Origin of the sequence: Micromonospora sp. NPDC006431, from assembly GCF_042870725.1 — a bacterium.
Taxonomy (GTDB): Bacteria; Actinomycetota; Actinomycetes; order Mycobacteriales; family Micromonosporaceae; genus Micromonospora.
In genome coordinates this window covers 111754-224371 of record NZ_JBIAHQ010000003.1, presented here as the reverse complement: position 1 = coordinate 224371, position 112618 = coordinate 111754, and the positions used below count along the sequence as shown (strand labels likewise).

Genomic DNA, 112618 nt, shown 5'->3' with positions numbered 1-112618 from the left:
GGACGCGCTGGTCGCCGAGTGGACCGCGCGGTTCGGCCCCGGCGACTACACCCCGCCGACGCTGTCCAACGTGGGTCTCGGCTTCATGATCCTGATCGGGATGGCGCTCTTCTTCGGCATCCTGGTGGTGCCGCTGCTCTGGCGGGACTGGATCATCCGCCTGCAGTTCCCGCTCTGGCTGATCCTGCTCGCCGTGCCGCTGCCCTTCGTCGCGGTGATCCTGGGCTGGATCGCCCGCGAGGTGGGGCGCCAGCCCTGGGTCGCGTACGGGCTGCTGCCGACCGGGCAGGCCGTCTCGCCGGTCGGCCCCGGGCTGATGCTCACCTCGCTGATCGGCTTCACCCTGCTGCTCGGCACCCTCGCCGTCACCAACTGGGTGCTGCTGGCCCGGCACGCCGCCCGAGGCGCGCACGACCCCGCCCTCGGCCGCCCGCCCGCGCCCGACACCGACACCCGTCCCCACCCCGTGTTCGCCTGAGGGAGCCCGCCATGGAACTCGCCTGGTACGCCCTGCTCGGCCTCTTCTTCGCCACCTACCTCGTCCTCGGCGGCTACGACTACGGCGTCGGGCTGCTCCTCGCCCGCGGCGGCACCCTCGCGGCGCGGCGGGCCGCGCTCACCGCCGTCGGGCCGTTCTTCCTCGGCAACGAGGTCTGGCTGGTGGCCGCCGTCGGCATCCTCTTCGGCGCCTTCCCCACCTTGGAGGGCGAACTGCTCTCCGGCCTCTACCCGGCCGTGCTCGGCGCGCTGGCCGGGGTGGTGCTGGTGACCGCCGGCGTGCAGTTGCGCAGCCGGCCGCACGCCGACTCGGCCCGCGCCGGCTGGGACCGGGTGATCGTGGCCGGCAGCGTGCTCGCCGCCCTCGGCTGGGGCGCCGTGCTCGGCGGGCTGCTGCAGGGCCTACCGCTGGCGGCCGACGGGCACGTGGCCGGCGTGGGTCACCTCTTCACCCCGTTCGTGGCCGCCGTCGCGCTGGCGACGCTGGCGCTGGTCGCCGTGCAGGGTGCGACGTTCCTCACCCTCCGGCTGCCCGCCGCCGACACCCCGTCGGTCGCCCGGCTGGCCCGGAGGCTGGTGCCGGCGGCGCTCGCCGCGGTCGCCACGGCCACCCTGCTGGGCCTGCTCTCCGACCGGGTACGCGCCGCCGTGGCGCGTCCGCTGATCGCCGTACTCCTGCTGTCGGCGCTGGTCGCGGCGTTGCTGGTGGCCCGCACGGCGCTCGGCCGCGGCCGGGCCGGGGTGGCCTTCACAGCGACCAGCGCGGCGCTGGCGCTGCCGGTGGCGCTGATCGGGGCAGCCCTCTGGCCCCGGGTGCTGGTCTCCACGGTCGACCCGGCCGCCTCGCTGACCGTCGCGGACGCCGCGGCGAGCGGGCCGACCCTGTCCCTGCTGGGCTGGCTCGCGCTGCCGCTCGTGCCGGCCCTACTAGGCTTTCAGGCGATGTGCTGGTGGGTGTTCCGGGGACGGACCGACGGCAGGGCACCGGTGTACTGGTGAATCGCCGCCCGTTCGACCCGCGGCTGCTGCGCCGGGTCCCCGCGGCCCGGCGCGACCTCGCCGTGCTCGCGGTGCTGGGTGGGCTGACCGCGCTGCTGGTGGTCGCGCAGGCCACCGCGCTGGCCACGCTGCTGGCGACCGCGATCGACGGGCGGCTGCACCGGGCGGCGCTGGCCGGCTTCGGCGCGGCGGTCGCCGCCCGTGCGCTGGTGAGCTGGGCGCAGGGCACGGTGGCCGCCCGGGTGGCGGCGACGGTGAAGGCCACCCTCCGGGCCGACCTGCTCCGCGCGGTCGGACGGCACGGCCCCACCTGGGTCGCCGGGCAGCGGGCCGGGCAGCTCGCCACCCTCGCCGGCCGGGGCCTGGACGCGCTCGACCCCTACTTCACCGGCTACCTGCCGCAGCTCGTGCTGAGCGTGACCGTGCCGCTGGCCGTGCTGGCCCGGATCGTCCTCGCCGACTGGAGTTCGGCGCTGATCATCGCGTTGACCATCCCGCTCATTCCGATCTTCGGCGCGCTGCTCGGCTGGCAGGCGCAGGCCGCCACCGAGCGGCAGTGGCGGCGGCTGTCGCTGCTCGGCGGGCACTTCCTGGACATGGTGGCCGGGCTGCCCACGCTGCGCGCGTTCGGCCGGGCCCGGGCCCAGGTCGACGTGGTACGCCGGATGGCCGACGGGCACCGGCAGGCCACCATGAAGACGCTGCGCATCGCGTTCCTCTCGGCGCTGGTCCTCGAACTGGTCGCCACCCTGTCGGTGGCACTGGTCGCAGTGCCGGTGGGCATCCGGCTGCTCGGTGGCGGGATCACGCTCTCCACCGCGCTGCTGGTGCTGCTGCTCACGCCTGAGGCGTATTTGCCGCTGCGCGCTGCGGGCAGCCGGTTCCACGCCAGCATGGAGGGGCTGACCGCGCTGGACGAGGCGCTCACCGTCTCCGCCCCGCCGGCCCCCGCCGTGCCGGCCCGCGTACCGGCGCGGCCGCCCGGCGGCCACGGCGAGATCCGCTTCGAGGGCGTCACCGTCGCCTACGAGCGGACCACCGCGCTGCGCGACGTCACGCTGACCATCCGGCCCGGCGAACGGATCGCCGTCATCGGACCCAGCGGGGCCGGCAAGAGCACGCTGCTCGGCCTGCTGCTCGGCTTCGTCACCCCGACCGCCGGCCGGGTCACCGTCGGCGGGGTGGACCTCGCCGACGTCGACCTCGACGCGTGGCGGCGCCAGGTGGCCTGGGTGCCGCAGCGGGCCCACCTGTTCGCCGGCTCGCTGGCCGACAACATCCGCCTCGGCGCCCCGGACGCCGCCGACGCCGCCCTGGCCCGGGCGGTCACCGACGCGGCGCTGGACGAGGTCGTCGCGGGGCTGCCCGAGGGCCTGGCCACCCCGCTCGGGGAACGCGGCCACGGCCTGTCCAGCGGGCAGCGGCAGCGGGTCGCGCTGGCCCGGGCGTTCCTCCGGGACGCCCCGCTGGTGCTCCTCGACGAGCCGACCGCCCGGCTGGACACCGCCAGCGAGGCGGTCGTGCTGGCCGCCACCCGGCGGTTGGTCGCCGGGCGTACCGCGCTGCTGGTCGCGCACCGGCCCGCGCTGCTGGTGGACGCCGACCGGATCCTGCGGATCGAGGACGGCCGGGTCACCGAGCTGAGCCCGGTGCCGGTCGGGAGGGTGACGGGATGAGCCGAGGACCTGACCAGCCCGCCGGCGCGTCCGGGGAGCGCCCCGCGCGGCCGGACAGGCCGGTTCCCGGGCGGCCCGAGCAGCCGGGGATCTCGTCCGGCGGCGAGGTCGTGCCCGGGCGGCCCGACCAGCCGGTGCGGGCCGTGCCCGGGGGCGTCTCGCGGGACGGGGCGACCCCGGCCGCCCGCGACCCGGGCGCGCCGACCGCCGCCGAGGCGAACCCGCCGGAGCTGACGCCGAACGGGCCCGCCCCGACCGTCGCCGGACCGGGTGCCGGCCCGACGGATGTCGGGGGCGCGACGCGCGCCGAGTGGGCCGTGCTGCGGCTGGCCCGGCCCTGGCTGGGCCGGCTGGTGGGGGCCGGGCTGCTCGCCGCGGCCACCGAGTTCGCCGGGTTGGCCCTGATGGCCACCGCCACCTGGCTGCTGATGAGCGCCGCCGGGCGGCCGACGCTGGACCGGTTGACCGTGGCCATCGTCGCGGTCCGGGCCCTCGCCGTCAGCCGGGGCGTGTTCCGCTACACCGAACGGCTCGCCGGGCACGACGCGGTGCTGCGCATGATCACCGACGTCCGAGCCCGGGTCTTCGCCGCCCTCGCCGCGCGGGACGCCGCCACCCAGCGGACCGGGGACGCGTTGAGCCGGCTCGTCTCCGACGTGGAAGCGGTGCAGGACCTGCTGCTGCGCGTGCTCGTACCGGGGTCCGCCGCCGCGCTGGTGAGCCTGCTCGCCGTCGGGGGCGCCGCGCTGATCTCGCTCCCGGCGGCCGGCGTGCTCGCCGTCGGGCTGCTGGTGGCCGGGGTGGCGCTGCCCACGCTGGCCACCGCGCTCACCCGCCGGGCCGCCGACGAGGTGGCCCCGCTGCGCGGGGCGCTCGCCGTGGACGCGGTCGACCTGACGCACGGGGCCGCCGACCTGGCCGCGTTCGGCGCGACCGACCGGGCGCTGGCCGCCGCCGAGGGGCGCGCCCGGCGCCTCGCCCGGCTGGAGCGCCGGCTCGCCGCGGCCGGCTTCGCGGTCGACGCGACCGGGGTGCTGGTCAGCGGGCTCACCGCTGCCGCCGTGGTCGTCGTGGCGTTGCGCGCCGGCGTCGGTGGGGTGCTGGTCGGCGTCCTCGCCGTCGGCACCCTCGCCGCGGTCGAGATCGCCCTCGCCCTGGTCGGGGCCGCCCGGCAGCGGGCCCAGCTCCGCACCGGACTGGCCCGGGTGGCCGCCCTGCTCATCGCCCCGGCACCGCCCCCCGCCGCCGGTCCGGCGGCCCCCACCGGCGACCGGCACGACGTCCGGTTCGCCGGGGTGACCGTGCGGTACCGGGCGGGGGCGGCACCCGCCCTGGACGGGGTCGAGTTGGACCTGCCGGCCGGCCGCCGGGTGGCCGTGGTCGGGCCGAGCGGGGCCGGCAAGAGCACCCTGGCGGCCGTGCTCACCGGCGCGGTACGCCCCGCCGCCGGCCGGGTCACCCTGGACGGGGTGGAGGTGTCCGCATACCCGGCCGAGGAGCTGCCCCGGGCGATCGGCGGGCTGCTCGCCGAGGCGTACGTCTTCCACGCCTCGGTACGGGAGAACCTGCTGCTGGGCCGGCCGCGGGCGACCGAGGAGGAGCTGGCCGCCGCCACCCGCGCGGCCGGCCTGCTGGACTGGGTACGCGCCCAGCCCGACGGCTGGGACACCGTCGTCGGCGAGCAGGGCGGACAGCTCTCCGGCGGCCAGCGGCAACGGCTCGCGCTGGCCCGTGCCCTGCTGGCCGCCCCGGCGGTGCTGGTGCTGGACGAGCCGACCGAGGGTCTCGACCCGGCCGCCGCGGACGCCGTGCTCGCCTCGGCGCTGGCCGCCACCCCGGCCCACCACTCGGTGCTGCTGATCAGCCACCGGCTGAGCGGTCTGGCGGAGCTCGACGAGATCGTCGTGCTCGACGCCGGCCGGGTGGTGCAGCGCGGCCGGCACGCCGAGCTGGTGGCGCAGCCGGGCTGGTACCGCGACCAGTGGCTGCTCCAGGAGGCGGCGGAGCGGGGCTACCTGGCACTGGCACCCTGAGCACACCTTCCGGGAAATTCCCGGACGCGGTCCGCGCCGCGGGGTGGCAGGGTGGGTCCCATGCGGGGGTACGCGGACGTGCTCGTGGAGGAACGGCTGCGGGAGCTGGCCGGCCAGCTGCACGGGCCGGCCAGCCTCAAGGCCGACCTGCTGACCGAGGCGCGGCACGCGTTGCTGGACGCCGTCGAGGCGTACCGGGAGGACGGCCTGGCACCGGCGGAGGCCGAGCGGCGGGCGGTGGCCGAGTTCGGCAGCCCCGCCCAGCTCGTGCCCGACTACCAGGCCGAGCTGGCGGCCGGGGCGCTACGCCGGCTGGCGCTGCGGGCGCTGGCGGTCGCGGTCCTGCTGATGGCCGGTGGCGACCTGACCTGGCGGGGGTCGAGCTGGAGCGGCGGACCCCGGCCACCGGAGGGCTACCTGCTCCTGTCCGCCTCGCTGACCGCGATCTGGCTGCTGATCGCCGGCCTGGCGCTGGCCGGTCTGCTGCTCGGGGTCCTCGCCGCCCGATACCGGTCGTCCCGGCTCCCCCGGCTGGCGCGGGCGGCGGGCTTCGGGCTGACCGGCGGGCTGGCACTCGGCGCGGTCGCCGTCAGCGCCCTGTTCGGCTGGTCGGTCGGCCTCTGGACCGCGGCCCTGACCTGGCCCCCGATGATCATCGGCGCGGTGCTGGTGAGCGTCGGCTGGTTCGCGCTCGCCCGGGCGGCGCGCTGCTGGCTGCTGGCCACCCGCTGACGCCAGCCCGGCGGTCGGTCGGGGCAGTCAGGCCGGTGCGCCCGGCGGCTCGGCGGGGCCGAGGAAACGACCGACCGTGGCGCTGAACTCGCGCCAGCCGGCCCGTTCGCCGGCGAGCGCCCGCCCGCCGGCCTCGGTGAGCTGGTAGGTGCGCCGCTCCCGGCCGTTGACGGTGCTCCACGAGCTGGCCACGTAGCCGGCCCGCTCCAAGCGGCGCAGGGCCGGGTAGATGGTGCCGGTGGGGAGGTCCAGGGCGCCGCCGCTGCGGGCCCGGAGCGCCTCGATGATCGCGTAGCCGTGCAGGGCGCCCTGCTCCAGCACGGCAAGCAGCAGCGCGTCGAGGTGTCCGTGCAGCGCCTGGGCCTTCATGTGTAGCAAGACTACTTGTCTGCCGGTCGGGATGCCACCGGGGTGCGGCTCCCGGCCGTACCGGGTCGCCGTTTAGGGTATGTGCGCAGAGTCACTCGGCGGCCGGAGGCGTCGCCGGGTGGGCAACCCGACAGCACACGGAGGTCAGCGTGGCCCGCCAGTCGCCCCACCGGCCCGACGCCGACGAGCCCGAGCTCGACGACACCACCCCGTCGGCCGCCGAAGACGAGGTCGAGGTCGACCGTCCGGCGGCGGACCGCGCGCTCTGGGACGAGCTGCGGGTCGACCCGGTGGAGATCGCCCTGCCCGCCGGCACCGGCTTCACCCTGCGGGCGTACCGGCCAGCGCGGGAGCTGACCCCGACCGACGTCGCCGAGCGCGACCAGGACGACCCCTTCCTGGCCCGGCGCCAGGTCGTCGAGACCGAGGACGACGAGGAGGTGGTGATCCTCGACGAGGAGTTCGCCGCCCTCACCGCCGAGGAGGAAGAGGACGAGGAGCGCCCCAAGGGCCGCCGGCGCGGCACGGCCGAGGCGGCGGACGAGGACGCTGAGGACGCCGACGAGGACGAGGACGAGGACGAAGCGGACGAGGACGCGGGCGACGAGGAGGTGCCCGCCTTCCTCAGCCACCGCGGCAAGCTGCTGCTGTTCAAGTCCCCGGAGTCGCTGGTCAGTTTCATCCGTTCCGGCGCGCCCAACGACCTGTCTCAACTGGACAGCTGGAATGAATTGTCCGAACGGGTGGAACCGGGCGACATCGCCCCGCTGGACGAGGACACCTACGAGCTCGACCTCGTGGTGGAGAACCTCCGCGGCGGCCACGACGCGTGGGACCCCACGCTCCTGATCGAGGCCGGCGAGATCGCCCGTGACCTGGCGTACGCGCTGCAGCTACCAGCCGTGCTGGACATGCTCTCCGCAGGCTCGAGCCTCGACGATCTGGACGAGGCGCTGCGGGCGAGCGTCAACGGTGGACTCGGTGGTTTCCTGGGTCGGCGCCGGCTGAAGAAAATCGGGGCACAAACCGCAAGTTTGGGTTGGCGCACCATTGTCGGCAAGATCTCTGCCGTTGTGGACTGGCGCGACTGACCCGGACCGGGGAGCATCAGTCTCTGGCAGAGCATGACCTGTGTCCCGGGAGGAGGACGACGCCGTGGCGCTCGTGCGCGTGTACTGCGGTCTGGCCTCGGCGGATCCGGCCGACCGGCCTGCTTCGGCCGGTTCGACGCTGACGTCCGCTGTGGTCGACGACGCAGGCCGTCTGCTGCATGTCTACGAGATCGGCGACGACCCCGCTGGCTACGCCCAGCTGGTCGCGCTGCTCGTGGAGCGGTCGGGCGGGCCGAGCGGTGCGGCCATCGCCGCCGACAGTGACGACCACACCGTCACCTCGCTGCTCAGTGCGGCCGGTCGGCCACTGGCGATCGCGGACGACGACTCGGTCGACGACTTCGCCGAGCGCTTCGCCGACGACGACTCGCTGGAGGAGATGCAGTCCCCGCCGGCCGAGCGCCGGGCGGTCGGGCTGGCCAGGGCGCTGCAGGCGGGCGCCCTCTCCGCGATCACCCTGCCGGCCCCCCGGGATCTCGCCGGCTACAAGCAGGTCCTCGCCGCGCACGCCGCGCTGGCCAGCGGGCGGCACTCCGCCGCCGTGGCGCTGCGCGAGGTGCTCCGCGAGCTCTATCCAGCCGCCCTCCGCGCCTACCCGGACCCGGCCGAGCCGGTCTCCCTGGCCATCCTCGACGCGCTGCCGGAGCCCGGCATGCTCAGCGGCACGGTGGCCCGGGGCCGCGAGGTCGGGGTCGCCGCGGACGCGGTCGCCGCGCACCTCGCCAACGAGGGCGTCGCGGACGCCGACACCATCAACGACGCGGTCACCGCGCTACGGGTCGCCATCGCCGAGACGCCTCGACGGGCCGCCGTCAACCGGGCGCTCACCGCCGCCGTCGCGGAGACGGTCCGACAGGCGGTCTCCGCCGTCCGGGCCTGCGACGCCGGCTGCGAGGCCCTGGTCGACGCGCTCAGCGCCCGGGTGACCACGCCCGCCCCGGCACCGGGCCGCCGGGCCGTCACCGGGCGAGGCGAGCCGGTCGACGATCGGCCCGCCCTCGGCAACACCCTCACCGGCCTGCGTACGGTCCGGCCGGCGGAGCCCGAGCCGGTCGGCCGGCGCACCCGCCCCGAGCCGGTCTCCGGGCCGGCCGCGCCCGCGTCGCCCCGTCCGCTCGGCCCGCCGCCGGTCGCCCCGGCACCGGTCGCGCCGCCGCCCGTCGCCCCCGCCCCGGTCACCCCGGCCGCCGCCAGCGGCCGGCCGACGTCCGCGCCGCCGTCGCGTACCGAGCCGACCGGCGCGCCGCTGCCGCAGCGGGCGGACGCCCCGGCCAACCGGCCGATCTCCGCACCGCCCCCGCCGCCGCCCGGGATCACCCCGATCGCCCCTGCCCAGCGGGGCAAGGTGCCGCCGGCCGAGGCCGGCGAGCCGTTCCGCCCGACGCTGACCACGGCGGCAATCAACAGCGCCCGGGCCGAGCGGCAGCGGACCGTCATCCCGCCCCGGCCCAAGACCAACCAGGAGCCGCCGACCGGCGGCTTCAGCGCCACCGATCTGAACGTCCCAGTGCCGACCCCGCGCCCCAACCAGGAGTCCGCTCCCCCGGGCTCCCGGGCCAACTGGCCGCTGGTCAACAACAGCGACGACCAGGACGACCGCGCCGTCCAGGCACCGCCCGCCTACCCCTATGGCGGGGGCGTGGACGCGCCGAGCGACCCGGGCACCAGTCGGGTCACCCCGCCGTGGCTCGCGGACGACCTGCCGCAGGAGCCGCCGATGCTCCGCCTGGTGGAGCCGCCGCCGCTGGCCGACCGGGCGCTACGCGACGAACTGGACGCGCCGACCGACCCGGGCCTGGACGCGCCGTCCCTGCGGCTCGTCGAGCGGCAGGAGGCGACCAGGCCGGGCCGCCCGGCGCCCCGCGCCGAGCTGCCCACCCCGCCGGAGCGGCGACCCGAGCCGAAGGAGCATCGGCCGCCGCCGGTGTCCGACGAGGGCGACGGTGACCTGCTGATCTTCGCCGAGGCGAAGTCCGCCTGGTTCGTCGGCGGGCACGGTGACGAAGCCGACCTGGACTGGTCGAGCACCGCGGACACCGGCTGGCAGGCCGCCCAGCAGGCGGCCCGCCCGTCGGTGGGTACGGAGACCAAGGCCGGCCTGCCGAAGCGGGTCCCGCAGGCCAACCTGGTGCCGGGTTCGCCGCTGCGCGAGGAGCGTCCACTGCGGATCGTCCGGAACGCGGCCAGCCTCGCCGAGAACACCACGGGTTACTTCCGGGGTTGGCGGCGCGGCCAGGAGATCGGCGGCTTCGCCGTCGGCGGCCGCCCCGGCCGGGAGGCCGCCGGTGGCTGGGACTTCAGCCGGGACACCGGCGACCGCGACGACGAGCGGGAGTACGAGTACCGTTCCGCCGGCTACCGGTCCTGACCCGCGCCGTACGGCTTCCCACCTGCGTGTTCCTGCCCGAGGGTGAATCGCGCTGCGCTGGGCCCGGTGCACGTACGTCTACGGCTGCGGGCGTACTGCCGATGCAGGTGTGGCCGAGGGCATCAGCGGGGGCGTTCGCCTTCGCACTTGTGCGGCACGACGGTATGGACAGCGAGAAGCGCCCGGTGGCCGATGGCCACCGGGCGCTTCTCGTCACGCCGGTCAGGCGGGGGCGACCGCCCGGGAACGCCGCATGGTCAGCACGTACTCGACCAGCGAGATCAGCACATGCTTGGTCGACTCCCGGTTGCGGGCGTCGCAGGCCACCACCGGCACCTCGCTGGAGATGGCCAGCGCGTCCCGGACGTCCTGCGGGTCGTGGTACTGCATGCCGTCGAAGCAGTTGATGGCCACCAGGTACGGCAGCCGCCGGTGCTCGAAGAAGTCGATCGCGGCGAAGCAGTCGGCCAGCCGGCGGGTGTCCACCAGCACCACGGCACCGATGGCACCCCGCACCAGCTCGTCCCACATGAACCAGAACCGCGTCTGACCCGGCGTACCGAACAGGTACAGGATCAGGTCGCGATCGATCGAGATACGACCGAAGTCCATCGCCACCGTGGTCGTCGTCTTGCCCGGCACCTGCCGGGTGTCGTCGACGCCCACGCCGGCGGAGGTCATGATCGCCTCGGTGGTCAGCGGCGTGATCTCCGAGACCGAACCGACCAGCGTCGTCTTGCCGACGCCGAACCCACCGGCAATAACGATCTTCGCCGACGTCACGCGCCCACTCGGGGCCGGCGGCCGGTGCGACATGTCAGAGCCTGCGAAGTCCACTCAGCACCCTCTCCAGCAGTTCAGTGCCCACCGCGTCGTCGGAGTCGTCCAGGATGGTCGGCTCGTGGACCGCGACCAGGCCGTCCGTCGCCATGTCGGCGATGAGCACCCGGGCCACGCCGAGCGGAAGCTGCATCCGCGCCGCGATCTCGGCGAGCGACTGCACGCGTCCGTCACACAGCGCGGCGATGTACTGGTGCTCACGACCCTGGCCGCCATTGCCATTGGCAACGGCCCGGCCGCGCACCGTCGTCTCGATGAGCGCCTCCAGGGCGATCTCGAGCCGGGGACGGGTACGACCGCGGGTCACGGCGTATGGACGGACCAGCGCTCCGGTCGGCTCGTCACGATCGGCCATGTCGCCGCTCACCTCCTTCGCACCCGGCACCGGCTCGCCCCGGTGGAACCCGTCGTTGTCGTAGTCGTTCCCGCTTCTGACCCACCGGTCAGCGCGTCGTTCAGCCCATCATCCCGACAGCCGTACGCGGCTGCGGGGTCAGGGCGTCGCCCACCCGGTCGACGAGCAGGGCCATCTCGTAGCCGACCTGTCCCACGTCGCAGCTGCGTGCGGCGAGTACCGCGAACGACGAGCCGTCCGAGATGGACATCAGGAACAGGAAGCCGTTGTCCATCTCGACGACGGTCTGCAGCACCGCCCCGCCCTCGAAGCAGCGCGCCGCGCCCTGGGTCAGGCTGACCAGGCCGGACGCGATCGCCGCGAGCTGGTCAGCGCGGTCCCGCGGAAGGTCACGGGACGAAGCGAGAAGCAGGCCGTCGGCGGAGACCGCGACCGCGTGCGCCACACCGGGCACCCGGTCGGCGAAGTTGGCGAGCAGCCATCCGAGATCCTGCGTACTAGTCATCGTTGTTGCTCCTTCTGTCCGCTCCCGGCCACGGGCCTGAGCCAGACTGCGAGGACTGCTGACCGCCCGGAGTGCCCTCCGAGCCGGCCGAGTTGCTGTCGGTCGGGTGGTTACGCCCCCGCTGCACGCCCCGGTGGTAGGCCGACAGCAGACCCCGTACGCCTTCCGGCGTCCGGGCCTGCACCGAGGCGGACGGCTTCTCGATACCGCCTGGGACGAGCTGCGCCATCGGCACCCGCTTGGGGAGGCCCTTCTGGGTGGTCTCGGCGACCGGGACCTCGGTGGCCGCCGAGGCGGCCCGCCAGCCGTCGTCGGCCGCGGTCTGCCAGCCGGGAGACGGCTGTTGCGGCCGCCGGCTCGGCAGTGCTTCGGCGTAACCGGGACGGACGCCTTCGTTCGCCGATCCGTTGTCGCGCGGTGCTCCGCCAGCCGTCGGAGTGTGTGCCATCGGTGTGTTACCTGTCGTCCCGGGTGTTGTCTGCTGGACGGCCTGACCGGCGGCGTCGACCTTGGCGAACTGCTGGGTGGCCGCACCGTTCGCCGCCGGCCCCTGCGCTGCGGCGGTCTCCTCCGACCCCGGCTTGCGGGTACGGAACCAGGCCGACTCCAGCTCCCGGAAGATCGGCAGCTCCATCGTCTCGTCCGCGTACCGCTGGCGGTTGGCCGTCGGCTGCGGCGTGGTCGGCCGCGGCGCGGGGGCCGGCGCGGGCCGGCTGAGCGCCGGCGGCGTCTCCGGCCGGGCGACCCGGGGCAACTCGGTGGTCATGTCCAGGCCGGCGGCCAGGCGCTCCGGCACCGGCGGTGCGGCGGCCGGGTCCGGCGCGGGAACCGGCGGCCAGGCCGGCGGGGCGCCGAAGCTGGGCGCGGGGGTCGGCGGGGCCGGACGCGGCAGGTGACTCACCGGCGGCACGGAGACCGGCTGGCCGGGGGCGGGCGAGGCCGACACCGGCTGCGCCGAGACCGGCGCGGCCGAGACGGGGTGGCCCGAGACCGGCGACGCCGAAACGGGTACGCCGGATACCGGCGGCAGGGGCGGCGCGGAGACCGGCGGGAACGGCGGGCCGGAGACCGGCGGCGGGTTGTACGGCCACGCCTCCGGGCTGCTCGGCAGCTGCCGGGGGATGGGCGGCTGCTGGCCGGTGCTGGCCGGGTCGCCGTCGGCCGGGCTGCGCCGCTGCGGCAGCGGGTCGACCGGCTGGCCGTTCGACGTGCGGGGGGTGTAGCTGTCACCACCGGAGGCGCCGCTGGCCCCGGTCAGGTCGGACCAGGCCGGCATCGAGCGCGCGCCACCCGGGCTGGCCGGGGTGCCGGCGCCGTTGCGCGGCGCCGCGTCGAAGGCCCGCCCACCAAATGTCACCTGGTTGCCGGACGAGCCCGGGCGCGGGGCCGGCGGGGTCTGCGGGCCGTTGTTGAGCGCGGCCACGGCGCCGAATGCGGCGGCCAGGCCGCCGCCCTGCTGTGGGCCGGCCGCGCCGGCCGGGAGGGCGGGCGCCGGGTGGCCCCGGCCGGAGAGGGCGCGCGGCACCAGGACCGAGGTCGGCAGCGCGACGTCGGCCACCATGCCTCGGTCGCCGCCGGGCCGCAGCTCGACCTTGACGCCGTGCCGGGCGGCGAGCCGCGCGACCACGACCAGGCCCATCATCCGGGAGACCGCGACGTCCACCTGCGGCGGAGTGGCGAGCCGCTCGTTCAGCTCGCGCAGCTGCTCGGCGCTGATGCCGATGCCCCGGTCCTCCACGTACAGCGTTGCGCGGTCGCCCACCCGGCGGGCCTCCACCATGACGTGGGAGTCCGGCGGGGAGAACGCGGTGGCGTTGTCGAAGAGCTCGGCGACCAGGTGCACCAGGTCGTTGACCGCGTGCGCGGCGACCTCGATGTCCCGGTCGATCACGCCGAACTCGATCCGGGTGTAGTGCTCGACCTCGGACTGGGCGGCGCGGAGCACGTCGATGAGGGCGGCCGGCTCGCGCTGCACGCGGGTGGAGTCGGCACCGGCGAGAACCAGCAGGTTCTCGTCGTTGCGGCGCATCCGGGTGGCGAGGTGGTCGAGCTGGAACAGCTCGGCCAGCCGGTCCGGGTCCTCCTCGCCGCGCTCCAGCCGGTCGAGGTGGCCGATCAACCGGTCGACCAGGATCTGCGACCGGCGGGCCAGGTTGACGAACATCGTCGCGACGGACGCCCGGAGGGCGGCCTGCTCGGCGGCGGTCCGGACGGCCTCCAGGTGGACGGCGTTGAACGCCTCGGTCACCTGGCCGAACTCGTCCTTGCTGCGGACCGGCAGCGGCTCGGCGATCTGGTTGGCCAGCTGCACCGGGGTGAGCTGCCCGGTGACTTGCGGGTCCCGCAGCCGGGCCACCGCCTGCGGCAGGCCGTACTGGGCCACCGAGAGGGCACCCTGCCGCAGCTCGCGCAGCGAGCGGGCCATCGAGCGGGCGACCAGGTACGCGAAGAGGATGGCCAGCAGCAGCATGCTGAGCAGCAGGCCGGTCTCCAGGAACACCTGGGTCTGGGTGGCCGAGCGGAGGCTGTCGGCCTGCCGGACCACGTTGCCGTCGAGCCGCTTCTCCACGTTACGGAGCAGCTTGGCGTTGGCCACCATGGCCTTGTCCCACTGGTCCGTGTTGACCTGGACATCGGACAGTTTCGCGGCGCTGCTGATCTGACGCTGGTAGTTGAGCGACTCGCGCAGGTCGGGGCCGGAGACGGTCTGCTCGTAGAACGCGGAGTCGGCCTGGTTGGCGATCGACTTGAAGTTCTCCTGCGCCTGAATCCCGCCGGTCCCGGTGGCGATGAATTTGTCGCGTAGCGCCGGGGTGAGGGCCCTGCCCAGCAGGGCCTGGTGGACAACCAGGCGGCGCTGAGACAGCCACTCCTTCTCCCGGGCGACGGCGGCACCGGCCCGCATCCGGTCGCTCAGGTCGTTGTCACCGGCGAGCTGGGTGGCCGAGTCCCGGATCGAGATGAGGTCATTGATCAGCCCCTCGTACGCCTGCTGCGCGTCGCTGATGCTCATCTTGCCGTTGAGCACCTGGCTCCGGGTCCCCGGCAGGTCGGAGAGGCTCTTGTCGATCTTGCCGAGCAGGCGATCGAAGTTCGCCGGCAGGCCGTCGATCGCGTTCCGCTCCTGCCGGTAGGGCGTCTTCACCTGGTCGACCCGCTGGTTGGCCCGGTTGTAGGCCTCCTCGTACTGGGCCCTGGTCTGGACCTGGCTCGAGCCGAGCCACAGCACCGCGTTGACCCGCTCGTCCTGCAGGGTGTCGACCAGATCACCCGAGTAGCCGATCAGATTGGCCAGGTTGCCCGCCCGGTTGGCATTGTTGAGCGCCCCCAGGTGGTCGACCAGACCACTGGTGCCGACCACGACCGTGGCGATGGTCGGCACGATCATGATCAGACCGAGCTTGGACCAGATCGGCATGTCGCGGAGCCGGCTGGCCGGCCGGCGCAGCCGCGACAGGAAGGAGCCCGCCGTCGTTGGCCGTTTGCTCACGTCACCGCCCTCGCATTACCGCGTCCGGACGTCGCCGTTGGGCAACGCCGAGCGACCGACCCGGCGGGTCGGACCTCCGAGATTCCATCACGCCGCCCGGCAAACGGAAAGCCCAGGTTGTCCGTCGCCGTTGGTGTGATGAGATGTTGATGCAATTTGGCAGCAATCTGTCTGGCCGGAGTCACTGAAAGTAATGGAACACCCTCATCGCGTCATCCTCCTCGCTGGACCCTCCGGCTCCGGAAAGTCGTACATAGCCGAGCGAACCGGACTTCCTGTGCTCTGTCTTGACGACTTCTACAAGGACGGCGATGACCCTACGTTGCCGCACCGGAACGGACAGGCCGACTGGGAGTCGCCCCTGTCCTGGGACGCGGATACAGCGGTGGACACGATTGCCCGACTCGCCCGGGACGGCAAGGCCGAAGTGCCGGTTTATGCGATCGGCGCAGACCGTCGGGTGGCCACCCGGCCCTTTGATCTCGCCGGATCGCCACTTTTCGTGGCCGAAGGGATCTTCGCCGCCGAGATCGTCGATCAGTGCCGGCGCCGCGGCCTGCTCGCCGGAGCGTACGCGCTGCGCCGGCCGCGGGGGGCGACCTTCGTCCGCCGGCTCGCCCGCGACCTGTCCGAGCAGCGCAAGGCGCCCCGGGTGCTGATCCAGCGCGGGGTGGCGCTGCTCCGCGCGGAGCCTGCGGTGCTGCGCCGGCAGACCGGGCTGGGCGCCGAGGCGGCCCGGGCCGGCGAGGTGCTGCGCCGGGTGGCCGCGCTGCTCGCCGGCCACCCGCACCAACATCCGTGATCAGCCGATCAGCTTGGCGTACGCCGGCTTGATCACCTCGTCGATGATCGCCAGCCGCTCGTCGAACGGGATGAAGGCGCTCTTCATCGCGTTGATGGTGAACCACTGGAGTTCCTTCCAGCCGTAGCCGAAGGCCTCGACCAGCAGCGCCATCTCCCGGGACATCGAGGTGCCGCTCATCAACCGGTTGTCGGTGTTGACGGTCACCCGGAAGCGCAGGTCGCGCAGCAGCCCGATCGGGTGCTCGGCGATCGACGGCGCCGCCCCGGTCTGCACGTTCGACGACGGGCAGAGCTCCAGCGGGATCCGCTTGTCCCGGACGTACGCAGCCAGCCGGCCCAGCACCGGCGGCGACCCGGGGGTGATGTCGTCGACGATCCGGACGCCGTGCCCGAGCCGGTCGGCGCCGCACCACTGGATCGCCTGCCAGATCGACGGCAGCCCGAACGCCTCGCCGGCGTGGATGGTGAAGTGGAAGTTCTCCCGCTGGAGGTACTCGAAGGCGTCCAGGTGCCGGGTGGGCGGGAAGCCCGCCTCCGCACCGGCGATGTCGAAGCCGACCACCCCGGTGTCCCGGTGCCGGACGGCCAGCTCGGCGATCTCCTGGGAACGGGCGGCGTGCCGCATCGCGGTGAGCAGCGTGCCGATCCGGATCGGGGTGCCCGCCTCGGCGGCCAGCGCGCTGCCCTCGACGAAGCCGGCCACCACGGCCTCGACCACCTCGTCCAGGGTCAGGTTCCGCCCCAGGTGCTGCTCGGGGGCGAACCGGACCTCCGCGTAGACCACCCCGTCGGAGGCCAGGTCCAGCGCGCACTCGCGGGCCACCCGGCGCAGTGCGGGCGCGGTCTGCATGACCCCCACGGTGTGCGCGAAGGTCTCCAGGTATCGCTCCAGCGAGCCCGAGTTGGCCGACTCGACGAACCAGCGGCCCAGCGCCTCCGGGTCGGTGGTGGGCAGCTCGTGGCCGACCTCGGCAGCCAGCTCGACGACCGTCGCCGGCCGCAGACCGCCGTCCAGGTGATCGTGCAGCAGCGCCTTCGGGACCTTGATGATGTCCTCGTACCGGATTGCGACCATGCACAGACCCTAGTCACCGACCGCGCGGCGCGGGACGGGGCCGGCTCAGGGCCGCCAGCCGTACATTCGCTCGACGGCGAGGCGGAGCACCAGGCGGCCGTCCGCGACCATCGCGGCCCGGTAGTCCGCCCAGTCCGGGTGCTCGCCCCGGATCCGCCGGTAGACCTCCACCAGCTCGTCGACCGTGGCGTCGTCGGTCGCCGCGGCCGGCGGGGTGACGGTCACGGTTCCCTCCGCGACCGCGTACGCCCCACCGTCCGGGGTGGTGACGTGGAAGCTGGCCCTCGGATCGCGCCGCAGGTTGCGTACCTTCGCCCGGTCGCCGGTGGTGGAGCAGCGGATCAGCCCCGGCTCGGCCAGGTAGTCCACGTTCGACAGCTGGGGCCGGCCGTCCCGGCGCAGGGTCACCAGCACCCCGCGCCCCCGCTCGCCGAACAGCTCCCAGAGTTCCGTTGACATGTCATCGACCGTAGGGCGACTTCGATGACATGTCAACCAGTCGGGTAGGATCGCCGCATGGACGAACCACGCTGGCTGGACGAGCGGGAGGACCGCGCCTGGCGCGGCTACCGCCGGATGCGCCGGCTGCTCGACCTGACGCTGGCCCGCGAGCTGATGCAGGACGCGGGCCTCTCCGAGCCGGACTACGACGTCCTCTCCGACCTCTCCGAGGCGCCCGAGCAACGGCTACGGCTCAGCGAGCTCGCCGACCGCATGCTCTGGTCCCGCAGCCGGCTCTCCCACCACCTGTCCCGGATGCAGCAGCGCGGCCTGGTCACCCGCGAGGAGTGCCCCTCGGACGGTCGCGGATCGATCGTCGCGCTGACCCCGGCCGGCCGGGCCGCCATCGCGGCCGCCGCGCCGGGCCACGTCGCCGCCGTCCGCCGGCACCTGATCGACCTGCTCACCCCGGAGGAGGTCATCGCGCTCGGCGCGCTCACCCAGCGGGTGGTCGACCGCCTCGCCGGGCGTCCGGCCGTCCCGGAGGCCTGACGTGGACCATCGCATTCTCGACCGGTTGCGCTGCCCGGTCTGCGCCGAACCGCTCGCGGAGACCACCGCCGGCACCACCCGGGCGCTGCGCTGCCCGCGCCGGCACAGCTTCGACCTCGCCCGCCAGGGGTACGTCAACCTGCTCGCCGGCCGCACGCCGCACGCCGGGGACAGCGCCGAAATGGTCGCCGCCCGGGCCGACTTCCTCGCCGCCGGCCACTACGACACCGTCGCCGCCGCGCTCGCCCCAGCCGCCGCCGAGGTGGTCGACCGGGTACGCGGCACCACGGACGCGGCGACGACGCAGGACGACCGTCGCGCGGACGGCACCAGCGCGGCGGAGGCGCCGAGCCCACTCGTGGTGGACGCCGGCGCGGGGACCGGCTGGTACCTCGCGGCGGTGCTGGCGGCGCTGCCCGACGCCGTCGGCCTGGCCCTGGACGTCGCCAAGCCGGCGCTGCGCCGGGCGGCCCGCGCCCATCCGCGCGCCGCCGCGGCGCTCGCCGACACCTGGCAGCGGCTCCCGCTGGCCGACGCCTCGGCCGCCGTGCTGCTCAACGTCTTCGCGCCGCGCAACGGCCCGGAGTTCCACCGGGTGCTGGACCCGGCCGGCGCGCTGCTGGTGGTCACCCCCGCCGAGGACCACCTGGCCGAACTGGTGGCCGCGCTGGACCTGCTCCGGGTCGACCCGGTCAAGGCCGACCGGGTGGCGGGCAGCCTCGGCAGCCACTTCGTCGAGGAGTCGGCGACCGTGCACCGGGCCCGACTCGCGCTCACCCGGCCCGAGGTGGCCACCCTGGTCGGGATGGGCCCCAGCGCCTGGCACACCGACCCGTCCCGGCTCGCCGAGCGCATCGCCGCGCTGCCCGAGCCGGTGCCGGTGACCCTCGCGGTCCGCCTCGGCGGGTACCGGCCGCGCTGACCGTCTCCTACGTGGAGAGGTCGACCTCTTCCCAGCCCGGCGGCTCGTCGTGGTACGGCCCGCGCAGCACCACCGCCCACTCCAGCGCCCACCGGCGCTGCCCGATGGCGTTCGCGTCGACCAGCCCGGGCAGCGCCCGCCCGGCCTGCTCCGTCTCCAGGTACGCCCAGTCCAGGCAGTAGTGCAGGTCGAGCAGGGCGGCCGCGTCGGCCGGGTGCTGCGGGGCGGCCAGGATCCGGGCCCGCCACTGCGGGAAGGTCTCCCCCGCGACGATGTTGGGCATCCGCTCCACCAGCCGCTCGTCCACCGGCACCGTGGGATCCAGCTCCTTGGCCAGTCCGAGCACCCAGGCCAGCGAGAAGAGCGCGTCGTGGTGCAGCACGAACGAGCGGTGGTCGCCCTTGCCACCCATCACGAACTGCCACTCCGGCGGGGTCACCAGGTCAACCAGGTGCGACTCCAGCAACCAGGTCATGGCGGCCTGCGCGGGCATCCCGAAGCACCGGGCCAGGATCACGTGCAGGATCGCGATCCGGGCCTCGATCTCGGCGGTGGGGCGCAGCTCGATCTCGTCGCCTGGTTCCCACACCAGCGGGAACTGCGGCGGCGGCAGCGGCAGACCCAGCCGGGACAGCTCATCGAGGCTCGCCTCACGGACGGCCCGCGGGTCAGGGGCGGGTACGCGCACGGCTCAGGTCCCTGTCTGCTCGCATCGGCTCATCGCCGGTCGCTATCCCCCCTTGGCCAGGGAGGATAGCGGCTCGGCGGGCTCAGCACCACGGCCGGAGCCGAGCCGGACTCTCAGCCGATCCGGTCGATCACCAGCGGCGCCACGGCCGGCGCGTCCGGCGCGATGCGGACCGCCCGCTGCGCCTCGGCGAGCGCGGCCGGAATCCGCTCCGCGTGCTCGGCGCGCAGCTCGTAGAGGGGCTCGCCGACGCGTACCCGGTCGCCGGGGCGCCTGTGCAGCACCACCCCCGCCGGGATGCTCACCGGGTCCTCCTTGCGGGCCCGGCCGGCCCCGAGCCGCCAGGCGGCCACGCCGATCGCGTACGCGTCCACCTCGGCGACGTAGCCGTCCTCGGCGGCGCGGACCACCTCGACCTCGTTGGCCGTCGGCATCGGGGCGTCCGGGTCGCCGCCCTGTGCCCGGATCATCGTCCGCCAGGCGTCCATCGCCCGGCCGTCGCGCAGCGCCGCCGCCGGGTCGGCGTCCGGCAGGCCGGCCGCGTCGAGCATCTCCCGGGCCAGCGCCAGGGTCAGCTCGACCACGTCGGCCGGGCCGCCGCCAGCGAGCACCTCGACCGACTCGGTCACCTCGACCGCGTTGCCCACGGCCAAACCGAGCGGGGTGGACATGTCGGTGAGCAGGGCTACGGTTCGCACGCCGTGCGCCTTGCCCAGCTGCACCATGGTCCGGGCCAGTTCGCGGGCGTCGTCCACGTTCTTCATGAACGCGCCCGAGCCGACCTTCACGTCGAGCACCAGCGCGCCGGTCCCCTCGGCGATCTTCTTGCTCATGATCGAGCTGGCGATCAGCGGGATCGCCTCCACGGTGCCGGTGACGTCGCGCAGCGCGTACAGCTTGCGGTCGGCCGGGGCCAGCCCGTCGCCGGCCGCGCAGATCACCGCGCCGACGTCGCGGAGCTGGGCGATGAATTCGTCGTTGCTCAGCGCGGCCCGCCAGCCGGGGATCGACTCCAGCTTGTCGAGCGTGCCGCCGGTGTGGCCGAGACCCCGGCCGCTCAGCTGTGGCACCGCCGCCCCGCAGGCGGCGACGAGCGGGGTCAGCGGCAGGGTGATCTTGTCGCCGACGCCGCCGGTGGAGTGCTTGTCCACGGTCGGCCGGGCCACGGTGGAGAGGTCTAGCCGCTCGCCGCTGGCGATCATCGCGGCGGTCCACCGCGCGATCTCCGGCCCGGTCATGCCGCGCAGCAGGATCGCCATGGCCAGCGCCGACATCTGCTCGTCGGCGACCAGCCCCTTGGTGTACGCGTCGACGACCCAGTCGATCTGCCCGTCGCTCAGCACACCCCCGTCCCGCTTGCTCCGGATGACATCAACCGCCGTAAAAGCACTCACCAGAAGTTCCAATCAGTCGTTGCGAACGCATTCGGCGCACCGCGACCAGCCGGGATTGGGCCGACCGTGACCGGCGGAGGGATCAAGCCTGACCGCCCGGAGCCGGGCATGGTCGGCCCAATCCCATAAGCTCAGCCAACCCGGAGCCGGGCAGGTCGGCCCGATCCCCCCAGCTCAACCCCAGCGAACCGGGATCTCCAGGGGAGGCTCACCCTCCCCAGCCCAGAAGATCGTGCCCGACGCGTCCACCACCACCACGCGCGGCGTCCGCGCCAGCCCCCAGGTGATCGCCTCCGCGGGCTCGTCCCAGGTGGGGCCCTCCTCCAGCACGCCGGTCTCGGCGCCCTCGGTGTCCCCGGCCGACCGCTCCCAGTACGCCGTCCAGACCTGCTGCCCGGCGGAGAGGTCCGGGTGCACGAAGACCGTGCCCCGCCCCCGCCAGGCGGCCAGCCGCTCCGGCACCACCGGCACCGGCGTCTCGCCGGTCACCGCCTCCAGGTCCTCGACGCCGAACGCGTGCGGCAGCAGCTCGGTCATCCGCAGCGGGCCGCCCTTCGCCTCGATCAGGCACTCCGGGCCGCCGTTCTCCCAGAGCAGCTGCCGGCACCGGCCGCACGGCATCAGCGGCTCGCCGGTGGCGTCGACGCAGGAGAGGGCGACGATCCGGCCGCCGCCGGTGGCGTGCAGCGAGGAGACCACGCCGCACTCGGCGCAGAGAACCACGCCGTAGGCGGCGTTCTCCACGTTGCAGCCGACCACCACCCGGCCGTCGTCGACCAGGGCCGCCGCCCCGACCGGGAACTTCGAGTACGGCACGTACGCGTGCCGCATGACCTCGGTGGCGGCGGCCCGCAGCCGCTCCCAGTCGATCTCCACGTGCTACCTCCGTCAGCCCTTGATGTACGGCTTGCCGTCCGCCGCCGGCGCCCGGACCCTGCCGACCAGGCCGGCCACGGCCAGGATCGTCGCCAGGTACGGCAGCATCGCCAGGAACTGGCTGGGGATGCTGCTGCCGATCGCGCCGAGGTAGGTGGCGAGCTGGTCGGCGAAGCCGAAGAAGAGCGCCGCGAGCAGCGCGCCGGTCGGGCTCCACCGGCCGAAGATCAGCGCGGCCAGGGCGATGAAGCCCTTACCGCCGATCATGTTCTTGGTGAACGAGAAGAGCGCCAGGGTGTACGAGGCGCCACCCACGCCGGCCACCAGCCCCGCCATGATCACGTTGCGGTAGCGCAGCCGCAGCACCTTCACGCCCAGGGTATCGGCGGCGGTGGGGTGCTCGCCCACTGACCGGGTCCGCAGCCCCCACCGGGTACGGAACAGCGCGAAGTGGATGACCAGCACCAGCAGCAGCCCGAGGTAGAGGAAGATGTTGCTCCGGAACAGCGCCGGACCGATCAGCGGGATGTCCTTGAGCAGCGGGATCTCCCAGGTGCCGAACCGGGGGGCGCTGTTGTACTTGGTCGCGTCGGTCTGCATCAGCCGCTCGTAGAGGAAGCCGGTGATGCCGACCGCGAGCAGGTTGAGCACGATGCCCATGACCACCTGGTCGACCAGGTAGCGGATGGCGAACACGGCGAGCAGCAGGGAGATGAACGCGCCGCCGATCGCGGCGGCCACCAGACCGACCCAGACGCTGCCGGAGATGCTGCCGAAGAGCGCGCCGGAGAATGCGCCCATCAGCAGCTGGCCCTCGATCGCCACGTTGACCACGCCGGACCGCTCGCAGAGCACGCCGGCCAGCGCGCCGAAGATCAGCGGCAGCGCCAGGACGAAGGTGTTACGAACGACGTTGACCAGCGGCATGAAGTTGCTCCCCGCGGGCGCCGCGGAGACCTGCCAGCAGAGGAAGCTGAGCACGAAACCGACCAGCCCGACGCCGAGCAGCAGGGTGAACCAGCGCTTCGGCACCCCGGCCAGCAGCGCGGCGCCGGCCGCGGCGGCGATCAGCCCGAACAGGATCGCCCCGACCGTGCCGTTGATCTCCAGCGCCGCGCCGCCCTCGGTCTCGCTGAGCGTGAACCGGGCCTGCTGATCGGTGGCGAGCGCGCCGAAGAGCACCGCCGCGAGCAGACCCAGCGCCAGCACCACCGCGCCGGTCTTGCGGGTACGCGTCCAGAAACCCTCGTCGACCGCGGTGACGGCGACCTCGGGGACAGCCATGGTGGACATGCCTCACCAGCCCTTCGCGAGGCTCGTCTGCAGCCGGGCCGCGCGGGCCGCCCGGAGCTGGAAGATCGCCTTCACCAGGGCCGGCGCGGCGATGAAGATGACGATGAGCGCCTGGAGCACCGTGACCAGCTCCAGCGAGATCCCGGAGTACGACTGCATCCGGTTGCCGCCGGCCTGGAGCGCGCCGAAGAGCAGCGCGGCCATCAGCACACCCCACGGCTTCACCCGGCCCAGCAGCGCGACCAGGATGCCGTCGAAGCCGATCTGGGCGACCACCTGCGGGGTGAGCGCGTCCGCGGTAGAACCGAGCACCATGTTCGAGCCGCCGAGCCCGGCCAGCACGCCGGCGATCACCATGACCAGCACGAACGTCTTGGTGACGCTGATCCCGGCGGTGCGGGCGGCGTCCGGGTTGGCGCCGACCGCGCGCAGCTCGAAGCCGAGCGTCGAGCGGTTCAGCAGCCAGGCCACGAACCAGGTGGCCAGCACCGCGAGCAGGATGCCCGCGTGCACCCGCAGGTTGTCGCCGAGCAGCCGGGGCAGCTGGGCGGAGGTCTCGACCGGCTTGCTGATCGCGTCGGCCCGCCGCGGGTTCTGCACCCCGTTCTGGATGATGATCCAGGACAGGAAGTAGACCGCGACGTAGTTGAGCATGATCGTGTTGATCACCTCGTGGGCCCCGGTCCGCGCCTTGAGGATGCCCGGGATGAAGCCCCAGATCGCGCCGCCGGCCGCGCCGGCGATCAGCGCCACGAGCAGGTGCACCCCCGGCGGCAGCGGCAGCGCGAAGCCGGCCGCCGCAGCCAGGATGACGCCGATGGTCGCCTGTCCCTGGGCGCCGATGTTGAACAGGCCGCCCCGGAAGGCGAGCGCCACCGACAGGCCGGTGAAGACCAGGGGCGCGGTGTAGGTGAGCGTCTCCGAGATCGGGCTCAGCGCGGCGGTGAAGCCGGACGCCTCCGGGTCGAAGATCGCGCCCTTGAACAGGTTCGCGTACGCCTCGCTGACCACGGTCCAGCTGGAGTTGATCGCGTCCGAGGGCCGGGCGGTGATGTAGCCGTAGGTGGCCAGCACCGCCGGGTCGGAGACGATGATCAGCACCGCGCCGACCAGCATCGCCAGCAGCACCGCGAGCACCGTCACGGTGACCGTGTTCGCCGCCCAGAGGTTGTCCAGGAACAGCCGGCCCAGCGAGGGGCGGGGCTCGGCCGGGGGCTCCTTGGTGGCGGTGGCGGCCACCGCACGCTCGGAGTCGCCCGCGGGCGCGGTCGGGTTCGCCCGTGCCTCGCTCCGCGCCTCCTGCGCCTCGGTCGCCGGCTCCTTGTCCGGGGAGCCCGACACCGGGTTCGGGTTGCTCATGCCGCCACCTCGCTGCGCTCGGCGCCGGCATGAGGCACCACCGCGCTGTACTGATGATTCGCTCGCTGGCGCTCGCTCATGCCTCGTCCTCATTACCAGGGCCCTCGGGGGCCGGGGCGCCGGGCGTACCGGGCGTGCCGCCGGTCGTGGCGGCGGTGTCCGGGGTGATGCCCGCCATCAGCAGGCCGATCTCCTCGCGCGGGGTGTCCGGGCTGACGACGCCGATGATCCGGCCGCGGTACATCACCGCGATCCGGTCGGCCAGCCCGATCACCTCGTCCAGCTCGCTGGAGACCACCATGACGGCGGTGCCGATGTCCCGCTCGCGGATCACCCGGCTGTGGATGAACTCGATCGAGCCGACGTCCACGCCCCGGGTCGGCTGCGCGGCGATGAAGAGCTTCAGCGGCCGGGACAGCTCCCGGGCCACGATCACCTTCTGCTGGTTGCCGCCGGAGAGCGTGCCCACCGGCGCGTCCGCCGAGGAGGTACGGACGTCGAACTGCTCGATCCGCTCCTTGGCCGACTGCGCGATGGCGTCCGGCTTGAGCGACAGGCCCTTGCCGAAGGGCGGCCGGTCGTAGATGTCCAGCACCAGGTTCTCCGCGACGGAGAACTCCTTGACCAGGCCGTCGACGCTGCGGTCCTCCGGCACGTACCCGACACCGGCGCGGAGCACCTTCTTGGTCGGCCAGCCGTGCACGGCCTCGCCGTCCAGGGTCACCGTGCCGGCGAGCACCGGCCGCAGGCCCATGACGGCCTCGATCAGCTCGGTCTGGCCGTTGCCCTGCACGCCCGCGATGCCGAGCACCTCACCGGCGTGCACGGTCAGGTCCACGCCGTCGACCGCGCGTACCTGCCGGTCGTCGTCCACCACCAGGCCGGCGACCTCGAGGATCGGCTTGCCCGGGGTGGCCGGCTTCTTGTCGACGGTCAGCCGGACGCTGCGGCCCACCATCAGCGCGGCCAGCTCGTCCCGGCTGGCGCTCGGCGAGGCCGTGCCCACGGTCTTCCCGCGGCGGATCACCGTGATCCGGTCCGCGATCGCCTTGACCTCGCCCAGCTTGTGGGTGATGAAGACGATCGACTTGCCGGCGGCCTTGAGCGACCGCATGACCGCGAGCAGTTCCTCGGTCTCCTGCGGGGTGAGCACCGCGGTCGGCTCGTCGAGGATCAGCAGGTCGACCTCGCGGGTGAGGGCCTTGACGATCTCCACCCGCTGCTGGATGCCGACCGGCAGGTCCTCGATCACCGCGTCCGGGTCGACCCGCAGGTTGTACCGCTCGGAGACCTCGGCGACCTCGCGCCGTGCCCGCCGCCGGTCCAGGAAGCCGGTGAAGCCGCCCTTGACCTGCTCGGCGCCGAGCATGACGTTCTCCGCCACGGTGAAGACCGGCACCAGCATGAAGTGCTGGTGCACCATGCCGATGCCGGCGGCGATGGCGTCCGACGGGCCCTTCAGCTTCAGCGGCCGGCCGTCGACCAGGATCTCGCCCTCGTCGGGCTGGTAGAGCCCGTAGAGCACGTTCATCAGGGTCGACTTGCCGGCGCCGTTCTCGCCGAGCAGGGCGTGGATCTCTCCAGGCTCCACCGTCAGGTCGATGTGGTCGTTGGCGACCAGATCACCGAACCGTTTGGTGATGCCGCGCAGTTCGAGTCTCAGCGCAACCTCCTGGAGTGCGAGCGATGGTGCAGCGTAGCCGCTGCCGCGCCGGCCGCCTGGCCGGGCCGGGGATGGTGCGGACCGGCCGCCCCGGCGGGCGCGGGAGATGTCCCCACGTGCGCCGAGGCGGCCGGATCGTCATGCGTGGTGCCCGCCGGCCTCCGCGGCCGATGATCCGCGGCGGCCGGCGAACGGGTCACTTGGTCGGCTGAGCCTTCGAGGTGACCGTGATGGTGCCGGCGGCGATGTCCGCCTTGATCTTGTCGACCTCGGCCTTCAGGTCCGCCGGGACCTTGCTGTCGAAGTCGTGGAACGGGGCGATCGACACGCCGTTGTTGGCCAGGGTGCCGACGAAGCCCGGCGTGGCCTGGAGCTTCTCGCCACCGGCGGCCTTGAGCACGGCGTCCTTGACGGCGTCCTGGATGTTCTTGACGACCGTGGTCACCAGCGCCGGGCAGTTCGGGGTGCTCTTGCAGCCGTCGGTGTCGACCCAGATGACCGAGTACTTGCCACCGGAGGCCTGGGCCGCGGCGGTGGTGCCGAGGCCGGCGCCGCCGGCGACCGGCATGATGATGTCCGCGCCCTGGGCGACCAGCGCGTCGGAGACCTTCTTACCCTCGTCCTGCTTGGTGAAGTCGTTGGTGAAGGAGCCCTTCTGGGTCGCCTTGTCCCAACCGAGCACCTGGACGTTCTTGCTCTTGGTCTTGTTGAAGTACGCGACGCCGTCGGCGAAACCGTCCATGAAGATGGTCACCGGCGGGATCGGCAGACCGCCGTAGGCGCCGACCTTGCCGGTCTTGCTCATGCCGGCCGCGAGGTAGCCGGCCTGGAAGGCGGCCTGCGCGGTGTCGAACTGCATCGGGTAGACGTTGGCCACACCCGGGTTCGAGTCGACGATGCCGAACTGCTGGTTCGGGTTCGCGGTCGCGGCCTTCTTGGTGGCGTCGGCCATCAGGCCACCGACGGCCAGGATGAAGTCGCACTTCTGGTTGACGAACCCGGTCAGGTTGACCTCGTAGTCCGCCTCGGCCTTCGACGCGACGTACTTGATGTCGATGTTGTCGTTGGCCTTCTTGGCCTCCTGGAGACCCGCCCAGGCGGAGGTGTTGAACGACTTGTCGTCGATGCCACCGACGTCCGTCACCATGCAGGCGCTGTACTTCTTGGCACCGCTACCGGCGCCGTTGTTGTCCTTGGGGGCCTCACCACACGCGGCGGCGCCCAGCACGAGGCCACCCGCCACGAAGGCGGAGGCGACGATCCGCATCCCACGCACAGAGCGCAAGACGTCTCCTTCCCATTGCACACCGCGTTGTGCGCGGTGGCAGCCCTTTCGCCGGCCTGCGGTGTGCCCGCCGGCGTCCCACGTTACGGACGGGAGCGTACGCCCGCGCCCACCCACCGGCCGACAATCGTGCACGACTGTTGGGCGTCCGTTACCCCTACGTAACCGTTGGGTGGGGCAGATCACTTCCCGTGCCGACGGACCTCCGGAGAGGCGTCACGAAGGTCCGTTTTCCGGTGGCGTTCACACTGCTGACGGGCTACCGCCAGAAGACCGCCACTGCCGCGTTGACCAGCGTCAACCCGATGATGGCGAGGAAGTGACCGCGGTTGACCGACGCCCGCTTCCGGGAGAAGAAGACCATGACGAAGATCAGCAGCGCGAGCACCAACTTGGTAACAAGTTTGGCGGGCGCCGGCTCGTGCCCGTCGCGCAGCGGGGCGGACAGACCGATTCCGGTCAGCACCTGGATCACCGAGCCCCAGAGCATGGCCGCGTTGATCCGCAGCCGGCCGCTGACGTACTGGGCGATCGAGCCGCCGAGCAGCATCGCGAACCCGATCAGATGGACGTAGAGAAGTACCAGCCGAAGAGCTTCCACGCCGACCATCCTGCCCCAGCAACGACGGCTTGTAGTAGTCGGCTCCGGCAGCTGCCGTCATACCGTGACCTTGGCCGGCCGCACTCCCGGCGCCGCGCTGCGCCCGTCGGCTCCGGCCCGCCGCCGACTGACCAGGACCAGACCGATACCGACCACCGCGTACCCGGCCAGCACGGCGAGGGGCCGGGTGCCGCCCGCGCCGTCGAAGAAAGCCGCCGCGCGCAGCAGCGTGCCGCCGGCTCCGACCGGCAGGTACTGCCCGAAAGCTCCCCACGGCTGGGGTAGCAGCTCCGGCGCCGCGCTGACCGCGGAGAGCGGGTTCCCGACCAGGAAGACCAGCAGCGCGCCGAGCCCGATGCCGGGGCCGCCCAGCGCCGCCCCGAGTCCGGCCACGGTGCCGGCCGTGGCCAGCGCGAACAGCCCGATCGCGCCCGCCTCGCGCCACAGGTCCCCATCCAGGATGCCGAGCCAGCCGTGCAGCACCGCCACCCCGGCCAGGCCGGCGAGGACGGCGTAGGACACCAGCCCCAGCAGCCGGGCGCCCCGGCGGGTCACCAGGAAGATCAGCAGTGCGCCGGCCAGCATGCTGGTCAGCGCGAACGGCAGGAACCCGGCGGCGAACCCGGCGCCGTGCGGGTCGTCCGGGTCGGCCGGGACGACCTGCTCCACCGGCACCGGCCGGCCGCCGGAGAGCTGCGCGGCGGCCTCGGTGAGCAGCGCGGCCACCGTCGGGCTCGCCGCGGGGGCGGTGTGCAGCGCGATCCCGTCCGGACCGGCGACGAAGGCGGCGTACACCTCGCGGTCGCGGAGCGCCCGGTCGGCCGCCGCCGCGTCCGGCAGCGTGATCACCTCGAACGCGCCGGGCCGGGCGGTGGCCAGCCGGGCGGCGAGTTCGGTGGTCGCGGGCGCCGGCCCGGCGACGGCGACCGGCAGGTCACGGGGGGCGAGATGCGCCGCCGGAGCGGCGAAGAGCGGTACGAGCAGCGCCTGGGCCGCCACCGCGAGGGCGGCCAGCAGGACGGCGAACAGCCAGGGCGAGCGGACCCGGGACGGGTGAACGGACATCTCCGCCTCCTAAAACGAACGTTCATTCTCTTAAGTTGAGGATGCGCCTCGGTCGACCTCCGGTCAAGAACGAACGTTCGCTTTACACTGTCGGTCGTGCCACGCGTATCGGACGAACACCTCGCGGCCCGCCGCCAGCAGATCCTCGACGCGGCCCGGAGGTGCTTCCTGCGCGACGGCTTCCACAACACCTCGATGCAGGACGTGATCCGTGAGGCCGGGCTCTCGGTCGGCGCGGTCTACCGCTACTTCCCCAGCAAGTACGACCTGGTCACCGCGATCGCCCAGTCCGTGATCGGCGGGGCGGACCAGGTCTTCGCCGAGCTGGCCCGCCACGAGCCGCCGCTGCCGCTGACCGAGGCGCTGGCCCGGGCCCTCACCTACGTCGACTCCCAGACCGGCCCGGACGGCGTGCTGCGGCTGGCCGTCCAGGTCTGGAGCGAGGCGCAGCGGGACCCGGCGCTGGCCGACTTCGTCCGGGCGACGTACCGCGGTTTCCGGAACCATTTCGTAGCGATCGCCCGGCGGGCGCGCGAGACCGGCGAACTGCCGGCGGACGCCGACCCGGAGGCGGCCGGGGCGGCCCTGTTCGGCCTGATCCCCGGCTACTTCATGCAGCGCATCCTGACCGGCTCCCCGGACCGGGCGACGTTCCTGGCCGGGTTCCGGGCCCTGCTTGGAGAAAGCGCCCTGATTGGGGAGAGGGGAGAGCCCCGCCGCGACGCGTAGCGCCGGCAGGGGCTCCCCTCTCACCCGTCTGCCCAGGTCAGCCCGGCGCGGCCGTCGCCACCGTGCCCACCGCGACCCGAGCGTGCGCCTCGGCCGGCATCGGCTGCCGCACCTCGACCTGGACGTCGTACTCCCCGGCCATCGGGACCTGCCCCACCGCCTGGTAGACGCCCGGCCGGCCGCCCACCTCCGCCATGATGATCGGCCCCTTCCGGTGGGACCTCGGCATGGCGATCATGTCGAGGTACGCCATCACCTGCCCCTTCGTGATCGGGTTGTACGACCCCGGCGCGCTCACCGTCGCCTCAATGTGCACCTGGAGATCGCCCAGGTTGCGGGCGCTCACTCCGACGTTCGCCCTGGGCTGGGCGGTCGCGGCGGACGGCGCGGGGCCGCCCACCGGCCGCCCGCCGCCCGCTCGGCCGGTGGCCGAGGGGTCCGGCCGGGTGACCACGAACGCGGTCACCCCGAGCACCAGCGCGAACGTGGTCCCCAGGCAGAACCCCAGCAGCAGGCCCTGCCGGTAGGACGAGGGGCTATCCCGCCGGCGCGGCCGGGCCGCCCCGCGCCGGCGGGCCGGTCGCCCGAGCATCTCGTCCGGGAGCCGGAGCCGGGGGCCTTTCACCCGTCCCGCCTCCGCCCGGACCTGCCGCTGCCGCGGCCCGGCAACGACCACACCTGGTCGGCCTTTCCGGCCCCGGCCTGCCCGACGGCGCCGACCGGATGGTCGGGCAGCTGGATCAGCCCGGGCTGGACGCTGCCGTGCACCCGGAAGAGCCCCCACTGGCCGCCGGTCAGGTGCCGGGCCAGGTTGTTGGAGCGGTACAGGTAGTCACCCGGCACCGCCCGCCGGCCGCCGGCACCGCCGGTCACCGCCGGGTCGAGGTGGACGTTGTAGACCACCCCGGGGTTGAACTGCCCCTGCGTCGCCGCGATCTGGGACTGCGGGTCGCCCGGCGTGCGCCGCCACGTGTGGCCGTGCAGCGCGAAGCTGGTCGACCGCGGATCGCCCACCGCCTGGGCCACGCGGAAGACCGTCTTGTCCCCCGCGTACGCCTGGAACAGCGGGGTGGCCGGGTCGCCGTGGACGGTGGAGCTGAAGATGTTGGTGATGTTCTGGTTGTTGGCGTACCGCGGGGCCCACGGCTCGTTGCGGTAGTTGACCGAGAACTCTCCCTGGTCCTCGGGGTCGTCGGCGACCCGGCTGGGGTTCCGGGTCAGGTCGAAGTTGTCCGGCACCGGGGTGCCGTCTGCCTTGAACAGCGCCAGGTCGCTGTTGAGCAGGACGATGTTCTCCCGGAAGTCCGGCTGGGTCGGGTGGGTGATGACCGCCTGGGTGCCGCTGGTCAGCGGCGCCCCGGTGGCCGGGTCGAGGTACGACGAGCCCGCCGGCTCGATGGCGAGCGCGCCGTACAGGCCGTGGTGCAGGTGGTTCTGCACGTCGGCGCGGTCCTGGAGCAGCGCCAGCCCGGTCACCGTCGGCGGGATGTACCACCGGTAGAGAATCTGGCCGCCCGGGGCGACGGTGCCGTCCCGCGCGGTGGTGCCCCACGTCGAGACGCGGCCGATCACGTTCGCCCCCAGTGATTTCGCCGTGTGGGTGACCAGCGTCGGGCGCATGGAGACCCGCGCGCTGACCGGGAACGGCTGGAAGCCCGGCACGTTGGCCTCGTTCTTCGGCGGCTGGTCGATACAGGCCGGGTAGCTCAGCTCTCCCGGCTTGAAGCCGAGTTGGCCCGGCTCGATGGCCTCGTGGCAGTGCGGCTTCATCTTCGCCGGGTCGAGCCGGTTCTTCAGGGTCACCTCGACGCAGTCGCCCGCGTTGGCCCGGATCACCAGTGGTTCGTTCTTTACCGTGCCGTTGGCCCAGTCCTGCTCGAGGGCGTACATCAGGCCGTTGGGGTCGTGGTCCCCGCTGGTGTTGTACGGGATGTCCTTGTTGATGGCGACGATGCTGAACTGCTTCTTCGGCGGGTCCGGCAGCGGGTTGCCGTTGTCGTCCGTCAGCAGACAGGGGTTTCCCGGGTCGGCGGGATCGTTTCCCTCCGGGAACTCGCACCGCCCGAGGCCGGGCCAGGGATTGTCCGGCAGGTAGGTCAGGTAATCCGGAGCCTCGGCGGCCACGTCGTTGCAGGACCTGACCTCGAAGATTCCCCAGGCGCCGAGGAACCAGTCGTCCGCCCCGCCGTAGTGGTACTGGTAGTACCGGCTCATCCCCTGGTACTCCCCGCCACCGTGGGCGATATCCGGCCGGACCCGCAGGTCGATGTACTCCAGCATGCCGATGTGCTGGCCCTGGACGACCTCGGATTCCGGGTCGTTCGGCTCGAACTTCCAGGAGAAGCCGTCCAGGTTGAAGCCGTGCGACTCCTCCTGCGACAGCTGGAAAAGTTTGACCTTGACCCGGTCGTTGTCGTACGCCATGAAGTACGGGGTGTACGGCAGGCCGTGTGTCCCGGAGTCGAACAGTTCGGATGGGTCGGCCCCGCGTCTGCCCTCGAACGGTTCGAGCCGGTAGTTGACGCCCATCACACCCTGGTCGTCGATGCTGGACGGGAACTTCGCCGGGAAGATCGGCACCCCGTCGGGCGTGACGAACTGATCGTCGTTGCTGGTGTTCGGGTTCGGCGGTTGGAACATCGGCACGCGGTCCTCGATGAAGAGGGACACGTTGCGGTAGTCCTCGCCGTCGGTCTGCTTCCCCCGGTAGTCGGTGGTGGATTCGCAGACCACGTTGACGAACGTGCCGATCTGCACCGGCGCTGCGGTCCGCGCGTCCTGGAACGTGCACCCGGCGGGGTGGATGGTCGCGCCGCCGAACAGGCCGTTGTCCTGGTGGACGTTGGCGAAGAAGTGGTCGTGGAAGCTGTTGGTGGCGGTGTCCTCGTGGACGAAGTCCCGGTAGGTGATCGTCTGGCCGAAGTCGGCGCCCTGGTCGTAGTTCCAGCCGTTCGCCGCGCCGTCGGAGGAGAGCACGTCGAACTGCACCATGTGCTGGTGCAGGCCGACCTCGTTGGTCTCCTGGGCCCGGTCGAAGACGTTTCCGCCGAACTGCACGGGTAGTCGGTTGGTCAGCTTGTAGACCACACAGTCACCGACGTTGAGCAGCGGGGCGAACGGCTCCGGTTTCTGGCCGCCTTCGATCGCCGCGCGTTGGGACTCCAGGACGTACACCCGGCTCTGCGGATTTCGCCAGTTCAGCTCCGGGTTGTACTGCTGGTTGATCTGGATGGCGGAGACGTCGAACGTCTTGGTGGGTCGACCCGTCGGGCACGGATCCTGGAAGAACCCGCCGGCCTTCTGGGCGCCCGGGTCGGCCGCCGCCTTTTCCAGGTCGGTCGGCGGGAAGACCCCGGTCGTGGAGCGCTCCGGCACGCCCAGCGGCGGCTTGGGCGCCTTGAAGCCGAACTTCCCGGGGACGAACAGCGGGAAGCCGGGGGCGGTGGCCGTCGGGCTCGGCGGCGCGTTCACCCCGGGGGTCTCGGTCTGGTAGTCGAAGTCCGGCAGCGGGTAGAGCCCCGGGATCGGCGTGCCGTCCGGGTTGTGCCGGCTGCCGTCCTCCCGCTTGTCGAGGGTGCGGTTCAGCGCCCACATGCCCGTGGCGAAGTGGCCGTAGAGGTGGCAGTGGAAGATGATGTCGCCGAAGGTCGCCTTCTTGTCCAGGTGGGCGGAGCCCGCCCCACCCTGAGCGATCAGGCTGTAGTGGGACCCGGGCGACACGGCCTGCACGTCGAGGATGTTGGTCTTCTCCGTACGGTGGTGCGGGTTACTGATCGCCGCCAGCCCGCCCTCGTCCTTCGGGTCGAACGGCCAGCGGTTGACGTGCCAGTGGAACGTGTGGGTCTCGAACTCGGCCGGGTGCAGCAGCCGGATCTGCATCGGCTCGCCGCGGTAGTTGGCGAAGACCAGGTCGCCGCCGCCCGGGTCGCCGTACGCCCAGGAGGACAGGGCCGTCTCCTCGCCGATGCAGTGCGCGGCGTCGTAGCCCTGGCCGGCCCGGGTGGCTGCGGGGCAGCCGACCTCCTCCCGGTTGAAGCCCGGCTCGGCCCGGTAGTTGAACGCGAACCACTCCAGCTTCACCGGGATCTCGCCCTGCACCAGGGCGTCCGCGTCTCCGCCGCCGAGGCCGGGCAGGGTACCCTCGGTCAGCTTCTCCAGTTGGGCCGCGCTCGGCGCGACGCACTCGTTGCCGCCCTGCTCGCCACCGGACTCGGTACGGCAGAACCGGGTTAGGATGCCGGGCTCGGCCTCCACCTCGTCGTGCATGAAGACGACGTGCTCGCGGAAATCCGGTGCGTCGGGCTGCTTGATCACGGCCCGGGTACCGGATGCGAGCGGCTCGCCGGTGCGGGCGTCCACCCAGGTGGCGCCGGGCGGTTCGACGACGATCGCGCCGAACGCCCCGAACGAGTGCGAGCCGATGAACCGCACCTTGCCGTTGGCGTCCACCGGTCGGGTCTGCTGGGACGAGAAGTCCGCCCCGTCCTTGAACTGGAACTCCCCCTCGGTCTGTGCGAAGAGCCGGTACGTCACGGTCTGCCCGGGCGCCGCCGTGGAGTCCGGGTTGTTGCCGACGACCGTGCCGTCGGAGCCGGTGACGTCGTAGTCGAGCCCGTCGACGTGCATCGAGGCGTTCGGCGCGGCGCTCGGGTCGAAGTCGTTGTCCGGCGTGGTGGCGGCCGGCGCGAACTCCCGGGGGTTCGGCGTCACGGTGCCGGGCGCGCTAAGCACCTCGCCCGGCAAGGTGAAGATCGAGTTGTTCCGGGTGTATGAGGGCGCCGCCTCGTTGAGCCGGTTGGTGAACCGGACCTCCACACAGTCGCCCTGGTTGACCCGCAGGGTCAGCGGTTCGATCAGGTCCGTCTCCCCCGCCTTGGCGGGGTTGGCGGCCTGCATGAACGACGACCGGACCGCGGAGATGTCGCCGTCCAGTACGTACATCCGCCCCTCTGGCACCACATCCCCGAACCGGTTCAGGAAGATCGGGATGTTGATCAGCGAGACGTCGAACCGCTTCGGGGTCTGCCCGCTGGCGCAGGGATTCCCGGGGTCGACCACGGCGACCGTCTGCGCCGCGGTGGCCTGGCTGACCGTCCACATGCTCCCCGCTGCGAGGGCCAGCCAGAGGCCGGTCCCCACGACGAACAACGCCTGGCGGAATCGGGAGCCGCGTCGTCGCGCCCGGACGATCAGCAACGCGAGGACGGCCAGGACGATAGCGAGTTGAGACAGGTCTGCGATGGGTGCAGCCATAAGGTCTCCATCCCCCTTGTGGCCCGGGGGATGGTCGGGCCGGACCGTTCCAGGAACGGGCCGGCCCCGCTGCCCGGCCGACAGATCTCGACTCCCCCGCGAGCCAGAGCTATCACAGAGGTCGATACTCGCAGCCGTCGATCTATTGTGTCAATGAGCGATGATGCGGCAACCATGGGTGATGAGAGGGATTCCGTCAGCCGTTCAGCCGCCAGACCTGGAAGGTGGGGCCGTCGGCGGGCAGCGTCACCACGCCGTCGGCCGTGGGCCGCAGGGCGGGCGCGCCGCCGTACGCGTTCTCCCCGGCCGGCAGGCCGGCCAGCCGCACCGGGGTGCCGGCCGCGCGGCGGGCCAGCACCAGCACCGTGCCGGTGGGCGCCTCCCGCAGGAAGACCAGCGTGTCGGCGTCCGCGTGCAGCCAACGCAGGCCGCCGTGCCGCAGCGCCGGCTCGCCGCGGCGCAGCGCCAGCAACGACCGGTACGCCTCGAACGTGCGCCGGTCCCAGCTCTCCGGCCGGTGCCACGGCATCGGGGTACGCGACCCCTCCCCGTTCGTGCCGGTCAGCCCCAGCTCGTCGCCGGCGAAGACCACCGGGGTGCCCGGCATGGTGGCGAGCAGCCCGGCGGCCACCTCCTGCCGGGCCGCGTCACCGACCACCGTCCGGATCCGGGCCGAGTCGTGCGAGCCGAGCAGCTGCCACGAGTGCACGTACGACCGCCAGGAGATCAGCGACCGGTAGCTGTTCATGGTGGCGAGCACGGTGCCCGCGTCCCGCCGCCGCACCCCGCCCGGGGTGCCGAGGAAGTTCGGCAGCGGGTCGTCGCTGTGGCGCAGCCAGGACCAGACCGGGTCGGTGAAGCCGACGTAGTTCATCGTGCTGTGCCAGCCGTCCCGGTCCAGGTCGCCGGTGTGGTCGTGGCCGTGCTCGGCCAGCAGCAGCCCGTCCGCCCGGGTCTCGGCCACCACCTCACGCAGCAGGCGCGCCACCTCGTGGGTGTACGCGTCGGCGCCCCGCCGGCCGGTCATGTTCGCCACGTCCACCCGCCAGCCGTCCAGCCCGTACGGCGGGCGCAGCCAGCGGCGCAGCAGCGAGTCCTCGGCGGTGGCGAAGCGGCGGCGCAGCTCGGCGCTGCCCCAGTTGAGCTTCGGCAGCGACTTGACCCCGTTCCAGGACTCGTAGTCACCTGTCGCCTCGTCGAAGTAGTACAGCTCCCGCTCCGGGGCGCTGACGTCGGAGGCGGCGGCGGTGAACCAGTGGTGGGCGTCGCCGGTGTGGTTGCTGGTGATGTCGCCGAGCAGCCGCCAGCCCCGGGCGTGCACGGCGTCGGCCAGCCGGGCGAGGGCGGCGTCCCCGCCGAGCAGCGGGTCGACGGTGTCGAAGCTGGACGCGTCGTACCGGTGGTTGGAGCGGGCCGGGAAGATCGGGGTTAGGTAGACGGTGTTGACGCCGAGCCGGTCCAGGTGGTCCAGGTGCTCGGTGACGCCGTCCAGGTCACCGCCGTAGAACTGGCGCGGCGTCTCCGGCCCGCGCCCGATGACGGGGGTGTCCCAGTCGCAGGGGATCGCCCACTCCGGTGGGGTCCGGCCGTCGGCGGCGGCGGACCGGGCGAACCGGTCCGGGAAGATCTGGTAGATCACCGCGTCCCGGGCCCAGGCCGGCGGCGGAGCGTAGCTGACCAGCTTGAAGTCGCCGTGGTCCGGCACGTCGTGGTCGACCGGGCCGCCGGCGTTGAGCCAGCGGTAGCCCGCGCGCCCTTCGAGCAGGAACCGGTAGTTGCTGACCGGATTGCGGACCTCGACGTCGGCCCGCCACCACACGTCACCGCCCTCGGTGCGGTCGACCACGGCCTCGGCAAACCGCGGCTCGCCGTCGCCGGTGGTCCGGACGTGCACCTGGCGGACGTCGGTGCCGGCCGGCACCCGGACGAAGACCGGGACGCGCTGCCCGAGCGCGGGCTCCTGCTCGGGCACGTAGGTGGCGGATCCGTCGTGGTGCGGCTGGAGGGACATGGCGAACCTTTCGCGTCGTACCGACGGGGAGAGGGAGGGGTCGCCCGCCGCGGCCGGTTCCTTGACCGCGGCGGTCGTCCCGTGACTGCTCCGGTGTACGTCGACCCGACGCCCTTGCCGCAGCGTGCTTCGGAGTGGCACCACTTGCCTCGCGCACGATGGCGAGCGGCCACCTATCCGATTTATCCCTTGACCGCTCCGGCCGTCAGGCCGGAGACGATGTAGCGCTGGAGCAGTTGGAACACCAGCACCGTGGGAACCGCGGTGAGCAGGGTTCCCGCCGCGAACATCCCGAAGTTGTTGTTCCGCTCGCCGGCGACCAGACCGAACATGCCGACCGCCAGCGTCTTCGACTCGGTGTTCGTGAGGAACACGTTGGCGATCATGAACTCGTTGATCGTGCCGATGAACGACAGCAGCGCGGTCACCGCCAGGATCGGCGCCACCAGCGGCAGCATGATCCGAAAGAAGACCTGGGCGTGCGTGGCGCCGTCCATGGTGGCCGACTCGTCCAGCTCCCGCGGCAGGGTGTCGAAGAAGCCCTTCATCAGCCAGGTGTTCACGCCGAGCGCACCACCCATGTAAAGCAGGAAAAGGCCCCACGGGGTGTTGAAGCCGAGCGCCGGCCACAGGTCGGTGACCGTGGTGAAGATCAGGAAGATCGCCACGATCGCCAGGAACTGCGGGAACATCTGGATCAGCAGCAGCGTGAGCAGGCCGATCCGCCGGCCGGCGAAGCGCATCCGGGAGAACGCGTACGCCGCGAGCGCCGACAGGAAGATCGACACGAGGGCAGCCGTCCCGGCGATCAGCAGCGAGTTGAGGAACCAGTGGCCGAACGCGGTCTTCTGGAACAGGTTGCTGAAGTTCTCGAACGACGCCCCGGTCGGCAGCAACTCGGTCGAGGAGAGGGTGCCGAGCGGGTTGAGCGCCGCCGAGAGCACGAACAGGATCGGGAAGAGGCTGAACATCACCGCCAGCACGCCGACCACATGTCGCCAGCCCACCTGGGCGAACCAGCGGTTGCGCCGCCGGCCGGTGGCGTTGCGGTCGGCCACCGGGGCGTCCGCGAGCGTCGTCACGAGTACACCTCCTCCTGCTTACGGGTACGCCGGAAGCTGATCGCCGACACGGTCGCCACGATCGCGAAGATGAAGATCGAGACTGCAGCGGCCATCCCGAACTCGGCGCCCTGGGCGCCGAAGGCCAGCCGGTAGGTGTAGGTGATGAGCAGGTCGGTCGCGCCGTTGGTGGGGTTGTCCGGCGCGAACGGGCCACCCTCGGTGGTCATCCAGATCGCGTTGATGTTGTTGAAGTTGTACGCGAACGACGCGATCAGCAGCGGCGAGAGCGCGACCAGCAGCAGCGGCAGGGTGACCGCCCGGAACGACTGCCAGGGCGAGGCGCCGTCGACCGAGGTGGCCTCGGTCAGTTCCCGGGGGATCGCCTGGAGCGCGCCGGTGGCCACCAGGAACATGTACGGATAGCCCAGCCAGAGCTGCACCAGCAGCACCGCGGCCCGCGCCGTCCAGGCCTCGCCGAACCAGTCGACGCCGAGGCCGAAGAGGTTGTTGACCAGGCCGAAGTCGGTGTTGAACATGTCCCGCCAGACCAGCAGCATCGCGAACGACGGCATGGCGTACGGCAGGATCAGCAGCACCCGGTAGAAGTTGGTGCCGCGCATCCGGGGCGAGTGCAGGGCGAGCGCGATGGCCATGCCGAGCAGGAAGGTGAGCCCGGTCGAGCCGATCGCGAAGGCGAAGTTCCAGAGCAGCGTGCCGAAGAACGGGCCGGAGATGTTGGGGTCGGTCAGCACCCGGCTGAAGTTCTTCAACCCCACGTTGACCTTCCAGCCCTGGGCCAGCCGTTCGCCGTCGGCGGCCACGAACGAGCCGCTCGCCGCGTCGGCGGTCCAGGTCTTGCCGGTCTCGCTGTCCTTCACGCAGTCGCAGCCCTCGTCGTACGCCCGGATGGCCTTGCCCTCGTAGGCGCGGGTGAGGCCGTTGGAGCGGATGGCGCCGCCGGAGGTGGGCACCACCAGGGCGGTGATGGCGTCGCTGCGGCCACTGGCCTGACCGATGTTCAGCACGGTGTAGCCGTCGGCGGCGGTGACCTTGCCGCTGAGGTTGCTGACGGTCACCTGCCCGGCGTCGAGCTTGCGCAGCCCGTTCGCGTCACCCGCGAAGACCTCCTTGGTCTTCGGGTCGCTGAGCAGGAAGACCAGCGCACCGGTCTCGGGGTCGCCCTTGGTGGCGATGGAGAGGGCGTACTCGGTGGAGCCCGGAACCTGCTTCACCGAGGAACTCTGGATGGCGACGATCGCGTCGTCCTTGCTGCCGCGGTGGCCGTCGCCGAAGTTCGTGAACGCGGTGCTCGCGGTGTAGAGCACTGGGAAGACCTGGAAGGCGATCAGGAAGAGCGTGCCGGGGACCAGGTACTTGGTCGGGACGTGCCGGCGGCCGAGGTAGAGGTAGAACAGACCAGCGGTGGTGATCGCCAGGATCGCCAGCCCGATCCAGTGCTCGGCCTCGATCAGCGGGAACGCCGCCCAGATCGCGATGCCGGCCACCAGGCCGAGCAGGATCACCTTGACGAGGAGGCCGGTCGCGGTGATCGGCACGTGGTTCCGCGCGGTACGGGACGGGCGCGGGAGCCCGCGGCGAACGGGCTCCCGGCCCGGAGCCTGCGTGGCAGGCTCCGGGCCGGACAGCGACGTGCTCATTACTTGATCTGACCCGCGATGGTCTTGCCGGCGGCGGTGATCGTCTGCGCCGGGTCGGCGCCACCGATGACGGCGGCCTCCGCCTTGCCGAACGGGTCCCAGATCGCGGCCATGGCCGGGATCGCCGGGAGCACCTGGCCGTTCTTACCGGCCTCCTGGAACTTGGCCAGGTCCGGGTCCTCGCCCTTGACCTGGTCGAAGGCGGCGGTCAGCGCCGGCGGGCGCGGCTCGGCCTTGTACAGCGCGACGGCCAGCTCGGGCTTGGTCACGTAGTTGGTGACGAACTCCTGGGCCAGGGCCTTGTTCTTGCCCTTGGCGGCGACGTAGAACGCCTGGACACCCACGAACGGCTGGGCCTCCTTGCCACCGGCGAAGCCGGGGACCGGGGAGATGTCGTACTTGATGTTGGCCTTCTTGGCGTCGGCGATGGCCCACGGGCCGGAGACCAGGTACGCGCATTTCTTGCCGGTGAAGGTGGCGATGGAGTTCTCGCCGGTGATCGAACGCTTGAGCGCCCCCTCGCCCTTCTCACCCAGCTTCGCGATCTTCTGGAAGGCCGCGATCGACTCCGGCTTGCCGACGCCCAGGTCCTTGGGGTCGTAGTCGCCGTTGGCCGCGGTGCCGAACAGGTAGCCGCCGCCGGAGGTGTACAGCGGGTAGATGTGGTACGCGTCGCCGTTCTGGCCGGACTGGAGGCAGAGGATCTCGCTGGCCTTCTTCTGGGCCTTGAGCTGCTTACCGGTGGCGACCAGCTCCTCGATCGTCTTCGGCGCCTCGGGGGCCAGCTCGGTGTTGCGGATCAGCGCGACGTTCTCGGTGGCGTAGGGGACGCCGTAGAGCTGGCCGTTGAAGGTGACAGCCTTGACCGCGGTCTCGTTGAACGCGCTCTTCTGCTCGGCGCCGAGCTGCACCGGGTCGATGGCACCGTTCTGGACCAGGTTGCCGATCCAGTCGTGCGCGCCGACGACGACGTCCGGGCCGCTGCCCTGCTGCGAGGCGGTGACGAAGTTGGTCTGCAGGTCCTTGGAGACGGCCTGGACCTCGACGGTGACCCCGTTCTCCTTGCCGAACTCCTCGGCGAACGGCTTGAGGGCCGCGGTCCGCTTGTCGTCGGCCCAGATGACCAGCTTGCCGCCCGCCGCCTTGGCGGACTCCTTGGCGGCCGGCTTGTCGCCGTCACTGCCACCGCAGCCCGAGGCGGCGAGCGCCAGGCCGAGGACAGCGACCACACCCGCGGTACGGATGCGCATCGGTACTCCTGTCGTCATGGCGGCCCGCCGGGGGAAGGGCGGCCCGCCAGTGGAAACCTCTGAAATTTCTTGCTGACCGGCGCTGGGTGCCGCGCCGCTGCTGTCGCGTGTTGCGGGGACGTTAGCAAGGCGTTGCAGAGAATGGAAGGTATTGCAGGAGTGTACGCAAGAACTTTCCCGTGAGCTAAAGTGCCGCCATGCGCGCTCGACTGTCCGACATCGCCCAACAGGCCGAAGTCAGCGAGGCCACGGTGTCGCGGGTGCTCAACGACCGCCCGGGAGTGGCCCCGGAGACCCGGCAGGCCGTCCTCACCGCCCTCGACGTGCTCGGGTACGAGCGCCCCGCCCGGCTGCGCAAGCGCAGCGCCGGCCTGGTCGGCCTGGTCGTGCCGGAGCTGGACAACCCGATCTTCCCGGCCTTCGCCCAGATCATCGAGTCCACTCTGGCGCAGAGCGGCTTCACCCCGGTGCTCTGCACCCAGACCCCCGGCGGCGTCACCGAGGACGAGTACGTCGAGATGCTGCTGGACCGGCAGGTGTCCGGGATCGTCTTCGTCTCCGGCCTGCACGCCGACACCGCCGCCAACCACGATCGGTACCGCGCGCTGATCGCCCGACCGCTGCCGATCGTCATGATCAACGGGTACGCGCCCGGCATCGCGGCACCCTTCGTCTCCTGCGACGACGGGGAGGCCACCGAGCTGGCCATCGCCCACCTGGTCGCGCTCGGCCACCGGCGGATCGGCCTGATCACCGGCCCGGACCGCTTCGTGCCGGTGCAGCGCCGGGTGGCCCGCTTCCGGACGGCCCTGACCCGGCTCGCCGGCGCGACCGAGGTGGAGGTCGGGGAACTGGCCGAACTCTCCCTCTTCGGCGTCGAGGGCGGGGAGGCCGCCGCCGGCCGGCTGATCGAGCGCGGGGTGACCGGCATCGTCTGCGGGTCCGACCTGATGGCGCTCGGCGCGATCCGGGCCGCCCGCCAGCGCGGGCTCGCCGTCCCCGACGACGTCTCCGTGGTCGGTTACGACGACTCCCCGCTGATGGCCTTCACCGACCCGCCACTGACGACCATGCGCCAGCCGGTCGCCGCCATGGCGGTGGCCGCGGTCCGGGCCCTGGTCGACGAGATCAACGGGCATCCCGCCCCGCACTCCGAATACCTGTTCCGCCCCGAGCTGGTGGTACGCGGCTCCACCGCCGTGGTCCGCCCGGCCGACGCCGCTCCGGACAGCGGACCCGGGCGCCAGCGTCCGCCGACCTCCTCCCTCGCCGTCCCGGCCTGACCCGCCGAGCGCGCGGCGGTGACCCGACGCCACCAGGTCGGCGAGGTGGCGCGATCCCGGCCGGCGAACACCGCCACTTCGGCGAACCGGAGTGGATCACGAACTGTTGTCATTTCTTGCGCAAGGAATGCTTGACTCTTGCAGCGCTCGGGCGGCATCCTGCTCAGACACCGCGCCGTCACCCACACCGCGCGGGGTGTTGCCCTCCCGCGACAGAGAACGGGGATCGTCACCGATGACCGCCGCCACCAACCCCACGCCGCTGACCTCCGACGACGACTGGTGGCGATCCGCGGTCGTCTACCAGGTCTACGTCCGCAGCTTCGCAGACGCCAACGGCGACGGCGTGGGCGACCTCCAGGGCATCCGGGAGCGCCTGCCGTACCTGCGCGACCTCGGCGTCGACGCGCTCTGGCTGACGCCGTTCTACACCTCGCCGCAGGTGGACGCCGGCTACGACGTGGCCGACTACCGGGACGTGGACCGGCTCTTCGGCACCCTCACCGACTTCGACGCGATGATCACCGACGCGCACGCCCTGGGCCTGCGCATCATCGTGGACCTGGTACCCAACCACACGTCCAGCGCGCACCCGTGGTTCCAGGCGGCGCTCGCAGCCGGCCCCGGTTCGACCGAGCGCGAGCGCTACCTGTTCGCCGAGGGCCAGGGCGAGGCGGGTGAGCTGCCGCCGAACGACTGGGAGAGCATCTTCGGCGGTCCCGCCTGGACCCGGGTCGCCGACGGCCAGTGGTACCTGCACCTGTTCGACCCGGCCCAGCCCGACCTGAACTGGCGCCACCCCGAGGTACGCGCCGAGTTCGAGGACATCCTGCGGTTCTGGCTCGACCGGGGCGTGGACGGCTTCCGGATCGACGTGGCGCACGGGATGATCAAGGCCGAGGGGCTGCCGGACGTCGGCTTCAACTCGATGACCACCGGCCAGCGCCAGTCCGAACTGCTGGGCAAGGGCCGGCTGCCGTACTTCGACCAGGACGAGGTGCACGACATCTACCGCGCCTGGCGGCCGATCCTGGACAGCTACCCGGGCAGCCGGATGGCGGTGGCCGAGGCATGGGCGGAGACCCCGCAGCGCCTCGCCCGCTACATCGGCCCGGACGAGCTGCACCAGGCGTTCAGCTTCGACTTCCTCGACGCCACCTGGTCGGCCGACTCGTTCCGCAAGGTGATCGACACCGCGCTCGCCGAGTCGACCATCGTCGGCGCGCCGACCACCTGGGTCCTCTCCAACCACGACCGGCAGCGGCACGTCACCCGGTACGGCGACGGGGAGGCCGGCCTGCGCCGCGCTCGGGCCGCCGCCCTGCTGATGCTCTCCCTGCCCGGCTGCGCGTACGTCTACCAGGGCGAGGAACTGGGCCTGCCCGAGGTGCTGGACCTCCCCGACGAGCTGCGCCAGGATCCGGCGTTCCTGCGTACCGGCGAGAGCCGGGACGGCTGCCGGGTGCCGATCCCGTGGAGCGGCGAGCTGGCCCCGTACGGCTTCGGGCCGGCCGGCAGCGAGCTGAGCTGGCTGCCGGCGCCGACGACCTGGCGGGCCCTGTCGGTGGCCGCCCAGACCGGGGTGCCCGGCTCGACGCTGGAGCTCTACCGGGCGGCCCTGCGGATCCGGCACGAGCACCCGGCGCTGGCCGGCACCGACGGCATCACCTGGCTGGAGACCGAGCCCGGGGTGCTGGCGTTCCGCCGTACCGCCGGGGACGCCGAGTTCACCTGTGTGATCAACATCAGTGGCGCCGAGGTCACGGTCGCCGGCCACGGCCGGCCGATCGTCGCCAGCGCCGACCTCACCGAGCAGGGCGACGGGCACGTCCTGCCGGTGGACGCGGCTGCGTGGTTCGAACGGCGCTGAGCCGGGTAACCCGCCATTGACCTGGTCGTCCGTTGTGCTCCACGCCGACGGGCGGCTGGGCTACCGACCCCTTGTGGTGGGGGGTGAGGTGGCGCCGGCGCCTCGGGGAGTCCGCTCCCCGAGGCGTCGGTGTCCATCTGGGACGCCACACTCGACCACGCACCGCGCCGGTGAGCGGGGTCAGTCCCCCTTGCTGGTGAGCAGCTCGGCGATCCGGGCGAAACCGGCCCGCACCTCGTCCCGGCTGGGCGGGGTCACCGGCTCGGCCGCCGGCTCCTGCTCGGCGGCGAGCTCCAGCTCCTCGTCGATGGTGTCCTCGAAGTCGCCGTAGAGGTCCGCCTGGTCGACCTGGGCCGTCTCTTCCTCGGCGGCGAGCTGGGACGCCGCGATCTCGCCGCGGATCTCCTCGGCGGTCAGCGCCGGCAGCAGCGGTTCGACCACCGCCATCAGCTGCTCCTCGGCCACCACCGCCTCGGCCAAGGCGAGCGCGTGTGGCCGCTCGTACGGGCCGCAGACCACCGGTTCCCACTCGTCGGCGTCGCCGAGCGGGCCGAAGGTGATGATCCACGGCAGGCCGAGCATCGGCGAGTCGTCCGGCAGGTCGAGTGTCACGAGTGCGCCCACCGGCTCATCATGGTCGCTCCCGCCCGGCAGATCCGCGCAGATTCACGGAAAGTGTGGTCTCCGCACGTCGGGAGGCCCCATTTCCCCGGAAAGTGAGCGGATCCCGGTCGAGCCCGCGGCGGCCCTGCGCGGGGTCCGCCGGCGTCAGGCCGGGTGGGTGGCGTCGAGGGCGGCGCGGACCAGAGCCAGGGCCCGGTCCGGTGGGACGCCCAGTCGGACCGCCTCGGCGGCGTACTCGGTGGCGGCGCGGTGCAGGCGGTCGGCGGCGTCGTCGCGCCCCGGTGCCACCACGGTCCCGTGCCGCCCCCGGGTCTCCACCAGCCCGGCCCCCTCCAGCTCCCGGTACGCCCGGGCCACGGTGTTCACCGCCAGACCCAGGTCGCCAGCGAGCTGCCGGACCGCGGGCAGCCGGGTGCCGACCGGCAACCGGCCGTCACCGATCATCCCGGCGAGCTGCCCGCGCACCTGCTCGTACGGGGGCACCGCCGAGCCCGGGTCGATCCGGATCCGCATCTCAGCCCGCTCCTCCCGGCGTACCCGGCTCGGGCACCTCGTCGGCCTCCACGTCCACCTCCCGGGCGGCGCCGCCCTCGGCCAGGTCCACCACCCGGCCGTACCGGCTGGTGGCGGCCAACGCCGCGCCGAAGAGCACCAACTGGTTGAGCAGGTAGAGGTAGAGCAGCAGCCCCACCGCGGTGGCCACCACCGTGTACGCCGGATTCCGCTCGGTGCGCATCACGTAGTAGCGGCCGACCGTGTTCAGCAGGGTGATGCCGACGGCGACCGCCAGCACCACCGGCCGCAGCCGGCGACGGCTCATCCGCAGCCGGGGCACCGCCACCAGCAGCGCCACCGCCAGCACCGCGTTGATCACGACGCTGAGCACGGCGCTCACCGTGGTCAGCCCGACCGACCCGGTGCTGCGCAGCAGGAAGCGCAGCAGCGACTCCAGCGCGTCGACGGCGGCGACCGAGATGCCGAGCATCACGAAGACCACCACCAGCACGCCCAGGTCGACCAGCCGGCGGACCACCAGATTGCCGGGCTGCTGGTTGAAGCCGTACATCAGCCGTTGCGAGGAGCGGATCGCCTCCACCCAGCCGATCCCGGTGACGACCAGGATGACCAGGCCGACCACCCCGACCGTGCCGCTGCTCTGTGCGATCTGGTCCGGCTTGAGGAACGGCAGATTCTCCCGGAGGAAATTCGCCGCCGCCCTGCTGACCTCGTCGTTGTCCTCGAGGATCGCGCCGAAGATCCAGTATCCGACCAGGGCCAGCGCGAAGACCGCGAAGAAGCCGTAGTAGGCGATCGCGGCCGCGAGCCGCCCGCCGAGCACCTCGGCGTAGAGCGCCCCGGCCCGCCACAGGTGGTCGAAGGCCGGCAGCCGGTGCCGGGCCACGTCGATCCGGCGACCCACCGCCGCCTCGATCCGGCCGAGCACGTTCACCACGTCATCCTCACCGATCCCCGGCCCGGTGGCGGGCCGGCCACCCGTTCAGCTCAACCGCCCAACCGGAAGTCGCGGCGGGGCTGCCACCGGGTCGCCCCGCTGTGCGAGAAGAGGGTGAACCCCTCCACCTCGAACAGCGCCGAGAAGTCGGCCAGATCCTCGTACACCTTGTCGAGCACCTCGGGCGGGACGTCCTGGGCCACCGTGACGTGCGGGTGGTACGGGAAGCGCGCCTCCCGGTGCAGCTCGGGGGCCGCGTTGATGGCGGCGGCGAGCAGCTCGCACTCGCTGATCCCGGCCGCCACCGCCACGAAGACCACCTGGGTGACCGGGCGGAAGGTGCCGGTGCCCCGCAGGTGCAGGGTGAACGGCAGGTGGGTGGCGGCCACCCGGGCCAGGTGCGCCTCGACCGCCGGCAGCGCGCGTACCGGGATCTCGGTCGGCCCGAGCAGGGTGACGTGGGCCGGGACGGCCTGCGGGTCACCGGCCTCGATCCGGCGGCGGGTGAGCATCCCGCCCCACGGCTCGGGGATGTCCACCGCGATCCCGATCTGGATGGAGTCGTCGGCGTCCGGCGCCCCGTCCCTGCGATCCACGCTCCGCGCCACCCCTCCGGCCACCGACTGCGTCCACCCGTTCCCGTCGCGCCCGGGCCGCTACTCGAAGCGGACCGGGGGGAAGAACCCGATCCGCTCGTACGCCGTCCGCAGCGTCGCCGCGGCGACCGCCCGGGCCTTCTCGGCGCCCTGGGCGAGCAGCTTGTCGAGCTGCGCCGGGTCGTCCAGGTAGCCGCGGGTGCGCTCCTGGATCGGAGTGACGAACTCCCGGACCACCTCGGCCAGGTCCTTCTTGAGGTCGCCGTAGCCCTTGCCGTCGTAGGCGGCGACCAGATCGTCGATGCTGCGCCCGGAGAGCGCCGAGTAGATGGAGAGCAGGTTGGCGATGCCCGGCTTGCCCTCGGCGTCGAAGACGATCTCGCGGCCGGTGTCGGTGACCGCGGAGCGGATCTTCTTGGCCGAGCGGGCCGGATCCTCCAGCAGGTCGATGATGCCGGCCGGCGAGGAGGACGACTTCGACATCTTGGCCGTCGGGTCCTGCAGGTCGGTGATCTTCGCGGTGTCCTTGACGATGTGCGGCGCGGGCACCGTGAAGGTCGGGCCGAACAGCGTGTTGAACCGCTGGGCCAGGTCGCGGGAGAGTTCCAGGTGCTGCCGCTGGTCCTCGCCGACCGGCACCGCGTGCGCCTGGTAGAGCAGGATGTCGGCGGCCTGGAGGATCGGGTACGTGAAGAGGCCGACGCTGGCCCGCTCGTTGCCCTGCTTCTGCGACTTGTCCTTGAACTGCGTCATCCGGCTGGCCTCGCCGAAGCCGGTGATGCAGCCCAGCACCCAGGCCAGCTGCGGGTGCTCGGGCACCTGCGACTGGACGAAGAGGGTGCTGCGCTCCGGGTCGATCCCGACGGCGAAGAGCTGCGCGGCGGCGATCCGGGAGCGCTGCTTGAGCACCTTCGGGTCGTGCCCGGCGGTGATCGCGTGCAGGTCGACCACGCAGTAGAAGGCGTCGTGGCTGTCCTGCAGGGCCACCCAGTGCCGCACCGCACCCAGATAGTTGCCGAGGTGGAACGAGTCGGCCGTCGGCTGGATGCCGGAGAAGACGCGGGGGCGGGCGGGTACGTCGGACATGCCGGCAATTCTGTCAGCAAGGCCCGGCGTACGTCATGACGGGCCGGCGGGTCGGCGCTCGGCGGGCGCGACCGGGGTCGGGACCTCACGCCGCTGCTCGGGCAGCCGCGCGGCGGAGACCGCGAGCCGGGACACCCGCCGCCCGTCCAGCGCGAGCACCCGCAGCAGCCAGCCGCCCGGCGGGTCGTCCGGGTCGGGCCCGCCCGGGGCCACCGGCACCTCGTCCCCAGCCACCGGCAGCCGGCCCAGGACGGCCATCACGAACCCGCCGACCGTCTCGTACGGCCCCGCGGGCAGCGGCACCCCGGTGCGCTCGGCGAAGTCGGCCAGGTTGAGCCGGCCGTCGACCACCGCGGGCAGGCCGGCGTGAGCCGGGTCGGGTGGGCCGTCGGACTCGTCGTGGATCTCCCCGACCAACTCCTCGACCAGGTCCTCGCACGTGACGATGCCGGCGGTGCCGCCGTACTCGTCGACCACCACGGCCAGGTGATGCCCCTCCCGGCGCATCTCGGTGAGCGCGGCCAGCACCCGCTTGCTGCCGGGCAACCGCTTCACCTCGCGGATCAGCTCACCGACCGTGCCGTGGCGCTCGCGCTCGGGGCGGAGCAGCACGTCGCGCAGGTGCACGAAGCCGACCACGTCGTCGTGGGTGCCGTCGACCACCGGGTAGCGGGTGTGGGTCTCGACCCGGACCAGCCGCTCCGCCTCAGCGACGGTGAGCCCGGCGGACAGGAACACCACTTCGGTGCGCGGCACCATCACCTCGCGGACCAGGCGCGCCCCGGCCACCAGCACCTCGTCGATGATCCGCCGCTCGTCCGGGTCGAGCACCGTGTTGGCGGCGACCAGGTCGCGCAGTTCGGCCTCGCTGATCCGCTCGCGGCCGGCCGTCGGGCTGGCCCCGAGCAGGTCGGTCACCAGGCGGGTGGCGCCGTCGGCGGCGCGGACCACGAGCCGGGCCACGGTGCGCGCGAGTGGGCCGGGCTCGCGTCGCGGTCGCCCCGGAGGTCGTCGCCGGGGCCCGCGGCCGCCTGCCTCCCGCATGACAAGGATGGTAGACAGCGGGCAACCGGGCAGCGGGGGCAATGTTCGGATCTGTTCAATCATGGCGGGTCATGGTGGAATGACAGAAAGCCATGCGCAGCCACGGCCCAACCGGCGGCCTTAGGGTGATCACGGACGGCCGCCACGGGACGCGGCCAGGCAGGAGGACCGACGTGAAACTGCTCGTCACCGGCGGCGCCGGCTACATCGGCAGCGTGGTGACCCGGATGCTGCTGGACCACGGCCACGAGGTGACCGTCCTGGACGACCTGCGCACCGGCCACCGAGCAGCTCTCGCCCCCGAGGCCACCCACGTCGACCTGCCGGTCCACGAGGTCGCCCGGGTGCTCACCCCGGACGCCGGCTTCGACGGCGTGCTGCACTTCGCCGCGCTGATCGCCGCCGGCGAGTCGATGGTCAAGCCGGAGCTCTACTGGGCGACCAACACCGTCGGCTCGCTCGCCCTGATCGACGCGGCCCGCGCCGCCCGGCTGCGCCGGCTGGTCTTCTCCTCCACCGCCGCCGTCTACGGCAACCCGAGCGAGGTGCCCATCCCGGAGACCGCCGTGAAGGCCCCCACCAACACGTACGGGGCGACCAAGCTGGCCGTCGACATGGCGCTCACCTCCGAGGCGATCGCGCACAACCTGGCCGCCGTCTCGCTGCGCTACTTCAACGTCGCCGGGGCGTACCTGCACGACGGGCAGGCCATCGGCGAACGGCACGACCCGGAGACCCACCTCATCCCGCTCGCCCTCGACGTGGCGGCCGGCCGGCGCGAGAAGCTCCAGCTCTTCGGCGACGACTACCCCACCGTCGACGGCACCTGCATCCGGGACTACATCCACGTCGAGGACCTGGCCCGGGCGCACCTGCTGGCGCTGACCGCCGCCGTCCCCGGCCGGCACCTGATCTACAACCTTGGCAACGGCAACGGCTTCACCAACCGCCAGGTGATCGAGGTGGTCCGCGAGGTCACCGGCCAGCCCGTACCGGTCGAGGTGGCCCCCCGCCGCGAGGGTGACCCGGCCGAGCTGGTCGCCTCCTCCGCGCTGGCCCGCGAGGAACTGGGCTGGATGCCGCAGAAGCCCACCCTGCACGACATGGTCGGCGACGCCTGGGCCTTCTACCGGGCGCACGTCCTGGGACAGCGGTGACCACCGCGACCCCCACCACCGCCACCGCGCCGTCCGGCGACGTCGCCGCCCGCGCCACCGCCGGCTTCCGGCAGCGGTACGACGCGGAGCCGGCCGGCCGCTGGGCGGCACCCGGTCGGGTCAACCTGATCGGCGAGCACACCGACTACAACGAGGGCTTCGTGCTCCCGTTCGCGCTGCCGCTGCGTACCGTGGTCGCCGCGGCCCCGCGGGACGACGAACGCTGGACGGTCTGGTCGGAGCTGGCCGACGAGCCGGTCGAGTTCGGCCCGGCCGAGGCCGACGAGCCCGGCCGGGTCACCGGCTGGGCCGCCTACGTGGCCGGGGTGCTCTGGGCGCTGCGGGCCGCCGGCCACCGGGTGCCGGGGGCCCGGCTCGCCGTCGCCTCCGACGTGCCGGTCGGCTCCGGGCTCTCCTCGTCGGCGGCCGTCGAGGCGGCGGTGCTGGCCGCCCTGGTCGAGCTGGGCGGGCTGGACCTGCCGGCCGACCGGTGGCCGCGGCTGGCCCAGCGGGCCGAGAACGACTACGTCGGGGCGCCCACCGGGATCATGGACCAGTCCGCCGTGATCCGCGGGCGCCCGGGGCACACCCTCTTCCTGGACTGTCGCACCGAAGACGTCGAACAGATCCCCTTCGACCTGGCGGCGGCCGGACTGGCCATGCTGGTGGTGGACAGCCGGGCCCCGCACCGGCACGCCGACGGCGAGTACGCCGCCCGCCGCGCGTCGTGCGAGCGGGCGGCGCGGACCCTCGGGGTGCCGGCCCTGCGCGACGTGGCCGTCGCCGACCTCGACGCGGCGCTGGCGAAGCTGCCCGACGAGGAGACCCGACGACGGGTCCGGCACGTCGTCACCGAGGACCAGCGGGTGCTCGACACGGTCGCGCTGCTGCGCGCCGGCCGGGTACCCGACATCGGCCCCCTGCTGACCGCCTCGCACGCCTCGATGCGCGACGACTTCGAGATCACCGTGCCGGAGGTGGACACCGCGGTCGAGGCGGCCCTCGCCGCCGGGGCGTACGGCGCCCGGATGACCGGCGGCGGCTTCGGCGGCTGCGTGCTCGCCCTGGTCGACGCCGACCGCGCACCGGCGGTCGCCGACGCCGTCACCGCCGCGTACGCCGAGCGCGGCTTCGCCGCCCCTGGCACCCTGACCGCCCTCCCGGTCGGCGGCGCCACCCGCCTCGATTGAGGAGAGTCCGGCCGGCGGCGTGGCCACCCTGCTGCTGATCCCGGTGGGCGCGGTGCTGGCGTTCCGGCTCTGGCGGCAGCTCCGCCGCCGGGCCGGCATGGCATTCCGCCGCCTCGCCTACACCATCTGACCCCACCTCACCCCCCGCACCCCACTCGAACCCCCACCCCGCGCCGACCCGGCGTTGATCAAGAAGTTTGCGCCTCAAGCGAAGATCGACCTTGACGCAAACCTCTTGATCAACCCGGCGAATGGGGGCCGGCCGGGGTGGGGTGGGGTCAGCTGGCTTCGACGATCATGCCGGCGCCGACCGTCCGGTTGGTGGTCTCGTCGATGATGACGAAACCGCCGGTGGTGCGGTTGCGGCGGTACTCGTCGGCGAGCAGCGGCACCGTGGTGCGCAGCCGCACCCGGCCGATCTCGTTGAGCTTCAGCTCGCCGGCCGCCTCGTCGCGGTGCAACGAGTTGATGTCCAACCGGTAGTGCAGCCCGCGCACGATCGCCCGCGCGGAGCGGGTGGTGTGCTTGATCGCGTACTTGCCGCCGACCTGCAGCGGGCGGGTCTCATCCATCCAGCAGACCATCGCCTCGATTTCCTGCGCGACCGCCGGGGCGTTGTTCGGCCGGCAGATCATGTCGCCGCGCGAGATGTCGATCTCGTCGCTCAGCCGGACCGTCACCGACATCGGCGGGAACGCCTCGTTCACCGGGCCGTCGGCCGTCTCCACCGAAGCGATCCGGCTGGTGAAGCCGGACGGCAGCACCATCACCTCGTCGCCGGGCTTGAGCACCCCGGAGGCCACCTGACCCGCGTAGCCGCGGTAGTCGGTGACGGTGGTGGACTGTGGCCGGATCACGTACTGCACCGGGAAGCGCACATCGACCAGGTTGCGGTCGGAGGCGATGTGCACCCGCTCCAGGTGGTGCAGCAGCGACGACCCCTCGTACCAGGGCATGTTCTCCGAGCGAGCGACGATGTTGTCGCCCTTCAGCGCGGAGATCGGCACCACGGTCAGGTCCGGCACGTCGAGCTTCGCGGCGAACGCGGTGAACTCGTCGGCGATCCGCTCGAACACCTCCTGCGACCAGTCGACCAGGTCCATCTTGTTGACGCAGAGGACCAGGTGCGGCACGCGCAGCAGCGAGCAGAGGAACGCGTGCCGGCGGGACTGCTCCACCAGGCCCTTGCGCGCGTCCACCAGGATCAGCGCCAGGTCGGCGGTGGAGGCACCGGTGACCATGTTCCGGGTGTACTGGATGTGCCCCGGGGTGTCGGCGATGATGAACTTCCGCCGCGGCGTGGCGAAGTAGCGGTACGCCACGTCGATGGTGATGCCCTGCTCCCGCTCGGCCCGCAGGCCGTCGGTGAGCAGCGCCAGGTTGGTGTATTCGTCGCCCCGGGCCGCGCTGACCGCCTCGACGGCGGCGAGCTGGTCGGTGAAGAGCGACTTCGTGTCGTACAGCAGGCGGCCGATCAGGGTCGACTTGCCGTCGTCGACGCTGCCCGCGGTGGCGAACCGCAGCAGGTCCATCTGCCGGGCCTCCGGCCCGGGAGCCGTCGCGTCCGGTGCCAGCGTCTCCGCGCTCATCAGAAGTAGCCCTCCCGCTTGCGGTCCTCCATGGCGGCCTCGCTGACCCGGTCGTCGCCGCGGGTCGCACCGCGCTCGGTGATCCGGGTGGCGGCCACCTCCTCGATCACCTTCTCCACCGTGTCCGCCTCCGAGCGGACCGCCGCGGTGCAGGAGGCATCACCCACGGTCCGGTAGCGCACCTGGGCCTTGAACGAATCCTCACCGGCGCGTGCCCGGAAGAACTCGTTGACCGCGTAGAGCATGCCGTCCCGCTCGATCACCTCACGCTCGTGCGCGTAGTAGATCGACGGCAGCGGGATCCGCTCCCGGGCGATGTAGTGCCAGACGTCCAGCTCGGTCCAGTTGGACAGCGGGAACACCCGGATCGACTCGCCCGGGTGGTGCCGACCGTTGTAGAGCGCCCACAACTCCGGGCGCTGGTTCTTCGGATCCCACTGGCCGAACTCGTCGCGGAAGCTGAACACGCGCTCCTTGGCCCGGGCCTTCTCCTCGTCCCGGCGGGCACCGCCGAAGAGCGCGTCGAAGCGGTGCTTCTCCACCGCGTCGAGCAGCACCGGCGTCTGGATCCGGTTGCGCATCCCGTCCGCCGACTCGCGGACCAGCCCCTTGGCCAGCGCCTCGGGCACGCTGGCCACGACGAGCTGCAGGCCGAGCTCGGCGACCCGCTGGTCCCGGTATTCCAGGACCTCAGGGAAGTTGTGCCCGGTGTCCACGTGCATCACCGGGAACGGGATGTTGGCCGGGGCGAACGCCTTCTGGGCCAACCGGAGCATCACGATCGAATCCTTGCCGCCGGAGAAGAGCAGCACCGGCCGCTCCATCTCGGCGACGACCTCGCGCATCACGAAGATGCTCTCCGCCTCCAGCGCGTCGATGTGGGAGACCCGGTACGCGGCCGGGGCCGTCATGACACGAACTCGATTCGCTCAGATCCGCACATCGGGATTCCAGACCTTTCCGGTCGGACTCATGAAGAACTCAGGCTACCCGGAATGCCGCTGCAACGCTGCAAGCAACCGGCTGGCGAGATCCTTGCGACAAACCAGCAGGTCGGGCAGGCGCGGGTCGGCCTCGTTGTATTTCAGCGCAGAACCGTCGATCCGGGAAGCGTGCAGGCCGGTGGCCGTCGCCACAGCGACCGGAGCAGCAGAATCCCACTCGTACTGGCCGCCGGCGTGGATGTACGCGTCGACCTCCCCCGTGACCACCGCGGCGATCTTCGCCCCCGCCGAGCCCATCGGAACGAGATGAGCGCCGACGTCCTCTGCCAGATCGGTCAGAAAAACCGGCGGACGACTACGACTCGCCGCCAACCGGATGGTCCGCCCGCCGCCCGACGTGGCCGCCTCCAACGTCATCGGCGGGTACGCCGGCGGGTAGTCCGTGGCCAGCACCCGATGCTGCGCCGGCAACCCCACCGCGCCCGCCACCAAGCCGTGCGGCATCGGCGCGCTCCGCGCCCAGAGCGCCACGTGCACCGCCCAGTCCGACCGGCCGTCCTCCGAGAACTCGCGGGTGCCGTCCAGCGGATCGATGATCCACACCCGGTCCGCGTTCAGCCGCGACACCGCCTCGGAGCTCACCTCCGCCGTCCAGGCCAGCCGCGAACCCTCGTCCTCCTCCGACAGCACCGCGTCGCCCGGACGCCACTTCGCCAGCTCGGTACGGATCAGGTCGTGCGAGACCTTGTCCCCGGCCGACTTCAACGCCCCGGGATCGGCGAAGCCCATCTCCGCGCGCAGGTTCATCAGCGCCTGCCCGGCCCGCGCCGCCAACCACCGGGCGAAGGCACTGTCGATCATCGGAGGATTAGCCATCTTCTCCCGCTCCCGTCGCAGGCATCCGCCACGTCAGAAAGGCGCAGACTACCGGCCCCGACCAGCCGAACCCGGTACGCCCCGCCCGGCACTCAGACGCCGTGATAGAGGTTCTGCGTCGGCTCCACCCCGCGGGTGACCACCGACTCCACCACGTCCGCCGCCCGGTCCACCAGGAACTCCAACTCCTTGCGTTCCAGCGAGGAGAAGTCCGACAACACGTAGTCTGCCGGGTCCTGCCGCCCCGGCGGCCGGCCGATGCCGAACCGCACCCGTACGTAGTCCTTCGTGCCCAGCGACTTCGACATCGACCGCAGGCCGTTGTGCCCGCCCTCGCCGCCGCCGCACTTCACCCGCAGCTGCCCGTACGGGATGTCCAACTCGTCGTGCACGGCGATCACCCGCCCCGGCGGGATCTTGTGGAACTGCGCCAGCGCGACCACCGGCCCGCCGGAAAGATTCATGTACGTCAGCGGCTTCACCAGCACCAGCTTCGGGCCGCCGAACCCCAGGCGCCCCTCGGCGGCCTCCGCCACCGCCCGCTTGTGCCGGCCGAACTTCGCGCCCAACCGGCCGGCCAGCAGGTCCGCCACCATGAAGCCGACGTTGTGCCGGTTGCCCGCGTACTCCCGACCGGGGTTGCCCAGGCCGACCACCAGCCACGGCCCCGCCTCGTCCGTCACGCCACGTCCCTTCCGCTCCTACCACGACGACTCCAGCCCGGCGCGTCACCGACCCGCCACCGCCCGGAGCCGTCGAGCGACAACACCCGCTCGGCGCGTCTGCCAGCGCGCCACGACCCGACGCCGTCGCGCGCGAAGCCGCCACCCGGCGGCCGGCTCCGATACAGCGACAGGCGCCCCCGAACCCGGGGACGCCTGTCGCACAGCCTGCGGACCGATCAGGCCTCGGTCCGCTGCTCCTCGGCCGGAGCCTCCGCGCCCTCGGCGGCCGGAGCGCCCTCGGGAGCCTCAGCGGTCTCCTCGCCGACCTCAGCCTCAGCCTCAGCCTCGGCCTCCTCGACCTCGGGCAGGGTGGCCTCGAGCTGCTCGGCGGTCGGGGCGGCGGTCACCGTGGCGACCGGCAGCTCCGGGTCCGCGGCCAGCTCGACACCGGCCGGCAGCTTGACGTCGGCGGCAGTGACCTGGACGCCCGGCTGGGCGCCCTCGATCGAGGCCTCCAGGTGGTCCGGCACCCGGGTGGCATCGGCGGTCACCGACAGGGTGTCGTGGTCGTGCACGATCAGGGTGTCCTGCGCGGCCTCACCGGTCAGCTCGACCGGCACCTCCACGGTGACCTTCTCGCCACGGCGGACCAGCAGCAGGTCGACGTGCTCGAAGGTGTCCTTGATCGGGTCACGCTGGATCGCCTTCGGCAGCGCCAGCACCTGAGTGCCGTCGCTGACCTCGATCGCGAAGAGCTGGTTCGCACCGCCCTTGCGGATCGCGGCGGCGAACTCGCGCGCCGGAAGCGCGATGTGCTTCGGCTTCTCGCCGTGGCCGTACAGCACGGCGGGCACCTTGCCGGCCCGGCGGGTACGACGGGCACCACCCTTGCCGAACTCGGTGCGGGGCTCGGCGCTGATCTTTACCTCGGACACGGGGAAACTCCTGATGCTTTTCGCTGCGGCGGCTTGTCGTCTTGCGGTGCTGGGGCGAGGGGCTCGCTGGGGCTCATGCGTCTAGTCGACTGCCCGGAGCACCGCGTCGATGACGGCGCCTCCGTGCGGTGCTTTTCAGCGGCCCGCCGGGCACCCTCGCCGTGGCAACCGCACCAGTCTACCCGAGCCGTTTCCCAGCAATCCGGCAGTCCCCATATCACCGTTCCGACGGGCCCGCAGGGCAACCGGCACACCGCCGGCGACCGTCCGCGACGACCGCCGGGCGGCGGCGATGGGTCAGCTCAGGCCACCGAACAGGGTGGTCACCGACCCGTCGTCGAAGACCTCTCGGATCGCCCGGGCCAGCAGCGGCGCGATCGACAGTTCGGTGATCTTGTCGAGCTGCTTCTCCGGCGGCAGCGGCAGCGTGTTGGTCACCACGACCTCGCTGATCGGGCTGTTCTTCAGCCGCTCCGTCGCCGGGTCCGACAGCAACGCGTGGGTCGAGGCGACCACGATCTCCGCCGCGCCGGACTCCTTCAGGATGTCGGCGGCCTTGGTGATCGTGCCACCCGTGTCGATCATGTCGTCGACGATCAGGCAGACCCGACCCTCGACCTCACCGACCACCCGGTTCGCCACCACCTGATTCGGCTTCAGCGGATCCCGCGTCTTGTGGATGAACGCCAGCGGGCAGCCACCCAGCCGGTCCGTCCACCGCTCGGCCACCCGCACCCGGCCCGAGTCCGGCGCCACCACCGTCATCGGGCGGCCCGCGTACTTGTGCTCCACGTACTCGGCCAGCACGTCCATCGCGAACAGGTGATCCACCGGGCCGTCGAAGAAGCCCTGGATCTGCGCGGTGTGCAGGTCGACCGTCAGGATCCGGTTCGCACCCGCGGTCTTCAGCAGGTCGGCCACCAGCCGCGCCGAGATCGGCTCCCGGCCCCGGTGCTTCTTGTCCTGACGCGAGTACGGGTAGTACGGCAGCACCACCGTGATCCGCTTGGCCGAACCGCGCTTCAGCGCGTCCACCATGATCAGGGTCTCCATGACCCAGGTGTTGACCCCGTGCGTCACGGACTGCACCACGAAGGCGTCCGAACCGCGCACCGAGTCCTTGTACCGTACGAAGAGCTCACCGTTGGCGAACTCGTACGAGTCGGTGGGCGTCGGCGCGACGCCGAGCACCTCACCGATCTCCTTGGCCAGCTCCGGAAAGCCACGTCCGGAGAAGAGCATCAGGCTCTTGCGGTTTTCGGCGACGATGCTGCCCATGGGCCCGTCTGCTCCCGTTTGTCGGTGGTTCCCGGCGGCGGTGGAGCCGGGGACTATTCGGTTGCAGTATCCCCCGCGTTAACCGGTCCTCCCACGGTCTCCGGCCCCTCGTGGATTGGCTCACCTTCCCTTGCGGGCGAGGCCGTACCCGACGCATCCTCACGGGCCCGCTGCGCCGCCTCCGCGGCCGCCGTACCGGCACGCTTGCGCAGCACCCAGCCCTCCACGTTGCGCTGCTGGCCCCGGGCCACCGCCATCGCGCCCGGCGGCACGTCCGAGACGATCACCGAGCCCGCCGCCGTGTACGCGCCGTCACCCACCCGCACCGGCGCGACGAACATGTTGTCCGCCCCGGTACGCGCATGACTGCCGATCGTCGTGTGGTGCTTGCGTACCCCGTCGTAGTTCACGAAGACCGACGCCGCGCCGATGTTGCTGTGCTCGCCGATCGTCGCGTCCCCCACGTACGACAGGTGCGGCACCTTGGAGCCCTCGCCGATCGTGGCCTTCTTGGTCTCCACGAACGTGCCGACCTTCGCCTTGCGGGCCAGCCGCGACTGCGGCCGCAGGTACGCGTACGGCCCGACGCTGGCCTGCGGGCCGACCTCGGCACCCACCGCGTGGCTGCGCACCACGCTCGCGCCCGCGCCGACCGTGGTGTCGACCAGCGTCGTGTCCGGGCCGACCAGCGCACCCGTCCCGACCACCGTCGCACCCTGGAGCTGGGTGTTCTGGTCGATCACCGCGTCCCGCTCGACGGTCACCGTCACGTCGATCCAGGTGGTGTGCGGGTCGAGGATGCTCACGCCGGTGCGCATCCAGCCCTCGTTCACCCGGTCTCGCAGCAGCCGGCGCAGCCCGGCCAGCTCGACCCGGTCGTTGCAGCCCAGCGTCTCCACATGGTCGGGGGCGCAGTGCACCGCCACCGGCTCCCCGGCGTCCCGCAGCAACCCGAAGACGTCGGTCAGGTACTCCTCGCCCTGGTCGTTGTCGGTGGAGAGCTTGCCCAGCGCCTCCCGCAGCCGCACCACGTCGAACGCGTAGATGCCGGCGTTGATCTCCCGCAGCCCGCGCTGCTCCGCGGTGGCGTCGCGCTCCTCGACGATCTGCGCCAGCCGCCCCGCGGCGTCCCGCACGATCCGGCCCAGCCCGGTCGGGTCGGGCACCTCGGCGGCGAGCACCGTCGCCGCCGCGCCGGCGCTCTCGTGCGCCTCGACCAGGGCCGCCACGGTCTCCGGCCGCAGCAGCGGCACGTCGCCGTTGATGACCACGACCGTGCCGGTGGCCTCGGCGACGGCGTCCAGCGCGATGCGTACCGCGTGGCCGGTGCCGAGCTGCCGCTCCTGGAGCACCGGGGTGGTCTCCGAGGCGATCTCAGCCAGGTGCGCCCGGACCTGCTCGGCACCGTGCCCGACCACCACCACCGTGCGATCCGCGCGCAGCGGCTCGGCCGCCGCCAGCACGTGTCCGAGGAGGGTACGACCGAGCAGCGGGTGCAGCACCTTAGGCAGGGCCGACTTCATCCGCTTGCCCTCACCGGCGGCGAGCACGACAACGGTGCGGAGGCGGGGCTGGGACACTAGTGGCTCCCGTCGGGACGGCGACAGTCTCGCGGCCATGCTAACCAGACCGCGTCGGAAGCTGTCGAATACCCCGACAAGGGGCATCCGCACCAGAAAACTGCTCGGCCGCCAGGGTTCGAACCTGAAACACGGGTACCAAAGACCCGGGTGTTGCCAATTACACCACGGCCGAAGGATCGTTCACAGCTTAGCGCCTGGCGTCCGGTCCCAGGTTGCCCACACCGGCCCGCAGACCGGCCGCGAGGCCCTCCACCACGCCGGCTATCCAGAGATACAGCTCTCGAGACCTCGGCACTCGCACTACCAGACAACCTCGCTAGTCCTCACCGACGTTGGTCCGCGACGTCGTAGGATTGTGCCGCTTCAACGTCGGACGCTGGAAGCAGTCGAGTCCGACCCCGAGTGTCTCAGCCCACCACCGCCCAGCAGCCTCGGAATCCGCGTTCTCATGAATGCTCACGCGATACCGGAGGTCCTCCCGGGACCTGCCCATGGCCTCGACGAACCTGACGAACAGTTCGACCAGACAAGGGTCACTGTTCGTAAAGGTGAGGTCATAACGAGGATCGTCCGGCTTACTCTTGGTGCCCTCACACCAGTAGAGCACCGCGCCGATCAGGAGTGTTTTCCCGCAGGTCCGGCGCCCCGGCCCACTTGCCGCCAGTCCGCGCGCTTCGCGTTCCGCGTCCTCGCGCCGCTTTCGCCGACCCGCACGGCTGAGCATTCGGCGCGCGTCAGCGGCCTGTTGCCGCTCGGCGGCAACCTCGGACGATGAGTCGAGCGGAAGATGTCTGACCCACTCGTAGGCGGTCGACTTGGCGACCGTCAGCCGCTCCGCGATCTCGTTGACCGTGTGGCCGTCGGCCCGCAGCCGCAGCGCCGTCGCATGTAGGTCGTCCTTGGCATTTCGGCGTCGGAGAGATGCTGGTGGCGGAACATCCCGCAGCGTCGCTTGCACTCGGACCCGACCGAGGCCCAGACGTAAGCAGATCTGACGGATCGACAGCTGCTCCACGGCACGGAGACGACGGACCTCTGCCGCCAGGGAGTCGGTCATGTTCGGCAGGCTGACCAATTTGATTATGAATCGTAAGTGATCATAGATTGGTCGTGTGGACCTTCTTCGATTCTCGCAGACCACGGCGCGTCTGTCGGTGTCCGTCTCGTGACGCCTGGTGTTTGGGCTGGTTCGGGGAGGATTCCGGTGACGCGGGCCGGCCGTGAGCGTTGGTTCTGCTCGATCGATGGTGGGTCGTTGAGCCGGTGAGCGGGAAGCTGCGGCTGGCCGAGGGTGAGACGGCCCGGACCGCGTGCGCCCGCGCGTTGCTGCGCACCGGTGTGGACGAGGAGACCGGTGAGGTGCTGTCTCGGGCGGTGCTGGCGCGGCGGGTTGGTTGGTGTGCCGATCTGGTGGCGGGCATGGTGGCCGCGCTGATCGGCGCGCATTGGAACAGCGTGGATGTGGAGGTACTGGCGGCCGGGGTGGATGCGGGTGGGCGGCGGTTGCCGTCGCACGCGTGGATGGCGTTGCGGCGGCTGGGCTGGACCGCCACCCCGCTTCGGGGTGTGAGGGTCAATGACCGGGTCGTGCGGATGGCGCAGGAGCAGGCGGGGCGTGCGCTGCGTTCGGTGAAGTGGCGTGCCGATGTGACGGCCGGGGTCCTGTCGACGTGGCCGGCCGATCCGCGTAAGCGCACCCCCGCCGAGTGGGACCAGGTCCGTCAGGCGATCCCGGGCGGGCAGCACCTGCCTTCCAGCATCATCAATGCCCGCACCCGGCAGGTCGCCACGTTCGCCAACGCCAACGGTCGCCTGCCGGTGGACGTGTTCGAACTCGAAGGCGTCCCGAGGATCGGGCGGATGTTGCTGTTGGCCGCGTGTGATCGGCAGCAGGCCACCATCGAGCGCAGCGCCGACCCGGCGAAGGCGCTGCTGCGGCTGCAGCTTCCTTTACGACCGGATCCGCGGACGTATCGGGACTGGACGTGGGTCGAGTGCCCGATCACGTTGCCGTCCACGGTTCCCGCCGCGGCGGTGCTGCACCTGCCCACCCTCCGCCTCACCGACGGCACGGTCCGCGCCGACGTGGCATACACGCACCCGGTGCCGAAAGCCGCCCGCACCGGCCACACCGTGGCCGTCGGTGTGGACTGGGGCCTCAACACCCTCCTCAGCGCCGGTGCCCTGCGACTGGGAAAGGATGGGCGGATCACGGCGTTGGGGGCGGGTGGACAGTTCCGCGCCGCCGGCATCCTGGCCAAGCAGCACCGCCTGCGCCGCCACAGTGAGCGGCTACACGCCAAGGCCGACCAGTACGCGCGGCTGCTCGGCGGCCGCCCCGACGAGCAACTGAGAGCGAAACACGAGGTGCTGGCCGGCGAGATCCGCCACGTGTCCGAACGCCGCGCGAACTTGAACGACGCGCTCGCCTGGGCCGCCGCCCGCTGGACCGTCGACCAGGCCATCGCCGCCCGGGCGACCGTCATCTACCTGGAAGACCTACGGTCGATGGAAGCCAAAGGCATGGGCGCCACCCGCAACACGCGCCTGTCCCAGCAGGTCCGCGGAAAGATCACCGACCGGATGCGGCACCTCGCCGCCGAGCACGGTATCGCCGTGGTCACCGTCCCCGCCCGCAACACCTCCAAGCACTGCCCGCAGTGCCTGGCCCCGCTACAGCACCGTAAAGCCCCCGACCGGCCCACCACACCGGGATGGAAGTGGGCCATCTGCCCCAACACCGGCGGCTGCGGTTGGCAGGGCGACCGCGACCACGGCGCCTGGCGGCGCATCGCCGCCCGCGGCCTCACCCACCAAGCCAAAACCGTCACCAACAAGACCAACGGCGCCATGGCGATCCGCACGGTCGTCGACGAGCTCGAAGCCGGCGCCGTCGTCACCCCCAGCACCTCTAATGCCAGTCGGAGGGACCGGTCGAAGACCGGCCTCACCCGGCCACGCACCTCACGCCCCGCGCCCAGGCGACGCGGGGCACCCTCCCCCACCCGGCCCCACGGTCAGGCGGGTAAGCGTCCGGAGGGACACGCACCAACGGACCGGAAGCTGCCCCGCGCAGCCCACCGACACCAGGACGTGAACACGATCAGCACACCCACCACCACCGGCCACCGGCCACGAGGAGCCGCACTGGGCGCAGGATTCCATCTCCACGTCCATGCATCTCCACCACGGTGGGAAACGATCCCGGAAACCCCATCCGACTCAGGATCGCTAAGCTGATCAGGGACGCTAGGACAGCCGTACACGTGGCAGAGGATCCTCAGTCGCTCGTCGACTCGTTGTGCGTGGCGGCGAGGATTTCGGCAACCAGTCCTTCGATCCGCCAGCACAGCTCGCGACTGCCCCGCACATTGATCACCAGAGAGCCGTGGTAGCCGTCACCCGTGTTCCGCCGTAACGTGGCGATCCGGTGCCGTTTGATGGTCGAACGCTTGATGCGGTCGGCGGGAAGCCCGAGTCTCTCCATCCACCATCGGACCGCCGGCGCAGCGTCGGCCGACTCATGGATGCTCACCCGGTAGGTGGGCACTCCCCGATCGATCTCGCACGCTGCCAAAAACGCAGGAAGAGCGCGACGATGCCGGGATCGCTGTTGATGAACTGGAGGTGGTCGTCCCGCCGCCAGGGCTTCGACTTGGTGCCCTCACACCAGTAGATCGCCGCCCCAAGGAGCAAAAGGTCTCGTTCATCAAGTGTGCCGACCACCGCCGCCCCGCGCGCCTGCTCGGCCGCCTGCGCGGCGTCGCGCGCCTCGCGGTGCGCCGACCATCGGGCGCCGACCATCGGGCGTCGGTCACCAGCTTCGACCGGGCCCGCCGCCGCTGCGCCGCCGCGTCGTCCGGATCCAACGGCAGGTGCTTCACCCACTGGTACGCGGTCGATTTCGCCACGCCGAGCTGCGGCGCGATCTCGTTGACCGATCGCCCGTCGGCGCGCAGCCGAACCGCCTCGGCCCGCAGCGCGTCCTTGGCGTTCGGGCGCCGGGTCCACTCAGGCTGCGAAACGCCACGCAGCAACGCGGACGCCCGGTCGCGGCCGATACCCAGGCGGGCGCATATCGCACGGACGGAGAGCTGCTCCTGGACGCGCAGGCGGCGCGCCTCGTCGGCGAGCGGATCGGTCACGGTCGCAGGTTAGAACGCGCGTACGACAAGGAAGTCCATTCACAGACGGAACTGTCCACTGCGATCTAGGCCGCCGCTGGTTACGGTGACGTAGGCGTAACCCGTTCCGCTGGGAGGTGCCATGTCGACCGCCCTGACCGGCCCGGAGACCGGGCCCAAGCCGCTGACCCAGGGCCACCAGTCCCGGGGCATCCTGATCGCCCTCTGGGCCTTCGTGGTCGTACCGTTCCTCGCTCTGCTCGCTGCCGTGCCGATGGCCTGGGGCGGCTGGCTGGGCTGGAGTGACGTGCTCGTGGCCGGCTTCTGGTACGTGCTGTCCGGACTCGGCGTCACCGTCGGCTACCACCGCTACTTCACCCACGGCTCGTTCAAGGCGAAGCCGTGGGTGCGGACGGCGCTCGCGGTGGCGGGTTCGTTCGCCGTGCAGGGCGAGGTCATCCAGTGGGTGGCCGACCACCGCCGGCACCACGCCTTCTCGGATCTGGAGGGCGATCCGCACTCGCCGTGGCGGTTCGGGGAGAGCGTCGGGGGGCTGACCCGGGGGCTGTTCCACGCGCACGTGGGCTGGCTGTTCAACCGGGAGTTGTCCAACCGGGAGCGGTTCGCCCCGGACCTGCTCGCCGATCCGGCCACCCGCCGCGTCGACCGGCTGTTCCCGGTGCTGGTGGCGGTCTCGTTGCTCGGGCCGGCGGCGATGGGCGGGCTGCTCACCTGGTCGTGGCAGGGCGCGTTGACCGCGCTCTTCTGGGGCGGGCTGGTCCGGATCGCGCTGCTGCATCACGTCACCTGGGCGATCAACTCGGTCTGCCACGTCTACGGGGAGCGCCCGTTCGCGGTGCGGCAGGGTGATCGGGCGGCGAACTTCTGGCCGCTGGCGCTGCTGTCGTTCGGGGAGAGCTGGCACAACCTGCACCACGCCGATCCGACCAGCGCGCGGCACGGGGTGCTGCGGGGTCAGCTCGACCCGTCGGCGCGGGCGATCTGGCTGCTGGAGAAGGCCGGGGTCGTCTGGGCGGTGCGGTGGCCGAAGCCGGAGCGGATCACGGCGAAGCTGGTGGAGCTGGAGCGGATCCGGGCTCGGTCGGCGGGGCGGGAGCGATAACCGGTCGGTCGGGCGCGTGGCGGCCTGGCAGGATGGCCGGATGACCGACCTTCAGCGCCGCCGACCGGCCGGCCCGCCCGGCGGCCGGATCGGCAGCGGCCGCGACGCCGGGCCGCGGGTCCGCGGGGGGACGACATGAGCGCGCAACTTCCCCGCCAGGGCGGCACCGAGCGTCGGCGAGGTGACGAGATGACCGAGGTTCCCGGCAAGGACGCCGGCGCCGCCCGGCGGCGGGCGGTGCCGGCGGCGAAGCCGTCCTCCCGGGTACGGATGTCCGCGACGCAGCGCCGCGAGCAGTTGATCTCGATCGCGCGGCAGATCTTCGCGGAGCGCGGTTTCGACGCCACCTCGATCGAGGAGGTGGCCGCCCGGGCCAAGGTCTCCAAGCCGGTGGTCTACGAGCACTTCGGCGGCAAGGAGGGGCTGTACGCGGTGGTGGTGGATCGGGAGGTCCGCTCGCTGCTGGACCGGATCACCACGGCGTTGACCGCGGGGCATCCGCGGGAGTTGCTGGAGCAGGCGGCGTTGACGCTGCTGACGTACATCGAGGAGGAGACCAGCGGGTTCCGGGTGCTGGTCCGGGAGTCGCCGCTGATGTCGGCGACGGGCAACTTCAGCAGCGTGATGAACGATGTCGCGCATCAGGTGGAGCACATCCTGGGCGCGGAGTTCTCCAGCCGGGGGTACGACCCGAAGCTGGCCGAGTTGTATTCGCAGGCGCTGGTGGGGATGGTGGCGTTGACCGGCCGCTGGTGGTTGGAGGTGCGCAAGCCGCGCAAGGAGACGGTGGCGGCGCACCTGGTGAACCTGGCCTGGAACGGCCTGTCGCATCTGGAGGCGAAGCCCGGTCTGATCACGTCCCGTAAGCCGGGTTGAGCCGGCGGGGGGTCAGTGGTTGCCTTCTGCGACCGCGTGGCGGCGGCGGCGCATCTCCGCCTCGGCGTGCTCGGGCGGGCCGATCTTGTCGTAGAGGCCGGTGGCGAGCAGGATCAGCCCGAACAGCATCGACACGATGACGGTCGACATCGAGAAGTTGAGGATGTTCGCCGTGGTCTGCAGCACGGACATCATCGCGATGCTGGTGACCAGGAAGACCACCCCGGCGGTCAGGTTCATGTGGTGGCCGAGGTTGGTGCGGCGGGACGCCCCGATCAGGAGGAAGGCGCCGAACAGCACCGACACGATCGAGAACGCGAGGTTGGTCCGGAGTCCGAGCGCCCAGTGGCTGCCGCGGGCGAAGAGCGACTCACCCGCGGTCAGGAAGACGCCGTACACGCCGAAGATCAGGATGTACAGCCCGATGATCCCGGAGAGGACCCGGTAGAGCGGCCGGGCGGGATGGTTCACCGGTAGGTGCGGCATGGGGATCCTCCAGCCAAGGTGACCGATTTCCGGCAATTGTCACCCGCGCCGTTCGACCCCGTCCCCGGAAACGCAAAAGGCCCGGCCGAGGCCGGGCCTTTCCACAGGTGGGCTCAGAGCACGAGCCGAGCCTTCTCGAAGGCCTCCCGCTCCTCGTCGGTGCCGACCTTGCCGTACATGCCGGCCATCAGCAGCACCAGGGCGAGGAGCAGCACCACGATGACCGTGGCGACGCTGAAGTTGAGGATGTTCGCGTCGGTGCGCAGGAACGCCAGTGCGGCCAGGCCGAGGGCCATCAGGGCGTACGACAGCCACTGGTTGATCATCACGTCGAGGTTGCGGCCGATCACGGTGCCGAGCAGGATCAGGGCGCCGACGATGATCGAGACGAGCGAGAAGCCGAGGTTGGTGCCCTGGCCGAGCACCGTGGTGTCGTCCTGGGCGAGGAAGTCGTTGCCGAGGCTGACGATGACGCCGAGCACGCCGAAGACGACGAAGTACAGACCAACGAGCCCGCCGATCGCCCGGTAGATCGGCCGCGCGGGGTGGTTGACGGGGGTGTGGGCCATCTCTGCGTCTCCAAGACCGAACGGAAAAGGGGTCGGGTGTGATTGTCCCGCACGGCCAACTGTGACGCCGCACACCCCCCACCCGTGTCGAGGTCAGCTGGCCGGCAGTTCCTCGGCGAGGGTCAACCAGGCCTCCTCGGTGCGTTCCCGCTCGGCCCGCAGCTCCTTCAGCTGGGCGTCCAGCTCGGCGACCCTTGCGTAGTCGGTGGCGTGCGCGGCGAGCTGGTCGAGCAGGTCGGCCTCCTTCTGCTCCAGCTTGGCGATCTGCCGTTCCAGCTTGCCGAGTTCCTTCTTCGCGGTGCGCACCTCGGCGGCCGACATGCCCTCGCGGGCCGGGGCGGCCCCGGCCGGGGTGAGGTCGGCGGGGGCCGGTCCGTTGCCCACGGCGGCCCGGGCCAGATACTCGTCGACCCCGCCGGGCAGGTGCACGAGCCGCCCGTCGCCGAACATCCCGTACGCGACGTCGGCGACCCGCTCGATCAGGTACCGGTCGTGGCTGGCCACCACGATCGTGCCGGGCCAGGAGTCGAGCAGGTCCTCCAGTGCGGCGAGGGTGTCGGTGTCCAGGTCGTTGGTGGGCTCGTCGAAGAGGAGCACGTTGGGTTCCCCGGCGAGCAGGCGGAGCATCTGCAGGCGGCGGCGCTCGCCGCCGGAGAGGTCGCTGACCGGGGTCCAGAGCCGGCGGTCGTCGAAGCCGAAGAGCTCGGCGAGCTGGGCGGCGCTGATCTCCCGGTCGCCGAACTGGACGCGCCGGGCCACCTCCTCGACGGCCTCGAGAACGCGCAGGTGGCCGGGGAGTTCGGCGAGTTCCTGGGAGAGGAACGCGGGCCGCACGGTCTGCCCGGTGGTGAGGCGCCCACCGTCGGGCCGGGTGACGCCGGCCAGCATCCGCAGCAGGGTGGTCTTGCCGGCGCCGTTGCGGCCGAGGATGGCGATCCGGTCGCCGGGGCCGACCTGCCAGGTGGCGTCGTGCAGGATCTCCTTCGGGCCGGCGTGCAGGGTGACCTGGTCCAGGTCGTACACCTGCTTGCCGAGCCGGGCGGTGGCGAGCCGTTGCAGCGACGTGGTGTCGCGCGGCGGCGGGACGTCGGCGATGAGCGCGTTGGCCGCGTCGATCCGGAACTTCGGCTTGGAGGTCCGGGCGGGCGCGCCGCGGCGCAGCCAGGCGATCTCCTTGCGGAGCAGGTTCTGCCGGCGGGCCTCGGTAGCGGCGGCGACCCGCTGCCGCTCGGCCCGGGCGAGGATCCAGGCGGCGAAGCCACCCTCGTACGCCCGGACGGTCTGGTCGGCGACCTCCCAGGTGGCGGTGCAGACGGCGTCGAGGAACCACCGGTCGTGGGTGACCACGACGAGGGCGCCCTTGCGGGTGACCAGGTGCCGGGCCAGCCAGTCGACGCCGCCGACGTCGAGGTGGTTGGTGGGCTCGTCGAGAATGAGCAGGTCGGCGTCGCGGACCAGCAGCGCGGCGAGCGCGACGCGGCGGCGCTCGCCGCCGGACATCGGGCCGACGGGCGCGTCGAGGCCGAGGTGTGGCATGCCGAGGCCGTCGAGGATGGCCCGCACGCCGGCGTCGCCGGCCCACTCGTGCTCGGCGCCCATGCTCTCGCCGAGCCAGGCGGTGCCGAGGACGACGTCCCGGACGGTGGCCTCGGGCTCCAGGTTCAGGCTCTGCGGCAGCCAGGACACGCGCAGGTCGCGACGGTGGGTGACCCGGCCGTCGTCGGGTTCCTCGGTGCGGGTGAGCAGCCGCAGCAGCGTCGACTTGCCGGCCCCGTTGAGGCCGACCACACCGACCCGGTCGGCGTCGTCGAGACCGAGCGAGACGTCGGTGAGCAGCGGCCCGGCAGCGCCGTACCCCTTGGACACCCGGTCCAGGTTGACGATGTTGGCCACTTCCCCACCTTTCATGATCAAGGCGTCCCGGTGCGGGCGGGCACCTCGGGACGCCTGGCCCCTCAGGGTACGCGGGTCCGCCCGACGGACGTCAGGCCCCGACGCGGGTCAACGACCGCTGCCGCCCGGTTTGTTCCGGCCGCCGGATGGTCCGGCGCACGAGGTCGCCGACCCGGCGGTGTCCGGGCCGCCGGGACACCGCCACATCGGCGACGCCGAGTCGATCTTGCTCGACCGGGCGGGCCGGACCGAACGGGCCGGACCTGGCCAGGTCGGGTCGCGCCAGGTCGGGTCGGACGTCCGGCAGGCTCAGACAATGCGGGCGCCGGCCACCGGGCCGTGGGCGACCCGGGCCTCCCGGCAGACCCCGGCGGCCGCCAGTTCGGCGGCGATCCGCCCGGCGTCGGTCTCGTTCGCGGTGAGGAAGACGCAGGTCGGCCCGGAGCCGGAGACGATTCCGGCGAGCGCGCCGGCCGCCTCGCCGGCCTTGAGGGTCTCGGCGAGCGCGGGGCGCATGGTGAACGCGGCGGCCTGAAGGTCGTTGCCGAGCGCGGCGGCGAGCACCCGGGGGTCGCGCTGGCGCAGCGCGGCGAGCAGCGTGTCGGTGCTGCCCAGCGGCTCCCCGGCGCTGCCGGCGTCGCGCAGCCGGTCCAGTTCGCGGTAGGCGGCGGGGGTGGAGAGGCCGCCCTCGGCGATCGCCACCACCCAGTGCCACGACGTGGGGCGGGCCAGCACCGGGCTGACCGCCTCGCCCCGGCCGGTGCCCAGCGCGGTGCCGCCGTGGATCAGGAACGGCACGTCCGAGCCGAGGTCGGCGGCGATGCCGGCCAGCTCGTCGCGGGACAGCCCGGTGCCCCAGAGCGCGTCACAGGCGACCAGGGTGGCGGCCGCGTCGGCGCTGCCGCCGGCCAGCCCGCCGGCGAGCGGGATCTTCTTGCGCAGGTGCAGCCGGGCGTGCGGCGGGACGCCCGCGTACCCGGCGAGGGCGTGGGCGGCCCGGATCACCAGATTCGTGTCGTCCAGGGCCAGCTCGCCGGCGCCCTCGCCCTCCATGGTGAGGGTGAGCGTGTCGCCCCGGCGGGCGGTCAACTCGTCATGGATCGAGATCGCGTGGTAGACGGTGTTCAGCTCGTGGAAGCCGTCCCGGCGCAGCGGCCCCACCCCGAGATGCAGGTTGATCTTGGCGGGCACCCGGACCTTCACCGGCCCGCTGGCCCCGCGCCGCTGCCCGTCCTCGTCGTCCGGTCGCCAGGCCTCGGTCACGGGGCGATGTCCCGTGGGCGCAGGCGGATGTCGAACGGCTTCTCCACGATCAACTCCTCGGCGGGGTCGGGCAACGGCGCCCAGCCTACTGGGCGACGGCGGGGACGGCCGGGGCCGACGCGGCGATGGCGGCGAACTGCTCCACGGCCAGCGACTCGCCACGGGCGCCCGGGTCGACGCCGGCGGCGGTGAGCACCGCGGCCGCCCGGTCGGCGCCGCCGGCCCAGCCGGCCAGGGCGGCGCGCAGGGTCTTGCGGCGCTGCGCGAACGCCGCGTCGACCACCGCGAAGACCGCCTCCCGGCGGACGTCGGCGCGGGGCGGCTCCCGGCGGGTGAAGGCGACCAGCCCGGAGTCGACGTTCGGCACCGGCCAGAACACGTTCGGCGGGACCTTGCCGGCGGCCCGGGCCCGGGCGTACCAGGCGAGCTTGACCGACGGGACGCCGTACACCTTGGAGCCGGGACCGGCGACGAGCCGGTCGGCGACCTCCTTCTGCACCATCACCAGGCCGTGCCGCAGGGTGGGCAGTTCGGCGAGCAGGTGCAGCACCACCGGCACGGCGACGTTGTACGGCAGGTTCGCCACCAGCGCGGTGGGGGCGGGTTCCGCCAGGTCGGCGGCGCTGACCCGGAGCGCGTCGGCGGGGTGGACGGTGAGCCGGGCGGCGTTCGGGCCAGCGAACCGGGCGGCGGTCTCCGGCAGCGCGGCGGCCAGCGCCGGGTCGATCTCCACGACATGCACGTGCGCGGCGACCGGGAGCAGGGCCAGGGTGAGCGAGCCGAGCCCGGGGCCGACCTCCAGCGCCACGTCGTCCGGGGCGAGCCCGGCGGTGGTGACGATCCGGCGGACGGTGTTCGGGTCGTGCACGAAGTTCTGGCCGAGCTTCTTGGTCGGCGTCACGCCGAGGCGCGCGGCGAGCTCCCGGATCTCCGCCGGGCCGAGGAGGCCGGTCACGCCCCGTAGCGTATGCGGCCCGGCCGGGTGGCAAGGAGGGGCCCCGGTCAAGAACGGGCCCCTCCGGTCACCACGGGCCGAAGACGCGGTCGCCGGTCGCGGAGATCGCGGCGCAGAGCTCGTCGACGTCGGTCCCGGTGGTCGCGGCCAGGAACCGGACCGTCAGCGGGATCAGGTACGACGCGTTCGGCCGCCCCCGATGCGGCATCGGGGTCAGGTACGGGGCGTCGGTCTCCACCAGCAGCTGGTCGACCGGGGTCACCGTGGCGGCCTCGCGCAGCGCCCCGGCACTGCCGAAGGTGACCGTGCCGGCGAAGCTGAGCAGGTAGCCCCGGCGGACACACTCGCGGGCGAAGTCGGCGTCGCCGGAGAAGCAGTGCAGCACCACCGTGTCCGGGGCGCCCTCGTCGTCGAGGATGCGCAGCACGTCGGCGTGCGCGTCCCGGTCGTGGATGACGAGTGCCTTGCCGTACCGCTTGGCGATGGCGATGTGCGCGCGGAAGCTCTCCTCCTGGGCGGCCCGCCCCTCGTCCCCGGTACGGAAGAAGTCCATCCCGGTCTCGCCGACGCCGCGTACCCGGTCGCGGGCGGTCAGGGCCTCGATCTCGCGCAGCGCCTCGTCCAGGTCGGCCAGGCGGGGCGCCTCGTTCGGGTGCAGCGCGACGGTGGCCAGCACGGCTCCGTAGCGCTCGGCGACGTCGGCGCCCCAGCGGGACGACTCGACGTCCACGCCGACCTGGACCAGCCGGTCCACGCCGACGCCGGCGGCCACCGCGATGACCGCGCCGACCGGGTCGTCGGCGGGTCCTCCCCCGGGTACGCCGGCCTCGCTGACGGTGATGTCGAGGTGGGTGTGGCTGTCCAGCACGGGACGGGGCAGCGCCTCGGGGGCGGGCGGGAACTCCCCGGCCCGGCGGGCGGCCCGTTGCTTGCGGGTCTCGGTCCGCTCGCTCAGCTGTTCGGTTGGCTCGGTCATCAACCAAAGGATCACACACTGGCCGGGTCCACCCGGCCGCCACCTCTTGTTCATCTCCACTACCCAGCGCGAACCTACCGTCGCAGCGTGACTGAGCGGAGTGAGCGAACCATCGGGCACCGGAGCGGGCGGACGATCCGTGCAGCGATCGTGACGCCATGAGTGTGACCCCTCAGGCTGGCGGGGCCGCCTCCGAGCGGACCGGCCTGCACGTCACGTACGAGGGTCGGGTGCACCCGGCGGAGGAGATCGCGCGGGGCGCGGCGTACGAGCTGTTCAGCGCCGAGGAGGTGCCCGGCTTCGAGTGGGCGCCCCGGCCGGGTGTGGCATACCCGTGGCGGAAGTTCGTGCACGTCAGCGAGGTGAGCGCGGTGCACGGGGCGGCCGAGCCGACCGAGGACGCGGACCCGCCGCTGCTGATGCCGGTGCACCGCACGCACGGCTGGGCCCACCTGCACCAGCTCAGCCAGCAGCCGGCCGCGGCCGGCGACCCGGCGCTCGCCGCGGTACGCGCCTCGGCGGTGATCCGGCCGGGCACCCGGATGGTGAAGGTGCTCTCCGCCCGCCAGCTCGCCGGCTATGTGCGGGGTTGGCTGCCGCACGGCTTCTGCTACCGGGAGCACGACGTGGCGCACCTGCGTACGCCGGCCGGGATGGCGGTGCTGCGCGGCGACGGCGAGGGCGGCGACGTGGCCTACGCGCTGCGCTGGCGGGCCGCCGACCCGGCCGACTTCGACGTGCCGGTCGGCCCGGCGCACCAGGGGCTCACCGCGCTGCCGCCGCGGGACCGGCTGGGGCCCCCGGTGCTGGGTACCGGCTTCGTGCCGAGCAACGGCCAGCTCGTCCCGGAGTTCGTCACCCGGGACTTCGCCGACCTGCCGATGCCGGCGAACGCCACCCTGCTCGCCTACCCGGCGGACGGGGTGGAGGTGGTGCTCTACACCTACCAGGCGGAGCAGCGGGGCTGGCTGCGCCTGGTCGGCCGGCAGTGGCGGCACCTGCTCGCGGCGGTGCCCGGGCTCTCCCCCGACCAGGAGTACGTGCCGACCGGTGACGCGCCGCGCTCCACCCGGCTCGTCGGCGCGTACGGCGGCAACGAGTACGAGGCGGTGGCCGACCAGCCGGGGGGCTTCCGCGTCCTGGCGATGACCCGGGCGGCCCGGTACCCGGTTGAGTCGGCGGCCCGGCGGCTGCGGTACGCCACCTGGCGCGGGGTGCCCTGCCTGGTGCTGCGCGAGGAGTCGGGCTGGCTGCGGCTGCGGCTGTGCCGGCCGGATCCGGACGCGGTGGCCACCACCGGGGCGCAGTGCCACGAGCGGGGCGTCTACGAGGCCTGGGCGCCGGGCACCGAGGTGACCGACGACCGGGTGGTCGACCTGCCGTACCGCGCGGCATAACCGCCGTCGGCGCGGGAATCCGCCGGGGTCCGATGCTCCCCAGCTCAGGAGACCCGAGATGCCCTTCATCACCGTCGGCACGGAGAACTCCGCGCCCATCGACCTGTACTACGAGGACCACGGCTCCGGGCAGCCGGTCGTGCTCATCCACGGTTTCCCGTTCAACGGGGCGACCTGGGAGAAGGTGTCCATCCCGCTGTTGAACGCCGGATACCGGACGATCACCTACGACCGGCGCGGTTTCGGCAGTTCCGCCCAACCGACCGCAGGGTACGACTACGACACCTTCGCGGCCGACCTGGACGTGCTGATGACGGAGCTCGACCTGCGCAACGCGATCCTGGTCGGACACTCGATGGGCACCGGCGAGGTGACCCGCTACCTGGGTACGTACGGGTCGAGCCGGGTGGACCGGGCGGTGCTGCTGGCCCCGCTGGCACCGTTCCTGATGAAGACGCCGGACAACCCGGAGGGTGTGGACAAGAGCCTCTTCGACGGTTTCCAGCAGGCCATCCTCAACGACCGCTTCGCCTACCTGACCCAGTTCTGCAACAGCTTCTTCAACTACGACGAGAACAAGGGGAAGTCGGTCAGCGAGGAGGCGTTCCGGGCGCACTGGGAGATCGGCACCCGGGCGTCGGCGAAGGGCAGCCACGACTCGGTCGACGCCTGGCTGACGGACTTCCGCGGCGACCTGGGCCGGATCGACGTGCCGGTGCTGATCGTGCAGGGCGACAAGGACGCGGTGCTGCCGTATCCGGTGACCGGGCAGCGGTTGCAGCCGATGCTGCCGGGCAGCCAGTTGATCACTCTGCGGGGCGCCCCGCACGGCATCCCGTGGACCAACGCCGCCGAGGTGAACAAGGCGATCATGGAGTTCATCGGCGCGCCGTCGATGGCGCGCGCCTGACCGGCGCGGACGACCGCGGCCCCGGGGAGGTGTCCCCGGGGCCGCGGTCGTCGGTCGGGCTCAGCCGGCGAGGCGGGCCAGCTCCTCATCGACGATGGACGGGTCGAGCTTGCGGAACACCGGCTTCGGCGCCGCGAGCGGCCGATCCACCGCCAGGGGTACGGACTCCCAGCGCGCGCCGACCGTGTAGTCGCCGGTCAGCACCGGGTACGCCGGCCCACCGTCGAGGTCCCGCACCTCCTCGATCACCGGCATCGGCGCGTGCACGCCGGTGCCGCCGAGCAGCTCGTGGATCTTCTGGGCGGCGTGCGGCAGGAACGGGGTGAGCAGCGTGTTGGCGTCGCTGACCACCTGGAGGGCGACGTGCAGGATGGTGCCCATGCGGGGCTTGTCGTCCTCGCCCTTGAGCTTCCACGGGGCCTGCTCGGAGAGGTACTTGTTGGCCTCGGCGACCACCTTCATCGCCTCGCCGATGGCCTGCTTCTGCCGGTGCTTGGCGATCAGGTCACCGACGACGGCGAAGCCGGCCCTGGCGGTGGCGAGCAGCGCCTCGTCGGCCTCGGTGAGGCCGGCCGGGTCGACCGGTGGGATCGCCCCGAAGTTCTTCGCCGCCATCGAGACGGACCGGTTGACCAGGTTGCCCCAGCCGGCGACCAGCTCGTCGTTGTTGCGGCGGAGGAACTCCGACCAGGTGAAGTCGGTGTCGTTGCTCTCCGGGCCGGCGACCGCGATGAAGTAGCGCAGCGCGTCGGCGTCGTACCGCTCGAGGAAGTCCCGGACGTAGATGACCACCTTGCGGGAGGAGGAGAACTTCCGGCCCTCCATGGTCAGGTATTCGCTGGAGACCACCTCGGTGGGCAGGTTGAGCCGGCCCAGCTCGCCCGGCTCGCCGTCGCGCGACCCCTCGCCGGAGTAGCCGCCGAGCAGCGCCGGCCAGATCACCGAGTGGAAGACGATGTTGTCCTTGCCCATGAAGTAGTAGCCGCGGGCGTCCTTGCCCTCCGCGTCGGCGGACCACCACTTGCGCCAGGCCTCGGGGTCGCCGGTGCGGCGGGCCCACTCGATGGAGGCGGACAGGTAGCCGATGACCGCGTCGAACCAGACGTAGATCCGCTTGTCGGTCCGGTCGCGCCAGCCGTCGAGCGGGATCGGCACGCCCCACTCCAGGTCCCGGGTGATGGCCCGGGGCTGCAGGTCGTCCAGCAGGTTCCGGGAGAACCGGAGCACGTTGGGGCGCCAGCCCTCCCGGGTGTCCAGCCACTGCCGCAGCGCGTCGGCCAGGGCGGGCAGGTCGAGGAAGAAGTGCTCGGTCTCGACGAACTGCGGCGTCTCGCCGTTGATCTTCGAGCGGGGGTTGATCAGGTCGATCGGGTCGAGCTGGTTGCCGCAGTTGTCGCACTGGTCGCCGCGGGCGCTGTCGTACCCGCAGATCGGGCAGGTGCCCTCGATGTAGCGGTCGGGCAGGGTGCGGCCGGTGGACGGGGAAATCGCCCCGGTGGTGACCTTCGGGACGATGTAGCCGTTGCGGTGCAGCCCGAGGAACAGCTCCTGCACCACGGCGTAGTGGTTGCGGGTGGTGGTACGGGTGAACAGGTCGTACGACAGCCCCAGCGCCCGCAGGTCCTCGGCGATCACCCGGTTGTACCGGTCGGCCAACTCGCGCGGGGTGACCCCCTCGGCGTCGGCCTGCACCTGGATCGGGGTGCCGTGCTCGTCGGTGCCGGAGACCATGAGCACGTCGTGACCGGCCATTCGCATGTACCGGGCGAAGACGTCGGAGGGAACGCCGAATCCGGATACGTGGCCGATGTGGCGCGGGCCGTTGGCGTAGGGCCAGGCGACCGCGGCGAGAACGTGACTCATGAGCAGCAAGCCTAGCCCGGCGCCGGTTCGAGGTCCCGGCGGAGCCGCCGCCCCACCGGGCTCCTTCAGCTGTGCACGACGGTGTAGACCTCGCGCCGGCGCAGCCCGTACTCGGCGGCCACCTCGGTGACGGCGTCCCGCCGGGACAGGCCGGCCGCCTCCCGCGCGGCCACCGCGGCGCGCAGCGTGTCGTCGTCGGGCCGGGCCGCTGCGGCTGGCGGCGCACCCGCCACGACCAGGGTGATCTCGCCGCGCGGCTCGCCCGCCGCGGCCCACTCGGCCAGCTCGCCCAGCGGCCGGCGGACCACCTCCTCGTAGGTCTTGGTCAGCTCGCGGCAGAGCGCGGCCGGCCGGTCCGGGCCGAACGCGGCGGCCAGGTCGGCCAGCGCGCCGGCGATCCGGTGCGGGGCCTCGAAGAGGACCAGGGTGCGCTCCTCGGCGGCGAGGGCCCGCAGCCGGGAGCGGCGGGCGGCCGGCGTACGGGGCAGGAAGCCTTCGAAGCAGAACCGGTCGCAGGGCAGCCCGGAGAGCGCCAGCGCGGTGGTCACCGCGCTCGGCCCGGGGGCCGCGGTGACCGGGAAGCCGGCGTCGAGGGCGGCCCGGACCAGCCGGTAGCCGGGGTCGGAGACGCTGGGCATGCCGCCGTCGGTGACCAGAGCGACGGTGTAGCCGGCGGCGAGCACCTCGACCAGCTCCGGGGTACGCCGTTCCTCGTTCCCCTCGAAGTAGGAGACGATCCGGCCGGCCACGGTGACGCCGAGGTCCCGGGCCAGCCGGGTGAGCCGCCGGGTGTCCTCGGCGGCGACCACGTCGGCGGTGGCGAGCACCTCGCGGAACCGGGCCGACGCGTCGGCCGGGTTGCCCAGCGGGGCGCCGAGCAGCACGACCCGTCCGACCTCGGACATTTCACCCACGGAGTGCGCTCCTTCATCGACAGCCGTACCAATCTCGGGGACGACGGGCGCCACCGGGCACCTTCGCAGCCTACGATCGCCGGGTGACGAGTGCCTCGACAGCACAGAGCGCGGACGCCGGCCGGGCCGGATCGGACCGGACGGCCGCCGGTCAGCCGACCACCGATCAGGCCGCCGAGGCCGCGACGACCGGTGGCGGCGGGGTCCCGGCCGTCGTCCGGCGGCGGCTCGCCACCGTCGACGCCCGCCTCGACGGGCACGCCTGGCTGGCCACCGCCGTCGTGGTGGCGATCGCGGCAATCCTGCGCCTCGTCGGGCTGAGCGGCCCCAAGGGCAAGATCTTCGACGAGATCTACTACGCCCGGGACGCCTACGGGCTGATCGACAAGGGCGTCGAGTGGAACTACAAGGACAACGGCCCGTCGTACGTGGTGCACCCGCCGCTGGGCAAGTGGCTGATCGGGTTTGGTGAGTGGGCCTTCGGCTATCAGGACGCGGAGACGAAGCTCTCCGTGCCGGGGCACCTGACCACCACCGCCCCCGAGTTCGGCTGGCGGATCGCGGCGGCCGTCGCCGGCACCCTCTCGGTGCTGCTGCTGATCCGGATCGCCCGGCGGATGTTCCGCTCCACCGCGCTGGGCTGCGCGGCCGGCCTGCTGCTCGCCCTGGACGGCTTCCACCTGGTGCTCTCCCGCACCGCGCTGCTCGACATCTTCCTGCTGCTGTTCGTGCTGGCCGCGTTCGGCGCGCTGGTGCTGGACCGGGACGCCCGGCGCCGCCGCTGGGCCCGGGCGCTGGAGGCGGGGCTCGACCCGTCGACACCGGGGCGGGCCGGCCGGCCGCCGTCGGGCTGGCGGAACTGGCCGTGGTGGCGGCTGGCCGCCGGGGTGCTGCTCGGCTGCGCCTGCGCGGTCAAGTGGAGCGGCGTGTACTTCGTGCCGGCCTTCGCGCTGCTGGTGATCTTCTGGGAGGTCGGCGTCCGCCGCTCGGCGGGGGTACGCCACCCGTGGCGGGACGCCCTGCTGGACGAGCTGCCCTGGCTGCTGCTGGCCGGGGTGCTGATGGTGGCCACCTACGTCGCCACGTGGTCGGGCTGGCTGTTCACCGACGACGGCTACTACCGGCTCGCCAGCCGCTACCCGAACACGCCGGGGCTGAGCGACACCCCGGTGATCGGGCCGCTGATCAACCTGTGGGAATACCACAAGGCCGCGTACGGCTTCCACACCCAGCTCGACGAGCCGCACAAATACCAGTCCTGGCCGTGGCAGTGGCTGCTGCTGGGCCGGCCGGTGGCCTTCTACTGGTCCGGCGACGGCAACTGCGGCGCGCCGCAGTGCGCGAGCGAGATCCTGCTGCTGGGCACCCCGCTGCTCTGGTGGTCGTTCCTGCCCGCGCTGGCGGCGCTGGCCTGGCTCGGGCTGGCCCGGCGGGACTGGCGGGCCGGGGCGATCCTGCTGAGCGTGGCCGCCGGCCTGCTGCCCTGGTTCTGGTTCGCGCTGGATGGCCGGACGATGTTCTCCTTCTACGCCGCGCCGGCGCTGCCGTTCCTGGTGCTGGCGGTGACCTACGTGCTGGGCGCGATCGTCTCGCCGGCACCGGCCGCCGGCCGGAGCACGGGGGCGCCACCGGGCGGGCCGGACGTCGCCGACCGCCGGCTGGTGGGCGGGATCATCGCGGGCGCCTACGTGCTGCTGGTGGGCCTCTGCTTCGCCTACTTCTACCCGGTTTTCGTGGGCCGCCTGATCACGTACGCGGACTGGTCGGCCCGGATGTGGCTGGACGGGCGCTGGATCTGACGCCCGGCGCTACCGGCGGTGGGCTGGAGAACACAGAAGCGCGCCCCGATCGCCTGCCACGGGGGAAGCGGGCGATTGGGGCGCGCAGAAGAAGCTTAACCACCCCGGATCAGCGGCACAACTGGTCGTCTCCGGTCAGATTCACGACCGGCGAGCCCCCACGAGGATGATTCGCCCGCAGGTGGCGCCGGCGGTCATGGCGCGAAGACCTTACGAGAGCATTACGGCTTCGTTCCCGCGCCGGCCGAGGGGCGCCCGCCCGGCCGACCCGCCGAGGGGAGCGCTTTCCGGACCGCACGGGCCCCCGGCCAGTGTTGATCTCCGGAGTTTTCGTCCTCGTTGACGGCCTATAGGGGCGCAAGTACCTGTTTGTATGTTAAGCCCGCTCTGCGGGCTGCAATCCGGATATGCGAATGATGAAAGATTCGTCGTCGGCCAGCCACGGGAGGGGTGATGTCCCGACGATGACCGACATCCCATGACCAACTGGATGATCATCCGGGTGCCACCACCCGGATGATCATCCAAAGTGGATCTCACTACACTTCGGCCGGTGATCAACAAGAGCAGATCGGCAGCTGTCCTCATCGGACTGCTGGCGACGACCGCGCTGTTCGGTCCGGCGCCCGCCCGGGCCGGCGACGACCCCGAAACCCCCGCCGAGCCGCCCAAGGTCGAGCTGGTCCTCGACGTCAGCGGCTCGATGCGGGCCCACGACATCGACGGGCGCAGCCGGATCTCGGTCGCCCAGCAGGCGTTCAACGAGGTCGTGGACGCGCTGCCGGACGAGACCCAGCTCGGCATCCGGGTGCTCGGGGCCACCTACCGGGGCAAGGACAAGAAGCAGGGCTGCCTCGACACCCAGCAGATCGTGCCGGTCGGCCCGGTGGACCGTACGCAGGCCAAGGCGGCCGTGGCCACCCTCCGGCCGACCGGCTTCACCCCGGTCGGGCTGGCGCTCCGCTCCGCCGCGCAGGACCTCGGCACCGGCAGCACCGCCCGCCGGATCGTGCTGATCACCGACGGCGAGGACACCTGCGCCCCGCCCGACCCCTGCGAGGTGGCCCGCGAGCTGGCCGCCCAGGGCACCAAGCTGGTCGTCGACACCCTCGGCCTGGCCCCCGACGAGAAGGTGCGCCGGCAGCTGCTCTGCATCGCCGGCGCGACCGGCGGCACCTACACGGCGGCACAGAGCGCGGACGAGCTGACCGGCCGGATCAAGCAGCTCGTGGACCGGGCCCGGGACACCTACACCGCCACCCCGACGGTGGTCGGCGGGTCGGCCGAGTGTGCCAACGCGCCGCTGCTCGGCCCCGGCGTCTACACCGACCGGGAGGCGTTCTCCGAGCACCGCTGGTACCGGGTGCCGGTGCGTCCCGGCCAGGAACTGCGAGCCTCGGTCAGCGTCGCACTGGACCGGCCGGTCAACCCCGACTACGGCGTACTGCTGCGGGCCACCGCGACAGACGGGCGGGAACTCGTCCGGGGCGTGGACGCCGGCAGCGGGCGGACCGATGTGATCTCCACCGGCCTGCGCTGGTCCGCGGCCGAGGACACCCCCACCCCGGGCCCCAGCGGTACCCAGACCGCCGAGACGGTGTGCCTCGTGGTCAGCAACTCCTTCGCCGCCCGCCCCGGCACCCAGGTCACCCCCGGCATGCCGGTGGAGCTGACCGTCGACGTGGTCGCCGCGTCCCCCGCCCCGGACGGGCCGGACCTCGGCCGCGGCTGGGCCCTGCTGCTCCTGCTCACCCTGGCCGGGCTGGTCACCGGACTGGTCGCCGGGCTGCTCACCCGCTGGTGGGTCGCCACCTGGACGGAGAACTGAGGATGCGTACCCTGATCCGCTCCGCGGCGGCGCTGGCCGCCGTCGGGCTGACCCTCACCCCGGCCGCCGCCTCGGCCGAGCCCACCCCGTCGCCGGGTGCCGCCACGGTCACCAAGGCCGGCACCTCGTTCCTGACCGCCACCGCCATCGCCGCCGGCCAGCCGGTCCAGGTCGGCGCGTCGACCGGCGACCACCTCTACTGGTCGTTCCGCGCGGAGGCCGGGCAGACCCACGAGATCGGCGCCAACGTCGCCTTCCCGAAGGGCCGCACCGGCCCGTCCACCTGGACCGTCGAGGTCTTCGACGGGCTGCGCCGCCGGCAGGCCTGCACGGCCGGCGCACAGACCCCGACCGCCGACGCGACCGCGACCGGCGTCACCCTCGGCTGCACGCTGCGCCGGATCCGGCCCTGGGCCGAGCCATGGTCCGGCGACCCGCTGCCGGGCACCTACTACGTCCGGCTCTCCGTGACCGAGCTGCCCGAGCCCGACCTGGGCCTGCCGATCGACGTGGACCTGCTGGTCAGCGTCGACGGCGATGGCGGCGCGTCCGGCGACGACGGGAAGCTGGCGACACCGCTGGTGCCCAACACCCGGGCCGGGGCGCTGCTCACCGCTGAGCCGACACCCGAACCGGTCGCCGAGGAGGAACTCAGCCTCACCGGCTGGCTCCCAGAGGCCGGCTCGCGCTGGGTCTGGACCACCGCCGGTGGCGTGCTCGCCGCCGTAGCGGGCGTGGTCGGCTTCGCACTCACCCGGCGACCCCGCCGACCCTGACCCGCACCCGGTGGCCGCCGCGGACCCGAACGCGGCGGCCACCGGAGGCGACGGTCAGGTGGTGCGCGGGCTCCGCGGCACCCAGCCGATGAACCGGTCCTGAAGCGACGACACCGGCACGGCTCGCAGGTCTCGGGTGGCGGCGGCCAGGCAGGAGCCGAGGTAGACGGTCAGCGAGGCGCGGTCCACCCGGTATTCGGCCAGCAGCCGGCTCCGCTTGGTGGTGCACGGCCAGTCGTCGCCGCAGGAGTTGCAGGTCCAGTCGGGGGTCACCGGCGTGTGCTCGTCCGGCTGCGGTCCCGACGCCTCCGCACCAGGCGTCATCGGCTGTTCCTTCCCATGTGGACGTATTTGCTCCTGGAGGTTCCCCGCCCCGTTAACTCCCCTACAGCGTCCCGGGACGCTCCGCCGTTACATCGCTGCGGTACGTTCACCGTCCATGGCCGCCGTCAACTTCCCCAAGGGGGCAGAAGTCCCTCCCTACCTGTGCCAACGCGCATCGGGGGCGAACGATGCGTGACCTCCTGCCACCGGCGGTCGCGGTGGCCGTGGCCGGCCCCGGGGACTGGTCCGGCACACTGCTCCCCGCCGAGTCGGCCTGCCTCAGCGACCACGCGGTGGAGAGCCGGCGCCGGGACTTCACCGCCGGCCGGATGTGCGCCCGCCGGGCCCTGGCCGGACTCGGGCTGCCGGCCGCCCCGGTCCCGTCGGCGCCCGACCGGTCCCCGGTGTGGCCGGCCGGGGTGGTCGGCACCATCACCCACACCCGGGGTTACTGCGCGGCGGCCGCCGCCCGGGCCACCGAGGTCCGCTCGGTGGGCATGGACGCCGAGCGCCACCGGGAGCTCAACCCGGGGGTACGCCGAGCGATCTGCCTGCCCGAGGAGGAGGCGGACCTGGCCCGGCTGCCGGCCGGCGTCCCCTGGCCGACCGTGCTGTTCAGCATCAAGGAGACCGTCTACAAGGTCTGGCACCCGGTCGTCGGGACCTGGCTGGACTTCCACGACGCCCGGGTCACGGTCGACCCCGAGGCCAGGACGTTCACCGCCCGGATCGCCCCGGCGCGGCTCGCCGCGGCCCCGGCCACCGATCCACCGGCATCGGTCACCGGCCGGTTCGCGGTGGACGCCGAACTGGTGCGCAGCGCCGCCGTCCTGGAACCCCGGTGACGTCCTGACGGACAACTTGGCGGCGGCTTGTACCGTCTTCCCGACTGAAGAGCTTCGAAGGCGCCAAGGAGACCGGTGAGCCACCCTCAGCCTCCGTTCGGGCCGCACGACCCGAACCAGCAGCCCCCGGAACCGCCGACCCAGCCGTTCCCCACCGCGCCGATGCCGCCGGTGCCGGGCAGCCCGTACGCGCCCCCGCCCGCGCCGGACAGCCCGTGGGCACAACAGCCGCCGGTCTCCGGGGCACCACAGCCGCCGATGTCGCCGGCACCGTACCCGCCGCCGGCCGCCCCGCAGCCGCCGACCACGCCGTTCCCGCCGGTCGCGGGCGCGCCGCAACCGTCGTACCCGCCGACCTCCGGGACGCCCTACCCGCCGCAGCCGCCGAGCTCCGGGACGCCGTACCCGGCGGGTGGGGCGTACCCGGCGGGTGGGGCGTACCCGCCGGCGCCCGGCCAGCCGTTCGGCGCGCCGCCGGTCAAGAAGTCCAACAAGAACGTCTGGATCATCGTCGGCATCATCGCGGCGGTCCTGTTGCTGCTCTGCTGCGGCGGCGGCATCTTCGCGATCTACAGCGGCGCCAAGAAGGCCCAGGACGCGGTCGAGAGCCTGCCCACCCCGGCGGTGTCCTACGACGCGCCCACGCGTGGGGCGGAGCCGACGCCGGAGGCCGGGCAGACCGACGGCGAGACGTTCAACATGAAGCCGGGCGACACGCTGATCATCAACGACGACGACGGCACGGTCGAGATCACCGTCAGCAACTTCCGGACCAAGGACAAGGCCTGCCAGGCGTACATGCCGGGGCCGAAGAACGGCATGTACCTGATCGCCGACGTGACCGCCGAGGTCACCAAGGGCACCGGCTCGGTCAACCCGTTCTACTTCAAATGGATCGGCGCCGACGGCAGCGAGGCGAACGGCGTGGCGGGTGCGCTCTCCGGGTGCGGCAAGCTGCTCGGCTCGGGCAACGACCTGGCGAGCGGCAGCAAGCGCACAGGCCAGCTCGTCTTCGACGTCAAGGACAAGAACGGCACCCTGGAGTACGAGCACCGGCTGGAGACGGCCGGCTCCTGGAAGCCCTGAGCCGCGATGCCCCGCACGGGGGCCGGTCCCATCCCGGGACCGGCCCCCGTCACCGTCCTCCCGCGGCACGTCCAGCCGGCCGGGAGCCAGCCTGTCGAGCACGACCGCCGTCTCGTCGGCAATCCGGCGCACCAGGGCCCGGACCAGCGCGGGTGCCGTCGATCGCGGTCACGCCGGCACCCCGGTCAGCTCGTCCACGCACCGCAGGGCCCGCGCTGTAGCCGCTGGCGTCGCCGGCAGCAGCGGCGGACGGACCGCCGGCGTCGGGATGCGTCCTCGGGCGTGCAGTACCGCCTTGATCACCGACGGGTTGGGTTCGGCGAAGAGCGCCGCCGAGAGGGTGGCGAGCCGGTGGCCGAGCGGCCGGGCGCGGGCGACGTCCTCGGCCTGCCAGGCCGCGATCAGCGCGGCGTAGTCGGCGGTGGCGACGTGCGCCGAGGCGAGGATGCCGCCGTGTCCGCCCAGGGCGAGCAACGGCGAGATGTACGCGTCCTCGCCGCCGAGCACCGCGCAGCCCGGCGGTACGTCGGCGAGGAAGGCGACGGTGTCCGCGTCGATGCCGCCGACCGCGTGCTTGATCCCCACCACCCCGGGCAGTCCGGCCAGCCGGTGCAGCACACCGGCGGAGAGCTGCTGCCCGGTGCGGTACGGGACGTGGTAGACGACCAGCGGCAGCGGGGACGCCTCGGCCAGCCGGGCGAGGTGGGCGAGCACGGCCTCCTCGCCGGGCCGCAGGAACGGTGGCACCAGGCAGAGCGCCGCCGTGACCTCGGGCCGTTCGGCGAGCGCCCGCAGCGCGTCGATGGTGTGCGCGCCGACAAGGAGGCCGGCCCGGCGCTCCCGGCAGACCGCGGCGACGGCGTCGACCACGCGACGCTGTTCGGCGTCATCGAGCGCGTGCGGCTCGCCGGTGGTGCCCAGGGCGACGAGGCCGGCGGCCCCGGCTGCCAGCACCTCGTGGGCGAGGGCCGTCAGCACGTCGACGGCGACGGCGCCTCGCTCGTCGAACGGCGTGATCAGCGGTACGTACAGTCCGGTCGGTCTCATACCTCCAGCCTGCGACCGCAGACAGTGAAGAACCAGTTCCGGTTACTCAACGGATACGTAAGCTGAGCTTATGCTCGACGTCCGCCGCCTGCGCCTGCTGCGTGACCTGGCCCGGCTCGGCACGATCGCCGCCGTCGCCGAGGCGCACACCTACACGCCGTCGGCCGTCTCCCAGCAGCTCGCCACGCTGCAACGGGAGGCCGGCGTCCAGCTGCTGGAACGCGCCGGCCGCCGGGTCAACCTCACCCCGACCGGAGAGGCGCTGGTCCGGCACACCGAGGTTGTCCTCGCCGCTCTCGAGGCGGCCGACGCCACCCTCGCTGCCGCCCGCGGCGGGCTCTCCGGCACGGTACGCATCGGCGCGTATCCGAGCGCCGTGCGTACGCTGCTGCTGCCGGCCCTGGTCGCGCTGGCCCGCGACCATCCCGCGCTCGACCTGATGGTCACCGAGCTGGACCCGGTCGCCGTGCCCGACGCGCTGCGCGACCGCCGCCTCGACGTGGCCCTCGTGCACGACTACGACATCGTGCCGGTCGAGCCGGACCCGGCGCTGGATTCGGCGCCGCTCCTCGACGAGCTGGTGTTCCTCGCCCTGCCGGCCGGAATGGACCGCGACCCGGACGGCGACCCGATGCACCCGGTGCGCGACGCGGAGTGGATCGTGGGTAGCCAGGGAACGCTGTGCCACTCGCTTGCCCTGCACGCCTGCGAGCTCGCCGGCTTCCACCCGGCCGTGCGCCACCATGCCGACGACTTCGCCGCCATGCTCGCCCTGGTGGCCGCCGGCCAGGGCGTCGGGCTGGTGCCCCAACTCGCCGTCGGGCAACCGCCCGCCGGGGTCCGCCTCGTACCCCTCGCCATCAAACGACGTACCCGGGTCGCATACCGGAGGGGCGCGGGCGGCCACCCGGCGGTGGCTGCCTGCGTCGCGGCACTGCGGGCCGTCAACCACACGTGACGAACAGGCGGCCGAGCGAGACCGGGATCACGGCTGCCGCCGGCATCGCCCGCCGGGCCGGCATCCCCCTGCTGGGCACCTGCGGCGGGATGCAGTTGGCGGTCACCGAGTTCGCCACCGAGGTGGCCGGCCTGGCGGAGGAGGAGGTGCTGGTTCCGCTGTCGTGTTCCGTCGGCGGCGACGAATGCGTGGTCAGCGCGACCAAAGGCTCTCTCTTCGCACGGGCGCTGGGAGGGGAACGGACCACGGAGCGGTACCACTGCTCGTACGGGTTGAACCCGGCGACGACGCAGCGGTTGACCGAGCACGGCCTGCGGTTCACCGGGTTCGACGAAGACCAGGTCGTACGGGTGGCGGAGCTGCCGGGACACCCGTTCTTCCTCGGCACCCTGTTCCAGCCCGAACTGGCGGACGGCGCCGAGCCGCACCCGATCATCCGGGCATGGGCCGCCGCAGCCGCGGCGCGGAGGCATGGTTAGCCGGCGAGACGGATCATGGGAGGTTGGGATGCAGGCTCGGGTACGGCCGGCGACAGCGGCCGACGCTGCGGCGTTGGCCGGCCTGCGATGGCGACGGCTGACCGAGGAAGGCAGCTACGCCGGGACGGACCGCGAGGCGTTCCTGGCGGCGTTCTCCGCCTGGATCGCCGATCATCTGTCGACCCACCGGCCGTTCCTCGCCGAAGTGGACGATGAGGCGGTCGGCATGGCCTGGCTGATGGTCGCCGACCGGGTACCCACTCCGGCGCGGCGACATCGGCGCAGCGGCGATGTCCAGTCGGTGTACGTGGTGCCTGAGCGGCGCGACGGCGGGATCGGTGCGGCGCTGCTGGAGGCCGTGCTGGCCGAGGCGGGCGGGTTGGCGCTGGAGCACGTGACCGTCCACTCGAGTGACCGGGCGGTGCCCTTCTACGAGCGCCTGGGCTTCCAGCACGACGAACGCCTGCTCGGCTGGAAGCCGTCGTAGATCGGCTCGGCCTGCCGATCGTTCCTCCCGCTGCCCGACCTGCAATCCCACGGTCGGTCAGCTCATCTGGCAATCCGGACATCACCCGGCGTCGAAGCGCCGACACAGGTGGTGGCCGATTAGCCTCTGGCAATAATTGAGGCCGCAAGCACACTGGGAGGGGTGACCTACCAGCCCCCGCAGGACCCCTGGCAACCGGTGCCGCCTCCCCCGCCGCCGCCTCCGTCGCCGTGGCAGCCGACCGCCCAGTTCGGACCGGTTCCGCCGCGCCCGACGGCGCAGACCTCGGCTGCCGGCCGGCACGAGGTGCACGGCTGGGCAACGGTTCCGGTCGGCGTCAAAGGCGCCCCTGGCAACGGTCCGAGGCGGCGCGTCACCCGTGGGCAGAAGATCGCCGGTGGCGTCCTGGGACTGGTCCTGCTCTGCTGCTGCGGCGGCGGCCTCGCCGCCATAGGCAGCTCCGGTGACGACAAGCCGGCCGCCAAGGAGTCGGCAGCAGCAGCGCGAGCGCTGGCCGAGCCCGCCGTCTCCCAGCCGGAGAGCCCCCTGCCGTCGACCGAGTCGCCGAGCGTGGCGCCCACGGCCGGGTCGCCGAGTCCCGCGGCTACGACCAGCCGGCCGAGCCCGGCGCCGAAGCCGACGCGGAGCAGCCCCAAGCCGACACCGAAGCGCACCACCAGCGCCCCGCGCACCACCAAGCCGACGACGTCGTCAACCCAGAAGGGCGTCCATCCCGGCGCTTTCTGCAAGCCAGCCGGCGCATACGGGTTTACCAGCACCGGAAAACTGATGCAGTGCAAGACGTCGGCCACGGACAGCCGGCTGCGCTGGCGTGCCGCCTGAGCTGTGCAGAGTCCGGTTTCGTTTACGGAGGCCGTTCCCGTTAGGGGGCGGCCTCTTTCGTCATTCAGACCGGGTCACCGATCGCCAGGCCGCGAACAGCCAGGCCGGATCGTCGCCCGCCACGTCGGTCAGCGGTCCGCCGTCCAGGCGCCCGGCAGCTCGATCGACCAGCCGCCGTCGAGCTTCACCCGCATCCTCTCAGTCTCTCGGCACGGCTCCGTCCGTCAAGCGGGAGAGCGCTCTGCTTACTCTTGCGGGCCATGCGCCACCTTCGAGACCTGGCCGTCCGCCTCGCCCTTGGCGAAGCGGTCGGTGACGAGCTGCCGATGGCCGCGGCGACGGCCCTGGTCGAAGGGGCCGACTCGCTAGCGTTGCGAGAGCTGGCCGGCCTGTCCAAGGGCGAGTCACGTGAGGCGGTGGACCTGTTCCGGGTGGCGATGGGGCAGCTGGGCAAGCCGGTCCCGGACGGGCGCGGAGCCCGGCTACACCGCATGCGGGAAGCGGCGGCGACCATCCTCGACGGCGCCGGCGACCCGGAGGAACTGGCCCACGAGATCTACTGGCAGGCGTGCTACTCCGGGTCGCCCGAGCTGCGCCGGGTGGGCGACCGCTTTCTGGAGCTGTACGCCGGCTGGGGCGTCACGCATGCCGACGCGGAGGCGTCGGAGGCGGCCATGCGGGCGGCGGCGGAGTCGTTCCTCCGGGCCCACCCGGCCTGAGTCGGGCCCACCGCGGCGCGCAGCCGGCTGGCATGCCACTCCGGTCGGAGCGCGAACGCAGATGCTGTCCGATCGGCCACTGCCGATTGTTTCGTCCGCAAGCACACTGGGTCGGTGACGCACCAACCCCCGCAGGACCCCGGGTACCGGCACCGGCCGGCGCCCCCGCCCTACCAGGCGCCAACCGCCCAATTCGAGGCAGTCCCGCCTGACCCGACGGCGCAGGATCCGGCTGCTGGCGGAAACGAGCAGCAGGGCTGGCTAACGGCCCCGGGTCCGACCAAGGTCGTTCCTGACAACGGGCCGAAGCGACGCGTCACTTCCGGGCAGAAGGTCGCCTTGGGCTTCCTCGGACTGGCCCTGCTCTGCTGCTGCGGTGGCGGCCTGGCCGCCATCGGCAGTCCCGATGACGACAAGCCAGCCGCGACGCCGTCCGCTTCGGCGGAGCGGGCCATGGCTGGCCCTGCTGTCTCCGACTCGCTGAGCCCCACGCCTACGACCGAGTCGCCGAGCCCGACGGCCACCACCAGGTCGCCGAGTCCCAGGGCTACGACCAGCAAGCCCAGCCCGACGCCGAAGCCGACGCGGAGCAGCCCCAAACCGGTGCCGACGCCCAGCACGTCCCGCACGACCAAGCCGACGACGCCACCAATTCAAGTCGGCGTCCGTCCCGGCGCTTTCTGCAGTCCGGAGGGCGCTTACGGGCTCACCGAAAAGGGCAGGCTGATGCGGTGCCAGAGGTCGGCCAAGGACGGCCGGCTGCACTGGAGCGCCGCTTGAGTTCACAGCAGCGGAATTTCCTCCGCGGAGGCCGCCCCCGTCCGGGCGGCCCAATCGCACCGCCGTACCCGTCAGTGGCCTCACCCTGCACCGCCAGCTCCGGGCGGCCTGGCCGGCCGGCAGCTCACCGGCCCCGCCCGCGACCGCTACGCGATCGCCCGGCATTCCAAGCAGGGATAGCGGCATCCGCGACCGGGACCGCGAAGAATGCCGGACACCGGTAGCGTGCCCATCGTGCGCGAGGAGACGGGCGGGCAGCAGGTGTCTGGGTCGGCCGGCCGGCCGCCCGGCATGGGCGAGGCGCCCGTGATCGACCTGGACGCGCCGTCCAGGCATGCGCGGCCTCCGCTTTCCCACCAGGATCCGCTATGGCACCCCTGGCGCAGTTTCCGATCGGCGCATGTCCCGCTGCCACTGGTCCTGGCGCTGCTTGCCGGCGCGGGAGCCGTGGCTGGCGTCGGCACCTACCAGTGGCAGGCGCGGCAACAGCGCTTGGCGGATGAGTCGGTTGCCGCGGTGCTGGTGCTCGGGAAGAACGAGGTGGCGGGCGGCGAGCGCGAGGGTTCACTGGTCCGGGCGGAATCATCGGTGATCGTGGTGAACCATGGCCCCTTGCCGGTGGAGGTCACCGACATCCGCGCGTCGAAGGGCGGCCTCGGCCTCTCCTCGGTCAGATCCGATGTGGTGCGGCCAGGGGCACAACCGTTCAGCGTGCGGCTGACGCTCGATTGCACGGCCAGAATGTCGAACGAACCGGTCCCGGTCGTGATATCGGTCCGCACGGAAGACGGAACGTCCCGTCAGGTCACCTCCAGGATGGCAGCCACACCCTGGCAGGTCGCCTTCGGCGGGATGTGCCCGCATCCCCCGCGCTGAGCCACTCCGCGTGACGATCACCTGTCGAGGTCAGAGTTGCCGCCCGTGTCACCGTAGACGTTCTGCACAGGCCGCTTCCGGCCATCCCGCCGCCACCGATGACGGCACCCGTGCCCGATGCCGATTCGGCCGGGCGCCACGAGCGCGGCGACGCCCGGCCGCCTTTGCGGTAACGGTCAGTGGGCGTGGTGGTAGTGGTGCACCACGGCATGGCCCTTGCCCTGCGAGATCAACCATCGGTTGATCGGAGTGGTGAGCAGGAACGCGACCAGCAGTGAGGCGGCCAGCGCGGCCCAGAACAGCAGGCTGGTCAGGCCCGCATCCATGGCGCCAGGCACGGCCACCATGAACGCGTTGTCCAGCAACTCCATGACGGCGATGGAGATCGTGTCGGCGGCCAGGGCCACCTTCAGCGCGGCACGAACGCCGACCCCGGCACGCAGCACCCCACGCATGGTCAGCCCGTAGCCGAACACGAAAGCCAAGGCGATCGACAGCACCACGGTGGCGGCGTTGTGCAGGCCCAGGCTGGTGCCGATGACCATGCCGAGCACCTCACCGATCGCGCAGCCGGTGAGGCAGTGCAGCGTCGCCGCCGCAGCCATCGCCCACGTCGCAGTCGTCTTCTCGCGCTGGCCGTGGTGAGCGTGTGGTTGCCCCGCTGCCACCGCGGGGCTTACGGCCGCCGAATCGCGTTGCTGGTGATTGTGAAGATCCATGTCCGCACCTCCCTGAGTCGACCCCACGGTACCCCTAGGGGGTATGGGCATCAAGGTGTGCGTCGCCACTCGGCCGGACTGCTGTCGTCAGGCGAGGCGCCGCAGCCGCACCTTGGGTCGCTCGTTCCGCAGATGCTGATGCTTGTGCTGGCGTACCTGCTCGTCCCAGACCTCCTGGTCGTAGTCCGGGTCCGGCGGGATCCACCGGTGCGAGCCGTCGCTGTAGTGAAACTTCTCGTCCCCGGCCCGCAGGATGCTCACCGCACCCAACCGAGAAAACGGCGATGCAGCGCGCCGGCCGACACCCAGTGCAGATCCGCGGAGGCGCGCACCAACTGCGCCCCCAGATACAGCGCCAGTGACACCGGCGCGTCCGCGTACTCCGCCCGCAGCTCCCGCCGCCGCGTCCCGCACGGCCACGGCCCGCCGCAGCCGCCGCAGGTCCAGATCGGCAACACCGGCTCGTGTGTGGTCACCGCCCACCGCCCAGGAAGCGCGCGGTCCGCGTCCGGGCCTGCCGGCTGGTCGCCCACTCCACCTGCCAGCACGGGTACGGCAGCAGCAGCGCCCACCACAACCGGCACCCCGCGCACAACCCGTCCGGCCCACGCCGGTGTACGCCGAGGATGCGCTGCTCCTGGCTCACTCGTCCGCTCCTGTCGACTCGACCGGCTCGCTCGGCCAGTGGTCGCGCCGGATCGGGATGCGGTGGCGGGCACGGCAGGGCAGGTCGGCGCCACACCGGCAGACCCGCCGCCAGCGCCGCCAGCACCAGACCGGCCGGTGCCGCCGAGCGAGAGTGAGCGCGACCGCCAGGACGTACTCCTCATATAAGACGCGCTTCATCGACTCACCAGTGCCGGCTGAGCCGAGAGCCGCCGTGCTGCCATCTCGACGTAAGCACTGGCTTCCCTCCTCGTGCCGCAGCTACCTAGAGGCGTGGATGTCCGACCACGGGGATGCGCCGAACATCCACGCCGGCGAGGACGGCCCACCAGCGCCAACCGAGGGAATCGACCTCCCCGGCAACCTCCCATAGGTACCATTGGGTAGTCAAGGGCTGACGTAGGTGGTCTACTCGTGTTGCCAACCGAGGGGAACCTAGTGCCACCGCGTTACCGCTACGAGCAGATCGCCGATGACCTCGCCGGACGCATCGCGTCAGGGGAGTTCCCGCCCGGTTCCAAGCTGCCCAGCCGGCGAGAACTGATCGAGCATTACGGGGTCACTGAGCCGGTGATCGACCGAGCCATGCAGGTCCTACGGATCAAGGGCATGACCGAAACCCTGCCAGGCGTGGGCGTCTTCGTCGCCGAGTAGCTCACCATCCCGCATCACGGGGAGGGAGCACCTACCCTCGTCCGATCCAGCTACCCAGAGCTTGGATGGTCCAGTGGCGGAACGGATGGTGCCAGGTTCGTCCGCAACGCCCTCGACTTGTACGCCCAGCTCTCCATGCGAGCCTGGGCAGGCCCCTGCACCCCACTGCTGCGCAAGATCGAAAAGGCCGTCTCCCACCACGGGAAACGGCCTTTGATCTGGGGTGGAGCTGAGGGGATTTGAACCCCTGACCCCCTCGATGCGAACGAGGTGCGCTACCGGTCTGCGCCACAGCCCCTCCGCTGGCGTACCAGCGTCGGTCCCACCCGGCTTGCACCGGGCGGGCCGGCGACAAGGCTAACAGGTCACCGGCCCCCGGTGCGAATCGCCCCACGGGACGAGGAGATCTTGGCAGGAAAAGGCCCTCAGAGGGGTCGAAACCTACCAAGATCTCCAAGCCGCCGGGGCGCGAGGGGCGAGTTAGGCCGGGGCGTATGTCAGGTTGAGCACCCCGCTCTTGAACGTCTCCTGGCTCACCAGCCGCAGCGGGTACGTCGGCGTCTCCTCGAACAGCCGCTGCCCGCGTCCCACGGCGATCGGGTGGACCAGCAGTCGCAGCTCGTCCAGCAGCCCGTTGGCCAGCAGCCAGCGGACGGTGGTGGGGCTGCCCGACATGGCGATCTCCCCGTCGGTCTGCTCCTTGATCTCCCGCAGCCGGTCGGCGACCTGCGACGAGTCGCCCGACAGCAGCGTCGAGTTCTGCCAGGTCGCCTCGGTGAGGGTGTTGGACAGCACGTACTTCGGCACCGAGTTGATGAAGTTCGCGAAGTCGGCGTCGAAGCCGTCGCCGGTGTGGTTCGGCCAGTATTCCGCCCACTCCTGGTACTGCCGGCGCCCCATCAGGAACGCCCTCGCCTGATCCATCCCACGGCTGACGGCGGCACCCATCTCGTCGTCGAAGTAGGGGAAGTGCCACTGGTCGGGCCGCTCCACGACACCGTCCAGCGAGATGAAGAAGTTCGACACGATCTTGGCCATGATGGGCGCTCCTGTGCGTCGGTGGCGGCCGGCCCTGCGCCGGCCTTCACCATCCCGTCGGACGGCCCCCGCCGGATTCGACAACCCGGTCCAAGATTTTCCGCTCCAGGTCGGGGAAGTTGCGGTGTCCCGGCCACCCGCATACCGCAACGTCCCCGAAGTTGGGCCAACCATCCGAGGTGGGGCCGAGCAGCGCCCCGAAGTTGGGCCAACCATCGCCCCGAAGTGGGGCCGAGCAGGGTCGCCGAGGTGGCGCCAGGAGGGATCAGGCGCTGTGCGAGCCGCGGCCGGCCTCGTAGGCGCGGCCCCGGAGGCCGCCCGCCCGGCGGTAGGAGACCGAGCCGCCGCTGGCCGCCGGCGGCAGGTCCGTCGGTCGGTCCAGCCCCATCGCCGTACGCCGGACAGCCTCGCGCTGGGCGGCCAGGCGCCGCTGCGCCTCCCGGCGGGCCGCGGCGCGCCTCGCCTGCTCGCGGCGTACCTCGGCCTGGCGGGCGGCCAGCCAGGCCGCCTCCCGGGCCTCCCGGCGCCGCCGTCGCTGGTCGGCCAGGGCGAGCTTCCGCAGGTGTACGACGTACGTCACGAGCAGGGTGCCGGTCACCGAGAAGCTGATCCAGAACCCGGGGCCGACCGCCACCACGCCGATCAGCTCGACGAAGTTGAGCAGCAGCAGGGCGGCCAGCACCCGGCGCCGGCGGTAGATCGCCGGGGTGTGCCGGCGGCGCTTCGGGGGGTGCCGCCGGCGGGACTTGGCCGGGGCGGGCGGCACCGACCGGAGCCGGCTCGACCGGCGCGGAGCGGGCGGCGCGGAGACCGGCTTGGTCAGACTCCCCGTGTCGGCATTCTCACTGAGGGTGACGACGAGGTGTCGGGGCGGGTGGATGGGCCGCCGCCCGGGCACGGTGCGCTGCCGCCGGCGGCGCTGGAGCACCCGCGCCGTCGACTGCGCCCGCTCCGCCACCAACCGCTCGGTGGCGTCGTACCGACGGACCAGCGCCGGCGCGAGGGCGAGCAGGCCGGCGGCGGCGAGGACGGCGAGGAGCACCGAGGTCGGCACCCTCACCCCTCCCGTCACCAGATTCGAGGCGAGCGCCACTCGACCGCACCTTGTTCCGCCGTACGTCGTTCACGACGCAGATCGTGCGAGGCCCGCCGCGCTTGCCCACAGCTTGCAGTTACTTGAGGTTACGGGCCGCCGACCGAGTTGACCGTGCGCCGCGCCGGGCGCGCCGGGTGGGACGCTTCAGCCGCGGCTGTCACGTACGCGGTGCCAGCGGACCAGCAGCCCGCCCTCGGCGGCCACTTCCTCGCTGGTCATCGCGTATCCGATGTGGTCCCGCCAGGCGCCGTCGATGTGCATGTAGCGGACGTGGTACGCCTCCTCGCGGAAGCCCAGCTTCTCCACCACCCGCCGGGACGGCCGGTTCTCCGGCCGGATGTTCACCTCGATCCGGTGCAGCCCGCCGGGCCCGAACGCGTGGTCCACGGCCAGCGCCACCGCCGTGGGGATCAGGCCGCGACCGGCCACCCGGGAGTCCACCCAGTAGCCGACGTAGCCGGAGCAGAACGCGCGGCGCACGATGCTGCCCACGTTGAGGTGGCCGACCAGCCGCTCCTGCCCGTCCTCGCGCAGGCAGACCGCGAACGGCATGCCCTCGCCGATCCGCGCCGAACGGCGCTGGTCGGCATGGACCAGGCGGAACGCGGCGGGCGAGTTCATCTCGTCCCAACTTCCCGGCAGGTGGGACTCCCACGGGGACAGCCAGGCCCGGTTGGCGCGCCGGATCTCCGACCAGGCGGCCGCGTCGGAGCGCCGGTAGGGCCGCAGCACCACCGGACCGTCCACCAGCACCGCCGGCCACCCGGGCGACCGCCGAAACAGGCTCACCGGGCTCGCCTTGCGCTCGCGACCGCGGGGCTCGCAAGCTCACTCCTCGCGCTCACCTACGGCGATCCAGCAGGAGGACGTCCACCGTGGAGCCCGCGGCGGCGGTGGTGACCCGCTCGCCGAGGACCAGCAGGCCGTTCGCCTCGGCCAGGCCGGAGAGGGTGAACGGCCCGCCGGCCAGCGGCTGGACCGTGTAGCCGCCGCCGCGCCGCTCGGCCACGTGCGCGGGACGGAACTCGCGCAGCCCACCCGGGGACGAGACCGTCTCCAGCAGGTGGGCCCGGACGCTGGGCCGGAACACCGGCTCGGCGCCGGCGAGCAGCTGGATGGCCGGGCGGGCCAGCACCTCGAAGCCGATCAGCGCCGCGCCGGGCTCACCGGGAAGACAGACCACCGGCACCTCCTCGGCGCCGACCGTACCGAATCCGAGGGCCGTTCCGGGATAGAGGGCCACCTCTGTGAAGGTCACCGGTCCGGCGCGGCCGCCCTCGCGGCGGGACATGATCCGGCGGACCATGTCGCCGGGGCCGGTGCCGGTGCCGCCGGTGGTGATGATCAGGTCGGCCCGCAGGGTCTGGTCCTCCAGCAGGCCGCGCAGCCCCTCCGGGTCGTCGTCGCAGATCCCCACCCGGTACGCGAGCGCGCCCGCCTCGGCCGCGGCGGCGGTCAGCGCGTGCGAGTTGGTGTCCACCACCTGGCCGGGCTGGCTGCCCCGGCCGACGTCGACCAGTTCGTCGCCGGTGGCTACGATGACCACCCGCGGGCTGGGTCGGACCACCACGTGCCCGATGCCGGTGGCGGCGCAGACGGCGACCAGGGCCGGCGAGACGTACGTGCCGGCGCGGGCGAGCAGGGTGCCGGCAGGCAGTTCCTCACCGGCGCGGCGGACGCCGTACCCGCGCTTGGGGGCGCGGAAGATCTCCACGGCGGCCATGCCCTGGTCGGTCCACTCCACCGGGACCACCACGTCGGCGCCGATGGGCAGCGGCGCACCGGCCGCCACCGAGAAACACGAGCCGGGGGTCAGCCGGACCGGCCGCCAGCTCGCCGCGCCCAGGTCGCCGACCACGTTCAGCCGGATGCTGCGCCCACCACGCGTACCGGAGGGGGCCGGGACGTAGCCCGGCCCCCGGCTTCCTCCGGAGATGTCCTCCCAGCGCGCGGCGTACCCGTCCACCGCCGCCTGGTCGAAGGCGGGGAACGAGTGCGGCGCGACGACATCCTCGGCGAGGACGTTGCCGTAGGCCTGGGTGAGGTCGAGGTCGAGCGGAGGCAGCGCGCGTAACCTGCGCAGCACGCTGCCCAGGTAGTCGGCGAGCGGCGTCAGCTCGTTCGCGGCCGCCTCGGCGTCGGCCGTCGCGGTCATGTATTGGGACCGCCCGACGCGTTGCGCACGCCCTCCAGGATCGCCGCAGTGACCGTCTGGTCGCCCTGGTTGACGAACTCGGCCAGCCACTTGCGGAACTCGGCGCCCAGGTCCTCCCGCTCGGCGGCGATCTGGACGACGGTCTGGAGATAGCCGAGCGGCATGCCGGTGTCGTAGCGGGTGCCCCGGTAGACGATGGCGTGCACCGGCACCCCCTCGTTGCGCAGGATCTCCATGGCGTCGGTCAGCTGGATCTCGCCGCCGCTGCCCGGCTCGGTACGCCGGATCGCGTCGAAGATCCGCCCCGGGAGCACGTACCGGCCGAGGACGGCGAGGTTGCTCGGCGCGTCCTCCGGCTTGGGCTTCTCCACCATGCCGGTGACCCTGACGATGTCGGCGATGTCGTTGTACTCCGGCTCGGCCGGCTCGACCGAGGCGATGCCGTACCGCTTGGTCTCGGCCGGGTCGACCTCGAAGAACGCCAGCACGATGCCGCCGGTGCGGGCCTGAAGCTCCAGCATGGCCGGCAGCAGCGGCTCGTCCATCTTGACGAACTCGTCGCCGAGCAGCACCGCGAAGGGCTGGTCGCCGACGTGGGACTCGGCGTACCCGACGGCGTGACCGAGGCCGAGCTGCTCGGGCTGCCGGCAGGTGTAGATCTCGGCCAGGTCCTCGGTGCGCTTGACAGCGGCCAGCAGCTCGGGCTTGTTCGCCAGCCGCTCCTCCAGGTCGGGCCGGCGGTCGAAGTGGTCCACCATGGCGGTCTTGCCGCGCCCGGTGATCAGCAGCACGTCGTTGAGCCCGGCCTGGGTGGCCTCCTCGACGATGTACTGCAACACCGGCCGGTCCACGACCGGCAGCAGTTCCTTCGGGACCGCCTTGGTGGCCGGCAGGAACCGGGTGGCCAGGCCGGCCGCCGGGATCACGGCCTTGACCGCACGGGGGCGACCGGTCGCGGCGGCCGCTGAGGGGTTCGCTGAGTGCTCCGACATGTCGCGAGACTATCGGCCACGGCTCTGCCGCGGCGGGTGAGGACCGGAAGACGCGCCGCCCTGCCCTCCGCCGGAGGTGTCGGGGGTGCCGGCCCGGGGCAGTCCGTCGGGCGGGCTGACCGCGGCGACCACCACGGGGATCTCCCGGGTGGGTGGCGGGTCGGGCGGCTGGGCCAGCCGGTAGCCGTCCCGGCCTGCCGCCTTGGCCGCGTAGAGGGCGTCGTCGGCGGCGTCGAGCACCTGCTGCCCGCCGGCGGCGTGGTCGGGGTAGACGGCGATGCCGATGGAGACGGTCACCGCCACCCGGACCGGCTCGCCGCCGTGCCCGTCCACCGGCACCGGCTGGTCCCGGACCACCGCGCCGAGCCGCTCGGCGACGATGGTCGCGCCCCGGGCGTCCGTCTCCGGCAGCAGCACCACGAACTCCTCGCCGCCCTGCCGGAACGCCAGGTCCACCTCGCGGATCTCGCCGCGTACCCGGCGGGCGAACTCCACCAGGACGGCGTCCCCGGCGGCGTGCCCCCAGGTGTCGTTGACGTCCTTGAACCGGTCCAGGTCGAGCGCGAGGACGCTGAGCATCCGGCCGAACCGGTTGGCCCGTTCCACCTCCCGCCGGATCGACTCGCGCAGGTAGCGGTAGTTCCACAACCCGGTGAGCGGGTCGGTCAGGGAGAGCCGCTGGGTCTCCTCGTGCACCCGGACGTTCTCCACCGCCACCGCCGCGTGGGCCGCGAAGGTCCGCAGGGTGACCAGATCGTCGTCGGCAAACTCCTCCGCCCCCAGCCGGTCGTAGAGGGCCAGCACGCCGAGCGCGCCGGAACCCGCCGGAGCCGCGTCGTCGTCGGCCGGCGGATGCCCGGGCCGGTCCGGGTCGCCGCGCCCGGCCAGCTCCGCCGCCCCGGGCGCGGCGAAGGGCACCGCGATGTACGTCTCGCAGCTCGGTTCCCCGGTCGGCGGGTCCGCCGGCTCCCACCGGCCGCACAGCGGCTCCCCGGTCGCCGCCACCGTGCCGACCACCCCCGTGCCGGCCGGCACCCGCAGCGTCGCCGGGTCGGACCCGTCGTCGCCGGGCCGGCGCCCGTCCAGCCCCTCGACGCACTGGCCGACGAGCACGCCGTCGCCGTCGAGCAGCAGCACCGCACCGGCCCGGGCGCCGGTCGCGGCGATCGCGCTGTGCAGGATCACCCGCAGGATGCGTTGCAGGTCATGGGTGCTGGCCAGGGTGTCGCCGAGCACCGCCAGGTGCCCGCGCAACTGGTCCCGGCTGCTGGTCAGGGCAGCCACGTAGCTGCCGGTCTCCCGGGTCATCCGGTTGAACGCGCCGGCCAGCCGCCCGATCTCGTCCCGGCTGCGTACCGGCACCCGGGCGGTCAGGTCGCCGTGCGCCACCCGGTCCACCGCGCCGGCCAACTCCATCAGGGGCCGCGTGGTCACCCGGGCCAGCCGCCAGGCGGCCAGCACGGCCAGCAGGGCGGCCAGCACCACCGCGCCGACCAGGGCGACGTGCAGGCCCGGCGGGCGCTCCGCGGGCACCGAGAGCACCAGCGGCAGCGGCTGCCCCGGGGACGGGCCGACCCGGCGCACGTACCGCCCGTCGACGGTCTCCGTGACCCGGTCCCCGTCGAGAGTGCGGGCGGCGGCGAGCACCGCGGCGCGTACCTCCCGGGTCTCGGTGGTGAGGGTGACCGGGTCGGTGCCGGCGGGATCGTCGAGGAGGGTGACCGCCACCCCGGTCACCGCGGCGAGCCGCGCGACGAAGGCCGGGTCGACGGGCTGCGCGGCGGTGACCGTGCCCAGGTCGGCGCCGGCCGGGTCACGGAGCTGGACCTCGGCGGCGAGGGCGCGGACCGGGCCGGCGGCGGGCGGCTCGCTGGAGCACTCCTGCCAGGGCCGCGCCGGGCCGCCGGGGGTGGCGTAGCTGGTCATGCCGGCGCTGTCGATGGTCAGCACGGCGGCGGCCAGGCCGCGGCCCACCACCTGGTCGGCCGCGCGGTGGCGGGCGGCGGGGTCGGTGACCAGCGCGACCGCGTCGGCCGCGGCGCGCAACTGCTGGCAGAGGGCGTCCACCGAGGTACGCACCCCGGCGGCGGCCAGGCCCAGCCGCTCGGCGGCGCGGCTGTCATCGACCGCTGCCATCGTGGCCCCGACGAAGAAGGCGCCGAGCAGGACGGGGCCGAGCACCACCGCGAGGAAGGCCGCCGTCAACCGCCCGCGTAGCGTCAAGCATCCTCCCGGAAGTTCTGCGCCCCTTGCTGCGATGCTGACACAGAGCGACGGGGAGACAAGCGTTGCGTCAGGAGTGTTGCGTGCCGGAATTTTCGGATGAAGTGGATGCGACGCATGCTGCGAAGCGGGAGTTGCGGGTCACCCTGCTCGCCCACCGCCGGTCGCTGCCGGCGCCGGCTCGGGCGGCAGCGGCGGCGCGCGTCCAGGCCGAGCTGACCTCCCTGGTACGCCGGCTCCGCCCGGCCCGGATGACCGCCTACGTGCCGGTCGGCTCGGAGCCGGGCGGGAGCGATCTGCCGGCGGTGCTGCGCGCGGCGCTGCCGCCCGAGGCGGAGCTGCTGCTCCCGGTGCTCCGCGACGACCTGGACCTGGACTGGGCCAGCTACACCGACCCAGGGTCGCTGCGGGCCGCCGGGCGGGGCCTGCGGGAGCCGGCCGGGCCCCGCCGCGGCCCGGACGCGGTGGCCGAGGCCGCTCTGGTGATCGTCCCGGCCCTGGCGGTGGACCGCCGGGGGATCCGGCTGGGCCGGGGCGGCGGCTCGTACGACCGGGCGCTCGCCCGGGTGCCGGCGGACACCCTGACCGTGGCGCTGCTGCACGACGGTGAGCTGGTCGAGGCGCTGCCCGCGCAGCCGCACGACCGACCGGTCCGCGCCGTGATCACCCCCACCGACGGCCTGCGTACCCTGGCCCGGGCGACGGTTGTCTGACGGCACACTTCCGCTGGACGAATCCTCGCCGATGACGCACCATTGGCACTCGGAAGCGTCGAGTGCCAACCGACCGTGCCAAGATCCGGAGGAGAACGTGCCCACGTACCAGTACGCCTGCACCGCGTGCGGCCACCAGCTCGAGGCGGTGCAGTCCTTCTCTGACGAGCCGCTGACCGAGTGCCCGGCGTGTGAGGGGCAGCTGCGCAAGCTCTTCAACTCGGTCGGCATCGTGTTCAAGGGCTCCGGCTTCTACCGCACCGACTCGCGCTCGTCGGGTTCCGACACCGGCACGAGCAGCACGAGCAAGCCGGCCACGTCCGAGTCGTCGTCCAGCAGCTCGACCAGCTCGTCGAGCACGTCGAACGGCTCGAGCACCGGCTCGTCGGCCAAGACCCCGGCCGCGAGCACCTCTTCTTCCTCCTCCTGACCCGAGGCGCCCTCCTGTGGGGCGCTGCGGGGCCCAAGATCCGCAAATTCCCCGAAAGAGTGGCTGTTCCTGCGGGAATGGCCACTCTTTCGTGACTGAGGCGCCGGGGTGGGTGGTGGCTCGGCCGGGCGCTAGCAGAGCCGGGCGAGGTTTGGGGGTTATCCACAGGCGGGTGGGTTTTCCACAGGGCGGCCTGCGAAGACGGCCGCTGCGCACGTCGGGCTCCTAGCCTGCTGGCATCTGATCGGGTGTCGTGCGGGTGGGAGGGCGCGGGTGGCGGCGGGCGAGGGATCACTGCAGCCGGTGCGCTGGCGCGGGCTGCCGCGCGGCCGGACCCTGCTCCGGGTGGCGCTGGTCGCGGTGCTGCTCGGCCTGGCCGCCGCGGTCCTCCAGACACCCGCCGGCTGTCCGCCCGGCACCGCCCCGGCCGGCCCCACCCCGGCCGCGAGTCCCGCAAGCCCTGCCGCAAGGCCGCCGAGCGTCGCGCTGCCCCTGCCCAGCGGGTCGGTCGGCGTACCGGTCCGGCTGGCCGAGCCGGCCGCCCTCGCCGTGCTCCGCCCGGGTGCCCGGGTGGACCTGCTGGTCGTACCAGCCGATGGGGCCGGCGGGGAGGCGACCCTCCTCGCGCCGCGGGCGCTGGTGCTCGACGTGGTCGGCGCCGGTTCGGTCGACGGCTCCTCCGCGCTCTACCTGGCGCTCCGGCCGGAGCAGGCGCAGCAGGCCGTCGGCGTGCCCGAGGGCAGCCGCTTCGCGGTGGTGGTACGCGGATGACCGGTCGGCAACCCGTGGCGGACGTCACGGCGCCGGTCCTCGAAGAGGCCGGTCAGCCCCAGTGCGGCGGGCGCTCGGCCAGCAGCCAGTCGTCGTTGCCGCTGGGCCGCTCGCCCCAGCCACGGTCCGTGTCGTCGGTGGTCTGCTCGGGCAGCACCACGAAGTCGTCGCTGAGGTCGACCACGCGGTCGTCGTCGCCGCGTGCGCCACGCATCCCGGGATCCTCCACGAGCAGCAAGGATACCGGCGAAAACGGCACGGCTCGACCGGCCCGCGCACCACCCGGGCGTGGCTCGCCCGTCGCGTCCGGCGGGCCGAGCGGCCGGGGCGTTGGTAGCGTCGGACGGCGTGACGACGTCGAGCGGTGGCAGCCCCGAGGACGAGTTCTGGCGACGCCCGACACCGGACCAAACAGTTGGCGAGGTCAACGGCGGTCCGTCCGGCGAGCCGGCGTCGAGTTTCGGGCCGTCCGCCGGGGCGGGCACCCCCGAGTTGACCGACGCGGGCGAGGCCGATCATCCCCGCTCCGACACACCGCCACCTGGCGATCCCTGGTCCGGCCCGAGCCAGGACGGCAGTCCCCTCCCTGGGGCGAGCCAGGGCGAAAGTCCCCGGTCCGGCACGAGCCAGGACGGGAGTCCGTGGTCCGGCCCGAGCTCCGACGACAGTCGGCGGTCCGGCGCGAGCCCGAACGACAGTCCCTGGTCCGGCGCGTCGGCAAGTCCGTGGTCCAGGCCGGCCGCGACCGGCGAAACAGGCCCGGCGCCGGCCGGCAGCAGCGGCCAGCCCGGTGCGGGTGGCTGGCCCGCGAGCAACGCGCCGGCCGGCGGTTACCCGGGGCCGCCGCCGACCACGCCACCCCCGCCCGGCTGGCGACCCCCGGTGCACGTGCAGCCCGCGCCGCCCCGGCGGCTGCCTCCCCAGGACATGGCCGCCATGGATCAGGGGGAGCAGCAGGCCCAGCGATTCACCTACGGCATCGGGACGATCGCCGGGGTCGTGCTGGTGATCCTCATGTGCCTGCTCTGCTCGCGGGTGATCTTCTGACCCGGCCGTCCGGTGTCAGACCTGGCCGCTCCACACCAGTTGGGCACCGCTGTCGCCGGTCAGATAGACGTAGACCAGCGCGAACACGGACAGCACGATCACGACACCGGTCACCGGCCAGCTGAGCCAGGAAGGCAGCCGGGCCGCCCAGGGGGTGTTCCAGGTCACTGCCAACAGCACCAGGGCCGCCACCGCGAGGCCCAGGGTGAACCAGAGCAGGGTGTCGCCGTACTCGGAATGCTCGTGGATCTTCTGGAGGAATTCGCCACCCACGCCCCTCTTCCGCTGGACTTCCTCGAACGCCTCGCCCGATTCGGTGGCGAGGAAGGTCGCGATCGGGGCCACCACGGCGAGGACCGCGACCGCCCACCCGAAGCGGGACCGCCACCGGGGCAACAGCCCGTAGGCGGAGGCCAGCAGCGCCAACAGCGGGACGAACACCACGACGGCGTGCACGATCAGGACGTGGCCCGGCAGACCGTTGATTTCCTTGAACACCGACACCTCCGGCAATGGATGCGGCTTCCGCGGCAGCCAGCGTACGTCGATCAAATGCGCGTGACGGAGCTGACGAACCGGTACACGCGCAACCCGTCCGACCGGTTCATCCACCCCGGCGGCGTCCCCGCCCGGCCTGTGGTCGCGGCCACCCCCTACCAGACTTCACTTGTCGGCCGTCGGGGCCCGTGCTGTCATTGCTGCATGTCCAGCGGTGAGGAGCTGCTCCGGTCGAAGGGCCTGCGGGTCACCCGACCGCGGCTCGCCGTGCTGGAGGTGCTCGCCGCCGGCGGTCACCTGGAGGTCGACGAGATCACCCGTCGGGTCCGCGAGCGGCTCGACTCGGTGTCCACCCAGGCCGTCTACGACGTGCTCGGCGCGCTCTCCCGCGCGGGGCTCTCCCGGCGGATCGAGCCGGCCGGCAGCCCGGCCCGGTACGAGGCCCGCGCCGGCGACAACCACCACCACGTGGTGTGCCGGGGCTGCGGCGAGATCGCCGACGTCGACTGCGCGACCGGCCTCGCACCCTGCCTGGACCCGAGCCCCGCGCACGGCTTCGAGGTGGACGAGGCGGAAGTGACCTTCTGGGGGCTCTGCCCCGCCTGCCAGGGCCGCCGCTCCGCCGACGACTGACAGAGACGCACCCTCGTCGGGCCGCCGTCCCTGCTGCTCGGCGACTGCGGCCCGGGACCGCGAGGGTGGCCCGGAGCGTGGCACTCTTGGGCGGTGGACTCGGATGACCTCGGCCTCTTCGGTCCCGGATCGGTCACGTGGAAGGTGCACGAGGAGCCGGTCCTGATCGTCGCCGGCCTGCGCTCGCTCTACCTCCAGGCGCTGCACCCCCGGGCGATGGCCGGGGTCGCCCAGAACAGCAACTACCGCACCGACGCGTGGGGCCGGCTGGTGCGTACCGCCACCTACGTGGCGACGACGATCTACGGCACCACCGCCGAGGCGGAGGCCGCCGGCCGGCGGCTGCGTACGCTGCACGCCCGGATGCGAGCCACCGACCCGTTCACCGGGGAGGAGTTCCGGATCGACGACCCGGAACTGCTGCGCTGGGTGCATGTCACCGAGGTCGAGTCGTTCGTCAGCACCGCCCGGCGAGCCGGGCTCGCCCTGACCGACGACGAGATCGACGGCTACTACACCGAGCAGCGCCGGGCGGCGGCCCTGGTCGGGCTGGACCCGGCCGACGTGCCGGGCACCGCCGCCGAGGTGGCCGACTACTACCGACGGATCCGTGCCGATCTGCGGATGACCAGGGAGGCGGCGGAGACGGCCCTCTTCCTGACCGCTCCGCCGATCCCGTGGAAGCTCAGCCTGCCGGTGAAGCTCGGCCTGCATCTCGGCCCGGCGCGCTGGGCGTACCTGGGGATCGCCGGCACCGCGATGGCGCTGCTGCCGGCGTGGGCCCGCCGGCTGTACGGCGGCCTGGGCCTGCCCACCACCGCACTCTCGGCGGATCTCAGCGTCCGCGCGCTGCGGCTCGCCCTGGCGGCACTGCCGCGCCGCTACCGGGTGGGGCCGTTGCAGCAGGCCGCGAAGGACCGCGCCGCCCGCCTCGGCCTCGCCGCCTAGTTGTCCTGACCGGGGACGTTGGTCGAGAACGGCGTCGCGCTCGGCCGGCGCCTCGACGGCGGGTCCTCGCAGGCGTTCGCCAGGTGATCTCCATCGTCGGCAACGGCGACGAAGCTGCGGGATCGAGACTCACGAGGCCAACCGCTCACCTTCGTAGCGACCTGATCTTGCGAGCTCGACCCCGCCGTCTGACTGGTTGATCTCCGACCACACCGCATCGAGGGAAAGGCCGAGGACGTCGGCGATCGCAGCGATGGTGGAGAAGGCAGGGGTGGCTACGCGACCGGACTCGATCTTCCGAAGAGTCTCCGGCGAGACACCCGCGTCCAGCGCGGTGCCGAGCATCGAACGCTCCCCCCTGGCTCGACGCAGGAGGGCGCCGAGGCGCTGTCCGCGTTCGACCTCCGCGGGAGTGAGCGGCAACCTGACCATGGCCCGATTCTAGTACCGGGATAATATGGCCGGGATACTTATTGGTTGCACGAGTAAGGGCGCCGCATGATCGAGATCCTGAACCCCACCGAACTGCCCCGAGCCAGGGAGGCAGGCGCCCTGGTCGCCGACATCTTGCAGACGCTGAGGAGTCGCTGTGAGGTAGGCACGAACCTCCGGGACATCAACCGGTGGGCCCAGGCCATGATCACCGAGGCCGGAGCGCAGTCCTGTTACGTCGACTACGAGCCGTCCTTCGGACGTGGGCCGTTCGGCCACTACATCTGCACGTCAGTCAACGACGCCGTGCTCCACGGACTGCCGTACGACTACCCGCTTACCGACGGCGACCTGCTGACGCTCGACCTCGCCGTCTGCAAACGCGGAGTTGTCGCTGACTCCGCCATCAGCTTCATCGTGGGCGACTCGAACCCCCCGGAAAGCGTTGCGATGATCAGCGCGACCGAACGCGCATTGAGCGCCGGGATTGCCGCGGCCGGACCAGGGGCCCACATCGGTGACATCTCCCATGCCATCGGCTCGGTCCTCAGCGAGGCGGGATATTCGATCAACAACGAATTCGGCGGTCATGGCGTTGGATCGACGATGCACCAGGACCCGCACGTCCCGAACACGGGGCGGCCCGGTCGCGGATACCGGCTGCGCCCTGGGCTGTTGCTGGCATTGGAGCCCTGGGTCATGGCGGACACCGCCGAGCTCGTCACCGATGCCGATGGCTGGACGCTCCGAAGCGCGACAGGCTGCCGGACAGCGCACAGTGAGCACACGATCGCTATCACCAACGACGGAGCCGAAGTTCTCACCTTGCCGAAGCAGGCGCACCCGTGAGGTGACGGCCATCCGCGTCCCCCGCTCCCAGCAGTTCACCCATCGTCGCTGGAGTGGCGGTCCATGGCCGCCCAGGGGTCCTTGCCCGGGGTCTGCGCGCCGGCTGGGCAGGTGCGCCGGTAGTCGCACCAGCCGCAGCGGGGCCCCGGGGTGGCCGGGAACTCCTCGTCGGCGTCGGCGCCGTCGGCGACCGCCCGCTCGGCGGCCATGATGTCCCGGGCGGTCTCCTCGGCCCGGGACAGCTGCCGCTGCAGCGACTCGGGCGTGTGCTCGTGCGCGGCGACCGTACCGGTGGGCAGGTGGTGCAGCTCGACCCGGTGGCACGGCCGGCGGAACACCCGCTCGGCCGCGTACGCGTAGAGGGCCAGGGCCTGGGAGCCGCGAGCGTCGTCGGCGTCCAGCCCGGCGCGGCCGGTCTTGTAGTCGACGATGACCAGCTCGGGTCGCCCGTCGGGGCCGGGACGCGAGTCGATCCGGTCGGCGCGGCCGTTGAGCGCGAGCACGGCGGTCTTCACGGCGACGACCCGCTCCACCCCGACGGGCTCGTCAGCCGGGTCGAGGCCGGCGACGTACGACTCCAGCCAGGCCAGCGCCCGGCGGAAGGCGTCCCGCTCCTGCTCCTCGTCGCGGTAGCCCTCGCGCACCCAGGTGCCCTTCAGCAGGGTGGCCAGCACCTCGGGGCGGCGGCGGTCCGGCGCGAGTGCGTACCAGTTCTTCAGGGCGGTGTGGACGCTGGCGCCCAGCGAGTTGTGCGCCCACGGCGGGCCCTTGGGCGGCGCGGGCCGGTCGACGTACGCGTAGCGGTAGCGCCGGGGACAGTCCACATACGCCCCGAGCTTGCTGGGGGTGCAGACGAAGAGCCGCTCCGGCATGCCCTCGAAGCCGAGCTGCTCGGCCTGCTCGGCGCGGGGCCGGGGCGGGTGGCCACCGGTCGGTCGTCCGGTCGGGGAGGTTCGTCGCACGCCTGCGATCCTGCCATCCCGGTACGACAGCCCGCCGCCGGCGGGCCGGCGACGCAGCCGGCAGCAAGGCGCCCGGGGTCAGCCCGTGGTGATGAAGTGGGTCACGAACGCGGCGATCGCGTCGGCGATGAGCTGCACCGCGATGGCGGCCAGCAGCAGGCCGGCGATCCGGGTGAGCACCTCGATGCCACCCGGCCGCAGGATCTTGACGATCACGCCGGAGAAGCGCAGCGCCAGCCAGACCGTGACCATCACCGCGACGATCGCGAGGGCGATCGCGAGGTAGTCGGTGGGCCCGCCGGCCCGCTGCACGAAGAGCATGGTGGCGACGATGGCGCCCGGTCCGGCCAGCAGCGGGGTGCCCAGCGGAACCAGGGCGATATTGGACGTGGCCGGCTGGCTCGGGTCGTCGGCCTTGCCGGTCAGCAGCTCCAACGCGACCAGCACCAGCAGCAGCCCGCCGGCGGCCTGCAACGCCGGCAGGGAGACGTGCAGGTAGGCCAGGAGTGTCTGCCCGGCCACGGCGAACACCACGATCACCCCGAGCGCCAGCGCCACGGCCTGCCAGGCGGCCCGGTTCCGGTCCCGGGCGGCGAGCGGGCCGGTGAGCGCCAGGAAAATCGGCAACATGCCGGGCGGGTCGACGATCACCAGCAGGGTCACGAAGACCTCGCCGAAGAGCTTGAGATCCACGCGGACACGGTAGCCGCGCCGCCCGGCGGCTTCAGCCTGAAGGGATCGGGGTCACTCCGGTGGCAGCGGCCACGATCCGCTCGTAGGCCTCGGGATCGGTGGTGTGCGCGCCGAGCCGGACCGTCTTGTGCGTCCCGTGGAAGTCCGACGACCCGGTGATCAGCAGTCCCAGCTCGGCGGCGAGCCCGCGGACGTGGGCGCGCTCGGCCGGCGTGTGGTCCTCGTGGTCGGCCTCCAGGCCGGCCAGCCCGGCCGCGGCCAGCTCCGCGACCAGCTCGTCCGGCACGACCCGGCCGCGCCGGCTGGCCCGGGGGTGGGCGAAGACCGGCACCCCGCCGGCCGCCCGGACCAGCGCCACCGCCCGGAACACGTCGATGTCCTCCTTGGGCAGCCGGTACCGCTCCCCCAACCAGTCCGGCCCGAACGCCTCGCTGGTGGTGGCGACCAGCCCGGCCCGGATCAGCGCCTGGGCGATGTGCGGGCGGCCGACGGCCCCGCCGGCCGCGCCGGCCAGGACCTCCCGCCAGCTCACGTTGATCCCGTCGGCCTGCAGCAGCCGGACGATCCGCTCGCCGCGCTCCTCCCGGGCGCGCCGGACCCGAGCCAGCTCCGCGACCAGTTCCGGCTCCGCCGGGTCGAAGAGATACGCGAGCAGGTGCAGCGGGAGCGCCGGCTCGACGCCGTGCCAGCGGCAGGAGACCTCCGCGCCCCGGACCAGGGTGAGCCCGGACGGCAGCGCGCGAGCCGCGGCGTCCCAGCCGGCCGTGGTGTCGTGGTCGGTGATCGCCACGACGTCGAGACCGGCCTCGGCGGCGGCCCGGACCAGCTCGGCGGGGCTGAGGGTGCCGTCGCTGGCGGTGGAGTGCGCGTGCAGGTCGATCCGGGCGGCCGAGGTCACCCCGCCGACGCTACCGCCCGACCACGCCGCCCGCCGCCGCGGCGGTGCGCCGGTCAGGAGCGGGTGTCGGCCACCACCACCGGGCGCTCGCCCGCGGCGACCCCGTCGACCGGCAACCCGGTGGGGCGCTCGCCGGCCAGCACCCGGTCCGGGCGTACCCGGACCAGTTGGCCGGCGGCGTCGACGTGCAGGGCCACCCCGGCACGGCTCCACGCCACCGCACCGGCCACCGCCGGCCCGGCCGGGCGGGCCGACATGGTCGCGCCCAGGGTGTTCAGGTCGACCAGGAGGGCGTTCTTCCGCGCGCCGTTCACCAGCAGCCACCGCCCGTCGGCGGAGACCCCGCCGAGGCCGTCGGTGGCGAGTGCCGGCCCGCAGCCGGTGCGGACGGTGCTGAGGGGGCGGGCCGGGTCGAGCAGGGCCAGGCAGGGGCGTCGGGGCGTACCGGCGGAGACCTGCCCGACCACCCGGCCGTCGGGCAGCGCGCCGTAGACGTTCAGCACGTCCCGGTTCGCGGTGCCCGGCACGCCGCCCGCCGCCCGGCGCCAGACGTTGAATCCGCCCGTGCCGGGCTGCCGGATCAGGACCGCGTCGCCGGCGAAGCCGACCGGCACCGCCCCGTCCGGGGCCGCGGCCCCGGTGGTCGCGACGAGTTGGCCACCGACCAGGCCGGCGGCGCGGAGTTCGGCGCCGTCGCGCCAGGCCACCTGCCGCCCGTCCACCGCGACCGCGACGGCGTCCGCGCCGGCCAGCAGCACCTGCGGCGGGCTGCCGTTGGGCGGCACCCACCAGAGGGTACGGCCGGCCGCGGTGGCCGCCGAGGTGATCAGCCAGCCGCCGTAGTCGGGGACGCGTTGCGCCCGTTCGATCGGGCCCATGCCGGTCAGCTCGCGGCGCTCGCCCCCGCTGGTGTGCAGCCAGGAGCCGATGAGCAGGTCCAGTTCGGCGCGGACCGGATCCGGCGGGGCCGGCGCGGCGGTGGACGCGGTGGAAAGCGGGGAGGGCGTGAAGCCGCGCGGGTCGCCGAGCACCACGGTGGGGGTGGTCCCCTGGCCGGCCGGCCCGCCGAGCTGGGCCATGCCGGTGGTGACCAGCACCGTGGCCATCCCGGCCAGGGCGAGGCCGGTCAGCGCGCGGCGCCGGCCGGTCCGGCGGGCCCGCCGGATGGCCAACCCGGCCGGATCGGCGGCGAGCGGGCGCGGCGTCTCGGCGCGACGGGTGAACGTCTCCCGCAGCGCCCGCTCCAGCTCGTCCTCGCTCACGGGGAATGAACGCTCCAGGCCGCCCGTCCGGTTGTCGCAGGAGTTCGGCGTACTGCTCATGACTTTTCCTCGCCGCGCTGGGCAGCGCCGTGCGGCGCCACCGCGCTGCGCCTGATGGATCGCTCGCTCATCGGGTCTCCATCGGGACGGTGGCGGCACGGCGGACGGCGGCCGGGCCGCCGGTGAGCGGGGTCGGCCGGACCACCGGCGGGCGGCTGGCCGCCGGTGGTTCGACCGGCGGCGACGGCTGCACCGGCGCGGCGGCGGTACGCGGCGCGGGCCGGGCCGGTGCGGCCTCCGCCGGCTCGGCGGGCAGGCCCAGGGCCGCCTCGGAGCCCAGCCGGCGGCGCAGGGTGTTCAACGCGCGGGAGGTCTGGCTCTTCACGGTGCCCGGCGAGATCTCCAGCAGTGCGGCGGTCTGCGCCTCGGACATGTCCTCGTAGAAGCGCAGCACCAGCACGGCCCGCTGCCGGGCCGGCAGCGCCTGGAGGTGCCGCCAGAGCGCGTCCCGGTCGAGCTGCTGCTCGATCTCGTCGACCCCGGCCCGTTCGGGCAGCACCTCGGTCGGGCGCTCACCGTGCCACCGGCGCCGCCACCAGCTCGTCGAGGTGTTGACCATGACCCGGCGGGCGTACGGCTCGATGGCCTCGATCCCGCCGAGCCGCTTCCAGGCCAGGTACGTCTTGGTCAGCGCGGTCTGGAGCAGGTCCTCGGCCGTCGCCCAGTCCCCGGTCAGCAGGTACGCGGTGCGCAGCAGAGCGCCGGAGCGGGCCGCGACGAACTCGCGGAACTCCTCCTCCAGCGGGTCCCTGCTCGCCACGCTCACCTCCGCGCCCCCGTCCTGCCTGGCAGGTTGCCACGTGTCGGGGTGCCGGGTCGACGGCAAATGGTGTGCAGTTCATCCGATGTTCGGACGAAAAGTTTCAGGCGCCGTCGTCGGCCTTGGCCTCGTCCGCCTCCTTGCCCAACCGGGCCTCGACGGCCTGCGGCTCGTACATCTCCTCGACGACGCGCAGGTAGAGCTCGTTCGGGTTGGGCAGGCTCTTGATCTCACGGAGCGCCTGCTCCTGACCGGCCGACTCCAGCACGAAGGTGCCGTAGTTGAGCGCCCGGCCGGCCGGGGACTGCTCGTACTTCATGTCGGTCACCCGGACCAGCGGCATCATGGCCACCCGCCGGGTGACGATGCCGTCCACCACCATCACCCGTTTGTTGGTCAGGATGAAGCGGTTGTACCACCATTCGGCGACCTGCCAGGCGACCCAGCCGATCACGAGGAACCAGAGCAGCACGGCGACGGTGGTCAGCGCGCCGGTCTGCCGCCCGGCGAGGAAGCCGGAGAGGTAGCCGAGGATGAAGGTGGCCAGGATGCCGATGATCAGCGGCTTGGCGATGTAGACCCAGTGCCGCTTCCACTCGCCCCGGAACCGCTCGGTGGGGAACAGGTAGCGCGCGGCCAGCGGGCTCGGCTCGTCCTCCAGCGGCAGCACCCGGCGGGGTGCCCCGCCGGAGGCGTCGCCCCGCAGGCCGGCCAGCTCCTCCTCGCTGATCGGGGGCGGCTGGTAGCCACCCTCGGGGTCGCGGATCCAGGCGCGGCCGGAGCGGCCTTCGCCGGCGTAGCCGGGGCCGTCACCGAAGGCGGCGTCCTCCGAAAGGGAGGGACCCTCGCCGTAGCCGGCCCCTGCGGCGAAGCCGGGACCGTCGTCGGGGTCGATTCGGGGGATGGGCTCAGTGTCGCGTTCCCGGCGCTCCCGATCGGGGTCGTCGGGGTCGAAGGGCGGACCGGAGGGGCTTCCCATCGGTGGCTAGGCGACCAGGCTGGTGAAGAAGTCGCCGAAGCCCTGGGCGATGTCCATGATGCCGCCGCCGAGGGACTTGAAGACGTCGGCGGCGGAGTTCGGCCGGTAGGCAACGAAGAAGATCAAGAATGCGATGCCGGCCCAGGTGAGGACCTTCTTGACCATGGCGGGCCATCCTCTCGCGCGGCGCCGGGTTTACCGCAGTGGCACCCAGAGTATCAGTATGGTGTCGTACAGTGAATATCTGCGTACGTTCCCCGACCCGTCCGTGCTGGCCGGTCAGGCCCGCCCGTGCAGGTACGGGGATGGTGCGCCGTACACGAGTTCGGGCGGAGTCCACTCGGTGAGGTCGCGCAGCACGACTTCTTCCGCGAGGAGGTGACCCGCACTCGCCGGCCAGGCTATCGCATGCAGCCACATTCCCCGAGCCTCGCCGGCGTACGCACTTCGATCCGTGGGGGAATTCACGAGCCACAGTGGAGTGGGGTGGCCGCCCACCCGGATCTTGGCGTGCGGCACGCGTTCGGGGTGGCCCGGGCCGGGGTCCGTGAGCGCCTCCGCGACCTGCGGCCCCGGATCGGGACCGGGCAGCCCGGCGAACCGGGACCCGAGCCCGACGCCCGGCTCCTCGGCCACGAAGAGCAGGTCGGCCGGTCCACCGTCGAGGGGAGCCGGTCCGGCGCAGGCCACCGCCGTGGCACGCACCCCGCTCCGGTCGTCCCCCGCCCAGGCCACCCCGGTCAACGTCCACCCGGCGGGCAGCGGCCACGGGCACCACAGCGGCACCCCCCGCCGGTCGGTCGACTCACCGTCGGCGGCCACCCGCTCCACCACGCTGGTCAGGATCCCGGCGCCGATGCGCTCGGGAACGTGCAGCGGCGGCACGGGACCGCAGCGCAGGCACCGGGACTCACCGTGCATCAGGTCCGGCTCCCGGACCGGGCCCGCGCACCTCGGACAACTCACCGCGACACTCACGTTCCCACCGTCACCCCAGGGCGGCGGGGCGTCAAGCGGAGCGGCGGGATCCGGGAAACCGGTCAGTCCGGCGGTGGTCCGGCGTACGAGCGGATCCACGCGTGCATGGCGATGCCGCTGGCCACTCCGGCGTTGATCGACCGGGTCGAGCCGTACTGGGCGATGGAGAAGAGCTGGTCGCAGGCGGCACGGGCGACGTCGGACAACCCCGGTCCCTCCTGGCCGAAGAGGAGGACGCAGCGGCGCGGCAGGGTGCTGGTCTCCAGCGGCTTCGAGCCGGGCAGGTTGTCGATGCCGACCACCGGCAGGCGCTGCGCCGCCGCCCACCCGACGAACTCGTCGATCGTCCGGTGGTGCCGGACGTGCTGGTAGCGGTCGGTCACCATGGCCCCGCGCCGGTTCCACCGCCGCCGCCCGACGATGTGCACCTCGGCGGCGAGGAAGGCGTTGGCGTTGCGGACCACCGTGCCGATGTTGAAGTCGTGCTGCCAGTTCTCGATGGCCACGTGGAAGTCGTGCCGGCGCCGGTCCAGGTCGGCCACCACGGCCTCCCGCCGCCAGTAGCGGTAGCGGTCCACCACGTTGCGACGGTCGCCCTCGGCGAGCAGCTCCGGGTCGTACCGCGGGTCGTCCGGCGGGTCGCCGGGCCACGGCCCCACACCCACGTCGAGCTGGTCGTCGGTCACGGTTTCCAGAGCGTACGGCCCGGACCGGCGGCACCGCCGGTGACCCCGGTCAGCGCAGGTCGAGCGCGCCGGCGAGCCGGTCGAGGAAGCGCCGGTCGGCGGGACTCGCCCCGGCGTCCCCGGCCCGGCAGACCCGGGCCGCGACGG

109 protein-coding genes, 2 tRNA genes and 2 pseudogenes (2 of these 113 running past the window's edge) are annotated in these 112618 nt (G+C 72.7%); 38 read left to right on the top strand and 75 right to left on the bottom strand.

Going from position 1 to position 112618, the window contains the following annotated elements; genetic code table 11:
• The 5 genes in view from ACFYM6_RS07440 to ACFYM6_RS07420 are tightly spaced (at most 60 nt apart) and all read left to right on the top strand, a layout consistent with a single transcriptional unit that may run on beyond the window.
• Positions 1 to 478, top strand: the 3' portion of a protein-coding gene (locus tag ACFYM6_RS07440; RefSeq protein WP_387273187.1) for a cytochrome ubiquinol oxidase subunit I. The gene continues 770 nt to the left of window position 1, outside the view; only the last 478 of its 1248 coding nucleotides appear in the window; its start codon lies off the left edge, out of view; the stop codon is at positions 476 to 478.
• Between the two features lie 11 nt (positions 479 to 489).
• Positions 490 to 1497, top strand: a complete 1008-nt coding sequence (locus ACFYM6_RS07435; protein ID WP_387273185.1) for a cytochrome d ubiquinol oxidase subunit II — start codon at positions 490 to 492, stop codon at positions 1495 to 1497.
• Positions 1494 to 3173 carry a thiol reductant ABC exporter subunit CydD gene (cydD, locus tag ACFYM6_RS07430; RefSeq protein ID WP_387273183.1) on the top strand — a complete coding sequence of 560 codons (1680 nt, stop codon included), beginning with the start codon at positions 1494 to 1496 and terminating at the stop codon, positions 3171 to 3173. The genes ACFYM6_RS07435 and cydD overlap by 4 nt, the downstream gene beginning before the upstream one ends.
• Positions 3170 to 5206, top strand: a complete 2037-nt coding sequence (gene cydC, locus ACFYM6_RS07425) for a thiol reductant ABC exporter subunit CydC (protein ID WP_387273181.1) — start codon at positions 3170 to 3172, stop codon at positions 5204 to 5206. The genes cydD and cydC overlap by 4 nt, the downstream gene beginning before the upstream one ends.
• 60 nt (positions 5207 to 5266) lie before the next feature.
• Positions 5267 to 5938: a permease prefix domain 1-containing protein gene (locus ACFYM6_RS07420; RefSeq protein WP_387273179.1), complete on the top strand. Its 672-nt coding sequence runs from the start codon at positions 5267 to 5269 to the stop codon at positions 5936 to 5938.
• A 27-nt stretch (positions 5939 to 5965) separates the two neighbouring features.
• Here ACFYM6_RS07420 and ACFYM6_RS07415 read toward each other — a convergent pair whose 3' ends face one another.
• Positions 5966 to 6307 (bottom strand): PadR family transcriptional regulator, encoded by a 342-nt coding sequence (locus ACFYM6_RS07415; RefSeq protein WP_387273177.1) that lies wholly within the window; start codon positions 6305 to 6307, stop codon positions 5966 to 5968.
• Positions 6308 to 6456: 149 nt separating this feature from the next.
• On the opposite strand from ACFYM6_RS07415, the gene ACFYM6_RS07410 reads away from it, so the two are divergent.
• Both ACFYM6_RS07410 and ACFYM6_RS07405 read left to right on the top strand, forming a co-directional pair.
• Positions 6457 to 7398, top strand: coding sequence for a DNA primase (locus tag ACFYM6_RS07410; RefSeq protein ID WP_387273175.1), 942 nt, complete (start codon positions 6457 to 6459; stop codon positions 7396 to 7398).
• A gap of 40 nt (positions 7399 to 7438) precedes the next feature.
• The gene (locus tag ACFYM6_RS07405) at positions 7439 to 9787 is read left to right on the top strand and encodes a transposase (protein ID WP_387273173.1); all 2349 of its coding nucleotides are present in this window, start codon (positions 7439 to 7441) and stop codon (positions 9785 to 9787) included.
• Positions 9788 to 10009: 222 nt separating this feature from the next.
• Here ACFYM6_RS07405 and ACFYM6_RS07400 read toward each other — a convergent pair whose 3' ends face one another.
• The 4 genes and pseudogenes from ACFYM6_RS07400 to ACFYM6_RS07385 all read right to left on the bottom strand — a co-directional run bounded on the left by ACFYM6_RS07400 (position 10010) and on the right by ACFYM6_RS07385 (position 14977).
• The gene (locus ACFYM6_RS07400; protein WP_242796714.1) at positions 10010 to 10603 is read right to left on the bottom strand and encodes an ATP/GTP-binding protein; all 594 of its coding nucleotides are present in this window, start codon (positions 10601 to 10603) and stop codon (positions 10010 to 10012) included.
• Between the two features lies 1 nt (position 10604).
• Positions 10605 to 10982 (bottom strand): DUF742 domain-containing protein, encoded by a 378-nt coding sequence (locus ACFYM6_RS07395; protein WP_387273737.1) that lies wholly within the window; start codon positions 10980 to 10982, stop codon positions 10605 to 10607.
• Positions 10983 to 11082: 100 nt separating this feature from the next.
• Positions 11083 to 11487, bottom strand: a complete 405-nt coding sequence (locus tag ACFYM6_RS07390; RefSeq protein WP_013731521.1) for a roadblock/LC7 domain-containing protein — start codon at positions 11485 to 11487, stop codon at positions 11083 to 11085.
• Positions 11484 to 14977 (bottom strand): annotated as a pseudogene (locus ACFYM6_RS07385) (nitrate- and nitrite sensing domain-containing protein). Before ACFYM6_RS07385 ends, ACFYM6_RS07390 begins: the two are co-directional and overlap by 4 nt.
• A 277-nt stretch (positions 14978 to 15254) precedes the next feature.
• Between ACFYM6_RS07385 and ACFYM6_RS07380 the strand changes: the two are divergent.
• On the top strand, positions 15255 to 15779 hold the full coding sequence (locus ACFYM6_RS07380) for an ATP-binding protein (RefSeq protein ID WP_387273171.1): 525 nt from the start codon (positions 15255 to 15257) through the stop codon (positions 15777 to 15779).
• Here the strand turns inward: ACFYM6_RS07380 and ACFYM6_RS07375 are convergent, their stop codons facing one another.
• Both ACFYM6_RS07375 and ACFYM6_RS07370 read right to left on the bottom strand, forming a co-directional pair.
• Positions 15780 to 16856 (bottom strand): adenosine deaminase, encoded by a 1077-nt coding sequence (locus tag ACFYM6_RS07375; protein ID WP_387273169.1) that lies wholly within the window; start codon positions 16854 to 16856, stop codon positions 15780 to 15782.
• 45 nt (positions 16857 to 16901) lie between these two features.
• Positions 16902 to 17315 carry a PPOX class F420-dependent oxidoreductase gene (locus ACFYM6_RS07370; protein WP_387273167.1) on the bottom strand — a complete coding sequence of 138 codons (414 nt, stop codon included), beginning with the start codon at positions 17313 to 17315 and terminating at the stop codon, positions 16902 to 16904.
• Positions 17316 to 17372: 57 nt separating this feature from the next.
• Between ACFYM6_RS07370 and ACFYM6_RS07365 the strand changes: the two genes are divergently transcribed.
• The gene (locus ACFYM6_RS07365; protein ID WP_387273164.1) at positions 17373 to 17849 is read left to right on the top strand and encodes a MarR family winged helix-turn-helix transcriptional regulator; all 477 of its coding nucleotides are present in this window, start codon (positions 17373 to 17375) and stop codon (positions 17847 to 17849) included.
• Position 17850: 1 nt separating this feature from the next.
• A complete protein-coding gene (locus ACFYM6_RS07360; protein ID WP_387273163.1) occupies positions 17851 to 18771 on the top strand; it encodes a putative RNA methyltransferase in 921 nt (306 codons plus the stop codon).
• 7 nt (positions 18772 to 18778) lie between these two features.
• Here the strand turns inward: ACFYM6_RS07360 and ACFYM6_RS07355 are convergent, their stop codons facing one another.
• The 9 genes from ACFYM6_RS07355 to ACFYM6_RS07315 form a co-directional block, all read right to left on the bottom strand.
• The gene (locus tag ACFYM6_RS07355) at positions 18779 to 19459 is read right to left on the bottom strand and encodes a DUF4272 domain-containing protein (RefSeq protein ID WP_387273161.1); all 681 of its coding nucleotides are present in this window, start codon (positions 19457 to 19459) and stop codon (positions 18779 to 18781) included.
• A 113-nt stretch (positions 19460 to 19572) separates the two neighbouring features.
• On the bottom strand, positions 19573 to 20853 hold the full coding sequence (locus ACFYM6_RS07350) for a thymidine phosphorylase (protein WP_387273159.1): 1281 nt from the start codon (positions 20851 to 20853) through the stop codon (positions 19573 to 19575).
• Between the two features lie 174 nt (positions 20854 to 21027).
• Positions 21028 to 21729 (bottom strand): cytidine deaminase, encoded by a 702-nt coding sequence (locus ACFYM6_RS07345; RefSeq protein ID WP_073839933.1) that lies wholly within the window; start codon positions 21727 to 21729, stop codon positions 21028 to 21030.
• A 12-nt stretch (positions 21730 to 21741) separates the two neighbouring features.
• On the bottom strand, positions 21742 to 23022 hold the full coding sequence (locus tag ACFYM6_RS07340; RefSeq protein ID WP_073839934.1) for an ABC transporter permease: 1281 nt from the start codon (positions 23020 to 23022) through the stop codon (positions 21742 to 21744).
• A 3-nt stretch (positions 23023 to 23025) separates the two neighbouring features.
• Complete coding sequence (locus tag ACFYM6_RS07335; RefSeq protein ID WP_387273156.1) at positions 23026 to 24381, bottom strand: ABC transporter permease; 1356 nt, start codon at positions 24379 to 24381, stop codon at positions 23026 to 23028.
• Positions 24382 to 24457: 76 nt separating this feature from the next.
• Complete coding sequence (locus tag ACFYM6_RS07330; protein WP_387273735.1) at positions 24458 to 25984, bottom strand: ABC transporter ATP-binding protein; 1527 nt, start codon at positions 25982 to 25984, stop codon at positions 24458 to 24460.
• A 256-nt stretch (positions 25985 to 26240) separates the two neighbouring features.
• Positions 26241 to 27311: a BMP family protein gene (locus ACFYM6_RS07325; protein WP_387273734.1), complete on the bottom strand. Its 1071-nt coding sequence runs from the start codon at positions 27309 to 27311 to the stop codon at positions 26241 to 26243.
• Between the two features lie 277 nt (positions 27312 to 27588).
• Positions 27589 to 27930, bottom strand: coding sequence for a hypothetical protein (locus tag ACFYM6_RS07320; RefSeq protein ID WP_387273154.1), 342 nt, complete (start codon positions 27928 to 27930; stop codon positions 27589 to 27591).
• Between the two features lie 57 nt (positions 27931 to 27987).
• The gene (locus ACFYM6_RS07315; RefSeq protein ID WP_387273152.1) at positions 27988 to 28995 is read right to left on the bottom strand and encodes a hypothetical protein; all 1008 of its coding nucleotides are present in this window, start codon (positions 28993 to 28995) and stop codon (positions 27988 to 27990) included.
• A gap of 96 nt (positions 28996 to 29091) precedes the next feature.
• Between ACFYM6_RS07315 and ACFYM6_RS07310 the strand changes: the two genes are divergently transcribed.
• Positions 29092 to 29724: a TetR/AcrR family transcriptional regulator gene (locus ACFYM6_RS07310; RefSeq protein ID WP_387273150.1), complete on the top strand. Its 633-nt coding sequence runs from the start codon at positions 29092 to 29094 to the stop codon at positions 29722 to 29724.
• Positions 29725 to 29761: 37 nt separating this feature from the next.
• Here the strand turns inward: ACFYM6_RS07310 and ACFYM6_RS07305 are convergent, their stop codons facing one another.
• From ACFYM6_RS07305 to ACFYM6_RS07280, 6 genes are all read right to left on the bottom strand, one after another.
• Entirely contained in the window at positions 29762 to 30349 is a 588-nt protein-coding gene (locus tag ACFYM6_RS07305) for a hypothetical protein (protein WP_387273148.1), read from the bottom strand.
• On the bottom strand, positions 30346 to 34977 hold the full coding sequence (locus tag ACFYM6_RS07300) for a hypothetical protein (RefSeq protein WP_387273146.1): 4632 nt from the start codon (positions 34975 to 34977) through the stop codon (positions 30346 to 30348). The genes ACFYM6_RS07305 and ACFYM6_RS07300 overlap by 4 nt, the downstream gene beginning before the upstream one ends.
• Positions 34978 to 35173: 196 nt before the next feature.
• Positions 35174 to 36988 carry a glycoside hydrolase family 13 protein gene (locus tag ACFYM6_RS07295; protein ID WP_387273144.1) on the bottom strand — a complete coding sequence of 605 codons (1815 nt, stop codon included), beginning with the start codon at positions 36986 to 36988 and terminating at the stop codon, positions 35174 to 35176.
• 182 nt (positions 36989 to 37170) lie between these two features.
• Positions 37171 to 38070 carry a sugar ABC transporter permease gene (locus ACFYM6_RS07290; RefSeq protein WP_387273142.1) on the bottom strand — a complete coding sequence of 300 codons (900 nt, stop codon included), beginning with the start codon at positions 38068 to 38070 and terminating at the stop codon, positions 37171 to 37173.
• Positions 38067 to 39710: an ABC transporter permease subunit gene (locus ACFYM6_RS07285; protein ID WP_387273140.1), complete on the bottom strand. Its 1644-nt coding sequence runs from the start codon at positions 39708 to 39710 to the stop codon at positions 38067 to 38069. The genes ACFYM6_RS07290 and ACFYM6_RS07285 overlap by 4 nt, the downstream gene beginning before the upstream one ends.
• The gene (locus ACFYM6_RS07280) at positions 39710 to 40960 is read right to left on the bottom strand and encodes an extracellular solute-binding protein (RefSeq protein WP_387273138.1); all 1251 of its coding nucleotides are present in this window, start codon (positions 40958 to 40960) and stop codon (positions 39710 to 39712) included. Before ACFYM6_RS07280 ends, ACFYM6_RS07285 begins: the two co-directional genes overlap by 1 nt.
• A 197-nt stretch (positions 40961 to 41157) precedes the next feature.
• Here ACFYM6_RS07280 and ACFYM6_RS07275 point away from each other — a divergent pair, with 197 nt between their 5' ends.
• Together ACFYM6_RS07275 and ACFYM6_RS07270 are read left to right on the top strand one after the other, a co-directional pair.
• Positions 41158 to 42243, top strand: coding sequence for a LacI family DNA-binding transcriptional regulator (locus tag ACFYM6_RS07275; protein WP_387273136.1), 1086 nt, complete (start codon positions 41158 to 41160; stop codon positions 42241 to 42243).
• A 235-nt stretch (positions 42244 to 42478) separates the two neighbouring features.
• The gene (locus ACFYM6_RS07270) at positions 42479 to 44113 is read left to right on the top strand and encodes a glycoside hydrolase family 13 protein (protein ID WP_387273134.1); all 1635 of its coding nucleotides are present in this window, start codon (positions 42479 to 42481) and stop codon (positions 44111 to 44113) included.
• A gap of 180 nt (positions 44114 to 44293) precedes the next feature.
• On the opposite strand, the gene ACFYM6_RS07265 is transcribed toward ACFYM6_RS07270, so the two are convergent.
• From ACFYM6_RS07265 to ACFYM6_RS07240, 6 genes are all read right to left on the bottom strand, one after another.
• The gene (locus tag ACFYM6_RS07265) at positions 44294 to 44737 is read right to left on the bottom strand and encodes a hypothetical protein (protein WP_073839946.1); all 444 of its coding nucleotides are present in this window, start codon (positions 44735 to 44737) and stop codon (positions 44294 to 44296) included.
• Positions 44738 to 44881: 144 nt separating this feature from the next.
• A complete protein-coding gene (locus ACFYM6_RS07260) occupies positions 44882 to 45250 on the bottom strand; it encodes a GntR family transcriptional regulator (protein WP_387273132.1) in 369 nt (122 codons plus the stop codon).
• A 1-nt stretch (position 45251) separates the two neighbouring features.
• On the bottom strand, positions 45252 to 46187 hold the full coding sequence (locus ACFYM6_RS07255; RefSeq protein ID WP_387273130.1) for a YhjD/YihY/BrkB family envelope integrity protein: 936 nt from the start codon (positions 46185 to 46187) through the stop codon (positions 45252 to 45254).
• 53 nt (positions 46188 to 46240) lie between these two features.
• Complete coding sequence (locus tag ACFYM6_RS07250; protein WP_387273128.1) at positions 46241 to 46786, bottom strand: 2'-5' RNA ligase family protein; 546 nt, start codon at positions 46784 to 46786, stop codon at positions 46241 to 46243.
• Between the two features lie 60 nt (positions 46787 to 46846).
• Positions 46847 to 47872: a tryptophan--tRNA ligase gene (gene trpS / locus ACFYM6_RS07245; RefSeq protein WP_073839950.1), complete on the bottom strand. Its 1026-nt coding sequence runs from the start codon at positions 47870 to 47872 to the stop codon at positions 46847 to 46849.
• Between the two features lie 33 nt (positions 47873 to 47905).
• Positions 47906 to 48916 carry a hemolysin family protein gene (locus tag ACFYM6_RS07240; protein ID WP_387273126.1) on the bottom strand — a complete coding sequence of 337 codons (1011 nt, stop codon included), beginning with the start codon at positions 48914 to 48916 and terminating at the stop codon, positions 47906 to 47908.
• Between the two features lie 173 nt (positions 48917 to 49089).
• Here ACFYM6_RS07240 and galE point away from each other — a divergent pair, with 173 nt between their 5' ends.
• A complete protein-coding gene (gene galE / locus ACFYM6_RS07235; protein WP_387273124.1) occupies positions 49090 to 50073 on the top strand; it encodes a UDP-glucose 4-epimerase GalE in 984 nt (327 codons plus the stop codon).
• Positions 50070 to 51263 carry a galactokinase gene (gene galK, locus ACFYM6_RS07230; protein WP_387273122.1) on the top strand — a complete coding sequence of 398 codons (1194 nt, stop codon included), beginning with the start codon at positions 50070 to 50072 and terminating at the stop codon, positions 51261 to 51263. Before galE ends, galK begins: the two co-directional genes overlap by 4 nt.
• A 278-nt stretch (positions 51264 to 51541) precedes the next feature.
• On the opposite strand, the gene cysN is transcribed toward galK, so the two are convergent.
• The 9 genes from cysN to ACFYM6_RS07185 form a co-directional block, all read right to left on the bottom strand.
• Positions 51542 to 52852 carry a sulfate adenylyltransferase subunit CysN gene (cysN, locus tag ACFYM6_RS07225; protein WP_387273121.1) on the bottom strand — a complete coding sequence of 437 codons (1311 nt, stop codon included), beginning with the start codon at positions 52850 to 52852 and terminating at the stop codon, positions 51542 to 51544.
• The gene (cysD, locus tag ACFYM6_RS07220; protein ID WP_387273119.1) at positions 52852 to 53763 is read right to left on the bottom strand and encodes a sulfate adenylyltransferase subunit CysD; all 912 of its coding nucleotides are present in this window, start codon (positions 53761 to 53763) and stop codon (positions 52852 to 52854) included. The genes cysN and cysD overlap by 1 nt, the downstream gene beginning before the upstream one ends.
• 75 nt (positions 53764 to 53838) lie before the next feature.
• Positions 53839 to 54672 carry an inositol monophosphatase family protein gene (locus ACFYM6_RS07215; protein WP_387273117.1) on the bottom strand — a complete coding sequence of 278 codons (834 nt, stop codon included), beginning with the start codon at positions 54670 to 54672 and terminating at the stop codon, positions 53839 to 53841.
• Between the two features lie 92 nt (positions 54673 to 54764).
• The gene (gene pth / locus ACFYM6_RS07210) at positions 54765 to 55355 is read right to left on the bottom strand and encodes an aminoacyl-tRNA hydrolase (RefSeq protein WP_387273115.1); all 591 of its coding nucleotides are present in this window, start codon (positions 55353 to 55355) and stop codon (positions 54765 to 54767) included.
• 218 nt (positions 55356 to 55573) lie between these two features.
• Entirely contained in the window at positions 55574 to 56272 is a 699-nt protein-coding gene (locus ACFYM6_RS07205) for a 50S ribosomal protein L25/general stress protein Ctc (protein ID WP_387273113.1), read from the bottom strand.
• Positions 56273 to 56569: 297 nt separating this feature from the next.
• Positions 56570 to 57550: a ribose-phosphate diphosphokinase gene (locus ACFYM6_RS07200; RefSeq protein ID WP_387273111.1), complete on the bottom strand. Its 981-nt coding sequence runs from the start codon at positions 57548 to 57550 to the stop codon at positions 56570 to 56572.
• Positions 57551 to 57603: 53 nt separating this feature from the next.
• A complete protein-coding gene (glmU, locus tag ACFYM6_RS07195) occupies positions 57604 to 59169 on the bottom strand; it encodes a bifunctional UDP-N-acetylglucosamine diphosphorylase/glucosamine-1-phosphate N-acetyltransferase GlmU (RefSeq protein WP_387273110.1) in 1566 nt (521 codons plus the stop codon).
• Between the two features lie 64 nt (positions 59170 to 59233).
• Positions 59234 to 59305: transfer RNA gene (locus tag ACFYM6_RS07190), tRNA-Gln, on the bottom strand.
• 144 nt (positions 59306 to 59449) lie between these two features.
• On the bottom strand, positions 59450 to 60190 hold the full coding sequence (locus ACFYM6_RS07185; RefSeq protein WP_387273108.1) for a helix-turn-helix domain-containing protein: 741 nt from the start codon (positions 60188 to 60190) through the stop codon (positions 59450 to 59452).
• A 206-nt stretch (positions 60191 to 60396) separates the two neighbouring features.
• On the opposite strand from ACFYM6_RS07185, the gene ACFYM6_RS07180 reads away from it, so the two are divergent.
• Positions 60397 to 62373: a zinc ribbon domain-containing protein gene (locus ACFYM6_RS07180; RefSeq protein WP_387273106.1), complete on the top strand. Its 1977-nt coding sequence runs from the start codon at positions 60397 to 60399 to the stop codon at positions 62371 to 62373.
• A 40-nt stretch (positions 62374 to 62413) separates the two neighbouring features.
• On the opposite strand, the gene ACFYM6_RS07175 is transcribed toward ACFYM6_RS07180, so the two are convergent.
• Together ACFYM6_RS07175 and ACFYM6_RS07170 are read right to left on the bottom strand one after the other, a co-directional pair.
• Complete coding sequence (locus ACFYM6_RS07175) at positions 62414 to 62668, bottom strand: hypothetical protein (RefSeq protein ID WP_387273104.1); 255 nt, start codon at positions 62666 to 62668, stop codon at positions 62414 to 62416.
• Positions 62655 to 63278 carry a helix-turn-helix domain-containing protein gene (locus ACFYM6_RS07170; protein ID WP_387273102.1) on the bottom strand — a complete coding sequence of 208 codons (624 nt, stop codon included), beginning with the start codon at positions 63276 to 63278 and terminating at the stop codon, positions 62655 to 62657. The genes ACFYM6_RS07175 and ACFYM6_RS07170 overlap by 14 nt, the downstream gene beginning before the upstream one ends.
• A 121-nt stretch (positions 63279 to 63399) precedes the next feature.
• Here ACFYM6_RS07170 and ACFYM6_RS07165 point away from each other — a divergent pair, with 121 nt between their 5' ends.
• Together ACFYM6_RS07165 and ACFYM6_RS07160 are read left to right on the top strand one after the other, a co-directional pair.
• Positions 63400 to 64380, top strand: coding sequence for an acyl-CoA desaturase (locus tag ACFYM6_RS07165; RefSeq protein ID WP_387273100.1), 981 nt, complete (start codon positions 63400 to 63402; stop codon positions 64378 to 64380).
• 189 nt (positions 64381 to 64569) lie between these two features.
• Positions 64570 to 65256: a TetR/AcrR family transcriptional regulator gene (locus tag ACFYM6_RS07160; protein ID WP_357437890.1), complete on the top strand. Its 687-nt coding sequence runs from the start codon at positions 64570 to 64572 to the stop codon at positions 65254 to 65256.
• Between the two features lie 12 nt (positions 65257 to 65268).
• Here ACFYM6_RS07160 and ACFYM6_RS07155 read toward each other — a convergent pair whose 3' ends face one another.
• The 6 genes from ACFYM6_RS07155 to ACFYM6_RS07130 form a co-directional block, all read right to left on the bottom strand.
• Positions 65269 to 65742 (bottom strand): DUF4383 domain-containing protein, encoded by a 474-nt coding sequence (locus tag ACFYM6_RS07155; protein WP_387273096.1) that lies wholly within the window; start codon positions 65740 to 65742, stop codon positions 65269 to 65271.
• Between the two features lie 113 nt (positions 65743 to 65855).
• Entirely contained in the window at positions 65856 to 66311 is a 456-nt protein-coding gene (locus ACFYM6_RS07150; protein ID WP_387273094.1) for a DUF4383 domain-containing protein, read from the bottom strand.
• 93 nt (positions 66312 to 66404) lie between these two features.
• Positions 66405 to 68204, bottom strand: coding sequence for an ABC-F family ATP-binding cassette domain-containing protein (locus ACFYM6_RS07145; protein ID WP_387273093.1), 1800 nt, complete (start codon positions 68202 to 68204; stop codon positions 66405 to 66407).
• Positions 68205 to 68513: 309 nt separating this feature from the next.
• On the bottom strand, positions 68514 to 69467 hold the full coding sequence (locus tag ACFYM6_RS07140; protein WP_387273091.1) for a 4-(cytidine 5'-diphospho)-2-C-methyl-D-erythritol kinase: 954 nt from the start codon (positions 69465 to 69467) through the stop codon (positions 68514 to 68516).
• 85 nt (positions 69468 to 69552) lie between these two features.
• Positions 69553 to 70422 carry a 16S rRNA (adenine(1518)-N(6)/adenine(1519)-N(6))-dimethyltransferase RsmA gene (rsmA, locus tag ACFYM6_RS07135; RefSeq protein WP_387273089.1) on the bottom strand — a complete coding sequence of 290 codons (870 nt, stop codon included), beginning with the start codon at positions 70420 to 70422 and terminating at the stop codon, positions 69553 to 69555.
• Positions 70423 to 70489: 67 nt separating this feature from the next.
• Positions 70490 to 71398, bottom strand: a complete 909-nt coding sequence (locus ACFYM6_RS07130; protein ID WP_387273087.1) for a TatD family hydrolase — start codon at positions 71396 to 71398, stop codon at positions 70490 to 70492.
• Positions 71399 to 71556: 158 nt separating this feature from the next.
• Between ACFYM6_RS07130 and ACFYM6_RS07125 the strand changes: the two genes are divergently transcribed.
• Both ACFYM6_RS07125 and ACFYM6_RS07120 read left to right on the top strand, forming a co-directional pair.
• Positions 71557 to 72795: a hypothetical protein gene (locus ACFYM6_RS07125; RefSeq protein WP_387273085.1), complete on the top strand. Its 1239-nt coding sequence runs from the start codon at positions 71557 to 71559 to the stop codon at positions 72793 to 72795.
• Positions 72796 to 72853: 58 nt separating this feature from the next.
• Positions 72854 to 73705, top strand: coding sequence for an alpha/beta fold hydrolase (locus ACFYM6_RS07120; RefSeq protein WP_387273083.1), 852 nt, complete (start codon positions 72854 to 72856; stop codon positions 73703 to 73705).
• A gap of 60 nt (positions 73706 to 73765) precedes the next feature.
• Here ACFYM6_RS07120 and metG read toward each other — a convergent pair whose 3' ends face one another.
• Together metG and rsmI are read right to left on the bottom strand one after the other, a co-directional pair.
• Positions 73766 to 75568, bottom strand: a complete 1803-nt coding sequence (metG, locus tag ACFYM6_RS07115) for a methionine--tRNA ligase (RefSeq protein WP_387273081.1) — start codon at positions 75566 to 75568, stop codon at positions 73766 to 73768.
• Between the two features lie 65 nt (positions 75569 to 75633).
• The gene (gene rsmI / locus ACFYM6_RS07110; protein WP_387273732.1) at positions 75634 to 76473 is read right to left on the bottom strand and encodes a 16S rRNA (cytidine(1402)-2'-O)-methyltransferase; all 840 of its coding nucleotides are present in this window, start codon (positions 76471 to 76473) and stop codon (positions 75634 to 75636) included.
• Between the two features lie 92 nt (positions 76474 to 76565).
• Between rsmI and ACFYM6_RS07105 the strand changes: the two genes are divergently transcribed.
• The 3 genes from ACFYM6_RS07105 to ACFYM6_RS07095 all read left to right on the top strand — a co-directional run bounded on the left by ACFYM6_RS07105 (position 76566) and on the right by ACFYM6_RS07095 (position 80885).
• Entirely contained in the window at positions 76566 to 78281 is a 1716-nt protein-coding gene (locus tag ACFYM6_RS07105; protein WP_387273079.1) for a dolichyl-phosphate-mannose--protein mannosyltransferase, read from the top strand.
• Between the two features lie 553 nt (positions 78282 to 78834).
• Positions 78835 to 80109, top strand: coding sequence for a VWA domain-containing protein (locus ACFYM6_RS07100; RefSeq protein ID WP_387273077.1), 1275 nt, complete (start codon positions 78835 to 78837; stop codon positions 80107 to 80109).
• 2 nt (positions 80110 to 80111) lie between these two features.
• Positions 80112 to 80885 carry a peptidase gene (locus ACFYM6_RS07095; RefSeq protein WP_387273075.1) on the top strand — a complete coding sequence of 258 codons (774 nt, stop codon included), beginning with the start codon at positions 80112 to 80114 and terminating at the stop codon, positions 80883 to 80885.
• A gap of 54 nt (positions 80886 to 80939) precedes the next feature.
• Here ACFYM6_RS07095 and ACFYM6_RS07090 read toward each other — a convergent pair whose 3' ends face one another.
• Entirely contained in the window at positions 80940 to 81209 is a 270-nt protein-coding gene (locus ACFYM6_RS07090) for a hypothetical protein (RefSeq protein ID WP_357437439.1), read from the bottom strand.
• Between the two features lie 188 nt (positions 81210 to 81397).
• Between ACFYM6_RS07090 and ACFYM6_RS07085 the strand changes: the two genes are divergently transcribed.
• A complete protein-coding gene (locus ACFYM6_RS07085; protein ID WP_387273073.1) occupies positions 81398 to 82054 on the top strand; it encodes a 4'-phosphopantetheinyl transferase in 657 nt (218 codons plus the stop codon).
• Positions 82055 to 82129: 75 nt separating this feature from the next.
• Positions 82130 to 83140 (top strand): DUF4352 domain-containing protein, encoded by a 1011-nt coding sequence (locus tag ACFYM6_RS07080; RefSeq protein ID WP_387273071.1) that lies wholly within the window; start codon positions 82130 to 82132, stop codon positions 83138 to 83140.
• Between the two features lie 168 nt (positions 83141 to 83308).
• On the opposite strand, the gene ACFYM6_RS07075 is transcribed toward ACFYM6_RS07080, so the two are convergent.
• Positions 83309 to 84187: a dihydrodipicolinate synthase family protein gene (locus tag ACFYM6_RS07075; RefSeq protein WP_387273069.1), complete on the bottom strand. Its 879-nt coding sequence runs from the start codon at positions 84185 to 84187 to the stop codon at positions 83309 to 83311.
• 70 nt (positions 84188 to 84257) lie between these two features.
• On the opposite strand from ACFYM6_RS07075, the gene ACFYM6_RS07070 reads away from it, so the two are divergent.
• The 6 genes from ACFYM6_RS07070 to ACFYM6_RS07045 all read left to right on the top strand — a co-directional run bounded on the left by ACFYM6_RS07070 (position 84258) and on the right by ACFYM6_RS07045 (position 89329).
• The gene (locus ACFYM6_RS07070; protein WP_387273067.1) at positions 84258 to 85145 is read left to right on the top strand and encodes a LysR family transcriptional regulator; all 888 of its coding nucleotides are present in this window, start codon (positions 84258 to 84260) and stop codon (positions 85143 to 85145) included.
• Entirely contained in the window at positions 85142 to 85624 is a 483-nt protein-coding gene (locus ACFYM6_RS07065; protein WP_387273065.1) for a hypothetical protein, read from the top strand. Before ACFYM6_RS07070 ends, ACFYM6_RS07065 begins: the two co-directional genes overlap by 4 nt.
• A gap of 28 nt (positions 85625 to 85652) precedes the next feature.
• Positions 85653 to 86111, top strand: coding sequence for a GNAT family N-acetyltransferase (locus ACFYM6_RS07060; RefSeq protein ID WP_387273063.1), 459 nt, complete (start codon positions 85653 to 85655; stop codon positions 86109 to 86111).
• A gap of 162 nt (positions 86112 to 86273) precedes the next feature.
• Complete coding sequence (locus tag ACFYM6_RS07055; protein ID WP_387273061.1) at positions 86274 to 86954, top strand: hypothetical protein; 681 nt, start codon at positions 86274 to 86276, stop codon at positions 86952 to 86954.
• 260 nt (positions 86955 to 87214) lie between these two features.
• Positions 87215 to 87673, top strand: coding sequence for a hypothetical protein (locus tag ACFYM6_RS07050; RefSeq protein ID WP_387273059.1), 459 nt, complete (start codon positions 87215 to 87217; stop codon positions 87671 to 87673).
• A 1014-nt stretch (positions 87674 to 88687) separates the two neighbouring features.
• Positions 88688 to 89329 carry a hypothetical protein gene (locus tag ACFYM6_RS07045; RefSeq protein WP_387273057.1) on the top strand — a complete coding sequence of 214 codons (642 nt, stop codon included), beginning with the start codon at positions 88688 to 88690 and terminating at the stop codon, positions 89327 to 89329.
• Between the two features lie 176 nt (positions 89330 to 89505).
• On the opposite strand, the gene ACFYM6_RS07040 is transcribed toward ACFYM6_RS07045, so the two are convergent.
• From ACFYM6_RS07040 to ACFYM6_RS07020, 5 genes are all read right to left on the bottom strand, one after another.
• A complete protein-coding gene (locus tag ACFYM6_RS07040) occupies positions 89506 to 89934 on the bottom strand; it encodes a DUF4396 domain-containing protein (RefSeq protein ID WP_387273055.1) in 429 nt (142 codons plus the stop codon).
• A 201-nt stretch (positions 89935 to 90135) separates the two neighbouring features.
• The gene (locus tag ACFYM6_RS07035; RefSeq protein ID WP_387273053.1) at positions 90136 to 90309 is read right to left on the bottom strand and encodes a hypothetical protein; all 174 of its coding nucleotides are present in this window, start codon (positions 90307 to 90309) and stop codon (positions 90136 to 90138) included.
• Positions 90306 to 90524, bottom strand: coding sequence for a hypothetical protein (locus ACFYM6_RS07030; protein ID WP_387273051.1), 219 nt, complete (start codon positions 90522 to 90524; stop codon positions 90306 to 90308). Before ACFYM6_RS07030 ends, ACFYM6_RS07035 begins: the two co-directional genes overlap by 4 nt.
• Positions 90521 to 90694: a hypothetical protein gene (locus tag ACFYM6_RS07025; RefSeq protein WP_387273049.1), complete on the bottom strand. Its 174-nt coding sequence runs from the start codon at positions 90692 to 90694 to the stop codon at positions 90521 to 90523. The genes ACFYM6_RS07030 and ACFYM6_RS07025 overlap by 4 nt, the downstream gene beginning before the upstream one ends.
• Positions 90691 to 90894 carry a hypothetical protein gene (locus ACFYM6_RS07020; protein ID WP_387273047.1) on the bottom strand — a complete coding sequence of 68 codons (204 nt, stop codon included), beginning with the start codon at positions 90892 to 90894 and terminating at the stop codon, positions 90691 to 90693. The genes ACFYM6_RS07025 and ACFYM6_RS07020 overlap by 4 nt, the downstream gene beginning before the upstream one ends.
• A 258-nt stretch (positions 90895 to 91152) precedes the next feature.
• Between ACFYM6_RS07020 and ACFYM6_RS07015 the strand changes: the two genes are divergently transcribed.
• Positions 91153 to 91368 (top strand): GntR family transcriptional regulator, encoded by a 216-nt coding sequence (locus ACFYM6_RS07015; RefSeq protein WP_357437396.1) that lies wholly within the window; start codon positions 91153 to 91155, stop codon positions 91366 to 91368.
• A gap of 224 nt (positions 91369 to 91592) precedes the next feature.
• Here the strand turns inward: ACFYM6_RS07015 and ACFYM6_RS07010 are convergent.
• The 7 genes from ACFYM6_RS07010 to ACFYM6_RS06980 form a co-directional block, all read right to left on the bottom strand.
• Positions 91593 to 91666 (bottom strand) — tRNA-Ala (locus ACFYM6_RS07010).
• Between the two features lie 182 nt (positions 91667 to 91848).
• On the bottom strand, positions 91849 to 92406 hold the full coding sequence (locus tag ACFYM6_RS07005; RefSeq protein WP_387273045.1) for a dihydrofolate reductase family protein: 558 nt from the start codon (positions 92404 to 92406) through the stop codon (positions 91849 to 91851).
• Between the two features lie 265 nt (positions 92407 to 92671).
• The gene (locus ACFYM6_RS07000) at positions 92672 to 93466 is read right to left on the bottom strand and encodes a hypothetical protein (RefSeq protein ID WP_357437887.1); all 795 of its coding nucleotides are present in this window, start codon (positions 93464 to 93466) and stop codon (positions 92672 to 92674) included.
• 180 nt (positions 93467 to 93646) lie between these two features.
• On the bottom strand, positions 93647 to 94255 hold the full coding sequence (locus ACFYM6_RS06995; RefSeq protein WP_387273730.1) for a GNAT family N-acetyltransferase: 609 nt from the start codon (positions 94253 to 94255) through the stop codon (positions 93647 to 93649).
• 88 nt (positions 94256 to 94343) lie between these two features.
• The gene (gene glp, locus ACFYM6_RS06990; RefSeq protein ID WP_387273043.1) at positions 94344 to 95657 is read right to left on the bottom strand and encodes a gephyrin-like molybdotransferase Glp; all 1314 of its coding nucleotides are present in this window, start codon (positions 95655 to 95657) and stop codon (positions 94344 to 94346) included.
• On the bottom strand, positions 95654 to 96649 hold the full coding sequence (locus ACFYM6_RS06985; protein WP_387273041.1) for a UTP--glucose-1-phosphate uridylyltransferase: 996 nt from the start codon (positions 96647 to 96649) through the stop codon (positions 95654 to 95656). Before ACFYM6_RS06985 ends, glp begins: the two co-directional genes overlap by 4 nt.
• Before the next feature lie 9 nt (positions 96650 to 96658).
• Positions 96659 to 98872, bottom strand: coding sequence for a diguanylate cyclase (locus ACFYM6_RS06980; RefSeq protein ID WP_387273039.1), 2214 nt, complete (start codon positions 98870 to 98872; stop codon positions 96659 to 96661).
• Between the two features lie 83 nt (positions 98873 to 98955).
• On the opposite strand from ACFYM6_RS06980, the gene ACFYM6_RS06975 reads away from it, so the two are divergent.
• Complete coding sequence (locus ACFYM6_RS06975) at positions 98956 to 99585, top strand: 5-formyltetrahydrofolate cyclo-ligase (RefSeq protein ID WP_387273037.1); 630 nt, start codon at positions 98956 to 98958, stop codon at positions 99583 to 99585.
• Between the two features lie 31 nt (positions 99586 to 99616).
• Positions 99617 to 99775 (top strand): annotated as a pseudogene (locus tag ACFYM6_RS06970) (FmdB family zinc ribbon protein); the annotation flags it as partial.
• Positions 99776 to 99837: 62 nt separating this feature from the next.
• Here ACFYM6_RS06970 and ACFYM6_RS06965 read toward each other — a convergent pair.
• The gene (locus tag ACFYM6_RS06965) at positions 99838 to 99996 is read right to left on the bottom strand and encodes a hypothetical protein (protein ID WP_387273770.1); all 159 of its coding nucleotides are present in this window, start codon (positions 99994 to 99996) and stop codon (positions 99838 to 99840) included.
• Positions 99997 to 100288: 292 nt separating this feature from the next.
• Here ACFYM6_RS06965 and ACFYM6_RS06960 point away from each other — a divergent pair, with 292 nt between their 5' ends.
• Positions 100289 to 100786 (top strand): flagellar biosynthesis protein FlgA, encoded by a 498-nt coding sequence (locus ACFYM6_RS06960; RefSeq protein ID WP_387273035.1) that lies wholly within the window; start codon positions 100289 to 100291, stop codon positions 100784 to 100786.
• Positions 100787 to 100838: 52 nt separating this feature from the next.
• Here the strand turns inward: ACFYM6_RS06960 and ACFYM6_RS06955 are convergent, their stop codons facing one another.
• Together ACFYM6_RS06955 and ACFYM6_RS06950 are read right to left on the bottom strand one after the other, a co-directional pair.
• The gene (locus ACFYM6_RS06955) at positions 100839 to 101021 is read right to left on the bottom strand and encodes a hypothetical protein (protein WP_143194448.1); all 183 of its coding nucleotides are present in this window, start codon (positions 101019 to 101021) and stop codon (positions 100839 to 100841) included.
• 827 nt (positions 101022 to 101848) lie between these two features.
• Positions 101849 to 102331, bottom strand: coding sequence for a DUF2231 domain-containing protein (locus tag ACFYM6_RS06950; protein WP_387273033.1), 483 nt, complete (start codon positions 102329 to 102331; stop codon positions 101849 to 101851).
• A gap of 204 nt (positions 102332 to 102535) precedes the next feature.
• Here ACFYM6_RS06950 and ACFYM6_RS06945 point away from each other — a divergent pair, with 204 nt between their 5' ends.
• Both ACFYM6_RS06945 and ACFYM6_RS06940 read left to right on the top strand, forming a co-directional pair.
• Positions 102536 to 102964 (top strand): Fur family transcriptional regulator, encoded by a 429-nt coding sequence (locus ACFYM6_RS06945; RefSeq protein ID WP_357437366.1) that lies wholly within the window; start codon positions 102536 to 102538, stop codon positions 102962 to 102964.
• Positions 102965 to 103057: 93 nt separating this feature from the next.
• Positions 103058 to 103912, top strand: coding sequence for an oxygenase MpaB family protein (locus ACFYM6_RS06940; RefSeq protein WP_387273032.1), 855 nt, complete (start codon positions 103058 to 103060; stop codon positions 103910 to 103912).
• Between the two features lie 129 nt (positions 103913 to 104041).
• Here ACFYM6_RS06940 and ACFYM6_RS06935 read toward each other — a convergent pair whose 3' ends face one another.
• On the bottom strand, positions 104042 to 104344 hold the full coding sequence (locus ACFYM6_RS06935; protein WP_387273030.1) for a helix-turn-helix transcriptional regulator: 303 nt from the start codon (positions 104342 to 104344) through the stop codon (positions 104042 to 104044).
• 66 nt (positions 104345 to 104410) lie between these two features.
• Between ACFYM6_RS06935 and map the strand changes: the two genes are divergently transcribed.
• The gene (gene map / locus ACFYM6_RS06930) at positions 104411 to 105193 is read left to right on the top strand and encodes a type I methionyl aminopeptidase (protein ID WP_387273028.1); all 783 of its coding nucleotides are present in this window, start codon (positions 104411 to 104413) and stop codon (positions 105191 to 105193) included.
• A gap of 35 nt (positions 105194 to 105228) precedes the next feature.
• On the opposite strand, the gene ACFYM6_RS06925 is transcribed toward map, so the two are convergent.
• The 10 genes from ACFYM6_RS06925 to ACFYM6_RS06880 form a co-directional block, all read right to left on the bottom strand.
• Positions 105229 to 106065: a RecB family exonuclease gene (locus ACFYM6_RS06925; RefSeq protein WP_387273729.1), complete on the bottom strand. Its 837-nt coding sequence runs from the start codon at positions 106063 to 106065 to the stop codon at positions 105229 to 105231.
• 168 nt (positions 106066 to 106233) lie between these two features.
• Positions 106234 to 106848, bottom strand: coding sequence for a MarC family protein (locus ACFYM6_RS06920; RefSeq protein WP_073840014.1), 615 nt, complete (start codon positions 106846 to 106848; stop codon positions 106234 to 106236).
• A 31-nt stretch (positions 106849 to 106879) separates the two neighbouring features.
• Positions 106880 to 107746: a PHP domain-containing protein gene (locus tag ACFYM6_RS06915; protein ID WP_387273026.1), complete on the bottom strand. Its 867-nt coding sequence runs from the start codon at positions 107744 to 107746 to the stop codon at positions 106880 to 106882.
• A 53-nt stretch (positions 107747 to 107799) separates the two neighbouring features.
• Complete coding sequence (locus ACFYM6_RS06910) at positions 107800 to 109068, bottom strand: hypothetical protein (protein WP_387273024.1); 1269 nt, start codon at positions 109066 to 109068, stop codon at positions 107800 to 107802.
• A gap of 67 nt (positions 109069 to 109135) precedes the next feature.
• The gene (locus ACFYM6_RS06905; RefSeq protein ID WP_387273022.1) at positions 109136 to 109828 is read right to left on the bottom strand and encodes a SigE family RNA polymerase sigma factor; all 693 of its coding nucleotides are present in this window, start codon (positions 109826 to 109828) and stop codon (positions 109136 to 109138) included.
• 103 nt (positions 109829 to 109931) lie between these two features.
• Complete coding sequence (locus ACFYM6_RS06900) at positions 109932 to 110807, bottom strand: PH domain-containing protein (RefSeq protein WP_387273020.1); 876 nt, start codon at positions 110805 to 110807, stop codon at positions 109932 to 109934.
• A 6-nt stretch (positions 110808 to 110813) separates the two neighbouring features.
• Complete coding sequence (locus tag ACFYM6_RS06895) at positions 110814 to 110972, bottom strand: hypothetical protein (protein WP_007455302.1); 159 nt, start codon at positions 110970 to 110972, stop codon at positions 110814 to 110816.
• Positions 110973 to 111086: 114 nt separating this feature from the next.
• A complete protein-coding gene (locus ACFYM6_RS06890) occupies positions 111087 to 111773 on the bottom strand; it encodes a DUF6758 family protein (RefSeq protein ID WP_357437882.1) in 687 nt (228 codons plus the stop codon).
• A gap of 74 nt (positions 111774 to 111847) precedes the next feature.
• Positions 111848 to 112471, bottom strand: coding sequence for a TrmH family RNA methyltransferase (locus tag ACFYM6_RS06885; protein WP_387273018.1), 624 nt, complete (start codon positions 112469 to 112471; stop codon positions 111848 to 111850).
• 49 nt (positions 112472 to 112520) lie between these two features.
• Positions 112521 to 112618, bottom strand: partial view of a hypothetical protein gene (locus ACFYM6_RS06880; protein ID WP_387273016.1) — the end only. The gene runs 394 nt beyond the window's last position; the window shows 98 of its 492 coding nt (coding positions 395-492); its start codon lies beyond the right edge, outside the window; its stop codon occupies positions 112521 to 112523.

Coding starts and splice junctions, on each gene's coding strand:
- ACFYM6_RS07375 (WP_387273169.1), bottom strand. CDS start 16,856: ATGGTCGCAATCCGGTACGAGGACATCATCAAGGTCCCGAAGGCGCTG.
- ACFYM6_RS07335 (WP_387273156.1), bottom strand. CDS start 24,381: ATGAGCAACCCGAACCCGGTGTCGGGCTCCCCGGACAAGGAGCCGGCG.
- ACFYM6_RS07125 (WP_387273085.1), top strand. CDS start 71,557: ATGAGTGTGACCCCTCAGGCTGGCGGGGCCGCCTCCGAGCGGACCGGC.
- map (WP_387273028.1), top strand. CDS start 104,411: ATGATCGAGATCCTGAACCCCACCGAACTGCCCCGAGCCAGGGAGGCA.
- cysN (WP_387273121.1), bottom strand. CDS start 52,852: ATGAGCGCGGAGACGCTGGCACCGGACGCGACGGCTCCCGGGCCGGAG.
- rsmI (WP_387273732.1), bottom strand. CDS start 76,473: ATGTCCGAGGTCGGACGGGTCGTGCTGCTCGGCGCCCCGCTGGGCAAC.
- ACFYM6_RS07240 (WP_387273126.1), bottom strand. CDS start 48,916: ATGCGGGAGGCAGGCGGCCGCGGGCCCCGGCGACGACCTCCGGGGCGA.
- trpS (WP_073839950.1), bottom strand. CDS start 47,872: ATGTCCGACGTACCCGCCCGCCCCCGCGTCTTCTCCGGCATCCAGCCG.
- ACFYM6_RS07300 (WP_387273146.1), bottom strand. CDS start 34,977: ATGGCTGCACCCATCGCAGACCTGTCTCAACTCGCTATCGTCCTGGCC.
- ACFYM6_RS07315 (WP_387273152.1), bottom strand. CDS start 28,995: ATGTCCGTTCACCCGTCCCGGGTCCGCTCGCCCTGGCTGTTCGCCGTC.
- ACFYM6_RS06985 (WP_387273041.1), bottom strand. CDS start 96,649: ATGTCGGAGCACTCAGCGAACCCCTCAGCGGCCGCCGCGACCGGTCGC.
- cydC (WP_387273181.1), top strand. CDS start 3,170: ATGAGCCGAGGACCTGACCAGCCCGCCGGCGCGTCCGGGGAGCGCCCC.
- ACFYM6_RS06945 (WP_357437366.1), top strand. CDS start 102,536: ATGTCCAGCGGTGAGGAGCTGCTCCGGTCGAAGGGCCTGCGGGTCACC.
- ACFYM6_RS07120 (WP_387273083.1), top strand. CDS start 72,854: ATGCCCTTCATCACCGTCGGCACGGAGAACTCCGCGCCCATCGACCTG.
- ACFYM6_RS06935 (WP_387273030.1), bottom strand. CDS start 104,344: ATGGTCAGGTTGCCGCTCACTCCCGCGGAGGTCGAACGCGGACAGCGC.
- ACFYM6_RS07090 (WP_357437439.1), bottom strand. CDS start 81,209: ATGACGCCTGGTGCGGAGGCGTCGGGACCGCAGCCGGACGAGCACACG.
- ACFYM6_RS07215 (WP_387273117.1), bottom strand. CDS start 54,672: ATGGCTAATCCTCCGATGATCGACAGTGCCTTCGCCCGGTGGTTGGCG.
- ACFYM6_RS07085 (WP_387273073.1), top strand. CDS start 81,398: ATGCGTGACCTCCTGCCACCGGCGGTCGCGGTGGCCGTGGCCGGCCCC.
- glp (WP_387273043.1), bottom strand. CDS start 95,657: ATGACCGCGACGGCCGACGCCGAGGCGGCCGCGAACGAGCTGACGCCG.
- ACFYM6_RS07275 (WP_387273136.1), top strand. CDS start 41,158: ATGCGCGCTCGACTGTCCGACATCGCCCAACAGGCCGAAGTCAGCGAG.
- ACFYM6_RS07365 (WP_387273164.1), top strand. CDS start 17,373: ATGGACGAACCACGCTGGCTGGACGAGCGGGAGGACCGCGCCTGGCGC.
- cysD (WP_387273119.1), bottom strand. CDS start 53,763: ATGACGGCCCCGGCCGCGTACCGGGTCTCCCACATCGACGCGCTGGAG.
- ACFYM6_RS07160 (WP_357437890.1), top strand. CDS start 64,570: ATGACCGAGGTTCCCGGCAAGGACGCCGGCGCCGCCCGGCGGCGGGCG.
- ACFYM6_RS07095 (WP_387273075.1), top strand. CDS start 80,112: ATGCGTACCCTGATCCGCTCCGCGGCGGCGCTGGCCGCCGTCGGGCTG.
- ACFYM6_RS07260 (WP_387273132.1), bottom strand. CDS start 45,250: ATGCGGATCCGGATCGACCCGGGCTCGGCGGTGCCCCCGTACGAGCAG.
- ACFYM6_RS07390 (WP_013731521.1), bottom strand. CDS start 11,487: ATGACTAGTACGCAGGATCTCGGATGGCTGCTCGCCAACTTCGCCGAC.
- ACFYM6_RS07060 (WP_387273063.1), top strand. CDS start 85,653: ATGCAGGCTCGGGTACGGCCGGCGACAGCGGCCGACGCTGCGGCGTTG.
- ACFYM6_RS07200 (WP_387273111.1), bottom strand. CDS start 57,550: ATGGGCAGCATCGTCGCCGAAAACCGCAAGAGCCTGATGCTCTTCTCC.
- ACFYM6_RS07005 (WP_387273045.1), bottom strand. CDS start 92,406: ATGGCCAAGATCGTGTCGAACTTCTTCATCTCGCTGGACGGTGTCGTG.
- glmU (WP_387273110.1), bottom strand. CDS start 59,169: ATGGCCGCGAGACTGTCGCCGTCCCGACGGGAGCCACTAGTGTCCCAG.
- ACFYM6_RS07435 (WP_387273185.1), top strand. CDS start 490: ATGGAACTCGCCTGGTACGCCCTGCTCGGCCTCTTCTTCGCCACCTAC.
- ACFYM6_RS06900 (WP_387273020.1), bottom strand. CDS start 110,807: ATGGGAAGCCCCTCCGGTCCGCCCTTCGACCCCGACGACCCCGATCGG.
- ACFYM6_RS07295 (WP_387273144.1), bottom strand. CDS start 36,988: ATGTCCCTCCAGCCGCACCACGACGGATCCGCCACCTACGTGCCCGAG.
- ACFYM6_RS07285 (WP_387273140.1), bottom strand. CDS start 39,710: ATGAGCACGTCGCTGTCCGGCCCGGAGCCTGCCACGCAGGCTCCGGGC.
- ACFYM6_RS07400 (WP_242796714.1), bottom strand. CDS start 10,603: ATGTCGCACCGGCCGCCGGCCCCGAGTGGGCGCGTGACGTCGGCGAAG.
- ACFYM6_RS07415 (WP_387273177.1), bottom strand. CDS start 6,307: ATGAAGGCCCAGGCGCTGCACGGACACCTCGACGCGCTGCTGCTTGCC.
- ACFYM6_RS07370 (WP_387273167.1), bottom strand. CDS start 17,315: ATGTCAACGGAACTCTGGGAGCTGTTCGGCGAGCGGGGGCGCGGGGTG.
- ACFYM6_RS07150 (WP_387273094.1), bottom strand. CDS start 66,311: ATGGCCCACACCCCCGTCAACCACCCCGCGCGGCCGATCTACCGGGCG.
- ACFYM6_RS07040 (WP_387273055.1), bottom strand. CDS start 89,934: ATGGCTGCGGCGGCGACGCTGCACTGCCTCACCGGCTGCGCGATCGGT.
- ACFYM6_RS06925 (WP_387273729.1), bottom strand. CDS start 106,065: ATGCCGGAGCGGCTCTTCGTCTGCACCCCCAGCAAGCTCGGGGCGTAT.
- ACFYM6_RS07130 (WP_387273087.1), bottom strand. CDS start 71,398: ATGACCGAGCCAACCGAACAGCTGAGCGAGCGGACCGAGACCCGCAAG.
- metG (WP_387273081.1), bottom strand. CDS start 75,568: ATGAGTCACGTTCTCGCCGCGGTCGCCTGGCCCTACGCCAACGGCCCG.
- ACFYM6_RS07270 (WP_387273134.1), top strand. CDS start 42,479: ATGACCGCCGCCACCAACCCCACGCCGCTGACCTCCGACGACGACTGG.
- ACFYM6_RS07155 (WP_387273096.1), bottom strand. CDS start 65,742: ATGCCGCACCTACCGGTGAACCATCCCGCCCGGCCGCTCTACCGGGTC.
- ACFYM6_RS07050 (WP_387273059.1), top strand. CDS start 87,215: ATGCGCCACCTTCGAGACCTGGCCGTCCGCCTCGCCCTTGGCGAAGCG.
- ACFYM6_RS06895 (WP_007455302.1), bottom strand. CDS start 110,972: ATGGTCAAGAAGGTCCTCACCTGGGCCGGCATCGCATTCTTGATCTTC.
- ACFYM6_RS07325 (WP_387273734.1), bottom strand. CDS start 27,311: ATGCGGATCGTCGCCTCCGCCTTCGTGGCGGGTGGCCTCGTGCTGGGC.
- ACFYM6_RS07280 (WP_387273138.1), bottom strand. CDS start 40,960: ATGCGCATCCGTACCGCGGGTGTGGTCGCTGTCCTCGGCCTGGCGCTC.
- ACFYM6_RS07165 (WP_387273100.1), top strand. CDS start 63,400: ATGTCGACCGCCCTGACCGGCCCGGAGACCGGGCCCAAGCCGCTGACC.
- ACFYM6_RS07420 (WP_387273179.1), top strand. CDS start 5,267: ATGCGGGGGTACGCGGACGTGCTCGTGGAGGAACGGCTGCGGGAGCTG.
- ACFYM6_RS06910 (WP_387273024.1), bottom strand. CDS start 109,068: ATGAGCAGTACGCCGAACTCCTGCGACAACCGGACGGGCGGCCTGGAG.
- ACFYM6_RS07020 (WP_387273047.1), bottom strand. CDS start 90,894: ATGAAGCGCGTCTTATATGAGGAGTACGTCCTGGCGGTCGCGCTCACT.
- ACFYM6_RS07075 (WP_387273069.1), bottom strand. CDS start 84,187: ATGAGACCGACCGGACTGTACGTACCGCTGATCACGCCGTTCGACGAG.
- ACFYM6_RS07395 (WP_387273737.1), bottom strand. CDS start 10,982: ATGGCCGATCGTGACGAGCCGACCGGAGCGCTGGTCCGTCCATACGCC.
- ACFYM6_RS07340 (WP_073839934.1), bottom strand. CDS start 23,022: ATGTCCACCATGGCTGTCCCCGAGGTCGCCGTCACCGCGGTCGACGAG.
- ACFYM6_RS07185 (WP_387273108.1), bottom strand. CDS start 60,190: ATGACCGACTCCCTGGCGGCAGAGGTCCGTCGTCTCCGTGCCGTGGAG.
- ACFYM6_RS07070 (WP_387273067.1), top strand. CDS start 84,258: ATGCTCGACGTCCGCCGCCTGCGCCTGCTGCGTGACCTGGCCCGGCTC.